Origin of the sequence: Actinomadura rupiterrae, assembly GCF_024172125.1 — a bacterium.
Taxonomy (GTDB): domain Bacteria; phylum Actinomycetota; class Actinomycetes; order Streptosporangiales; family Streptosporangiaceae; genus Spirillospora; species Spirillospora rupiterrae.
On sequence record NZ_JAMZEA010000010.1, the window covers coordinates 170198 to 285089 of the forward strand.

Below are 114892 nucleotides of genomic sequence, written 5' to 3' on the forward strand. Positions count from 1 at the left end.
CCGCGTGGACGAGGACGAGGCGCCCGCGGTCCACTTCGACCACGTCTCGTTCAGCTACCCGTCCGCCGAGGAGGTGTCGCTGGCGTCGCTGGAGTCGATCGCCCGCACCGACACCGCGCCCGGCCGGGACGTGCTGTTCGACGTGGACTTCACCGCCGCGCCCGGGCAGCTGGTCGCGCTGGTCGGGCCGTCCGGGGCGGGCAAGTCCACGATCACGCACCTGGTGTCGCGGCTGTACGACGTGTCCGGCGGCGCGGTGCGGATCGGCGGGCAGGACGTCCGGGACGTCACGCTCGACTCGCTCCGCGGCCAGGTCGGGGTCGTCAGCCAGGACGCGCACCTGTTCCACGACTCCATCCGCGAGAACATGCGGTACGCCGACCCGGACGCCACCGACGAGCAGATCATGGCGGCGCTGGAGGCCGCGCAGGTCGGCGGGCTGGTCGCGGACATGCCGGACGGCCTGGACACCGTCGTCGGCGACCGCGGCTACCGGCTGTCGGGCGGCGAGAAGCAGCGGCTGGCGATCGCCCGGCTGCTGCTCAAGGCGCCGTCGGTGGTCGTCCTGGACGAGGCGACCGCGCACCTGGACTCCGAGTCCGAGGCGGCCGTCCAGCGGGCGCTGTCGACCGCGCTGGCGGGCCGCACGTCCCTGGTGATCGCGCACCGGCTGTCCACGATCCGCGAGGCCGACCAGATCCTGGTGGTGGACGCGGGCCGGGTCGTCGAGCGCGGCCGGCACGAGGAGCTGCTGGCCGGAGGCGGCCTCTACGCCGAGCTGTACCGCACCCAGTTCGCCCGCCAGGAGGGCGGGGAGCGGCCGGACGCGGCGCCGGTGCTCGCCGCCGACTGACGCGGCCGCCGGCCCCCGGACCTGCGGTGCGGCGCCCGGGGGCCGGTGTCCGGGCGTGATCCTCGCCACGATCGCATGCCCCGGATTTCCGGGTATGTCGGACGTCTGCGATGCCGATGCGGTTTCCTGGTCTTCCTTCCGGTGCGCCGGAACGGCAACCCGGCGGCCACCTCCGCGCATCACAGTGGGAGTCGGCACCCGCGAGGTCCAGGAGATGATCATGCGCGTGGAGATCCGCCCCGACCGGCTCGTCCGCAGCGGCACCGGCCGGTACACCGTGCTGCTGGTGGGGCTCGGCGCGGCCGGCGTCGCGATCGGCTGGCTCGGCCCCGACCTGCGCCGCGAAGCCCGCCGCGTCCCCGCCCTGGCCCGCTAGACCCCCCGTCAACCCCCCGTCCCCCGGTCCCCGCCGAACCCGGGGACCGGTGGCGCGGACGGCGTCAGGCGCGCGGGGCGGATCAGGTGGTGAGGCGGTAGCCGAGGCGGGTGAGCTCGTTGCCCGCGATGCGCTCGACCTGCGCGAGCTGGCGCGGGTTGAGGCGGTCGCGCCAGATGCCGACCCGCCGCTCGGGCGCGCCCGGGTCGGCGGCCTCGCCCGGCCGGACGAGCCCGGCCAGCACGCCCGGCGACAGGGGCATCCCCAGGTAGTCCGAGACGTCGCGGCCGACCTGCGCGGGATGGGCCGCCAGATCCTCGAACCGGACGGTGAGCAGCTGGTCCTCGGGCGTCTGGGCGCGCAGCCGCGCCGACAGCCGCACCGAGCCGCGCCAGCGCAGCGCGCACTTGACCGCGGCGGCCGCGGCGGGCCAGCGGCGCCGCTCGCTCTCGTCCTCGACGCCGAGGAACGGGTTGGGGAACACCGCGTCCAGGTTCGACAGGCCCGGCCGGAACCAGCCCAGGCAGCCCTCGTCGGCGAGCATGTCGGCGACCACGTCCCGGCCGTCCCTGATCACCTGGACGAGCTGGGCGTCGGGGAAGGCGTCCAGCAGCACGTCGGCGCTGTAGAGCAGGTCGGGCGTGGCGTCGGCGAACCGCTCCACGCCGCGCGGCTCGACGCACGGCTGCTCGGCCGGACGGCCCGGACCGGCGGCCCGGCCCGTGGTGGCGGGCGGCGCGGGCGGCAGGCCCGCCAGCGTGCGGCACTCGCCGGGGCAGGCCAGGCAGCCGCCGGGGGTGATCTGCCAGCTCTCGGCGTAGGCGTCGCGCAGCACCCGGGCCGCCCCGACCCCGCTGCCGGTCGCGATCGAGGGCCGCCGCGCGTAGGCGTAGACGAGGCGCAGCACGCTGGGACGGCCCGCCGTCAGGTGGAACCCGGCGGACCGCTTGACGGCGCGGGCGAGCACGTCCGCGCCGGAATGGGGGGATCCCAGCAGGAAGACGGGACGGCGGACCTTGGTCCCGTTGATCACCAGGATGTGCGGCGTCGACCTCATACGTACCCCCAGTTTGCCATCCGGAGGCTGTGACCCGGCCCGCCACGCCCGACCCGTCCGGCGCGTTTCTCCCGGTGGTCCGGCCGGAGCGGGTTCCCGCCGCCCGGGACGGGCCGGGCGCAACGGTCGGAACCGGGGCGCTCCGGCCCTAGGCTGGAGGCATGGCAGCAGCACCCTCCGAGCCCCGGCCGGGCGACGCGGCGCGCGCCGCGGCGCTGGTGTCCGCGGCCCGGCGGATCACCGTGCTCACCGGCGCCGGGATCAGCACCGACAGCGGCATCCCGGATTTCCGGGGCCCGCAGGGCGTCTGGACGAAGGATCCGGCCGCCGCGGCGATGTCCACGATCGGCGCCTACATCTCCGACCCCGAGGTGCGGCGGCGCGCCTGGCGCAACCGGCTGGCCCACCCCGCGTGGGGCGCCGGCCCCAACCCCGGGCACGCCGCGCTCGTCGGGCTGGAGCGGGCCGGGCGGCTGCACGGCCTGGTCACCCAGAACATCGACGGCCTGCACCAGGCCGCCGGGTCCGCTCCGGCGCTGGTCCTGGAGATCCACGGCACCATGCGGGAGGCCGAGTGCCTGGCCTGCGGGCTGCGCACGCCCATGCCCGAGGTGCTCGCCCGGGTCGAGGCCGGCGAGGAGGACCCGCTGTGCCCCGAGTGCGGCGGCATCCAGAAGTCCGCGACGATCTCCTTCGGCCAGGCGCTCCGCCAGGACGTCCTGGACGCCTCCGTCGCCGCCGCCCGCTCCTGCGACCTGCTGCTGGCCGTGGGCACCTCCCTGACCGTCCATCCGGCCGCCGGGCTGTGCGACGAGGCGGTCGAGCACGGCGCCTGGCTCGTGATCATGAACGCCGAGCCCACCCCGTACGACCCGATGGCGGACGCGATCGTCCGCGACCCCATCGGCGAGGCCCTGCCGCGCCTGGTGGCCGCCGCCACCGACGGCTCGCCGGAGGCGTCCGGCGGCCCGTCCGGGGACGGCGTGCCGGGCGGCCCGCCCGGCTGAGCGGGCGGCGCGGGGCCCGGACGTGAACCGTTGGCACGTCGTGACCACGCGCCCCTTCCATCAGAGGACATCTGCTGACAAGCTCTAGGGATCGCGGTGCGAGGAGGGAACGGGTTGAGCAGCGGGGGCGCTCACGAGACGGAGCGGGACGGCTCTGACGGCCGGACCGGCTCCCGGCCCCGCGGGCACGTCAGGCTCCGTCCGGGCGACCGGGTGGCGGTCATCGCCCCCAGCGGCCCGGTGGATCCGGACCGCCTCGCGGCCGGGTGCGAGGTGCTGCGCGGCCTCGGCCTCGACGTCGCGCTCGGCAAGCACGTCCGCGACCGGGTCAACCTGAACGAGGACCGCGCCGTCCGGGACGGCTGGTACCGGCTCGCCGGCACCGACGCCGACCGCGCGGCCGACCTGACCGACGCCTGGTGCGACCCGTCCGTCCGGGCGGTGCTGTGCGCGCGAGGCGGTTACGGCGCGACCCGCCTGCTGGACCACCTCGACTGGACGGCCCTGGCCGCCGCGACCGGACCCGAGCCCAAGATCCTGCACGGGTCCAGCGACATCACCGCGCTGCACGTCGCGTTCGGCGCGCGGCTCGGCATCACCACGTCCTTCGGGCCCATGTCCGCCTCCCAGATCGTCGCCGCGCCCGCCCCGCACGAGGACGGCGCCGAGGCGCTGGCGGGCCTGCGCGCCGCGCTGTTCGGAAGTGGAACGATCGAAGTCCCCGGGACCTCGGTCGTTCGCGCCGGGCACGCCGAGGGCCCGCTGACCGGCGGCACGCTCTCGCTGCTGACCGCGCTGCTCGGCACCCCGCACGCGCCGCCCCCCGCCGCCGGGAAGATCGTCTTCCTGGAGGACGTCACCGAGGAGCCGTACCGGCTCGACCGCATGCTGACCCAGCTGTTGCAGTCCGGCTGGCTGGAGGGCGCGGCGGGGATCGCGCTCGGCTCCTTCCACGACTGCGGCGACCCCGACGAGGCCCTGGCCGTGCTGACGGCCCGCCTCGCCCCGCTGGGCGTGCCGGTGCTGGCGGGGCTGCCCGCCGGGCACGGCCCGCGCCAGCTCACCCTCGAACTCGGCGCGCCGGCCGTCCTGGACACCGGCGCCCGCCACCTCCTCGGAGGTACCGGATGACCGGACGGCACGCCCGGCCCGACCCCGCGGCCGACGGCACGCTCGACTCGCTGGTGGTGCTGGTCGCCGAGAGCCTCGGCTACGCCTGCCGCGCGGTGGCCGGCGACGTGATCCTGCTGGAGGGCCCGACCCGGCTGCACGTCGGGATGCGGGACCTGCGGCAGATCGCCCGCCTGGTGCCGCGCGACGACTGGCCCGCGCTGGTCTCGGACCACATCACCACCCTCACCACGGCGCTGGAGGAGCCGCTGGACCTGTCGGACTTCGACCTGGCCCAGCACCTGCTGCGCACCCGGCTCTACCAGAGCGAGGCCGACATCGGCGGGCTCGCCGCCCGGCCGTTCGCGCCCGGCCTGATCGAGGCCGTGGTCGTGGACACCCCGACCGCCGTGCGGACGGTGACCGCGCAGGAGGCGGCCGGCTGGCCGGTCTCCGGCGACGCGCTGTTCATGCTGGGCCGCGCCAACGTCCGCGCGGACGGCCCGCTGCGGCTGGAGGAGCACGACCTCGGCCGCGTCCGGGTCGCGGTGCTGTCCGGCTGGACCGCCTACACCGCCACCCATCTGGCCTGGCTGGAGGAGTACCTCCACATCGGCTCGCACGGCGCGCTGGTGACCGTCCCGAACCGCGGGCTGGTGGTCGTCCACCCGCTGCTGTCGTCCGATCCGTCGCCCCGCAACCGCTACCGGGCCGCCGCGTCCGCCGCGCACGAGCTGCACTCGCACGCCCGGCACGCCTACGAGGAGGGCCCCGGCTCGCTCAGCCCGCACGTGTACTGGTGGCGCGCGGGCGAGATGGTCCGCCTGGCCCTGCGCTACCAGGACGACACGGTCGTGCTGCCCGAGGAGTTCGCCGCCGTCGTCGTAGGCTCCGCCTCCCGCAGCGAACGCGCCGAACCCCTCTAAGGACGCACCGAAGCGCCCGCCTGGACGCCTCTGCGTAAGTGGGGCCAAGGGCGGGTCAAATTCGGTGCGGGTGCGAGGACGCGGCGCGTCCGCGCGGTTACCGTCCGGCTGTGGTTTCCCCCATCGACCCCCGGCGCCGGACGTTCCTGAGCGCGGCGGGGCTGGCCCTGGCCGCGCCCGTCCTGGTCCGCACGCCCTGGGGCGGACGTGCCCCCGGCCATCCGTTCACGCTCGGCGTGGCGTCCGGTGACCCGCGCCCGGACGGCGTCGTGCTCTGGACGCGCCTCGCGCCCGAGCCGCTGAACGCCGATCCGGCGCGTCCCGGCGGGATGCCGCCGGAGGCGCGGCCGGTGGAGTGGCAGGTCGCCGAGGATGCGCGGTTCGCCCGGGTCGTCCGGTCCGGGACTGCTGCCGCGACACCCGGCCTGGCGCACTCCGTGCACGTCGAGGTGGGCGGGCTGCGTCCGGGGCGGGAGTACTTCTACCGGTTCCGGGCGATGGGCGAGCTCAGCCCGGTCGGCCGCACCCGCACGGCGCCCTCGGCCACGCCGTCCCTCCTGGATCTCGCCGTGGTGTCGTGCCAGCAGTTCGAGCACGGCTACTACACGGTGTTCCGGCACCTCGCCCAGGACCCGCCGCACGCGATCGTCCACCTCGGCGACTACATCTACGAGACCGGCGGCGAGCCGCGCGCCCGGCGGCACGCCACGCCCGACCCGGTCGACCTCGCGGGCTACCGGCTCCGGCACGCCCAGTACCGGACCGACCCCGACCTCCAGGCCGCGCACGCCGCCGCACCCTGGATCGTGACCTGGGACGACCACGAGGTCGTCAACAACTACTCCGGGGACGAGGCGCGCGGCATGACGCGCGAGGCGTTCGCCGCCCGGCGCGCCGGGGCCTACAAGGCGTACTACGAGCACATGCCGCTGCGGGCGTCCGCCGCGCCGTCCCGCGGGGGCATGCGGCTGTACCGCAGGCTGGGCTTCGGCGGCCTCGCCGACCTGTTCGTGCTGGACACCCGCCAGTACCGGGTCGCCAACCCGCCGCCGACGGACCTGACCCCCGAGGCCAGGGCCGACACGCGTCCCGGTGGCGCCCGCCTCGACCCGCGCCGGTCGATGCTCGGGGACGGGCAGGAGCGCTGGCTCCTGGACGGCCTGTCCGGCGGGTCCGGGCGGTGGCGGCTGGTCGCGCAGCAGGTCGTCCTCGCGCAGCGGAACATGGCGACGCCGGGCGAGCCGGCGGAGTTCCGGCTGGACACCTGGGACGGCTTCCCGGTCGCCCGCGCCCGGCTGCTCCGCGCGGTCGCCGAGCGGAAGGTGCCGAACCTGGTGGTGTTCACCGGGGACGCGCACACCGCGATCGCCGCCGACCTCAAGGCCGACTTCGACGACCCGGCGTCCCGCACGCTCGGCGCGGAGCTGGTCGCGACCTCGGTGACGTCCCGCGGCGACGGCGGCGACCTGCGCGAGGACGGGGACGAGCTGCTCGCGGTCAACCCGCACCTGCGGTTCTGGAACGACCTGCGCGGCCACGCCCGCGTGCGGGTCACCCCGGACGCCCTCGACGCCGAGTTCCGGGCCGTCCCCTACGTGAGCAGGCCGGGCGCGCCCTGGCACGTCCGCGCGGAGTTCCGCGTGACGGCCGGGCGGCCCGGCCTGGAGCAGCTGTCCGACACCCCGCTGCCGGGCGTCCGCAGCGTCGATCCCGTCACCGCCGACGACGACATCGAGGGCTGACGGCGACGGTCTCAGACGGAGACGGGCTCGGGTGCGGCCTGGTCGGCGGCGGTGTGCTCGGTGGGCCGCTCGGGCTCGGGGAGCCTGATCCGCAGCGCTGGAACGGTCCAGTGGCAGAGCGGGCCGATCAGCACCGCGTACAGGACGGTTCCCAGCCCGACCGTGCCGCCGAGCAGCCACCCCACCAGCAGGACGGTCAGCTCGACCCCGGTGCGGGCCACCCGGATCGGCACGCCCCGCGCCGCCATCCCGGTCATCAGGCCGTCGCGCGGTCCCGGGCCGTGGCCCGCGCCGATGTAGAGGCCGGTCGCGAACCCGCTGACCAGGATCGCGGCGAGCAGGTAGGTCCAGCGCAGGGCCAGGCCGTCCGGATGCGGGAGCAGCCAGAGGCCGAGGTCGGCGAACACCCCGACGAGCACGACGTTGCTGACCGTGCCGAGGCCCGGCTTCTGCCGCAGCGGGATCCAGCCGAGCATGACCACGGCCCCGGCGATGATGATCCAGGTCCCGAGGGACAGCCCGAACCGGCGGGCGAGGCCCTGGTGGAACACGTCCCAGGGGTCGTTGCCCAGGGCCGAGGAGACCTGGAGCGAGATCCCGAAGCCGTAGAGGGCCAGTCCGGTGTAGAGCTGGAGGAGTCGGCGAAACATCAGGGCCAGTCCGTTCATGTCACGCAATGCTGGTCCAAGTGGCCTGGCAACTATAGGTCCAATGTGGAAAAGTGGCCTTCATGAACGGCACGCGGTACGTGAGTGGACTGCAACTGGCCCGCCTGCTCGGCGAGGTGCCGCGCGAGCGGCCCCTCTATGCGGGGCTCGCGGGGGCCGTCCGCGGGCTCGTCCAGGACGGGCGGCTCGCGCTGCGCACCCGGCTGCCCGCCGAGCGCGACCTGGCCTCGGCGCTCGGCGTCAGCCGCACCACCGTGACCGCCGCCTACGACCGGCTGCGCGCCGAGGGCTACGTGGAGAGCAGGCAGGGCGCGGGCAGCTGGACGACCCTGCCCGGCGACGGCTCGACCGCGCTGCCCACGCCCGGCGCGTCCGGCGGGGTCGTCCCGCGGTACGGGATGGCGCACGCGCCGGACGCCGAGGCGGGGTTCATCGACCTCGGCTGCGCCGCCCCGGCCGTCCCGGCGGTCTTCCACGAGGCGGTGGAGGCGGCCGTGGCCGCGCTGCCCCGGCACTACGGCGGCCCCGGCTACGAACCGGCCGGGCTGCCCGAGCTGCGCGAGATGATCGCCGCCGGGTACGCGGCGCGCGGCGTGCCCACCCACGCCGACCAGATCATCGTCACCAACGGCGCGCAGCACGCGCTCGGCGTGGTGGCGGAGATGTACCTGACACCGGGCGACGGCGTGCTGGTCGAGCGGCCCACCTACCCGAACGCGCTGGACGCGCTGCGCCGCCGGGGCGCCCGGCTCGTCCCGGTGGGGGTCGGCGCGGGCTGGGACATCGAGCTGGTCGGGGGCGCGATGCGGCAGGCGGCCGTCCGGCTCGGCTACCTGATCCCCGACTTCCAGAACCCGACCGGCCACCTGATGGGCGACGAGGACCGCGCCGCGCTGGTCGCCGCCGCGCGCTCGGCCGACGCGCTGCTGGTCGTGGACGAGACGTTCGCGGGCCTCGCGCTCGACCCGGCGGCGCCCGAGCCCGTCCCGGTCGCCGCGCACGACCGGGACGGGAGAGTGATCAGCATCGGCTCGGTGTCCAAGCTGATGTGGGGCGGGCTGCGGATCGGCTGGATCCGGGCGAGCGCGCCGGTCGCGCGGCGGATCGCGCTGGCCCGCGAGTCGATGGACATGGCGAGCCCGGTGCTGGACCAGGTGATCGTCCGGGAGCTGCTGCTGCGCGCGGGCGAGGTCCGCGCCGAGCGGATCGCCGTGCTGACCGCCGGCCGGGACGCGCTGGCCGCCGCGCTGCACGAGCACCTTCCCGACTGGACGTTCCGGATGCCGCCGGGCGGTATGTCGTTGTGGGTGAGCGTCGGCGCGCCGGTCGCGGCGCGGCTGGCCGAGCTGGCCGCCCGGCGCGGCGTCCGTGTGGTCGCCGGGCCGGTGTTCGGCGCGGACGGCGTGCTGGAGGACCGGTTGCGGCTGCCGTTCGTGCTGCCCCCCGCGACGCTGCGGGAGGCCGTGGCGCGCCTCGCGCTGGCCCGCGAGGACCTCCAAGAGGCCCCACCCGCCCGCCCCGTCCGCGTATTGGTCTGACCCGACAGCCGATTTGCGCCATGAATCTGTTTCGGCGGCCCTGGCCACGCGCGCGAACGCGTTACCAACCCGGCGGAGCGAAGCCGAAGGCGAGCGAAGCCGGGTTGATCGCGAAGCGATGCCGCGTTCGCCCAGGCACGGTCACGTAGCGAGCCGCTAGGCGAGCGAAGTGGGCCGAGACTGCGTTCTACGGAGCGCGCTGGATGTAGCCCACCAGGTGTTCGCGCTCGCTTTCCAGCTCGTCGATCGAGCTCTTGACGACGTCGCCGATGCTGACGATGCCGATGAGCCGGCCGTCCTCCAGCACCGGGACGTGCCGGATGTGGTGCTCGGTCATGGTGCGGCGCAGGTCCTCCACGGCGGCGTCGGGCGCCGCGGTGCGCACCTCCGCGGTCATGATCTCCGAGACCGGCCGGTCCAGCAGGTCCGCGCCGTGGCGGTGCAGGCGGCGGACGACGTCGCGCTCGGAGGCGATGCCGGCGATGGCGGCGCCGTCCGGTGACACGACGACCGCGCCGATGTTGTGCTCGGCCAGCGCGGCCAGCAGCTCGCGCACGGTGGCGTCCGGCCTGACGGTGGCCACCGTGCTGCCTTTCCTTCGCAGGATGTCGCGAATGCGCATCTCACACGCTCCGGGGGTTCGGTGCAGGGTTGCGGTGAGGGGGCTTCTAGCCAAGGTCGCATGCCCGGCGCGCCGAGAAAACCCCTCGACGGCAAAGGCTCGCGCTCGATCAACCACAAATGTCGCGGATCCGGACGAAGACGTGGACGCCCACCCGGTGTAATCCTCTTCCCTAGCGGTTACCTACAGTATGTGATCAGGTGCGCTGCGTCGTGAGGCCGGGCGCGCCGCGTCGGACCGTCCGAGGGGAAGGGAGTCAGCGTGAGCGTTCCCCGCATCGTCATCGTGGGCGCCGGGTTCGCCGGGTACGGCACCGCGCGCCGCCTGGAGCGGACGCTGCGCCCCGGGGAGGCGGCGATCTCGCTCGTCGCGCCGTTCGGCTACACGCTCTACCAGCCGCTGCTGCCCGAGGTCGCGTCCGGCACCCTGGACCCGCGGTCGATCGCCGGGCCGCTGCACCGGCTGCTGCACCGCACCCGGATCGTCCCCGGCACCGCCGCCGGGGTCGACCTGCGCGAGCGCACGGTCGCGGTGAACATGATCAGCGGCGAGCGGACCACGCTGCGCTACGACCGGCTGGTGCTCTGCCCGGGCAGCGTCACCCGCACCTTCGACATCCCCGGCCTGAAGGAGCACGGGCACGGGATGAAGAACCTCGCCGAGGCCGTCTACCTGCGCGACCACGTGATCGCGCAGCTGGAGCTGGCGGCCGCCACGCACGATCCGGAGGAGCGCGCCGCGCGGATGGGCTTCATCGTGGTCGGCGGCGGCTACTCCGGCGTGGAGACCACCGCGAACCTGCAGCTGCTCACCTACAAGGCGCTCAAGCGCTTCCCGCGGCTCGACCCGGCGATGCTGTCGTGGACGCTGCTGGACGTCGCGCCCAAGCTGCTGCCCGAGCTGGGCGAGCGGCTCGGCGACGTGGCGATGCGCACGCTGCGCCGCCGCGGCGTGGACGTCCGGCTCGGCGTCAGCATCGAGCGGCTCGGCCCGCACTCGGCGCGGCTGACCGACGGCCGGACGCTGCCGTGCCGCACCCTGATCTGGACGGCCGGCGTGAAGCCGTCCCCGGTCGTCAGCACCCTGGACGCGCCGACGCAGAAGGGCCGCCTGGTGGTCGGCGCCGACCTGCGGCTGGCCGGGTTCCCGGAGGTGATCGCGCTCGGCGACGCCGCCGCCGTCCCGGACCTGGCCAAGGGCGGCGGCGCGATCTGCCCGCCGACCGCCCAGCACGCCACCCGGCAGGCCAAGGTCGCCGCCGCCAACGTCGCGGCGGCGCTGCGCGGCCGCCAGCCGCGGCTGTACCGGCACCGCGACCTCGGCATGGTCGTGGACCTCGGCGGCGCGCAGGCGGTCGCCCGCCCGGTCGGTGTCAGCCTCACCGGGCCCGTGGCGCAGGCCGTCACGCGCGCCTACCACCTGTCCACTGTGCCGGGCTACCGGGCGAAGGCCCGCGTGCTCGGCAACTGGAGCCTGCACGCCGCCGCCGGCGACGACCTGATCCGCCTGGGCTTCCTGGACACGCGCACCGGCGCCGCCGTCGACCTCGACCACACCGTCGCCACCCCGGCCTGACCGCCGGTCCCGCCGCGGAGCCGGAGCCGGCTAGCCGAGGTCGAGGCGGGCGAGCAGGCGCATCGCGGCCGGGGACACCCGGGACAGCAGCCGGCTCGCGTGCGCCTCGGGCGTCACCGGGACGACCGCGCGGTCCCGCAGCACGGCCCGGACGACCTGCTCGGCGACCTTGTCCGGCCCGTAGTTGCGGAGGGCGTAGGCGCGGGACGCGCGCTTGCGGTCGTTCTCCTGCTGGGCGGCGCTGCGTCCGACGAACTGCGAGGTCTTGGTGATGTTGGTGTTCACCACGCCGGGGCAGATCGCGGTGACGCCGATGCCCTGGCCCGCCAGTTCGGCGCGCAGGCACTCGCTGAGCATCAGCACCGCCGCCTTGCTGGTGGCGTAGGCGGGCAGCGTCCGGGACGGCGTGAACGCCGCCGCCGAGGCCGTGTTGACGATGTGGCCGCCCTGCCCGCGCTCGGCCATCTGCGCCGCGAACAGCCGCGAGCCGTGCACCACGCCCCACAGGTTGACGTCCAGGACGCGCTTCCAGTCGTCGGGCGTGTGGTCGAGGAACCCGCCCGCCATGCCGATCCCGGCGTTGTTGACCACCACGTCCGGGACGCCGTGGCCGTGCAGGACGGTCTTGGCGAAGTCCTCCATCGCGGCGGCGTCCGCGACGTCCACCTGGAGGGCGTGCGCGGCCGGGCCGAGTAGGTGCGCCAGCTCGGCGGTGCGCTGCGCGGAGGCCAGGTCCAGGTCGGCGGCGACGACCTCGGCGCCGCGCTCGGCGAACGCCAGCGCGGTGGCCCGGCCGATGCCGCTGCCCGCGCCGGTCACCACGACCAGCGAACCCTCAAAAGGGCGGCGGTCCGGGGTCACCTTCGCGCGGCGCAGCTCGCGGGCCTCGCTCTCGGTGAGCGCGCCGCCGGTCTCGGCGGTGATGTGCTCGCCGATCCAGCGCGCGATGACGTCCGGGTGGCTGCGCACCACCCAGTGGCCCGCCGGGATCGTCCGCAGCGACAGGTTCGGGACGCGCTCGCCGAGCCCGCCGACCAGGTGCGGCGAGACGAACAGGTCCTTCGTCGGGATGATCACCTGCGTCGGGACGTCGGTGCGGCGGGGGAGCGGGCTGCGCATCCGGCGCAGCATGTTCGCCCTGTAGAGGCCGACCCCGGCGGCGCCGTCGCGCGGCAGCGTGCGCGCCGGGTGCCCGTCGCGGGGCGCGACGCCCTCGCCGAGTTCGAGGGCCTTGGCGAACGGCCCGCCCATGCCCGCGCGCCACACGATCTCCGGCAGCAGCGGCGTCTGGAAGAAGTAGATGTACCAGGACCGGACGGCCTGCCCCAGCCCGTAGCGGACGTTGCGCGGCGTCGGACGGCGTAGGTTGCGGCGCGTCCAGTGCGCGACGTGGTCCAGGCACGGCCCAGAAATGGACGTGAACGACGCGAACCGCTCGGGCATCGTGCAGGCGGCCTCCCACGCCTGGATCGACCCCCAGTCGTGCCCGACCAGGTGCACCTTGCGGTCCGGCGCGGTCGCGTCCAGCACGGCCCGCATGTCGGCCATCAGGTAGGAGAAGGCGTAGTTGCGCTTGCCGAACGGCCGCGACGACGCGCCCGCGCCGCGCACGTCGTACCGGACGACGTGGTACCGCTCGGCGAGCCGCTCGGCCACCTCGTCCCAGACCGCGTGCGTGTCGGGGTACCCGTGCATCAGCAGGACGGTCGGCCGCCCCGCCTCGCCCTGCTCGTAGACGGCCAGGTCCACGCCGTCCCCGCGGACCCGGCGGCGGCGGATTTCGGTGCTCATTCGGCGGCTTCCTTGCTCGTTCGGCGGTCGTGCGTGCTCATTCGGCGGACTCGCCCGCCGCTTGCGCGGCCCCGCCCGCCGCTTGCGCGGCCCCGCCCGCCGCTTGCGCGGCCCCGCCCGCCGCTTGCGCGGCCCCGCCCGCCGCTTGCGCGGCCCCGCCCGCCGCTTGCGCGGCCCCGCCCGCCGCTTGCGCGGCCCCGCCCGCCGCTTGCGCGGTCTCGCGGGCGGCCCAGCGGTGGACGTGGGGGAGGTCGTCGTCGAGCCAGTACGCGTCGTCCTCGGTGACCACGAGGAGCTCCTCGAACTTGACCCCGACGCCCCGGAACCCGATGTGCGGCTCGACCGCCCAGAGGCCCGGTGTCGGCGGGTGCTGGGACTGCCTGGCGCCGTTCCACAGCGGCGAGCGCCCCTCCAGCCGCTCTTTGACCAGCTCGCGGCCGATGGTCTGCAGGAACCGGACGCCGAACGGGAAGCCGACGCCCTTGGGCAGCGGCCCGCCGATGATGCCGACCTGGTGGCCGATGACGCGTCCGGGGTACTTCTTGTGCCGGTTCTGGTAGCCCTGCCGGTCGATCAGCGCGTCCACCTCGGCATAGATGTCGGCGAAGGCGCGCCGTTCGCGGACGAGGTCCAGGATGAGCGTGCGGTAGGCGGCGAGGTCGGTGTCGAGCTGCTGCCAGATCCGGTTCTCGCCGAGCACGCCGCCGTACCCGATGTCGGCGGAGAACCCCTCCCGCACCGGGGCCATGTCGAGGATGTACGGCATCCCCTCTTCCAGCCTCTTGCCGCTCGGCAGGAACTGGGTGGGCACCTTGAACCCCTGGAAGGCGGTGCGGTCGCCGAACCAGGCGAACGGGGTGTGCAGCCAGTCGTCCACGCCGCGGTCGCGCAGCCAGCGCCGCATCCGGCGGCAGGCCTCGCGTTCGGTGACGCCGGGTTCGAGGGTGGCCGCCACCGCGTCGGCGCACTCGTAGCACAGCCGCTGGACCTCGCGGAAACGCTCAAGCTCCGCGGCGTTGCCGGTGCGGGCGAGCGCGACATTATTGGACACAGTGTTAATTAACCGCGCGCACGGGGGGCCGGTCAAGGCGGCCGCGCCGTGACGCACGCCACGCCGCCGGGTGTCCTCGGGGTGAACCGGTGGGAGCCAGTGGGAACCGGTGGGAGCCGCCCGGTTCCGGTCGGTTCTAGTAGCCGGTCGGTTCTAGTAGGGCGTGTAGCCGCCGGCCTTCGCGGCGGGGGAGTTCATCAGGTATTCGAGCGCGTGCGGCGTCGAGCAGACCTGCGACGGGTGGTGGGACGGGCGCAGGTAGACCGGGGCCTCGCCGAGCAGCAGCTTGAAGATGCCCGGAATATGGCCCTTGCGCACCGAGCGGCGGTAGGCGAAGTACGCCCGCGGCAGCGTGACCTTGCCGCGGATGGTCGGGTCCTGCCGCAGCAGGTACAGCGAGCCGCCGATGAGCGCCCAGTACAGGAAGAACAGGGACACGACCCACGCGGCCACCCGCATCGGGTAGCGGCCGCCCATCGCCTTGTAGGTGTCGAACACCACCGACCGGTGCTCGACCTCCTCGGCGCCGTGCCAGCGCAGCAGGTCCAGCATGGTCGGGTCGACGCCCGCCTCGTCCAGCCGGTGGTTGTCCATGATCCACTGGCCGAGCACGGCGGTGTAGTGCTCGATCGAGGAGACCGCGGCCAGCTCGAACCGGAGCCGCCGCCGCCACTTGCGCGGCGACTTGGCCTTGAGCTTCTCCATGTCGGCCGGGCGCTGCGCGTTGCCCGCGGCCATCTGGTCGGTGATCTTGGCGGTGTCGATCCCGTTGGCCTCCAGGATCTGGTCCAGCACGCCCTGGTGCGAGCGCGCGTGCACCATCTCCTGGCCGATGAAGCCGCGGATCTCCTCCAGCAGCTTCTCGTCGCGCAGGTAGGGCCGGGCGTCCTTGACCGCCTGGATGAACCACTTCTCGCCCTCGGGCAGGACGATGTGGAACGAGTTGATCATGTGCGTGGCGACCGGGTCGCCGGGGATCCAGTGCAGCGGCGTGGACGACCAGTCGAAGGCCACCCGGCGCGGGCGGATCGGGGGGTGGCGCTCGTCGATCTTGAACTCCGCCCCCGGGGGTGTCAGGGACCCGGTCATGGCCGCTCCTTCACTTCCGCCACTTCCGCACAGGTGGGATGGGGAGCAAGGCTACAGAAGTGACTTACCGGTGAGTAGTCACTTCACGCGCGAATTCGGGTGCCACGACTGTAGATATTCATGGTCTCGCCGCGAAGGAAGCCGACCAGGGTCATCCCCGCGTCCTCGGCCAGCTCCACCGCCAGCGAGGACGGCGCCGACACCGCCGCCAGCACCGGGATCCCCGCGCTCATCGCCTTCTGGGTCAGCTCGAACGAGGCCCGCCCGCTCACCATCAGCACGGTCCCCGTCAGGGGCAGGCGGCCGTCGCGCAGCGCCCAGCCGACGACCTTGTCGACCGCGTTGTGTCGTCCGACGTCCTCGCGCAGCGCGAGCAGCTTGCCGGACCCGTCGAACAGCCCGGCCGCGTGCAGGCCGCCGGTCCGGTCGAACACCCGCTGCGCCGCGCGCAGCGACTCCGGCATCTCGGCCAGTACCCCGGCGTCCAGTTCGAGCGGGTCGGACGCCACGTCGTAGCGCTGCTCGGCCCGCAGCGCCTCGATGCTCGACTTGCCGCAGACCCCGCACGCGCTGGTCGTGGCGAACGCGCGCACGAGCGACTCGTCCGGCGGGCGGACGCCCGGGGCGAGCACGACGTCCAGGTTGTTCTGCTCGTGGGTGTCGGCGCAGTACCGCATGGCCGCGATGTCCTCGGCCGAGCGGACGATCCCCTCGGCCGACAGGAACCCCGCCACCAGGTCGAAGTCGTCGCCGGGCGTCCGCATCGTGATCGTCAGCGGCGTGCCCGCCACCCGGATCTCCAGCGGCTCCTCGACGGCGAGCGTGTCGGCCCGCCGGTTCCGCGCGCCGCCCACCGCCAGCCGCTCCACCGGCCTGCGCACCGTGATCCGCCCCATGCCCCGAAACTACTCCCTCCGCCGCCCTGCGTCCGGCATGCCGGACCGTTCTCTGACGGCCTTCGGACGTTTCAGTCGCGGACGCTGTGAGCTCGACCGGCCGCGGATGCCGCGCGCTCGACCGGTCGCGGACGCCGCGCGGGCGATCAGTCGCGGACGCCGCGGGCCCGGGGCGTCCGCCAGCCCCAGCGCATCGCGGCGACGCGCAGGCCGAACGCCAGCAGCGCCGAGCCCGCGGAGACCGCCACGCCGTGCAGGCCCTCGTGCCACAGCAGCGTCGCGACGGTCGCGCCGACCAGGGCGGGCAGCGCGTACAGCTGCCGGTCGTAGAGCACCGAGGGGATCTGGCCGCTCAGCATGTCGCGCAGGATGCCGCCGCCGACCGCCGTGATCACGCCGAGCAGCACCGCGTGCAGCGGGGACAGCCGGAAGTCCAGCGCCTTGATCGCGCCGGTGACGCAGAACAGCCCGAGCCCGGCCGCGTCGAACAGCATCACCGCCGGCATGATCCGGGTGACCTGCGGGTGCCAGAAGAACACCAGCACCGTGGCGACCAGGGGGACGAGCACGTAGCTCACGCTGGTGAACGCGGCGGGCGGCACCGCGCCGATCACCAGGTCGCGCAGGATGCCGCCGCCGAGCGCGGTGATCTCGGCCAGCACCACCATGCCGACCACGTCCAGGCGCTTCTGCACCGCCGCGAGCGCGCCCGACACCGCGAACACGAAGATCCCGGCGAGGTCGAGCGCGCCCGGGATGCCCAGGTCACTCATGCAGTGATCTTCTCAGGCCGCGCGGCCGCGCCCCGCGCGCGGCCGCGGCCCGCGCGCGGGGGTCAGTCCCGGCGGTCGACGTTCCAGTTGGCCACGATCGCGGCGAACGGCGGGATGACCATGGCCACGACCGACATCGCGATCGCCACCGGCGGGCTGAACCGGCTGACGACCGCCCAGGCCAGCACGAACAGCGTCAGGCAGGTGCCCATCATGATCCCGTACGCCACCTTGCGGCGCCTCATGCCTCCAGGCTACGTCGCGGCCGGGGTTCGCGGCATTGTCGGGCGCGGGCCGGAGGGAGTAGGGTCGCGGATCATTGGAAAGCGCTTTCCAAGCGTCTGAGCAGGGGAGTACCAGGGTGAGCGAACGCGTCCTCGGCGTGGTGATGAACGGGGTGACCGGGCGGATGGGGTACCGCCAGCACCTCGTGCGGTCGGTGCTGGCGATCAACGCCGGCGGCGGGCTGGCGCTGGCGGACGGCGAGCGGGTGCGGCTGCGCCCGGTGCTCGTCGGGCGCAGCGAGCGCAAGCTGGCCGACCTCGCCGCCCGGCACGACATCCCGGATTGGACGACCGACCTCGCGTCCGCGCTCGCCGACCCGTCCAACGAGATCTACTTCGACGCGCAGGTCACCTCGGCGCGGGTGCCCGCCGTGACCGCCGCGATCGAGGCGGGCAAGCACATCTACGTCGAGAAGCCCACCGCCGAGACCTACGGCGACGCGCTGGTGCTGGCCGCCGCCGCCGAGGCCGCCGGGGTGAGGAACGGCGTCGTCCAGGACAAGCTGTTCCTGCCCGGCCTGCTGAAGCTGCGGCGGCTGATCGAGGGCGGGTTCTTCGGCCGGATCCTGTCGGTGCGCGGCGAGTTCGGCTACTGGGTGTTCGAGGGCGACTGGCAGGACGCGCAGCGGCCGAGCTGGAACTACCGCGCGGCGGACGGCGGCGGCATCGTCCTGGACATGTTCCCGCACTGGCACTACGTCCTGGAGAACCTGTTCGGCCGGGTCGAGGCGGTCACCGCCCGCGCCGTCACCCACGTCCCGGACCGCTGGGACGAGCAGCACGACCGGTACGACGCCACCGCCGACGACGCCGCCTACGGCATCTTCGAGCTGGAGGGCGGGATCATCGCGCAGATCAACTCGTCCTGGACGACCCGGGTGTTCCGCGACGAGCTGGTGGAGTTCCACGTGGACGGCACGGAGGGCAGCGCGGTCGCGGGCCTGCGCCGCTGCCGGTTCCAGCACCGCGCGGGCACCCCCAAGCCGGTCTGGAACCCCGACCTGCCCGCCACCGAGCCGTTCCGCGACCAGTGGCAGGAGGTCCCGGACAACGCCGAGTTCGACAACGGCTTCAAGACGCAGTGGGAGCTGTTCCTGCGGCATGTCCTGGAGGACGGCCCGTTCCCGCACGACCTCGCGTCGGGCGCGCGCGGCGTCGCGCTGGCCGAGGCGGGCCTGCGCTCCTCGGCGGAGGGCCGCCGCATCGTGCTCGGAGACGCGCTTGGAGACGTGCTCGGAGCCGCGCGATGAGCTCCCCGGTCGTCACACTCCCGACCGCAGACGGCGGTCTCGCGCAATACACGATGAACGAGCCGCCCGAGTGGGCCTTCCCGGGCGGGATGCCGCAGTCGCGTGTCGCCTACGCCGCAGCGCACGTGGTCGCCGATCCGCGCGCCGACAACGGTCCGGGGCGTCCGGCGGCCGTCGACTGGGACGCGACGCTGCGCTTCCGCCGCCACCTGTGGTCGCACGGGATGCGGGTGGCCGACGCCATGGACACCGCGCAGCGCAACATGGGCCTGGACTGGCCCGCCACCCGCGAGCTGATCCGGCGCAGCGCCGCCGAGGCGCGCGACTTCGGCGACCCGTCCGCGCTGCTGGCCTGCGGCGCGGGCACCGACCACGCGCCGGACGCCGCATCGCTGGACGAGGTCGTCGCCGCCTACACCGAGCAGATCGCGACCGTCCGGGACGCGGGCGCCGGTGTGATCGTGATGGCCAGCCGCCAGCTCGCCCGGCTCGCGCGCGGCCCCGAGGACTACCACTCCGTCTACGGGACGCTGCTCGGCCAGGCCGACCGGCCGGTCATCCTGCACTGGCTGGGGGAGATGTTCGACCCGAACCTGGCGGGCTACTGGGGATCGTCCGACCTGGACGAGGCGACCGGGAGCTTCCTCGCGCTCGTCCGCGAGCACGCGGACAGGATCGACGGCGTGAAGGTGTCGCTGCTGGACGCCGCGCGCGAGGTCGCGCTCCGCGAGGCGCTGCCGGAAGGTGTCCGGCTCTACACCGGCGACGACTTCAACTACCCCGAGCTGATCGCCGGGGGCAGCGACGCGCTGCTGGGGATCTTCGACGCGATCGCCCCGGCCGCCACCACCGCCCTCCACGCGCTCGACGCGGGCGACACCGAGACCTATGAGGAGGCGTTCGGGCCGACCGTCCCGCTCGCCCGCAAGATCTTCGAGACGCCGACCTACCACTACAAGACCGGCCTGGTCCTGGTGGCCTGGCTGGCGGGCCACCAGGAGGCGTTCACCATGGTCAACGGCGCGCAGAGCGCCCGCTCGGCGGTGCACCTCGCCGAGGTGTTCCGGCTGGCCGACCAGGCGCGGCTCCTGCCCGACCCGGACCTGGCCGCGGGCCGGATGCGCGCGCTCCTCGCCACCTGCGGGGTCGGGCGATGAGCGCCGGGCGGCTGTCGCTGAACCAGTGGACGACCCGCCGCTGGTCGGTCGCCGAGGCAGTGGACGGCTGCGCCCGGCACGGTGTCGGTTCGATCGGGCTGTGGCGCGAGCACGTCGCCGACCAGGGGCTCGCCGCGACGGTCAAGCTCGTCCGGGACGCGGGCGTGCGCGTGTCGTCGCTGTGCCGGGGCGGCTTCCTCACCGGCGAGACCTGGCTGGACGACAACAAGGCGGCGATCGACGAGGCCGCCGAGCTGGGCGCCGGCTGCCTCGTCCTGGTCGTCGGGGGCCTGCCCGGCGTCACTCCTGGGCAGCCGCTGCCGGGCGGTTTCTCCCGCGATCTCGTGGACGCGCGCCAACGGGTCGCGGACGCGCTGGACGTCCTGGCCCCGTACGCGGGGGAGCGCGGCGTCCGGCTGGCGCTGGAGGCGCTGCACCCGATCTACTGCGCCGACCGGGCCGTCATCTCCACTTTGAAGCAGGCGCTGGACCTCGCCGAACGGCACCCGTCCGAGCAGGTCGGCGTCGTCGTGGACACCTTCCACCAGTGGTGGGACCCGGACGTCGCCGTTCAGATCGCCCGCGCGAGCGACCGGATCGCGAGCTACCAGGTCTGCGACCAGGTGTCCCCGCTCCCGGCGGACGTGCTGCTCGCGCGCGGCGTCCCGGGCGACGGCGTGATCGACTTCGCGCCGATCACGTCCGCGGTCGCGGCGGCCGGGTACACCGGCGATGTCGAGGTCGAGATCTTCAACGCCGACGTCTGGGCGAGCGACCCCGACCTCGTCCTGGACCTGATCAAGACCCGCTACGCGACCCTCATCGCCCCTCACCTCTAGGCCCGCCGAACGGTGGTGCGTCAGAGGCGGCGGGCGCTGGCGCGCAGGACGACCTCGCCCGGCACGGCCACGACACCGGACCCGTCGTCCGGGCCGCCGCCGAGGGCGAGGTCGACCGCGCGCCCGCCCATCTCGTCCAGCGGGAGCCGGACGGTCGTCAGAGCCGGGACGTGGTCGCGCAGCGGCGCGATGTCGTCGAACCCGGCGAGCGACAGGTCGTCCGGCACGGCCACGCCGCGCTCGCGCAGCGCCGCGAGCGCCCCGACGGCCATCACGTCGTTCACGGCGAACACGCAGGTCACCTCGCCGAGCCCGGTGTCGAGCAGGGCGCGGGCGGCGTCGTGTCCGCCGTCCCGGTCGAACCCGCCGGGCACGACGCGCGGCTCGGGCAGGCCGAGGTCGCGCAGCGCGCCGGTGAAGCCGTCCGTCCGGTGCCGGGCGGTCAGCAGGTCCGGCGGCCCGCCGAGGACGGCGAAGTGCCGGTGCCCGAGGCCGGCGAGCGCGCGGGCGAGCGCCGCCCCGCCCTCCCGGTTCGCGGGCGCGACGGCGGGCAGGCCCGGGAGCTCCTGGCCGACCAGCGCGACCCGGCCGCCCCTGGCGCGGAACAGCTCCAGCTCGGCGGCCAGCCCGGGCCGCGAGCGCGCCGTCCGCGACCCGGCCAGCACGATCGCCCGGACGCGCTGGGCCCGCAGCGTCGCCACGAGCGCGACCTCGCGCGCCGGGTCGCGGTGCGTCGCGCCGATCATCACGGTCAGCCCGCGCCGCTCGGCCGCGGCCATCGCGCCCTCGGCCAGCGCCGCGAAGTAGGGGTCGGTCAGCGAGTGCACGACCAGCCCGACCACGTCCGCCGAGCCGCGCGCGAGCGCCTGCGCCGTGACGTCCGGCCGGTAGCCCAGCTCGGCCGCCGCGCGCTCGACCCGCTCGCGCAGCGCGTCCCCGACCTTGCGGGTGCTGCCGTTCAGCACCCGCGACGCGGTAGCCAGCGACACCCCGGCGCGGCGCGCGACCTCCTCCAGCGTCACCACCGCGAAACCCCCCGGATCACCGGTTCCCGGACACCGGACGGACGGTCTGGGCAGCGGTGGCGTGCGGGCACGCGTCGATGGTAGCGGCCGGGGAATGAGTACCCGAGCGCGCCGGCCTTGAGTATCCGGGCGCTGCTGCCGAACCGTCCCGAGGCTGGAGCCTGGGGGTATGACCCGACACCGCTTGCTGCCGCTCCAGATCTGCGTGGTGCTCGCCGCGGCGGCCGTACGGCTGCTGGCGCCGGGCGGGCTCGCGGTGATGATGCTGCTGTCGTTCGGGCTCGTCCCGCTGCTGCTGCTCGCGCCGCTGCTGGTCGCGACGCTGGCGCTGCCGCGCGGCCGGGTCGGCGTCCCGGCGCTCGCCGCGTTCGCCCTCACCGACGTCGCGCTGCTGGTGTTCGCCTGGACCTTCCCCGATTCCGGCGACACCCCGAACGAGATCGCCGTCCCGCTCGCGCGGCTGCTCCGCCTCGGCGACGCCCTCGGCCCGCACGACCGCTTCATCGCCGGTTACGACGTCACCGGCGGCGTACTGAGCTTGATCGGATACGCCGGACTCGCCGCCTACGCCGTCTGCGCGATCGCGACGGCCATCCTCGTCCTACGCACTCGCCGCACCCGCCATTCCGCACCCGCAACCTGACCCGTCCCGCCGGTTAGTCCTTGGTGCATATACCGCGCATGTACCGGGGCGGGTCACCCTGGCCCTGAGACAGGGAGCGGGTGATCAGGGACGATGACCATGGAACGCGGGACCGGACCCGCGATCGAGCGCCAGGTCCGGCTGGTGGCGGTCGGCGCGGCGGTCGGCCTGGCCGCGCTGGTGGCGGGGCTGGCGATCAACCTGTCGGGTGCGAACGACCCGCCGGCGCCGAAGCTGCCGACCTTCCCCCAGCTTCCGGGCAAGGCGCCTGGTCAGGCACCGGGCCCGGTGCCGTCGGTGCCGCAGCTGCCGTCGAACTTCCCCACCGACCTGCCGACCGATATGCCGTCGAACTTCCCGACCGGGGTTCCGAGCATGCCGAACATGCCCAGCATGCCGAGCTTCCCGAGCGTTCCGGGAGGTGCGCCGTGACCGGGCCCGAGGCCGGCGAGCTGCTGCGCGCGGACTCCCCGGCGCGCGACCGGGCGCTGCTGTTCGCGCGCATCGCGATCGCGCTGTACCTGCTGGAACTGCTGCTCAACCTCACCCGTCCGCACATCGCGCCGGACGAGCCGACGCTGTCGATCTTCCACAGGCTGCCCGGCTCGTCCGGTTCGTTCGGACGGCTGCTGTCGATGCCGAAGGCGGTCTTCTGGACGGTCGTCGCGGGCATCGTCCTCGGCGCGGCGCTCCAGGTGTACGCGCGGATCACGCGTCCGGAGGGCCGCCGCGACGCCGTCCTTGTGTGGGCGACGGTCGCGGTGCTGCTCGGCCCGTTCTCGCTGCTGGCGCTGACCGTGGTGTCCTCCTACCTCGGGGACGCGCTGCTGTGCGTGCCGGGGACGGTGTTCGTGCTGGCCGTCCTGCATCTCGGGCAGCGGTTCGGGCGCGTCCCGCTCACGCTGCTGCTGGCCGCGTTCGGCTGGGGCGCGCTGATCGTGTTCGGCCTCGGCCGGGCGTTCAGCGGCCTCGCGCTCGGCACGCTCGGCGGCTACCTGCTCGACCGCCCGAAGACCGGCGGCTCGCCGACGGACGCGCTGAACGCCCTCAGCGGCCAGGTGCACGACCAGTACCGCGCGATCGACCTGCTGCTCGTCCACCTGTTCGCGGTGAACGCGCTGGCCGTCGCCGCCGGGGTCCTGGTGCTGCTGCTCCTGCTGCGGCACCGGGTCGTGGACGCGATGACCGGCATGGTGCTCGGCGCGGCGGTCGGGCTCGGCTACACGTTCGTGGAGAGCGTGCTGTTCATCCGGCTGTTCGGGTCGCTGGGGTTCATCAACGGAGTGACCGGCGGCTTCGAGTACTGGATCCGCCAGTCCATCGGCCTGCTCGGCGGGCCGGTGCTGTTCGGCGCGCTGCTGGGCGGCAGCCTCGCGCTCGCACTCACCGGGCCGCGCGAGCGCCGCGTCCCGACCGTCCTGTTCGGGCTGGCCATCTCGATCGGCGGCTCGGCGGGCACCGAGGCCCTGGCGGGCTGGCTCTCGAAGGTCACGCACGACCACATGAGCGGCGGGGGAGCGTTCGACACGCTGATCGTGTCGCCCCTGCTGTGGCTGCTGCCCCAGCTCCCCTTCGCCGCCGTGGCGGTGCTCCTGCTGGTCGCGGCGGCCAGGGCGCGCGGCGCGACGGCCCGGACGGCGATCGCGGCACGGGTCGTCCCAGGCGGCCCGATCACGCCGGTCGAGGCGCACTTCCTGTCCGACCCGTCCCTGCGGCTCTGGACGCTCGCGGCCACCTGGAAACGGCACGGGCCCGCCGCCGCGCTGGCCCTGTACCGCCTCCAGTCCGCTCAGTACGACCTGGCCTCGTCCGACCCGCAGGAAGGTGAACCGTTGCGCGCCAAGGTCATGCGCCTGAAGGCGAGCGGCCCCAACCGGACGGCGGTGCCGTCATGAACCGGCTCGTGAGGCCCGCCCGCCTTGTCGTGCTAGCCGCTTTGGCAGCCTGCCTGGTCCTGCCGCTAGCGCCGCAGCAGGCGTCGGCCTGCGACGTCAGCTACGACTACAAACCGCAGCTGAATCTGGGCAAACCGAACATGGGCCGTAGCAAGACCTGCTCGACCGGCACCTCGTCCGTCGGCGTCGTCCTGGTCGCCATCGCCGCCTTTGGCGCCCTCGCCCTGGCCGGAACCGTCGTCCTGCGCCGGGCCACCTCGCTGCTGCCGACACCGCCCGGCGAGGACCAGGCCCTCACCGACTACCTCCAGGCGACGAGCCTCACCCCGCATCCCGGCCCGCACTAACGACCCGACACGTGGGCTCGGACCGGCCATGGCCGGGCCGAGCCCCTCCGGCCGTCTTCCCGCGCGGACGCGCCGCGTGTGATGCACGTCGCAGCCCGGCGGGGCGGGATTGGCTAGACTGGTCGGTGGTTCTCGTGGGAACGAGGCCGCGGCGGTGGGGCCCGCCGCCCCCGAGGTCCGCTCCGGCGGACGCGGGGCAACCGCGACTCCTTGCCAACGGTCCCTGCCAGCGTAGTTCGCCATGCCCTGGTAGGAGGAACCGATGCACGACCCCCGGCTGCCCGCTGATCCCGGAACCCGGCTGCCCGTCGACTCCGACGTGGAGCTGCGCGTCCCCGAGCAGCGCCGCGAGCTGGCCCGCGCCCCCTGGACGACGCTCGGCGCGATCTCGGCGGGCGGGATGATCGGCGCGCTCGCCCGCTACGGCCTCGGCGCCGCCTTCCCGCACGACCCCGGCGCGTTCGACTGGGCCACCTTCGGAATCAACGTCTCCGGCTGCCTGCTGATCGGCGTGCTGATGGTCATGATCACCCAGGTGCTGCGGCCGCACCCGCTGCTGCGGCCCTTCCTCGGCGTCGGCGTGCTCGGCGGCTTCACCACCTTCTCCACCGCGCTGGTGGAGGTGCAGAAGTCGGTCGAGGACGGCTCGTCCGGCACCGCGCTGGCCTACCTCGCCGCGACCCTGGTGGCGGCCCTCGCCGCCGTGTGGACCGGCGTCCGCCTCACCCGGGCGATCGCCGGCGTCCGGACGCCGCCCAGGCCCGGCCCCGACGCTCGGAGCAAGGTCGGCGCGGCCGAAGGCGGCGCCCGATGACGCTGCTCCTCGTCGCGCTCGGCGCGGCCGTCGGCGCGCCGCTGCGCTACCTGACCGACCGCGCCGTCCAGTCCCGGCACGACTCGGTGTTCCCGTGGGGCACCTTCACCGTGAACGTCGCCGGGTGCCTGCTGCTCGGCTTCCTCGCCGCCCACTCCGGCGGGAGCGGCGTGATGGCCCTCGCCGGGACGGGCTTCTGCGGCGCGCTCACCACCTACTCGACGTTCGGCTACGAGACGCTGCGGCTGGCCGAGACCGGCGCCCGTCCCTACGCGGTGCTGAACGTCGTGGCGTCGCTCGGCGCGGGCCTCGGCGCGGCCTGGATCGGGATGGTCATCGCGCAGGCCCTCACCGGCGCGTCCTGACGCCGCCCTCACCGACCTCGCGGACGGACCGCCACCTTTTGCCCAACCTGGGACCGGCTTTGGGCTTCCCTCTCAGGGGTTGCGGCTACGGGTGCAGTGACGGGCGGCGAGGGAGGGGACGGGACGTGTCGGACTCGATGTACAGGCCCGCGCCGCGGTCGGACGCGTCCGCGTCCCGGCCGCGGGTGCGCGCCGGACGGCTCTGGGCCGGAGGCATCGCGACCGCGGTCGTGGCGGCGCTCGTGGTCGTGGTCGGGGTGCTGCTGGTGCGCGGCGTGCTGGACATCGCGGTGCTCGCGCCGAGCGGGCGCGGCACCTACGGCGACTCGTCCACGACCAGCTACGCGCTGATGGCGGCCGTGGCGGCGCTCGCGGCCACGGCGCTGCTGCACCTGCTGCTGGTGGCGGTGCCGAAGCCGGTCGCGTTCTTCGGCTGGATCGGCAGCCTGGCGACCGCCGCGGCGGTGCTGCTGCCGCTGACCATCACCGACCCGATGGACTCCGCGCTCGCGACCGCCGGGATCAACCTCGTCACCGGCGTGTGCATCGTGAGCCTGCTCTGCGCGGTGGCCTCGGCCGCGGTCGCGCCGCCCCGGTCCGGCCCGGGCTACCCCGGGCCGGGATACCTGGAGTGACCCCGCAGCGGCGCCGCTGGGCGGTCCTGGCGGTGCTGTCCGGCAGCCTGCTGATCATCGCGATGGACGCCACCATCCTCAACGTGGCGTTCCCGTCGCTGGTGGCGGACCTGCGCCCGACCTCGGTCGAGCAGCTGTGGATCATCGACGCGTACGCGCTGGTGCTGTCCGGGCTGCTCATCACCGCCGGGGCGCTCGGCGACCGCTGGGGACGCCGCCGGGTGCTGGTCTTCGGCTTCGTGGTGTTCGCCGCCGCCTCGCTGCTCGCGGTCGTCGCGACCGCGCCGTGGGTGGTGATCGCGGCCCGCGCGCTGCTCGGTGTCGGCGGCGCGGCGATCATGCCGTCCACGATCTCGATCCTGCGGGTGGTGTTCACCGACCCGCGCGAGCGCGCCGTCGCCTACAGCGTGTGGACGGCGGTGATCGGCGCGGGCATGGCGCTCGGGCCGCTGGTCGGCGGGCTGGTGGTGCAGGCGCAGGGCTGGGAGTCGGCGTTCCTGCTGAACGTGCCGGTCGCGGTGGTGTGCGTGGTGCTCGCGCTGTGGCTGGTGCCCGAGTCGTCCCATCCGCGCGAGGGCCGCTGGGACTGGTGGGGTGTGGCGCTGTCGGTGGTCGGGATGGTCTCGCTCGCCGGCGGCATCAAGCTGGTCGGCGGGCACGACGTCCGGGCCGGGCTGGTGCTGCTGGTGGTCGCGGCGGTCACGCTGACCCTGTTCGTCCGGCGCGAGCTGCGGATCGCCAACCCGCTGCTGCAGGTGCGGATGTTCGCCAACCGGGTGTTCAGCGTGTCCGCGGTGTCGATCTTCCTGGGCATGATGGCGCTCGGCGCGGTGCTGTTCCTGATCACCCAGTGGTTCCAGTACGCGAAGGGGCTGGGGCCGTTCGCCGCCGGGCTGCGGCTGCTGCCCGCCCCGGCCGCGCTGGTCGTCGCGCCGCTGTTCACGCCCCGGCTGATGGAGCGGTTCGGCGTCCGCGTCGTCCTCGGCGCCGGGATGGCGGTCGCGGCGGTCGGCATGGCGGTGCCGTGGATCGCCGACGTGGCCGGACGGCTCGCCTACGCCGAGATCGCCGTCGCGCTGCTGTGCCTGGGCACCGGCTTCGGCATCGCCGCCACCGCCGCGTCGGTGGCGCTGCTGTCGTCCTCGCCGCAGGAGGAGGCGGGCGGCGCGGCGGCCGTGGAGGAGATCTCCTACGAGCTGGGCGGCGCGATGGGCGTCGCCGCGATCGGCAGCCTCGCCGCCGTCCTGTACCGCGGCGACGTGCCGCGCCTCGGCCTGCCCGGCGACCAGGCGGCGCGGGTGCGCGACTCGATCGGCGAGGCCGCCGTGGTCGCCGCCCAGCGCGGCGGCGACCACGGCGACCGGATCATGTCGGCGGCGTCGGCGTCGTTCACGCACGCCCTCGGCGTGGCGTTCCTCGCCGCCGCTATCCTGCTGCTCGCGTCCGGATACGTCGGGTACCGGGTTGTCCCGGCCGATTTCCGGCCCACCGAGAACGCGCACTGACCGCCCGGGCGGCTCAGGTGGGCCGGTAGCAGCAGCGGCGGCCGGTGTGGATCGCGGTGCCCAGCTCCGCGCCGAGGACGGCGTCGGCGGCCGAGATCCGGTCCAGCGCCCGCCTGATCGCCTTGCCGACCGACACCCGCGCGCGCTCGTCGGCGTCGGCGAACCGGCGCGTCCGCCCGGCGAGCCCGGCGGAGGCGGCCAGCTCGGAGACCAGCCAGTCCCGCTCGGCGGTCGCGGCGGCCGCGCGGGAGGCGTCACCGGCGTCCTCGGCCGCGTCGATGGCGTCCTGGAGGTCGGCCAGGCGCCGCTTGTACTCCCGCTTGGCCCGCTCGTCCAGGACGGGCTGCACCGACTCGCCATGCCGCGCGGACTCGCGCGCCTGGAGGCCCTCGCCGGACGTCGCCGGGGTGATCGCCGCGCTCGCGGCCAGCTCCACCGCCGGGATGTCCGCGTTCGGGTTGGCGAGCAGGATCGCCAGGTAGCGCAGGCCCACGCCGTCCTCGACCACCGCCTCGCGCCCGCCCGACACGACCCGCCACAGCCGCCCGTGCCGCTCGCACCGTGCCGGGCCGGACCGCCGCTCCCGGCGCGGCGCGGTCGCGGTCCGCTCCATCGGCGGCAGCTTCATGCCGAGTTGCGCCGCCTCGGACTCGGCCAGCGCCAGCTCGCGCGCTGCGGGCTCGGCGTCCGGGCCGTCCCGGCGGGCGAGCGCCTGCCCGAGCCGCCACCGCGACAGGACGGTGGCGGGCCAGTGGCCGAGCGCGAGGTTGCCGCGCACCGCCTCGCGCAGATGCCGGACGGCCCCGTCGGCGTCGTCCAGTGTCAGCGCCGCGACGCCGAGGCTGTGCTGCACCGTCCCCAGGCAGATCGCGCCGCGGCTGGCCACCACCGGGAGATGCGCGTAGGGCGAGAGCAGCTCGTAGACGCGGGCGGCGGTCTCCCGGTCGCCGAGCAGATGCGCGGTCTCGACCACGCAGTACAGCGCCATCAGCCAGCTGCTCGACCGGGGCAGGTCGCCGAGGTCGCGCCCGCACAGCCGGGCCAGGGTGCCGGTCGCGAGCCGGGTGTCCCCGGCGGTCGCGGCGGCGAGCGCCAGGCCCGCGACGGGGGCGTTGTCGATCAGGCTCAGCGCGGCCGAGTCGATCAGCTCCGACAGCCCGCCGACCAGCTCGGCCGAACGGCCCTGGTACCAGCGGACGACGCCGAGCTGCCCGGCCCGCCACCCGACGGTGTTGACGTCGCCCGCCGCCGCGCCGAGCCGCGCGGACTCCTTGGACAGCGCTTCGGCCCGGTCCAGGCGTCCCGTCCGGACGGCGAGCATGACCTCCATCGCGCTCACCGCGTACCCGAACGCCAGGTGGCCCCCGCCGATCGCGGCGCGCAGCTCGGCGAGCCGCCGGTAGGCGTGCGGGTGGCCCGCCAGGAACAGGTCCACGGTCTGCCACAGCAGCCCGAGCAGCAGGTCGAACCGCCGTCCGGTGCCGGCCGCCTGGTCGGTCAGCTCCTGCGCCAGCCGGTGCCGGAGCGGCCCGTCGTCGGGGCCGAGCGCGCACAGGTGCGCCAGGTGCAGCGCCTCGGCGAGCGCCACCGGGTCGGACGCGCGGCGCGCCTCGCCGACCAGGTCCAGGATCGCCGCGTGGCCGCCGGACCGGTAGTCCTCCTCGCCGGCCAGCCGGATCCGCAGCCGCAGCGCCATCGGCGAGCGCGGGTCGAGCCGCCGCAGCGCGTCCCGCTGCCGGACCCGGACCAGCGCCGACTCGGCCGCCCCGCGCCGCTCGTGCGCCCACAGCCCCCCGAGCCCGAGCGCCGCCCTCCCCAACGCCTCAGCCCCCGCCGTCCCGCGCCCCAACGCGTCCGACCCGCCCTCGGACGCGTCGTCGCGACCTAGGGCGAGGTCGGCGGCTCGGTAGGCGGCGGCGAAGTTCGCGCGGCTCGCGCCGAGGTCGCCGTCGTCGAGCAGGGCGCGCTCGCCTGCGCGCAGCAACCCGGCCACGTCGGCGGCGTCCTCGCCTGCCTCGCCCTGGTCGTCATCGAGCGGCGCGCACCGCTCTGGTCCCCATGAAGTGATGGTCACCGGCCAAACCCCCGCGTCCGCCAGTCGTTCCGCTTCGCGAACCGCCCGATCGGCGGTTCGTGAGGGTCACGGATGCGCCCGGTCGGCGGTTCAGCGGTGCACGCGGCGTCACTGCGCGCTGTCCTTGGACAGCGCCGCGCGGAAATCGTCGCGGAACTTCTGGTCGAGCGTCACCGGTAGGTGCGCGGGCCCCGAGTCGGCCGGGACGACGATCCCGTGGTCGTCGTAGTGGAGGGCCCCGTCCTTGCTGATTCGGGCCGCGTGCGGCTGGGAGTTGACGGCGAACGGGCGCGCGTCGGTGGTCGGGACGTCGAGCCGGATCACCGAGTCGTCGTCCAGCTTCCAGGTGGCCGTGGCCCCCTCGAACGGCTGGGCGCGCACGTTCCCGGCCCCGCCCGCCCCCTCGCCCTTGACGGACGTCCGGACCCTCTTGCCGAAGGAGAACTTCGGTTCGCCCAGCGCGCGCCGCAGGTCGGAGTAGGTGCTGCCGGAGATCCGGCCGAGCAGCTCGCGCGCGGCGTCGTCGGCGCCGCGCGCGCCGGTCCCGGTGGCGTTGAGGCCCTGGGCGAGCAGGGCGCGCCGGTCCTTGGCGAGCCGCTTGAGGTGGTCGAGCAGGAAGTCCTCGTGCGCGGTCCGGGCCGCGGCCTGCTCGATCGCGAGCAGCTCCTTGTTCAGCGCGTCCCGGGCCGCGGCGGCGGCCGCGTCGCCCGCCGCGACCTTGGCGACCTGCTCGCGCAGCAGCGTGAACTTCGCGAGGTAGCCGTCGATCACCAACTGCTGCGCGGCGGTCGGCAGCGGCACCGGCGCGCCGCGCAGGGCCAGCCGCGTGACGGCGTTCTCGGCGGCGAACAGGCGCGGTTCGAGGAACGCCACGGCCTCGCGGATCGCCTCCTCGCCCCCCTCGTGCGTGAACCCCTTCTGGAACCCGACCAGGCCGGAGGTCAGGATGCGGTCGGAGCGGTCGAGCCGCGCGGCCAGCTCGTCCGCCTGCCGGAGCAGCAGGCCCTTGGCCCCGCCGGGCTCCGGGACGCCGCGGGGGGCGAGCCGGTCGATCGCGCGGCGGGCCTCGGCGAGCCGGTCCCGAAGGTCCGCGATCTTGGCGCGCAGCCGGGCCTCGGCCGCGAAGGTCCGCGGGGACAGCCGGGCCGCCGCGCCCAGCGACCCCGGCGCCTTCGGCACCTTCGGCGCGGGAGCCACGGGCGGTTCGGCCGGTGGCGGTGGCGGCGGCAAGGGGGCCGGTGGCGGCACAGGCGCAGGCGCGGGGACGGCCGGACGGGGCAGACGCGGCACTCCGGCCTGCGCGACGGGCACGATCGGCGTCCCGGACCTCTCCAGCTCCGCCCAAGTCCACCGTCCGGTGGCGGCGGGCGCGCCGTTGACGATCCCGTACCGGGTGAGCCCGTCGGCGTTGAGGTGGAAGACCTGGTCGGGGAAGTCGGGATGGAGGAACGTCACGCCCTGGCCGGCCTCGATGAACTGCGTGCCCGGACGGAACGCCAGCGCCGTCGCCGCGTTCCCGCCGAGGGCCTGCGTGCCCTTCTGCAGGGCTTGGACCGCCTTTGCGGCCAGCTTCGGCTTAGGCAGCAGGGACTTGCCGGCGCCGCGGAGCAGCCCGCTGAGGGAGATGAGCAGCCCGATCAGCTCGCGCCACTGCCCGGACGGGACGGGTTCGACCGTCAATGGCGTGCCGGTGTTGGCCGCGACCCGCTGCGCCTGCTCGTCGGCGCTGCGGTCCCACGAGTCGTAGACGGTCTTGACGGTCAGTGCCGCCCCGGACAGGTAGCCGACCGCCTGGAGGGCGAGGATGAGCCGCGCCCCGGCGACGATGCCCGCGAGCGGCCCGGCGGCGAAGCTCAGCACGAGCAGCGCCACGTGCAGCCAGGGCCAGACCGACCGGTTCGGAACCGCCCGGTTGTCCGCGATGAGCCGTGCCTGGACGGACGTGCCGTCCAGGCCGAAGCGGGCGAGCGCCTCGGCGTGGACGTGGACCAGGTCGAAGACGAACTCGGGTCCTTCGCGCAGCCGCGCCCGCGTCTCGTCGATGTTGGCGAGCCGGGTCTGCGTCCACTGCCGCAGGACGTCGCCGAGCAGGTCCGGGACGTGCACGGCGAGCACGGCTTCGAGCACGGGGGAGTCCATGAGCAGCGGGTGGTCGGCCAGGAGCGCGCGCGTCCGCTCCTCCGACGGCCCGGGCGGCCGGGTCAGCGCCGCCAGGTCGCGGACGAGCCGGTCCAGCACGCCCACCTCCCGGTAGCGCTGCAGGTCGGCGCGCAGCACGCCCTCGCTGCTCTTGAGCGTGGTGAGGGTGACCTCGACCCCGTGGTCCCGGACGACCCGGCGCATCGCGCGGACGGCGGCGTCGAACGCGGCGATGTCGGCGAAGCCCGCCGCGTTCAGGTCGCGGAGCAGTTCGGCGCCCACCCGCCGCTTGTTCTCGGCGATCTCCTCGCGGAACTCCTTGGCTCCGGTGCCGTCCGGGAGCCGCTCGAAGAAGCGGATCTTGTCGTAGAGCGGGCCGAGGCCGTCCAGCCGGTGCACGAGCGCCTCGTCCGAGCCGGCGGCGAGCTTGGCGTGCGCGTCCGCGAGGGCCCGCTCGCGGACGGCGACCTCCCGGGCGCGCTGGGCGCGTTTCGGGTCATGCAGGAACTCGTCGAGGTGGACGCGCGCCCGGCGCCAGTCGGTCGGCAGGTCGACGGCGGGGCTCAGCCCGGCTTCCAGCACCTCCCAGTCGACCGCCGTGAGGCCCTGGAGCTCGCGGAACACCTCCAGCAGGTCGAGCAGCTGGTCGGACGGCGTGACCACGATGAACGGCAGCAGCCGGTTCTTGGGGAAGCGGCGCCGGAACAGGTCGCGCAGCCCCAGGTAGCGGGCCATCTCGGGGGAGCGCTGGATCTCCTCGATGTCGGGGTGCTCGGCCAGGTCGTCGGCGACCTCGAACGCCTTCGGCCGCTCCGGAGGCGGCGGCGCGACCGGAGGCGCCGGAGCGCGCGCGGGCGCGGGCCGCTGCGGGACGGCCCGCGCCGCCGGGGCCGCGGAGGCCGGACGCGCCCGGTCGACCCCGTGCGCGACGCCGTCCACGACGGCCTTGGCGACCGGCCGGGGCACGCCGTCCGCGGCGTTCCGGGGCTTGTCCGGAAGGTGGTAGCGCCGCTTCGCCATCGCGGTACTCCTCAGAGGTCCAGGTCAGGATCGGGTTTCGGATTCCGGCGGGGACAGCTCGTCGCCAAACCGGTCGCCACCGGACCGGTCGTCGCCGGACGGCGGCCACAGCACCTCGTGGGCGCCGTGGCCGCGCTCGGCGAGCGTCCGCTCGGCGGCGGCGAGGCGCGCGGCGACGATGCGGGTGACGGCGCGGCGCAGCAGGTCGCGCCGCTCGGCGGACAGCTCCCCGGTCACCCGCACGGTGACCGGGACATGCACGCGGACGGGCATGGGCGGGCCCCCGTCAGGGCGCGGTGTAGCCGAGCTGGATGGACGTCACGGTCACCGGGTCGCCGGTGGCCGGCCCGCTGCCGATCGAGACCGTGTACCGGAAGTTCGCCAGGTCCACGACGGTCGCGGGCGAGGCGGGGATCGGCACGACCGCGCCGAACGCGGCGTCCTTCGGGATGGCGAACGCGGCGAGCGCGAGGGGCGCGCCGTCCGCGAGGGCGACCTGGTTCAGAACCACCGAGGTGTTCACGTTCGCGGGCGGGGTGCCCTTGCCGCGCACCCGGATCGAGGTCAGCCGCACCTTGTCCGGCACCGGCAGCGAGACCACGCCGAGCGGCCCGCCGGTGGTCGGCGCGACCGCGGCGCCGGACAGCTGGAACGACCACGCCGCCGCCGCGCCGACCTGCAGCAACGCAGGCGTGACCGTCAGCAGCGCGGTCGCCGTGCCGACCGGGACCGGCGGGACGAGCTGGTCGAACGACGAGCTGATCTGCCCGACCACGGTCCCGACGGCCTTGAGGTCGCTCTCGATCGTGTCGAACCGGATGTTGAACCCGTTGGACCCGTCCGCGGCGACCAGGTCGCGGAACTCGACCCAGTGCAGGTGGTGGAACTTGGGGACGTAGCTGAAACTAGCCATCGGAGGCGCTCCTTCGCTGCGCGGTCCGCCGCGGCGGCAGCGGGCTGCGCACGCGGAACTTGGGGAAGGTGAAGGCGGGGTTGGCGGCGGCCAGGTCGCCCCGCACCTCGACCGTGTGGTCCCGGATGATCTGGGTGTTGACCTCGACGCCGATCGGGTGCAGGGCGTTGAGGATGTTGAGGACCAGGTCGTACTGGTCCTTGGACAGCACCGTGTTCGGGTTGTCCAGCTCGGGCCGCAGCCCGACCCGGAAGGTGAACGGCGCGGGCAGGTCGCCGAGCAGGTAGGTCGCCTGCACCCAGGCCAGGCCCGCCGCGTCGCCCTGCAGGGTCGTCGCGGGCTGCGTCGGGTTGCCGAGCGTGGTGCGCGCCGGTCCGTCGCCGTCCGCTCCGACCGCGCTGGACGCCCAGCCGAGCCGGACCTGCCCGGTGGCGGGCGGGTCGGTACTGGTCAGGACGGGCGTGACCGACAGGTTCAGCGTCGCGCCCTCGTCCACCTCCAGCACCAGGCCGCCGTCCGCGCCGGACGGTCCGTGCGCGACGACCAGCTCGCCCGGCCCTTGCCGGACGGTCACGTCCGCGCCGGTCCGGGCGACGTGCCCGAACCCGACGTTGTGCGCGAGGGCCGCGAGCGTGCCGGGGGCCAGCACCGAGTGCCGCAGCCCGACCTTGCGGCCGTGCGCCGCGAACTCGTCGCCGGTCGCGTTGAACGCCGAGGTCACGGTGAGCTTCCCTGTCACCGAGCGGCGGGCCAGCTCGTCCAGCAGCGCGTCGAGCAGCTGCCCGACCGCCGGCTGGACGAGGTGGTTGTTCGGATCGGTGCCGTAGTCGATCCGCGCGTCGTTGTGCTGGACGAGGAACCGGGCGTCGAAGAACTCGAACGGATCGCTGACCACGGCGGTCGGCGCGCCGAGCGTCCCGTCGCCCGCGACCGACTGCCCGTCCGGGACGTCGGCCGCGCCGAGGCGCAGGATGCGGCTCGCCGACAGCGTGTGCTCCTGGAACGCCACCTCCGCCTTGACCGCCAGCGCACCGGGCGCGGTGGCCTGGAGGCTGGTGACCGATGCGGGGCTCCCGACCGCGCCGGTCGTGCTCAGCACACCCGCACCTCGCCCCGCCGGGACGGTCAGCCAGTTCAGCTTCGCCCCGGGCGGAGGCGGCGGACGCAGCGAGAGCGTCGCCGAGTTGCCCACGTCCAGGTCGGTCGGCCCGGCCGGGACGGGTGACAACGTCACGGCGAAGTAGTCGCCGAGCGCGGCGGCGGCGTAGACCTGCGTCCCATCGGGCTGGGCGGCCGTCCGGACCGACACGAAGGCGAATCCGGCGCGATGGGCGAGCGCCGCCAGACGTCCGGCAGGGACCGTCGAGTGGCCGAGCAGCACGGCCCGGCCGGTCGCGCGCAGGTCGCTCGCGCGCGGGTCGAAGGCCGTCCCGATCCGCAGCCGCCCGGACGGTCCGGGCTCGGCGGCGGCGAGGGCCACCAGCCGGTCCAGCGGATCGGCCAGCCCGACCTGCACCAGGTGCGGATCGGGCAGCGGCTCGCCCGGGTTCGGCACGCGCGGCGGCGGCGCGGTGAAGTCCACGTCCGCACGGTCGTAGCGCAGCAGGAACGCCGGGTCGAAGGCCTCCTCGTCGGCGGCGGTCCCGACCGTCCCCGCCTCGGCGGCCCCGCGCCGCCCGGACGCGTCGATCGAGTCGCCGGTCGCGACCGCCACCGGACGCACCCGCACCAGCCGCGTCCCGCGCACGAGCGGCGCGTTGGCGTCCTGGACGACCAGCGGGTCGGCCAGCCCGCCGACCGTGCCGACCAGCTCGTTCAGCATCGAGGTCAGGTTGGCCGGGGTGGGCAGCTCCCAGCGCCGGAACACCCGCAGCCGCCGCCGGTAGTGGTCGTCGGCCTCGCCGAGTACCGGCGCGAAGTCGGCCCGCGCGACCGACGAGATCCGGACCTCGTCGATCGCGCCCCGGAAGGCGCTGCCGCCCGGCCCGATCCGCAGCGGCACGGTGGAGTGGACGAGGCCGAGCGCGCCGGTCGGGGCGGTGGCGCGCGGCACGCCGTCCAGGAACAGCGTGAGCGTGCCGGCCGGCCCGTCCACGACGCCCGCGACGTGGGTGAACTCGTCGGTGCGCAGGCCGGTGTCGGCGAACAGCGTGACCGGCGGGCGCGTCCCGTCCGACACCGTCAGCCGCACGTTGCGGGGCACGCCGCGGCCGAAGTCGCCAACCGACAGCGCCCAGCCCGCGGCGGTCCCGCCGGGCGCCGGATGCTTGGACAGGATCTGCCCGTCGCCCGAGGACGCGTCGGGCCGCACGAAGCACTCGAACGTCGCGCCGCCGCCCGCCGGGATGTCGAACGCCGGATCGGTCGCGACCTCCACGGCCGCGTCGTCCGAGCCGAACCCGAAGGCGGTGCCGTAGCGTCCGGGGACGCCGGGCAGCACCGCGCCCTTGGGCGTGCCGGGATGCCCGGTCCGTCCGGGGTAGGCGCCGGTCACGTCCTGCGCGGCGCCGGTCGTGTCGTCCAGGTGGTAGAGCGCGACCGTGCCCGTGTCGAAGCCGTAGGGCAGCGGCGGGAAGCGCGGCACGCCGAGATCGGAGCCGATGAGGTCCAGGCTGCGTCCGATCGCGCTGAACACGTGGCGCTGCGCGACGACGCGGGCGAGGTGCCGCGTCAGCTGGTCGCGCTCCCCGCCGATCACCCACAGCAGCTTGGCGGTCGTGCCGAGCAGCGCGGTGACCGTCCAGAACGTGTCGGCGGTGCCGTTAGGGTCGGCCGTCATCTGCAGCCCGGTCAGCCGGATCTGGTCCGACACCGGGACGGGCACGGCCGCCGAGAACCCGGCCGGCGTCCCTGCCGGGAACGACATCGTCACCGCCGCCGGAGTGCCGTTGGCCTGGGTGAACGAGACGGTGACGATGGTGTCGGACGACAGCCGCCGCGTCGCGGTCAGCACGTACGCGGGTTCGGCCGCGCGGCCGAACCGGGCGAAGTGCTCGGTGAAGCCGTACGGCGGGATCGCCGCCCTGGTCGGCCCGGTCCCGGGCCGCACGTCCAGCTCCAGGGTGTCGGCGCCGCGCCCGAACGGGACGGTCAGCCGGGCGCCCATCCGGGACGCGGCGGTCAGCGGCCCGCTCATGACGTCACCGGAGCGATGTCCAGGGCGTCGCCGCCCGCGGCGAACACCGCCAGCTCGTCCGGGCCGATCCGCAGGTTCTCGCCCACCGCGGCCTCGACGACCGCGCTCTGCGCCGGGACGCCGCCCAGGGCGATCGCGCCGAACGCCGGGGGCAGCCGCCGCAGGTGCAGCCCGCGCACGTCCACCACCCCGGGCTGCTCCACGAACACCCGGACGACCTGGGAATACAGCACGTCCCCGCCGAGCCGCTGGGTGGAGATCACGTCGGCGAGCCGCTGCCGGATCGAGGCCAGCAGCGCCGCGCCGTCCGACCCGGCCTCGACGACCACGGTCGCGCGCACGCCGATCGAGACCGGCTTGGCCTCCACGACGTTCACATGCACACCCACGGGACGGACCGCGTCCACCGCGGCCGTCACCCGCTCGAACACGCCCGGTACGGCACCCGTGGTGCGCCAGGGAGCGCGCGGGTCGTGCGCGACCAGGACGGTGAAGAAGTACGGCTCGCCGATCCGCCGCGCGTCGGAGCTGAAGGCGCGCTGGTCGAACAGGAAGGTGCCGAAGAAGCTCTGCGAGACGTCCACGCCGCCGCGCGGGTCCGACACCACCACGTCCAGCACGCCGGTCACGTTGAGCGCGGCCTGCGCGACCGACTCGACCGTCCACAGGTTGCGGGCGAGGCCGGCGAGACGGGCACGGTAGGAGTCGTCGGCCTCGACGCCCGTCCCACCGGAGAACGCGGCGGGGTTGGCCACGGTCAGCTTCGCCGCGCCGAAGTCGGACAGGAACGTCGCGCGGTACGCGGCATCGACATCGACGATCGCCGAGGCCGCCACGTCGCCGCCCGGTCCCGGGACGACCGCTTCCGCGCCGACCGTCGCGGTCGTGTGCGCGGCGTCGAGCGCGACGAGCGCGGTCGTGACGAACGCCCGCACCGGCGCGGCGGTCACCAGGATCGCGCCCTCGGGCACGGTGTAGGTGCGCCCCGGCGCGGCGCCGGCCAGCGTGAACCGGACGGTCCCCGTACTGGCGAGGTTGCGGCGCAGCAGCCCGACGTCCTCGCCGAGCAGGTCCAGGTCGTCGCCGATCGCGGTGGAGACGAAGTTGCCGTAGTACAGGTCCTCCATCCGCTTCCACAGCTCGCCGTCCTCGGCGGCGGTCACCTCCAGGATCTTGCGCAGCGGGCTGGTGGACGTCAGGTCCACGTCCGCGAAGACCGCGCGCGCCCGGTCGGACGCCTCGGCCAGGATCCGGTCGATCGGCTTGAGTACGAAACCGTCCTCGGTCACTCCGAATTCGGTCACGGCGGTCACACCCCCACATCCAGCGTCAGTGCCAGCGGATCGCCGGCCACGGTGTCCACGTCCACGCGCGCGGTCAGCGTGCGCCGCGTGCGAGCCAGCCCGGCCGCGGCCGCCTGGGCGGGGTCCGCGGCGGTCAGGTCCGGGTCGTCGTCGAAGACCACCCGGCGGATGTCGCGGACGCGCGGGTCGGCCCCGAGCGTCCGGACGAGGTTGAGCTGCACCAGCTGCTTCACGCCGCTGACGGTGTTCGGCAGGGTGAAGGCGGCGGCGATGTCCAGCCCGTACCCGGTGTTGAACGGGTCGGAGCCGAACGGCGTCAGCACGCGCGCCGTGAGCGCCTGCACCAGGTTCGGCAGCCCTTCGACCTCGCGCAGGCCGCCGCCCGCGAACACCAGGTCGCCGTCGTCGAGCAGCAGGCTGCGGCCGAACGCGGCCGTGGCGGCGCTCATGACGCCACCAGCTTCGTCTGGCCCGCGTCCAGCACGGACCAGGTGCCGAGGTCGGTCGCGCCCTGCGCGGTGGCGAGCACTACCGGTTCCTTCAGGATGAGGAGCCGGGTCGCGAGCCCGGCGGTCACGGTGGTGACCTTGGTGCACGGTTTCGGGGTCAGGGGGCAACCGGCCACGACAGCGGCGAGCACGTCGGCGCGGACGAGAACGGCCGCCTTGTCCACGTTGAGCTTGCGGCTCCCCGGCTGCGCCACGACCTTGCCGCCGTGGACGCACTGGAGCACGGAGGACTCGGTGAGAACGGCGGGCATCACGACACCGCCACCGAGGATCCGTCGAGGGTCACGCTGACCGAGCCGTTGGTGAGCGTGACGGGCTTGTCGTCGGTACTGATGGTGATCGCTCCTTGCGAGTCCACGGTGATCGTCGTTCCGCTCTGGTGCGCGATGGTGAGCGCGTCGTCGGTGGGCGGGTCGGGCCGGACCCCGACCTCGGGGAGGGCGTCCGCGCCGACCGCGAGGCGCAGCCCGGCGGCCTGCACGACGCGGTGTCCGGACGCGTCGGTGAGGTCGTTGACGCCTTTGCCTACGGGCAGGCCGTCCTCGTCCAGTCCGGTGGGGAGTGCGAGCCAGTGGTCGCCGGGTTGGGACGGCGGGCGCCGTTGCCCGTCCGCCCAGACGAACCCGGCGACCACCGCGTCATCGACCTCGCCCCGGTTGTGCGCGAGCAGCGCCCGCATGCCGGGGTAGACGGGTGTGACCAGGCCGGTGCGGTCGAAGGCGAACGCCGAGGCGACCGGCTTGCCGCGCAGCTCGACGGCCGTGCCGACCTCGCCGGTGGCGGACGCTCCCGCCTGCGAGACCTGGCCGTAGTGCAGCGCGGCCGCAGGGCCGCCGTCGACGCCGGAGGTGTAGGACGTCACCTGGCCGACGTCGACGGCGGGGTGGTTGTCGCGGTCCCGGCCGACCGCGTCGCGCAGCCGGTCGGCGACCGCGAGCGCGCCGTCCGCGACGCGCACGCGGTCCCCCGGACCGGACGCGACGAGCTGGAGTTCGGTGGTGTACCCGCCGTCCAGCAGGAACCGGTGCACCGCGCGGGTCACCCGCAGCGGCCCGGACGGCACCCCGGACAGGTTGTTCGTGGTGGCCAGCTGCCCGACGCGAAAGCGCGGATGGCCGAGCACGGTCGCGTCCACGGTCGTCCGGACGGGCGGCCGTGCGAGGTCACCCGCCGGGAACGAGACGCGGGCGGCGGTGTCCTCGACCGTCGAGCTGCTCAGCGACACCAGGTTGGTGTCGGGGTCCAGCGCGACCGGCGCGGGGTCGGTGGGCGAGCCCACGGCGGCCCCGAGATGGACGCGCCGGTCCCGCACCACCAGCGCCGTGTCCGCGCGCTCGGCGAGAGCGCCGAGGGCGTCCAGCGCGGAGCCGGCGCGGACCGCGAGGCCGGCGTCGCCGCCGTCCGGCAGCGTGGAGCCGTCGGCGAGCGTCACGCCCGCCGCCACCGCCAGCGCGGCGGCCAGCTCGACCGCGGGCGTGCCCGGTTCGAGGACCTGCTCGGCCGGGGTGGAGCGCAGCAGGTAGCCGCCCTCCTCCTGGCCGCCGAGCACCGTCCGGGACAGCCCGTCCGCGCCCACGGAGTAGGTGACCGACATGATCCGCCCGACCAGCACCCGCGCGGCGTCCGACCGGATCGCCGGGTCGCCGAAGAACCCCAGGTGGACGGTGGCGTTGAGGGGCAGCGCGGCGTGCGCGTCGCGGAGCAGCGCGGTCACCTCGGACGGCAGGCTGACCAGGCTGACCTCGAACGCGTCCGCCCGGGCGCCGTCGGCCATGGACACCGTGATCTCGGCGTCCACGACCGGCGAGCCGCTCAGCGCGTCGTTGGAGACCGTCAGCGGAAGGCCCGGCGGCCCGCCGCCCGGCGCGTCCGCCGCCGCGATCTCGACCTTGTACCAGAGGACGAAGCTCATGCCGCCGCCCCGCCCGCACCGGCCGGGTCCGCGCTCGCGACCCCGCCCACCACGGACGAGCCGAACGCGCCCGCCGCGTTGAGGTTGCGCGGGTCGAGCCGCAGCGTGACGAACGTCAGCACCAGCTCGTGCGCCGCGTACACGATCCCGGGCACGAGCTTGCGGCGCAGGATCGGCACCGTGCCGCCGATCTCCTCCCGGTCCACCGCCAGCACCAGGAACGCCCGGTCGGACGGCAGGTCGAGCGGGCCGTCCGCGGCGGCGAGCACCTCCTCGGCGATGTTGGCGTACAGCCGGAACCGGTAGTCCCGGCCCGCGAAAACCAGCCGGAACGCCTGCGGGAACCCCTCGTCGGCGTCGATCGGCAGCCGTTGGAAGACCGTCACGATCCCTCCTCCCTCCTCGCGGCGCGCACCGGCCGGCGCGCGCCCGCGGCGCGTCCTCTCACGGCGCGTCCTCTCACGGCGCGTGCTCTCACGGCGCGTCCTCTCACGGCGCGTCCTCTCACAGCAGGCCCGTCACGGAACGGGCGATCGGGTTGGACGGCACGGTCCCGGGGAGCAGCGCCGACCCGGCGGCGACGGCCAGGTCGGCGACCTCGCCGAGGGCGGCGAGCAGGCTCGCCCTCGGCACCTCCTCCAGGGCGATCGACACGTCCAGCGCGTCCCGCCGGTTCACGCTCTGCGTGAAGTGCAGCTCGGTGATCTGCATCTCCAGGCTCACGGTCAGCCCGGACACCACCGAGATCCCGCCCAGCAGCGCGCCCGGCACGTCCGCGGGCCGCCGGGCGGCGCTGTCGGCGAGCCTGCGGCTCGCCAGCGCCAGCGCCTCCAGCGCCTTCTTCAGCGCCAGCCGGTCCGGCCCGGCGAGCAGCGCCTCGATCCCGATCCGCTTCCGGGTGGGCTGGGTCGCCTGCACGAACCGGCTGCCCGCGATCCGCTCGACCTCGTAGCCCTCGGTCACCGTCATGCTCTGCACGAACAGCAGCGGCACCGGCCCCACCAGGACCGGAACGTTCGTCCCGACCGCCATGTCCCTCTCGTCCTCTCTGCTCTCTTCCGTGCTCCGTCCCGGCGGGCCTCGCGGGCCCGGTTCACAGCCGGGCGGCCAGCTCCTCCCCGAGCCGGTCCAGGTGCGTCCGCGCCAGCCGCTCCCGCTCCTCGGGCGGCAGCGTCCCGACGGTGTGCACCTCGACCGGGAAGTGGAAGTCGATGACCGGCCCGGCGTCGGCCCGGTGCTCGTCGCCCGGACCGGTTCCCCGGTACTCGTCGTCCGCTGCGGGGCCGGCCCACCTGCCGGTGTCCGACACGGCCTACGCCTCGACGCCGACGTCCAGCGCGGCGCAGTTGAAGCTGGCCTGCGGGACGCCGTCCACGACCACGTTGCTGGGGTTGGCCGAGGTGACGACGCAGCGCGCGAACTTCAGCGAGCCGAACGCCCAGTCGGTGCCCTTCTTCTCCGCCACCACGACCGCGAACTCGCCGCCCGCGGTGGCCAGCTGCGTCAGGTCGGCCACGGCCGTCCCGACGGCGGGCACCGTCATGGTGAAGGTGAAGGTGAACGGCTGCCGGACGAATCCGACGTTGTCCGCCTCAAGGCTGTGCAGCACGGTGTGCGGCACGTTGAAGGTGGGGGTGAAGCTGGAGATCGGCGTGATGGTCCTGTCGCCGAGCTTGACCTCCAGCCGGGTGTTCCAGTCCGACATCGGTGCTCTCCTAGCTGATCTTCAGGTTGGCGGTGATCCGGTGCACGGCCCCGGCGTAGTGGACGGCGATCTGGACCTGGACGAGCCGCTGGGTCTCGGCGTTGTGCAGGCGCTGCGCCTCGGCGGCGGTGAGCGTCGCGGGGTCCTTGTCCAGCAGCGCCAGCAGCGGCACCGACACGTCGAAGTCGGTCAGCACGTCCGCCTGGACCTGCGGGGTGAGGATCGCCTCGATCTGCGCGACCACCGACCGCAGCCCGGTCCGGCTGATCCGCACGTTCCCGATCGACTTGATCAGCTGCGCGTTGAGCTGGAAGGACAGGCTGTCGACGAAGCGCCGCGCGTCGATGTAGGGGATGCCGCCGGGGTTGCCGGTGTAGCCCTCGCCCATGTAGATCGCGCCGCCGGGGATCAGCGCCGGGCTGGTCAGCCAGTTCACGCCGTTCTTGGCGGCCGGGCCCGAGTCGTTGTTCTCCGAGCCGTTCAGCGCCTCGATCTGCGCCTGGGTGAACGCCGCGCTGGTGATGTTCACCTGCTTGAGCAGCAGCGACACCTGCGGCTCGTACCCGGCGATCGTCCCGGCGACGGCGGCGGCCGCGTCCTGGGTGCTGCGGTGGGCGATGTAGACCATGCGGTCGGTCGCCAGGAGCCCGGCGACCGGGGTCGGATCGGCGGAGTCCTTGGGCAGCATCGCCACGCCGATGCGCTGCCGGCCGTCGCCGCCGGTCTCGGAGACCGACACGACGTGCTTGGCGAGCGCCACCAGCGCGCCGTCCGGGGTGGGCGGCGTCGCGGACGGGTTGCCGACCGCGATGTTCGCGGCCGTCGCGGGGACGTTGGCCAGCAGGACGATCTGCGCGTCCAGCCCGGCGATCACGTCGAGGGCGGCCTTGAAGTCGGGCGTGGTCTCGTTCACCCGCACGCCGGTGACCAGGGACGGGCCGGGCGACTGGCCCAGCGCGAGCGCGATCGCCTCGCCGAGGTCGCCGGGCGCGCGGCGGCGGGCCTCGGCCGGGTCGGTGAAGTCGACCGGCGTGTTGACCTGCAGCAGGTCGGACGGCGGGGTGGCGGGCGGGCTGAGCTTGCCGGCCACGGCGATGTTCCCGAAGGCGCGCACGGCCGGCGCGGACAGGTTCACCTGCGGGTTCACCCGGATGTAGCGGACGGTCATCGTCCCCTCTCCCTCTCTCGGTGGGGATTGGCTGGTCGTTCGTGTCGGTTGGTTCGTTCGTTCAGGCGGTGCGGGTCAGGCGGTGTCGTCGAGGAACAGAGCGGCCACGCCGGCGGAGGCGTAGAGCCGCTGGACGTCCGCGGCGGACGGCCCGCCTCCGGCCAGCCCGGACTGGGCCAGGACGGCGGCGAGCGCGTACGGCGAGGCGGTCTCGGCCGGGATCGTCGCGGGGCCGGCGCCTGGCAGCGTCCGGGCGGTCTCCCGCACCAGCCGCGCCGCGCGCAGCCCGGCCGCCAGGTCGAACGGGTCGACCGCCAGCACCGCCAGCGGCACCGAAAGGGTCCGGACGTTGGCCGGGTCCTTCGGGTCGAACGGCGCCGCGGCCTTCAGCTGGATGGTGGTGACGAGCAGGTCGAACCGCTCGCGCAGCTCGGCGAGCGTGGTGATGCCGTGCTCGCGCATGAAGGCGTCGAGGTCCAGGAACGGGAACCGGGTGCGGAAGTCGTCCAGGCTGGTGGGCTCGACGGGCGCGGTGACCACCGACTCGGCCCCGGCCGGGTCGATGTCGACCACGACCGTCACGCGCAGCCGCGCCAGCATGTCGATCCAGACCGGCGCGGCGGGGCGCGCCTCGGTCACGTCGAGCTCGGTGCGGCTGTAGCCGGGGACGGTCTGGCTCCAGTTCCCGGTGATCCGGGCGGCGGGGAACAGCGGGCGCTGCGGCTCCAGCTCGTCCACGGCCACGTCGGTCACCTGGTCGATCCGGACGGCCGCCAGGTCGAACGCGGTGGACAGGACGGTCCGCAGCGCGGCCCGTCCCGGGTCGGCGGCGGGCAGCAGCAGGCCGCGCAGCGTCGCCGGATCGGCGAGCCGCAGCAGCGCCCGGTCCCGGAATGACGTCACGTTCGCTCCGTCCGGGTCAGAACTGGATGGTGATCTGCGAGGTGGCCGAACCCGTGCCGCCGCGCACGTCGGTCGCGGTGATGCTGAACGCGATGCCGTCCCCGGTGGTGCTGAAGGGGATGGACGCCGTCCAGGTGGACCAGTCGCCGTTCGGGCCGGTGTTGGTCGCCTGGCCGGAGATGTTCAGCGCGGGCACCGAGTAGCCGACCGACGCGATGCCGGACGCGGCGCCGGAGGTCGTGCCGCTCAGCGACAGGACCGCCGGGAGCTGGCTCACCACCAGGGGGTTCGTGAACGGGTTGATCGACACGGCCGGCGGCGCGGAGTCCTGCGCGACGACCGAGCGGCTCTGGCTGGTCGAGCGGCCCTGCGCGTCCACGACCGTCACCGTGATCGGGCGCGGGCCGAGCGGGGTCTGCGCCAGCGTCCGGGACTTGGTGAAGTGCGTGCCGGTGTCCTGGTCGGAGGTGGTCGTGCCGTCCAGCCCGACCTGCACGGTCAGCGGGTAGGCCAGCCCGGACGGGGTGGTGAGGTCGACCGTCAGCGACCCGCCGTTGGGGCCGACGCCGACCGCCGTGCCGTCCGCCGGGGTGTTCCAGGTGAACGAGGGCGGCGGCGGGGCCACGGCGGTCGCGGTCATCGGGTTGGCCGTGTAGGTCCGGCCGTCCGTGGTGTTGCCGGTGCCGGTGACCTGGTACGAGCCGGGGCTGAGGAAGGTGAACGGGTAGGTGCCGCCGCTGTTGACGGAGTCGCGATGGTCGCGGGTCTCGCCGAGGCCCTGCACGGCCACGACCAGCTCCTGGAAGTTCGCCGCCGGGATCGGCGCCCACCTGCCGCCCTGGAGGATCCAGTTGGTGCCGCGGTCCACGTGCAGCGTGATCGAGGCCGGCACGCCCGTGACGACCTGGGTGCTCGGCATGGACAGCCAGACCGAGGGCGGCGAGCTGTCCGGCGGCTGGGTGATGCTCTCCACCGGGCCCTCGTCGCGCTCGGTCACGTCGTGCTCTGTCACGGTTCCCCCTGGGAGGTCGGCGGTGGGCCCGGGGCGTTCCCGGACTCACCCCCAGGGCGTTCCAACCCGTTCCAGGCCGTTCCGCCCGGATGGCACGGCCTGGAACGGGATGTGGAACGGGGCGTGGAACGGGATGGAACGCCGCTCGGGTGAACGTCCACCAGAGAGGGGAACCCGATGTCGTTGGCGACGTCGTCAGAACCGAAGCCGCCCGAACCGCGGAACCAGGCCCGCACCTACCCGGAGGACGGGCCGCAGGACGTCCCGCAGACGCCGGGCAGCGTGGTCGAGCCGGAGACCGCGCTCGCCGGGGCCGCCGCCGGCGGCGCCGACGCGATGCTGGCGGCGGCGCGCGGCGAGCTGGGGCAGGGCGAGCACCCGCCGGGCTCGAACCACAACAAGTACACCGACTGGTACGGGCTCGGCGACGCCCCGTGGTGCGACATCTTCATGGCCTGGTGCGCCGACCGCGCCGGCTGCCTCAAGGCCGTCGGTCGGTTCGCCTACACGCCCTGGCACGCCCAGTGGTTCAAGGACCACGGCCGCTGGGGCGACGTGCCGCGCAAGGGCGCGATCGTGTTCTACGACTGGGGCGGCTCGCGCGACATCGACGCGATCGACCACGTCGGCGTCGTCGAGGCCGTCCGCGGGGACGGCACGATCGTCACCCTGGAGGGCAACACCGAGGACATGGTCCGGCGGCGCGTCCGGTCCTTCGGCATCGTCGGCTACGGCTACCCGGACTACGCCTCGGGCGGCGGACCGGCGCCCGCGCCGTCCGGCGGGTCGGCGCCCGCGTGGCCCGGCCGGTTCCTCCGGCAGCCGCCGGTCATGACGGGCGGCGACGTCCGGACCTGGCAGCAGCGGATGAGCGACCGCGGCTGGAACCTCGCCGTGGACGGCGCGTACGGCCCGGGGTCGGAGTCGGTGTGCCGCCGCTTCCAGTCCGAGAAGAGCCTGGAGGTGGACGGCGTCGTCGGCCCCCTGACCTGGCGCGCCGCTTGGAGCTGAGCCCCGCGAGCGCGGGCGCGGGGGAGCGACGCGCGGGGAGCCGCGCGGGGGAGCGGGCCCGGGGCGGGGATTTGATTCGGCTTTGCCGCTGGATGTCCCGGCTGTGGCGGTCCGGTTCGTAGCGTTGCGATCATGAAGGCCGCCAGCTACGACGCCTACGCCCCGGACAACTCGCGCCTGCGCTTCGGGGACGTCCCGGACCCGCGCGTCGGGCCCGGGCAGGTCCTGGTCGAGGTGCGCGCCGCCGCGGTGAACCCGGTGGACTGGAAGCTGATGGCGGGCGGCCTGGACGCGATCGTCGAGGCCGTCTTCCCGGTCGTCCCCGGCTGGGACGTCGCGGGCGTGGTCACCGCCGTCGGAACCGACACCCCGGAGTTCGTCCCCGGCGACGAGGTGATCTCCTACGCGCGGATGCCGATCGTCCGGCACGGGACGTTCGCCGAGTACGTCGCCGTGCCGGTCGAGTCCGTCGCGCGGCGTCCGGTCGCGCTCGACTGGGCCCAGTCCGCCGGGCTGCCGCTCGTCGGCCTGACCGCTCAACGCCTGCTGGACCGGCTGGCGGTCGGGCCGGGCGACGTGCTGCTGGTGTACGCGGCGTCCGGAGGGGTCGGCAGCATGGCCGTCCAGCTGGGCCGCGAGCGCGGCGCCCGCGTCATCGGCACCGCCTCGTCCCGCAACCAGGACTACGTCCGGTCGCTGGGCGGCGAACCGGTCACCTACGGCGACGGCCAGACCGAGCGCATCCGCGACCTGGCGCCCAACGGCGTCACGGCGGTGGCGGACTGCGTGGGCGGGCAGCTCGACACCACGCTCGCCGTCCTGGCTCCGAACGGGCGGCACGCCTCGATCGCCGATCCCGACGTCGTCCAGCACGGCGGCTCGTCGGTCTGGGCGCGTCCGGGCGGCGCGGCGCTCACCGAACTGGCCGCGCTCGCCGACCAGGGCGCCCTCACCGTGGAGGTCGCGCGGACCTTCCCGCTGTCGGAGGTGGGCGCCGCCTTCGACGCCAGCCGCACCGGCCACACCCGCGGCAAGCTCGTCCTGCTGCCGTAATTCGTCCCGCGTCCGGGCTTGGCAAGCCCCTGGACGGCCGGAGTATATCGAGTATAGTACCGGGTATTCTCCGGGAGGCGCGGATGAGCATCCGGCACGCGTTGCTGTCGCTGCTGGCCGAGGGGCCCAAGTACGGGCTGCGGCTGCGCGAGGAGTTCGAGCACCGCACGGGCGAGCTGTGGCCGCTGAACGTCGGCCAGGTCTACACGAGCCTGCAGCGGCTGGAACGGGACGGGCTGATCGAGTCCGACGACGAGGCGGGCGACCGGTCCTCGCAGAAGCGGTACCGGCTCACCCGGGCCGGGCGGGACGAGCTGGACGGCTGGTTGCGCGCCCCGTCCGGGGTCACGCCGCCGCCGCGCGACGAGCTGGTCATCAAGCTGATGGTCGCCGCGACGGTGCCGGGCGTGGACGTCCACGAGGTGGTGCAGGTCCACCGGCGGCAGGTGGTGGAGAGCATGCAGCGGCTCACCGCGCTCAAGGCCGCGACCGGTGCGGGCGCTGCGGGCGGCGCGGGTGATGACGGGCTCGCGCTGGTGGCCGATGCCGAGCTGTTCCGGCTCGATGCGGTCTACCGCTGGCTCGACACCGCCGAGGTCCGGCTCGCGCGGCTGGCGCGCGAACGCGTCCCGGACGGCCCGGTCCCGCAGCACACGCGGGTTTCGGAGCAGACGCGGACGCCGCGCTGAGCTCCCCGCGCTTTCCGCGCCGAACCCTTTCGCGCTGACCCCCTGGAGGTGCGGTGTGACCGCCGCGATCGAACTGCGCAAGGTGTCCAAGCTGCACGGCGTGCCTCCCGACCGCGTCCGCGCGCTGTCGGAGGTGGATCTGACGGTCGGCTATGGCGAGCTGGTCGCGGTGATGGGGCCGAGCGGGTCGGGCAAGAGCACCCTGCTGACGATCGCCGGGAGCCTGGAGGAACCGAGCTCCGGACGCGTCACCATCGGCGGGGTCGAACTCGCGCAGGCGTCGCCCGCCGACCGGGCGAAGCTGCGGCGGCGGCTCGTCGGGTTCGTCTTCCAGGACTTCAACCTGCTGCCGGGCCTGACGGCCGCCGAGAACGTGGCGCTGCCGCTGGAGCTGGACGGCACCCGGTCCCGCGCCGCGCGGGCCGCCGCGCTCCGGGCGCTGGACCGGCTCGGCCTCGCCGCGCGCGCTGGCCGCTTCCCCGACGAGCTGTCGGGCGGCGAGCGGCAGCGGGTCGCGATCGCGCGCGCCCTGGTCGGCGACCGCCGCGTCCTCCTCGCCGACGAGCCGACCGGCGCGCTCGACTCGGTGAACGGCGAGGAGGTCATGCGGATGCTCTGCGCGGCGTGCCGCGAGCAGGACGCGGCGGGCGTGGTCGTCACGCACGACGCGCGGCTGGCGTCCTGGGCCGACCGGGTGGTGTTCCTGCGCGACGGGCGGCTGGTCGACCAGACCCGGCTGCCGCCCGGCGCGGACTCGCTGCTGGCCGGGGGAGCGCCGTGACGCTGATCGTGGAGCCCCCGTCGCTCGGGGGACCGGCGAACGGCGGGATGCCGGCGCGGCGCGCGATCGTCCGCTGGGCCTGGCGGATGCTGCGCCGCGGCTGGCGGCAGCAGGCGGTGGTCGCGCTGCTGCTCGCGCTGGCGGTGCTCGGCGCGGTCGTGGGCGGCGCGGCGGCGGTCAACCTCGCGCCGCGCCCGGACGCCCGGTTCGGACGCGCCGACCACCTCGTCCAGCTGGACGGCGGCGACCCGGCGGCCCTGGCGCGGTCGGTCGCGCTCGCGCGGTCCCACCTGGGGACGGTCGAGCTGGTCGGACGGCGGTTCGTGCCCGTCCCCGGCTCGTCGGAGTCGCTGGAGCTGCGTGCCGAGGACCCGCACGGCGTCTACGGGTCGCCGCTGCTCGCCGTCCGCTCCGGCCGCTTCCCGAACGGCGCGTCCGAGACGGCGCTCACCGACGGCGCCGCCAGGATGCTGGGCCTGCGCGTGGGCGGTGTGCTGACCGCGGGCGGCGAGCATCGGACGGTCGTCGGCATCGTGGAGAACCCGCGCGACCTGCGCGATGAGTTCGCCCTGCTCCCGCCCGGGGCCGCCGGACGGTCCGACGCGGTGACCGTCCTGGCGAAGGCGTCCGCCGACCGGTTCGACGCGTACCGGCAGGCGTCCACGACGCCGCTGCTCACCGAGACGGTCAAGCGCGGCGGCCAGGCGGCCGGCGGCGTCCTGGCCGCGACGACGCTGCTGCTGCTCCTGGTCTCGCTGGTGGCGGCGGCCGCCTTCGCGGTGGTCGCGCAGCGGCGGCTGCGCGAGCTGGGCATGCTCGCCGCGATCGGCGCGACGCGGCGGCACCTGCGGCTCGTGATGGTCGCGAACGGCGCGGCGGTCGGCGCGATCGCGTCCGCGGCCGGGCTGCTCGCCGGGATCATGCTCTGGATCCCGGTCTCGCGCACGTTGGAGACCCCCGCGCAGCACCGCGTCTCGCCCGCTGGCGTGCCCTGGGCGCTGGCGCTCGAATGCGCGGCGCTCGCGGTGGTCATGGCGACGGCCGCCGCCTGGTGGCCGGCTCGCGGCGTCGCGCGGATTCCGGTCGTCCGGGCCCTGTCGGCTCGGCCGCCCGCGCCGCGTCCCGCGCGCCGCTCGACCGCGCTCGCCGTGCTCTTCCTCATCGGCGGCGTGGCCTGCCTGGCGCTCGCGCGGCAGCGCAACCCGCTCCTCATCGTCACCGGGACGCTCGGGACCGTCCTCGGCGTCCTGCTGACCGGCCCGCTCGCCCTGAGCCTGCTCGGCGCGGCGGCCGGACGCGCGCCGGTCGCGGTCCGCCTCGCGGTGCGGGACCTGGCGCGCCACCGGGCCCGGTCGGCGGCGGCGCTGGCCGCGATCAGCCTCGCGCTCGGCCTCCCGATCGCGGTGATCATCACCTCGTCCGCCGCGCGGGACACCGCCGCGACCGGCAACCTGTCCGACCGGCAGCTGGTGATCCGGATCGGCCGCGGGGACGACTCGGTCGTCCCGCTGCGCTCCGACCGCGACCTGGCCGCGCTGTCGGCGCAGGTGGACCGGATCGCCGCGCGGCTCCCCGGCGCCCGGGTGGTTCCGCTGGACATGCCGGTCGATCCCGCGATCCGTCCCCAGCCCGGCTTCGCCGACTCGCAGGGCGGCCAGCCCGTCGCCGACCTGGGCATCCCACCCGGCTCGTCCGACCGTCCGGACAGCACGGCGGGACGGACGGGAGGGGCGCTGCGTTCGGTCCCGCTCTACGTCGAGACGCCCGCGCTGCTCGCCCACCTCGGCATCGACCCCGCCTCGGTGGACCCGGCGACCGACCTGATCACCGGCAGGCACGGGACGATCGAGATCCCGAGCGTGTCCCGGCCCGAGACGCTCACCCGCATCCAGCGGATCAGGACCAGCGCCTACAGCTCGGACCCGACGTCCGTGCTGACCGCGCGCGGGCTCGAACGGCGGCACTGGAAGCGCATCCGGACGGGCTGGCTGGTGGAGTCGGCGCGTCCACTCAGCGACGCCCAGCTGGTGGCGGCGCGGCACGACGCCGCGGCGGTCGGGGTGAACGTCGAATCCCGGCGCGGGCAGGCTTCGCTGGCTCGCGCGCGGCTCGGCGCGGTGCTGGCCGGGATGCTGCTCGCGCTCGGCGTGCTGGCGATGACGGTCGGGCTGATCCGCCTCGAAGGGGCCCGTGACCTGCGCGTCCTTACCGCGACGGGCGCGAGCCCGAGGATCCGGCGCGCGCTGACCGCCGCCACGGCCGCGAGCCTGGCCCTGCTGGGCGTGGTCCTCGGCGGTCTCGGTGCCTATGCCGGGCTCTTCGCCGGCTACCTGGACGATCCCGGTCACCTCGGCCATCCGCCCTGGGCGTACCTGGCGTCCGTGGGGCTCGGCGTCCCGCTGCTGGCCGCCGTCACCGGCTGGGCTGCCGCGGGCCGCGAGCCGCCCGCCCTGGCCCGCTCGCCGCTGGACTGAACGGCGCATCCGGACGCCGATGGCCGGATGTGACAGAACCCCGTCATGGCGGACATGGCGCTCGGCCCCCAGAATGGACGCATGGCCGCATCGCACCACGTCAGCGCCCCGCACCGGGCCGCCGAGGCTCCGCGCCGGGGCGGCAGCGCCCCGCACCGGGTCGTCATCGCCGTCTTCCCGGACGTCGACCTCCTCGACGTCACCGGGCCCGCCGAGGTGTTCGCACTCGCCAACCGCGAGATGCCGGAGGCGGGAACGCGGTACGACGTGCGGCTCGCCGGGCCCGGCAGCGGCCTCGTCCGGACCAGCGCCGGGGTGCGGCTCGCCACCGACCTCACCCTGGACGAGGTCGGAGCCGACGTTGACACCCTGGTCGTCCCCGGCGCGGTGGACGGCGCGGGCGCACCCGTGATCGACCCCGGGCTGGTCGCCTGGATCGAGGGCACCGCCCGGCACGCCCGCCGGGTCGCGTCGGTCTGCGTCGGCGCGCACCTGCTCGCCGCCGCGGGCCTGCTGTCCGGCCGGACGGCCACCACGCACTGGGCCACGGCCGACCGGCTCGCCGCCGACCATCCCGACGTCACCGTGGACCCGGACCCGATCTACGTCCGGTCCGGGGACGTGTGGACCGGCGCGGGCATCAGCGCGTGCATGGACCTCTCGCTCGCCCTGGTCGCCGAGGACCACGGCGAGCGGGTCGCCCTGGACGTCGCGCGGCAGCTCGTCATGTACCTCAAGCGGCAGGGCGGCCAGAGCCAGTTCAGCGTCCCGCTGTGGCAGGCGCCGGCCGAGCGCCGCGACATCGACGAGCTGCGCGCCTGGATCGCCGCCAACCCCGCCGCGGACCTGTCGGCGGCGGCGCTCGCCGAGCGGATGTGCCTGAGCGAGCGGCACTTCAGCCGCGTGTTCCGCACCGAGACCGGCGCGACACCCGCCGCGTTCGTCGAGGCCGTCCGCGTGGAGGCGGCGCGGCGGCTGCTGGAGGGCACCGACGAGCCGCTCGGCCGGGTCGCCGCGTCGTCCGGCCTCGGCTCGCCGGAGACGCTGCACCGCGTGTTCCGGCGCCGCCTCGGCACCACCCCGGCGGCTTACCGGCGGCGCTTCCGCACCGCCGCCTGACCTTCCGCGGCGCTTCCTCGCCGCCTGACCCCTTTCCGATCGTCCCCGGCCGCCAGGCCGTGGTCCGCCCTGCCCGAAAACAGGAGATGACAATGACCGTTTCGACCACCCTGCGCGACGTGATCGGCCTGGACACCGCGCTGCCCGCGCTCTCCTCCAGCACCCTGATCATGATCGACTTCCAGAACACCTACACCACCGGCGTGATGGCCCTGCCGGACGCCGACCGCGCGCTGGACGCCGGCGCCCGCCTGCTCGCCGCCGCCCGCGCCGCCGGGACGCCGGTCGTCCACATCGTCAACGACGGCGGCGAGGGCACCCCGTACGACATCCGCGCCGACATCGGCCGGATCGAGCCGCGCGTCGCGCCGCGCGACGGCGAGCCGGTCGTGGTGAAGGGCTTCCCGAACGCCTTCCACGAGACCGACCTGGCGGACGTGCTGCGCCGCCTGGACGCCGGGCCCGAGCTCGTCCTGGCGGGCTTCATGACCCACATGTGCGTCCAGTTCACCGCGCAGGGCGCCTTCAACCTCGGCTACAGCCCGACCGTGGTGGCCGAGGCGTGCGCGACCCGCCCGCTGCCCGGCCCGGACGGCGCCCCGGTTCCGGCGGACGTCCTGCACACCGCGGCCCTGACCACCATCGCCGACCTGTTCGGCCGCGTCGCCGCCCGCACGAGCGACCTCCCCGCCTGAACGACCTCCACTTGAGCGACCGCTCCGCCTGAACGACCTCCGCTTGAGCGGTCGCTCCGCCCGAACGACCGTTCAGGCGGAGCGACCGTTCAGGTTCGGCGTGAGATGACCATGATGTACTCGCACGGCTCGTCCGTCCGGTTGGCGAAGCCGTGGTCCGCGTCGGCCTGGAGGAACAGGGAGTCGCCCGCGTCCAGGGTCTCGTTGATCCCGCCGACCGCGACGGTGAGGGTGCCGCTGAGCACGACGAGCTGCTTCTCCGTCCCCGGCGGGTAGGCGGGCAGCAGCCCGGTGGAGACCCGCGCGGGGAGGTGGTGGACGATCATCTCGGCGCCGCCCGCGCCCGGGGCCGCCGACACCATGTGCCGCTCGAAGCCGGTCTCGGGGTCGCGGAAGACGGGGCGGTCGGCCTTGCGCATCACGATCGCCACCCCGGACGCGGCGCCGGCCGGCGCGCCGACCAGGTCCGAGAGCGACGCGCCGAGCGCGTGGGCGATCCGGGACGCGATGCCGATCGTCGGGCTCTTCTCGCCGCGCTCGACCTTGGACAGCATCGCCCGGCTGACCGCCGACCGGGTGGACAGCTGCTCCAGCGTCAGGCCCGCCTCCTCGCGGCGCCGCCGCACGTTCCCGCCGAACGCGCCGGCCAGGTCGTCGCCCTGCCGCGGTCCGGTCCCGCTTCCGTCCTGCTCGGCCACCGTGCTCCTCGATCGCTGGGATCCCGCCGCGCACAGTGTAGGGTTTCTCCGATCGAAGAATTAAGTCTTCGATCGGAGATATGCCCCACTGGGAGGGTCCATGCGTTTTGCATCGAGCGGCCGGCTCCACGCCGCCTTCGACTTCGGCGACCTGCGGGTGGTCTCGCTGCGCGACGGGTACATCGACATGCCGCCGTCCCGGCTGCGCGACGTGCACGGGTGCGCGCTCGCCGAACTGCCGCACGCCGTCCCGCTGGTCGGCGGCAACCTGCGGCTGTCGGTCAACGCCTTCTTCATCACCGACGGCACGCGGTCGCTGCTCGTCGACACCGGCGCGTCCGACAACTGGCACGACCCGACGATGGGGCTGATCTACGAGGCGCTCGACGAGGCGGGGATCGACCGCGGGCAGATCACCGATGCCGCCATCACGCACGAGCACCCGGACCACGTGAGCGGCCTGATCATGCCGGACGGCTCGGAGGCGTTCGGCAAGCTGGAGCGCGTCTGGATCGGCGCGGGCGACGCCGAGGTGTTCACCGGGCGCCTCGCCCCGGTCGCAGGCCGGGTCGTCGCGTTCCAGGAGGAGGTCGCGATCAACGACTGGGCCACCGCGGTGCCGACGCCGGGCCACACGCCCGGCCACACCGTCTACGACATCAGGAGCAGCGCCGGGCACCTCCTCATCTGGGGCGACACCGTCCACGTCCCCACGCTCCAATTCGGCCGGCCGGAGGTGTCGTGGGAGCTGGACGGCGACCAGTCCCAGGCCCGCGCCGCACGGGCGGGGCTCCTCGACCGGCTGGCCAGGCCGGACCATTTCGTGGCCGGCGCCCACCTCGACTCGCCCGGCATCGCCCGCGTCACCACGTCCGGCGAGGGCTACGCGCTGAAGTACCTCGCACCGCCGATCGGCTGACCGGCCGCCCCGCACATCGTCCGACCTGCGCGAACGCGACGGCCGGCGGTGCTTCCGAGAGGACGTCCTCCGCGGAAGCGCCGCCGGCCGTCCGCGTGTGGACGGCGCCGCGATGCCCGCCCAGCCTGCCAATCGTGCTCGGCATCTGCTAATTTTTCTTTGCATGTGCGGAGGAGGTGGCGTGACGACCGGGGACGAACTGCTGCGCGTGCTGGCGGCGCTCGACAACCCGCACCGGCTGCGGATCCTCGCGGCGCTCGCGGACGAGCGCGACTACGTCAGCAGCCTCGCGCGCGAGCTGGGCATCAGCCGCCCGCTGCTCCAGGTCCACCTGCGCAAGCTGGTGGCGGCCGGGCTGGTGGCGGGGCGCGCCGAGGTGTCGCCGGACGGGAGGGCGATGAAGTTCTACGAGATCGCCCCGTTCCGGCTGGAGGTGACGCCCGACATCGTGAAGCGGGCCGTGCGGACGCTGACCGCACCCGAGGACGGCGCCGGGGACAGGAAGTCCGGAGAACGGAAGGAGGACCGCTGATGGACGGTCACGACCTGGCGGAGGTGGCCGGGGCGATCGGCATCTTCGCCTTCATCACCACCGTGGTGACGGTGATCATCATGCAGGTCGGCGCGACGGTGCGGGCGCGCGCGGCGCTGGCCCGCGAGGACGAGTACCGCCGGATGGCGCAGGACGGCCTGGAGACCCAGCAGGCGATCGAGCGGCAGCTCGCCGAGACCGCCCGGAGCCTGGGCGAGATGGAGAAGCGGATGGACTCGCTCGAACGCGTCCTGCTCACCGTGGAGTGAGCGGGAACGCCGGGCCGTCGAGCGGCCACTCGACGACCCGGCCGAAGTAACACCACATCCCGCCCGTTTCCGGGCGGGCTCTCACTGCAGCGCTCCTTCACCCGAAAGGACAGCACCTCATGCTGCCCCAACGCAAACCGATCACCGAGCGCGTCGCGGGCTGGTCGATCCGGCACCGCACCCTCGCGATCGCCGGATGGCTCGCCCTGGTCGTCGCGGCGATCCTCGCGTCCGGCGCGCTCGGCCTGGACCAGAGCCACAGCACCGACCCCGGCGAGTCCGGACGCGCCGACCGCGTTCTCGACGCGCACAACGGCTACGTCCCGCCGCTGGAGAACGTCCTGGTGCAGAACCGGGCGACGACCGCGCCGGTCACCACCGACCCCGAGACGCGCGCCGCGACCCGCGAACTGGTCGCCGCGCTTCGGCCCTACGGGACCGTCCGCTCGCCGCTGAACGACCCGCGCCTGGTGGCGTCCGACGGAAGGTCCGGCCTGGTCACCGTGCAGATCGCCGGACCGGACGAGGCGTTCCGCGCGCACTACGACGGCGTCGTGAAGGCTGTCGGCGAGGTGGCCGCGCGGCATCCGGACGTCCGGCTCGCGCAGGCGGGCGACAAGAGCCTCGCCGACGCTGTTGACAGCGGCATCAAGGACGACATGAAGCGCGCCGAGTACGTCTCGCTGCCGCTCACCGTGCTGATCCTGCTGGCGGTGTTCGGATCGCTGGTCGCCGCCGGAATCCCGCTGCTGCTGGCCGTCACCACGGTCGCCGGGACGTTCGGGCTGCTGCAGGTCGCCGGGCACTGGGTGCCGGTGAACAGCGCCGCGTCCTCGATCGTGCTGCTGGTCGGGATCGCGGTCGGCGTCGACTACTCGCTGTTCTACCTGCGCCGGACGCGCGAAGAGCGGGCCGCGGGCCGCCGGCCGGACGAGGCGCTGCGCGTCGCGACCCGCACCTCCGGCCACGTGGTCGCCGTCTCCGGCCTGACCGTCATGCTGTGCCTGGCCGGGCTGCTGCTCACCGGCCTGGACAACTTCAAGGGCCTGACCGCCGGGACCGTCCTGGTCGTGGGCCTGGCGATGGTCGGCTCGGTGACGTTCCTGCCCGCGCTGCTGTCCGCCCTCGGGCGCGGTGTGGACGCGGTGCGGCTGCCCTGGATCGGCCGCCGCCGCACCGCCGCCGCGCCGTCCCGGTTCTGGACGGCCGTGGCGTCGCGCGTGGTGCGGCGGCCGCTGCTGTGCGGCGGGCTGGCCGTCCTCACGCTGGTCCTGCTGACGCTGCCCGCGCTCAGCATGCGCTTGCAGGACGCGGCGGTCACCGACAGCCTGCCCCGGTCCGTCCCCGTGGTGGACGCGGCGGTCCGCATGCAGCGGGCGTTCCCCGGCAGCCCGGCGCCCGCGTCGGTCGTCCTGTGGGAGAAGCGGCCCGGCGCCCTGGACGCTCCGGACGTCGCCACCGCCGTCGCGGGCCTGCACCCGACGGTCACCGCGCGCAGCGGGGGAGTGCTGGTCGCCCGCGTGCCGCTGGCGCATTTCGGTACCGGCCCGGAGGCCAACCGCTCACTTCTGGACCTGCGCCACCGCAGCGACACCGCGTTCGGCGGCATGGACGGCGTCGGGCATGCCGTCGCGGGCAAGACCGCGTTCGCCTACGACTTCACCGAGGTCATCAAGAACCGCTCGGTCCCGGTGGTGGGGGCCGTGCTGGCGCTGGCGTTCGTCCTGCTGGCCGTCGCGTTCCGCTCGCTGGCGGTCTCGCTGGTCTCGATCCTGCTGAACCTGCTGTCGATCGGTGCCGCGTACGGCGTGCTGGCCTGGGGCTTCCAGGACGGCCACCTCGGCGGCCTGCTCGGCTTCACCGGCTACGGCGGCGTGATCGGCTGGTTGCCGCTGTTCATGTTCGTGATCCTGTTCGGGCTCAGCATGGACTACCACATCTTCATCCTGAGCCGCGTCCGCGAGCACCGGGCCGAAGGAGTCCCGGCGCGGGCGGCGGTCGTGTCCGGGGTGGGCGCGACCTCGGGCGTGGTGACCAGCGCGGCGGCCATCATGACCTGCGCGTTCAGCGTCTTCGTGGTGCTGTCGGCGATCGAGTACAAGATGATGGGCGTCGGCCTGGCCGCCGCGATCCTCATCGACGCCACGATCGTCCGCGGCGTCCTGCTGCCGGCGGCCCTGGCCCTGCTCGGCGACCGCCTCTGGCGCTCCGCCCCCGCCGCGCCCGTCCCGCGCCCGGAGCCCGCGAACCGCACCTGACCTCCCCATCCCGGCGATGTGCGGGTGCCGCTGACCTGCGTTGACGGCCCGGCGAACGCTCGCGCGTCGCCGGGCCGCCGTCGTTCGCGCTTGCCGTCTGTTACTTGAGCGAGTAACTTCTTACTCATGCAAGTAAAAGACGAGCCGTCGCCCGCCGCCGCCGCGCGGCGCGCGCAGATCGTGACCGCCGCCATCGAGGTGCTCGCCGACCTCGGCTACGCCCGGACCTCCTTCGCCCGGATCGCCGAGCGCGCCGGGATCAGCAGCACCCGGCTGATCTCGTACCACTTCGCCGGCAAGGACGACCTGATGCGGGCCGTGGCCGCCGAGGTGCTGGGCGAGGCCGAGGCGTTCATGAGCCCGCGCATCCGCGCCGCCACCGGCCACTGGAACATGCTGCGCGCCTACATCGCGTCCAACCTGGAGTTCCTGCGCGACCACCCCGCGCACCTGCGGGCGCTGACCGAGGTCATCGCCAACCTCCGCGCCGAGGACGGCAGCCTGGCCGCGGGCGCCCCCGGCGCGCCCGACGCGGTGGCCCGGCTCGCGGACGGCCTGCGCGCTGGCCAGCGGGACGGCGCGTTCCGCGACTTCGACGCCGGTGTCATGGCCCGGACGCTGCGCGCCGCGATCGACGCCGCCGCCGGGCTGTACTCCGCCGATCCCGGCCTGGACCTGGACCACTACGCGGCCGAACTGGTCAGCCTCTTCGGCTTGGCCGTCCTCGGCCGCGAACCCGGCGAAGGAGAGCCCGCATGAACGCCGTCACCGAGGAGCGCCGTCCGATGCCGCAAGGGGAGCAGCAGGGCGCGGGCCGCAAGGCGGTGCTCCTGTCGCTGGTCACCGACCTGATCGCGCCGCTGGCCGTGTTCTACGGCCTGCGCGCGGCGGGCGTGGACCAGTGGTGGGCGCTGCTGGGGTCGGCGGTCGTGCCGCTCGCGGTGGTCGTCCACCGGCTCGTCACCACCCGACGCGTGGAGTGGTTCGCCCTGTTCGTCCTGACCGTGTTCGCGCTCGGGCTCGTGCTGTCGGCGCTCACCGGCGACCCGCGGACGATGCTGGTCCGGGACGCCTGGGCGGGCATGATCGGGGGCCTCGCCGGGGTCTGGATGCTCGGCTCGGTGCTGTCCGGCCGGCGTCCCGCGCTGATGCTGCTGTTCCGCAACTTCGTCATCGCCAAGGTCGGCCCGCAGGGCGCCGCCGCCTGGGACGCCCGCTGGGACCGCGAGCCGGACTTCCGGCACGGCATCCGCGTCCTGACCGCTCTGTGGGGACTGGCCGGGCTGCTGAACGCCCTGCTCAACCTGGCCTTCGCCTACGTCCTGCCGCTCGACGCGGCCCCGGCCGCGATGCACGCGGTGTGGCCCGCGCTCGCCGTCCCGCTGGGCGTGTTCCACCTCGTCTACACCAAGCGGAAGAACCTGCGCGCATGAGCGGCCCCGAAGTGATCGTGGCGGGCGTGGGCCCGACCGGCCTGCTGCTCGCGACCGAGCTGGAACTGGCCGGGGTGGACGTGGAAGTCCTGGAACGGCGGCCCGCCCGGACCGGCCAGTCCAAGGCCCTGAACCTGCAGCCGCGCTCGGCCGAGATCCTGGACCTGCGCGGCCTGCTGGAGCCGGTCCTCGACCAGGCCCTCGCGCTGCTGCCCGGCGGGCACTTCGCCGGACTCCCCGTCCCGCTGGACTACACCGCCCTTCAGACCCGCCACCCGTACCAGATCGGTATCCCGCAGGCCCGTGTCGAGGAGCTGCTCGAAGACCGGCTGGCCCGTCCGGTCGCGCGCGGCAGCTCCCTCGCCGCGTTCACCCAGGACGCGGACGGCGTGACCGTCACGACCTCGGACGGGCGGGAGCTCCGAGCCCGCTACCTGGTCGGCTGCGACGGCGGCCGGAGCACCGTCCGGAAACTGCTCGGAACTCCCTTCACCGGCCGCGACCCGCGCGTCCAGGCCGTGGTCGCCGACGTCATCCTCAACGACCACGAGGGCCTGATCCCGGCCGAGTGGACGCTGCCGGCGCTCAACCCGTCCGGCAGCGTGTTCGTCCTGCCGCTCACCGGCGGCGCCTACCGGGTCGTCTTCGCGGGCGCCGAGCAGCAGGGCCTGCCGCGCGACGCGCCCATCACCGAGGACGAGGTCCGCCGCGCGCTGGCCGTCCGCTACCAGGACGCGCTGGAACTCGTCGGGATCTCCTGGGCGTCGCGGTTCAACGACACGTCCCGGCAGGCCGAGCAGTACCGGAGCGGCCGGGTGTTCCTGGCCGGCGACGCCGCCCACGTCCACTTCCCGCTCGGCGGCCAGGGCCTGAACCTGGGCCTTCAGGACGCCTTCAACCTCGGCTGGAAGCTCGCCGCGGCCGTCCGCGGCACGGCGCCTGACGGCCTGCTCGACACCTACCACGACGAACGCCACCCGATCGCCGCGCGCGTGCTGGCCAACACGCGGGCCCAAGGCGTCCTGACCTGGCCGGACGGCGACGTCGCCGCGTTCCGCGCCCTGTTCGCCGACCTGCTCGCCCTCCCTGATACCAACCGGTACCTCGCCGAGATGGTCTCCGGGCTGGACACCCACTACCCGATGCCCGGTGACCATCCGCTGCTCGGCCGCCGCATGCCTGACCTCGACCTCGCGACGCCCGCCGGCCCGACCCGGGTCAGCCACCTCATGCGCGACGGCCGAGCCTTGCTGCTGACGTTCGGCTCGTCCGTTCCGCCTGAGAACCCGCGGGTCCAGAACGTGCGGGCTGAACCGTCGCCGCAGCTGGACGCGGACGCCGTCCTGATCCGTCCCGACGGGCACGTCTGCTGGGTCGGCTCAGAGCCCGGCGCCGCGGTCAGCGCATGGTTCGGCCCGCCAGCCGAAGCCGCGGGTGTCAGTGGTCGCGGGTCGCCATGAGGATGGCCAGGGTGCGCAGGGCGGACTGGCGGTCGGCGGGAAGTCCGGCGGCGTCCAGGGCGGCGAAGGCGCTGCCCAGGCGGCGGTCGGCCTCCTGCTGCGCCCACGCGCGGCCCCCGGCCTGCTCCACCATCGCGGCGGCCTCCGCGAGGTCGTGCGCGCCCAGCGCCCCGGGCGAGGCGTAAAGGTCGGCGAGGCGCGCGGCGGCGGGGGTCTGCGAGGTGAGCGCCGCCACCACCGGCAGGGACTTCTTGCGGGACGCCAGGTCCGACCCCGCGGGCTTGCCCGTGGCGGACGGGTCGCCCCAGATGCCGAGCAGATCGTCCACCAGCTGGAAGGCGAGGCCGAGGTGGCGGCCGAACGTCGCCAGGCAGCTCGCGGTGTGCGGGTCGGCCCCGGCGGCGAGCGCGCCGAGGTGGCAGGACGCCTGGAGCAGCGCGGCGGTCTTGCCGTCCGCCATGGCCAGGCACTCCTCCAGGCCGACGCTGGAGCACCGCTCGAACCGCAGGTCGTCGGCCTGGCCGGCGCAAAGCCTCGCGACGGCGTCCGACAGGACTCCGCGGGCCTGCTGGGCGAACGCCGCCGGGACGTCCTCGGGTCCCGGCAGCATGCCGAGGGCCGTGGTCAGCAGCAGGTCCCCGGCGACGATCGCCTGGCCCCTGCCGAAGACCGTCCAGGCGGCGGGGCGGTGGCGGCGCGTGGTGTCGCCGTCCATTACGTCGTCGTGCAGCAGCGAGAAGTCGTGCACCATCTCCACCGCGACCCCGGCGGCCGTCACCGCCGCCGGGGCCGTGCCCAGTCCCACCGACGGCACGTGAGGGCCGGCCGCGGCGTCCGCGGCGGCGAACACCAGGGCCGGACGGATCGCCTTGCCGCCCGCGTCCGAGGCGCGCCCGTCGGCGTCCCACCAGCCCGCGTGGTAGCCCGCGACCCGGTCGACCGGGGACGGGAGCAGCCCCACGGCCCGCCGGTAGGCCGGCTCGACCACCTCACGGGACCGTTCCAACAACGCTCGTGCGGACGGTGCGCAGGGGACGGGACTTGAGACGCCGGCGGTCATGCGGGCTCCCTTTGGGCGGCTTTCCGGGCGGTGGCGACCAGCAGTCTCGTCCTTTCCGGCGCGCGCGCGTCCGGACTTTGCCACCCGGGCGGCAACCCTTTGCCGGCGATCTTTCCGGCGGCCCGCCCTGCGCGGGTTCCGGCAGGTCGGGGGCGATTGGCACGGTGCGATGCGGAAGGTGGCGACCGCGGGCCGGGGGCCGGTGCGGAGGCGGCAAAGCGTTCGCCAAGACCGGCCGTCCCCCGCCGGGCCGTCGGCACTGTGGTGCGCCGGGCCCCGGGGACGCGCAGGGCGTCCCCGCCGAGCGAGAGGGCGGACCCCCGATGACGACCACCGTTCCGGAACCGGAGCAGCAGGCGGCCTCCAGCCTGACCACGGCGGCGGCCCGGAACCTCGCGACCACCACCAAGTCAGTCCCGCAGATGCAGGGCATCTCCCCGCGCTGGCTGCTGCGCGTGCTGCCGTGGGTGGAGGTCGCGGGCGGCGCCTACCGGGTGAACCGGCGGCTGTCCTACACCGTCGGGGACGGGCTGATCGACTGCGTGGCGACCGGCGCGTCCGCGCGGGTGATCCCCGGCGACCTCGCCGAGCTGCGCTACCTCCGCGGCTACGGCGACGAGGCGTCGCTGGGCGCGCTGGCCGACCGGTTCTCCCAGACCGAGTGGACGGCCGGCCGGACCGTCCTGCGGCCCGGCGCCCCCGCCGACCAGCTGTGCGTGGTCGTGCACGGCAAGGCCGAGCGGATCGCGACCGGCGAGTACGGCGAACCGGTCTCGCACGGCATCCTCGGCGCCGGCGGCTACCTCGGCGAGCACGCCCTGATCGACGACGACGCGGTCTGGGAGCACGGCGTGCGCGCCGTCACCGACTGCACCGTGCTGGTGCTGAAACGCCGCGACTTCCGCGAGGTGCTCCAGCGCGACACCGCGCTGCGCGAGCACGTCGTGGACACCCTCAGCTCCCCGGCCCCCGACACCGACCCCGGCGGCGAGGCCGCGGTCGCGGTCGCGTCCGGGCACGAGGGCGAGCCGGTGCTGCCGTCCACGTTCGTCTCCTACGAGACCGCGCCGCGCGAGTACGAGCTGAGCGTCGCCCAGACCGTCCTGCGCGTGCACACCCGCGTGGCCGACCTCTACAACGAGCCGATGAACCAGGTAGAGCAGCAGCTGCGGCTGACCGTCGAGGCGCTGCGCGAGCGGCAGGAGCACGAGCTGGTCAACAACCGCGACTTCGGTCTGCTGCACAACGCCGCGCCGTCCCAGCGCCTCCCCACCCGCTCCGGCCCGCCGAGCCCGGACGACATGGACGACCTGCTCGCCGCCGTCTGGAAGGACCCGGCGGTGTTCCTCGCCCACCCGCGGGCCGTCGCCGCCTTCGGCCGCGAGTGCACCCGCCGCGGCCTCTACCCGGACACCGTCGAGATGGACGGGCGGCACGTGCCGTCCTGGCGCGGCGTCCCGATCCTGACCTGCGACAAGCTGCCGATCAGCGCGTCCCGCACCACCTCGGTGCTGCTGATGCGCACCGGCGAGGACGCCCAGGGCGTGATCGGCCTGCGCCAGACCGGGCTGCCCGACGAGTACGAGCCGGGACTGAACGCCCGCTTCATGGGCATCGACGAGCAGGCGGTCATGTCCTACCTGGTCAGCGCCTACTACTCCGCGGCCGTCCTGGTCCCGGACGCCCTCGCCGTCCTGGAGGACGTCGAACTCGGCCACCAGGCCTGACCCTCCCTCCCCCCACTGGTGCGGGCGCTTCCGGGGCTGGATGCCGGAAAATGTCGGTCCGGGGCGCTATAACCGGGGGCGGAAAGAGGTGGGGAATTGTCGGTGCGACACTTCGACAGGGCGATGACGATGATGCGGGCGGCCGATCCGCAGCGCCGCGAGGACGGGTTCGACTTCCTGCGCGAGCACGCCGACTCCTACGTGGCCGAGCTGGCCGCCGAGTTCGACCGCGAGAGCGACCACGGGCTGCGCTGCTGGCTGCTGGAGCTGCTCAGCGAGGCCCGCTCGCCGGACGCGCTGCCCGTCCTGACCGTCCAGCTGGCCAACGACGACGAGGCGCTGCGCTTCTGGGCCGTCCGCGGCCTGGAGATGCTCGACACGCGCGAGTCCCGCGAGGCGCTCCACCGCGCCCGCGCCAACGGCTGGATCGACTGACCCGGTTGACCTGGAGCGCGCTCCAGTCACCAGACTGCTGCTCGTCCTGTTGAAGGAGGAGCTAGATGACGCAGGTGAACCTCGCCCTCGGCGCGATGCGCTTCGGCAGCGAGACGGACGAGCGGACCTCGTTCGCCATCCTCGACCGTTTCGTGGACGCGGGCGGCACGCTGATCGACACCGCGAACTGCTACGCGTTCTGGACCAACCCGGAACGCGAGAGCGGGCACAGCGAGCGGGTGATCGGCGCGTGGCTGGCGGCCCGTCCCGGCGTCCGCGACCGGGTGCGGATCGCCACGAAGGTCGGTTCGCTGCCGATCGGCGACGGGCCGTGGCCCGAGAACCGCGAGGGCCTGTCGGCCCCGGCGATCGCCTCCGGGGTCGCCGACAGCCTGGAACGCCTCGGCACCGACCGAATCGACCTGCTCTGGACGCACATGGAGGACAGGTCGGTCCCGCTGGAAGAGACCGTCCACGCACTGGCCGACCTCGTGGACGCCGGGACAGTGGGACGCCTCGGCGCGTCCAACCACGTCCTCTGGCGAGTGGAACGTGCCAGGCGCATCGCCGACGCCGACCATCGGACCGGCTACACCGCCCTGCAACTGCGCCACTCGTACCTGCGGCCGCGTCCGGGCGCACCGGTCGCGGGCCACAACCACCGGCTGGGCTGGGTCACCGACGAGACGCTGGACTACGTGAAGTCCGAGCCCGACCTGGTGCTGTGGGCCTACACCCCGCTGCTCAGCGGCGCCTACACCCGCGACGACCGTCCGCTGCCCGAGGCCTACGACCACCCCGGCACCACCCGGCGGCTGGACGAGCTGGGCAAGGCGGCGGCCGAACTCGGCGTCACCCGCAACCAGGTCGTCCTGGCCTGGCTGACCGGCGGCACCCCGCCCGTCACGCCGATCGTCGGCGTCAGCAGCACCGCCCAACTCGACGAGGCCCTCACCGGCGCCACCCTCGTCCTCCTCGAGGAGATCCGCACCCGCCTGGACGCAGCGACCTGACCCGCCCCGCCCGGGGGCGACCGCCTCGGCGACCGCCCCCGCGCTTCCCGTTCAGGACGCGGACGTCGCGTCCTCGCCGCCCCGATCGTCGTGGCAAGAAGGTGGCCTCGGGAAAGTGCCCACGTCCACGCGTCCCGATAGCCTGCCGCCGTGCAGCGAGAAGCGACGACCCCGACTCCAGCGGGCGACGTGCGGGCCAGGCGCCGGGGATGGATGTGGCAGGCCCTCGCGCTCCTCGCCTGGTTCAGCGAGGGTGCCGCCGTCAATGAGGGGTTGGGGCACCTGGACGTCCATGGGCTGGCGACGATTTATCGCTTGCTGGCGGCCTTTGGGATCGCTTTCTGGGTCTGGGTGTGCGCCGCGGCCCTGCCCAAGACGGGCTCTTGGGCGGTCGTTCATCGGCTTACGCTCGTCGGGCTGTTGGTGGTGCCGGGCCTGATGTTCCTTCGGGTTGTGGTGTCGCAAAAGTTCGGTGTGTGATCCGGGCGGCGTGCGGGAGGTCGCGTCTAGGAAGTCCCGCGCGCGTTCGGCGCCTCAGAGGGTCTGGACGGCTGCGGTGAGGCGACGGACGGCCTCGTAGACCGTGGATCGGGGGCAGCCCAGGTTCACGCGCATGTAGCCGTGCCCTTCGAGCCCGTATTTCTGCCCCTTGTCCAGCCAGAGGCGCGCCTTGGTGAGCATGAACCGGTCGAGGGCGTCGGCGGCCATTCCCAGTCCGCGGCAGTCCATCCACGCCAGGTACAGGGAATCCGCCGCCAGCACTTTCACCTGCTGGCCCAGCCGGTTGACGGCTCCCGCGAAATGCCGGTGGTTGCCGCGCAGGTAGACCAGCAATTCTTCGAGCCAAGGCTCGCCATGGTTGTAGGCCGCTTCGGCGGCGACCATCCCCAGCGTGTTGACCACGGGGAACTGGTTGCGCTCGTATTGCCGGGCCAGGTCCTCGCGCAACCGCCGGTCGGGGACGAAGACGTTCGCGCACTGCAAGCCGGCGAGGTTGAACGTCTTGCTCGGCGACGTGCAGGTGATGCTGTTCCGCGCGAACTCGGCACCCAGCGAGGCGAACGGCACATGCTTCTTGGCCGGGTTCAGGACGAGATCCTGATGCACCTCATCGGACACCACCAGGACACCGTGCCGGGCGCAGATCTCACCCATCGCCACCAGGTCGTCCGCGGACCAGACGTTCCCCGTCGGGTTATGCGGATTGCTCAGGATGAACAGCTTGGTATCCGGACGAATGGCCTCCTCGAAGACCCGCGCGTCGAACCGGTACCCGTCATCTGTCCGTGTGAGCGGAGCCAGTGCGAGGTGCCGACCGTTCAGCAGCACGTCGTTATGGAAGTGCGCGTACACCGGCGGCTGGATCAACACCGAGTCGCCCGGCGACGTGAACGCCTGCACCGCGGTCTTTAGCGCATTGATGACACCCGCGGTCTGCAGGATCCACTCGCGCGGCACGTCCCACCCGAACCGCCGCGCCTGCCACCCGGTCACCGCGTCAAGATAAGTGCCGGTCGCCCCGTGCGGATACCCGAACACCCCGAATTCCACGGCCTCATGCAGCGCGTCGAGCACGGCCCGCGGAGCCCTGAAATCGGTATCGGCGACCCACATCGGAAGCGGCTCACCCACCGCCTCGTCCGCGGTGAGGAACTCCCGGCCGCCGTCCCACTTCATGGAATTGGTGTCCCGGCGCTTCACGACCTCGTCGAACCTCGACCCCGCCATACCCGAATGCTAACCCGCACCCCCACCGAACCGATCACGCAGCGTCCGCTATCGACATCTGACGAACCTGCGGACGGCACCTGTCCGCCGCGCCGGAAGCGTCCTAGTGTGTGGCTTCCCGAAGATCAGCAGAGAGGCATCCCCCCATGCTTCAGCCCGTCCGGATCATCGCCGTGTCCGTCGCCGCCGTCGCCCTCACCGGTTCGGTGTACGCCGCGACCTCCTCGGCCTCGCCCGGTAGCAGGCCCGCGCCCCGCGCCGCGCACCCCACGGTCGACGCGAACGCCGTCGCCGCCCCCGCCAAGGCCGAGGCGTGCGCGTACACGAAGGTGAAGCCAATCAGCAAGTGGGTGGGCCTGCCCGACTACACCCCCGCCAAGGCGGCCCGCCCCTACACCGCGCGGCTGCGCACCACCCAGGGCACGATCGCCTTCGAGGCCCTCACCGACAAGGCGCCCTGCACGACCTACTCGTTCCGCTTCCTGGCCGAGCGCGGCTTCTTCGACCGGACGCACTGCCACCGCTCCACCACCCAGCGGATCTTCGTCCTGCAGTGCGGCGACCCCACCGGCACCGGCAGCGGAGCCCCCGGCTACCAGTTCCCCGACGAGAACCTCGCCGGCGCCACCTACCCGGCCGGCACCGTCGCGATGGCCAACGCCGGCCCCAACACCAACGGCAGCCAGTTCTTCTTCACCTGGAAGGACACCAAGCTCTCACCCGCCTACACCCCCTTCGGCCGCATCACCCAGGGCCTCGACGTCCTCCGCCGCATCGGCGAGGCCGGCAACGACGAGCAGAACAACCCCGGCGACGGCTACCCCACCCGCTACACCGAATTCCACAAAATCCAAATCAGCCACCGATGACCTGGGTCTCGTCCGCCGGGGGTCCGCTGCTGGTCGCGCCCCGAACAGCGCTGGACCGCTGGCAAGGCGTAACCGACGATGACGGCCCCGTCGAAACCTGGGGCGACTACGGCCGCGCCTGCTCAGTCGAGGGCTATATCGGCACGGTCCCGATCGGCGACGAGCAGGCACTCGTCCTCGGGGAAGACCCGGCGCTGACCACGTTCCTCCCCGGCGAGCTGCTGTTCCTGCGCTGGATCGCGGCGGACTCCGAGGCCGCGATCACCGGCGCCGCTCGCCGGGCGCTCCGCGCGGGCGTCCGCTGGGACGAGGACGAAGACCTCGTCTGGAGCGCCCCCGGCCCGGTCGTCCATTTCGACTCCGCCTTGGCCGGCGCGGAGGCCGAAGCCGACGACCACCTCGTCGTCGATCTCGCCCCCGGCCGGTACCGCGTCCGCGCCGCCTACATCGCGGACGACGACGTCTGGATGATCCTCGTCCGACTCCAGCCGATGGACGAAGCCGGCTGAGCCCGAGCGCTGGTCAGAGGAGGCCTTGGGTTCGGGCTTTGTTGACGGCTTGGAGGCGGTCGTGGCAGTTGAGTTTTTCGTAGAGGTGTTGGAGGTGCTTGCCTACCGTGCGGGGACTTATGCGGCGGAGTGTGGCTATCTGGCGGGCGGTCAGGCCGTCCGCGAGGAGGCTCAGGACGTCGAGTTCGCGCGGTGTCAGGCCGGCGCGGACGCGGGCTTCCTCGCGGAGGTCCGCGCCGGGGCCGGACGGGCCGGGCGGCGGGTAGGCCAGTTCCAGGACGCGCAGCACCGGACGCAGCGACCGCGCCACATGCAGATCGCCGTCGCTGAAATCGCGTCCCGCCCGGTTCAGGTACCAGCCTGAGCCCTGCGTGTGCGTCCGGCCCGCCGCCGGGATGACGAGCTGGTGCCGGTAGCCCAGCTCCCGGAACAGCTCCCGGTACACCGGCGTGGACGCCCAGAGCCGCGGCGGCGTCAGGTCGCTGATCCGGTGCGGCTGCGCGTCCTCGGGGTGGACGCTGTAGTGCTTGATGGTGGGGATCTCGGTCAGCCACTGGTCGGCCAGGTCCCGCTCGGCGACGGTGACGGGCGGGTCCGTCCGGTACTCGGACGACCGGGCCGAAAGGTCGATGCCGGCCCACCCCAGCTGGTCGCCGCCGATGGCGGTCTGGAGGCAGGCCCAGACCGCCGCGATGCACTGCGCCCGGTTCGGCAGCCCTTCGAGCTGGTAGCTCAGCTCCTCGGCGGCCATGCCGCGCGCCCTCACCGAAGCCGTACGTCCTCCGGTCACCGAAGCCCTCCAACCGCCGCGGACGAGAGGAGCGGGATGCCCCAGCATCATGTGCCACGAGAGCCCGCGCCCGCCATCGTGGCAACCACGTATCCCCGGCCCTCAGTCGGATGCGAGGAGTTCGGCCAGGCGGAGGGTGTCCTGGAGGTAGCGGTCGTAGGGGAAGCCGGCGGCTATGAGGGCGGTGCGGAACTCGTCGTAGAGGGGTTTGCCGGCGGTGTGGAAGGCGTTCCGGCCTGCGTCAGTGAGCCTGACGAGGCGGCGGCGGGCGTGGTCGGGGTCGACGGTGACCTGGACGAGGCCGTTCGCTTCGAGGGGGCGTAGCGCCCGGCTGATCGCGGGGTCGGACACCGACAGGGCCTGCATGGACAGCATCGGTTACGTCGCCCAGTCGGCCTTCCCCGTCGCCTGGATCCTTGTCCCGGCTCTCGGCGCCTCCGTGCGGGCCCGGCGGGCTCGGTCGTCACGGGAGCGGCTGGAGATCTGGCAGCGCTGGTGGGCGGTCGGCGCCTTCGGCATCGGCAGCCTGTGGATGACGGTCGCGTTCCTGCTCTTCCCGGACACCATGGCCACCGCGATCGGCTTCCACCGGACGCCCTTCGTCTTCGAGATCGCCTTCGCCAACCTCGGGCTGGCGGTCATGGGCTTCCGCGCCGTGTCGGCCTCCGCCCGCGAGCGCATCACCATCGGGCTCGGCGGCGGGATGTTCCTCTGGGGAGCCGTCGTCGGCCACCTCTACCAGTGGTTCGCCAACGGCGACCACGCCCCCGACAACACCGGGGGAGTGCTGGTCAACGACCTGTTGATCCCGGCCGTCATGATCGTCCTGGCGGTGCGGTCCCTGCGCCGCCCGGAGGCCGCGCCCCGGGCGGCCGTGGAAACCGCCGCCTGACGCCCCGGAAGCGACCCGCCATGACGACCTCTGCCGGCTCACGGCGCCGATCGTCCCCACCGCCGCCCGCGTCGTCCAAGGGGACGGGCTAGGTGGTCGGAGGGATGTGGGTTGAGCCGCCCGGGGTGAGTTTCTGGACGGTGTAGGCGGGGGCGCGGGTCGGACGGGTGGAGTCGGTGAGGTGGAAGACGGCGCGGCGGCGGACGACCTCGGTGCGGAGGTCGGCCGGGTTGACGAGCTCGACACGCTGGGCTTCGGGCGCCCAGGCGAAGCGGACGCACTCGACGGAGCCGCGGTCGCCCGACGTCTGCTTGCGCAGCAGGGCGTAGGCCGCCTCGGTCGCGGGGATCACCGGGGCCTCGACGATGGCGATGTCGAGCTGCACCACGGCGGGTTTCACCGGGCCCGAGTCGACGTGCAGGACGAGCCGGAGCCGCTCGCCGGGCGTGAACGGGCCGTTCGCCTTCTGGAGGGCGGCGAGCGACAGCTGGTAGAGGCGCCCCGGGACGAGCGGTCCGAGAGGCGATGGATTCGTCAGGTCACGCGGGGTCTGGTCCAGGTCGATCTTCTGGAGCGCGAGGGTGACCTGGGGCGTGCCGGGCGGCGGCTCGTCCCAGTCGAAACGCAGCGCCAGGGCGCTGTCCGGGTTGCATTCGCGCCGTTCGGCGGAGAGCGTGACGGCGCGCTGCGGGCTGGTGCCGCCGCTTCCCGGGAACTGCACCGAGACGCTCGCGTGGGCGGACGGGGAGGCGAGCCGCCGGTTGTATTCGGGGTCCTCGAAGTGGACGTAGCGCGGGACGAGAGGCAGGAACGGCGCGTTCGGGTCGGCCACGCGGAGCGGGAACCGCAGCTCGTGGCTGTAGCCGTCGTGGTACGGCTCCGCACCGGGCTGGTGCGGGGCGAACTGCGCCTTGGCGCGCGCGAGGACGGACGCGCCGGGCGGCAAGGCGGCGATCAGCTGCCGCGCGCGGGCGGCACGGGTGGACGCGTCGCCCGGCAGGGCGAACTGGCAGATCGAGAACTTGGCCGTGTCGATCGTGTCGGTGTTCGGCAGCGCCACGCCCACGGCGGCGAGCCGGGCACGCAGGGCCGGGGTCAGGACGAGCGTCGGGGTGGTGACGTTCTGGAGAGCCGTGACCTGCCCGGCGGCGACGAGCTCCAGCGCCAGAACCCAGTCGAGGATGCCGGACACGGGCGTTTCGGGCTTCTGCCCGCCGGCCAGCGGGATGCTGCCGTCGATCCGGTAGACGAAGGTGAGGACGCCGTCCCACGACACGTCCAGGGTGTAGCGCTCGGTCGCGGCCAGCTGCATGCGCAACCGCTGGGGCGTCTGGCGGTAGGTCGGGTTCTCCGGCGGGTCGTCGAAACCGGCGCGGAAGGCCTCGTCCGCCGGGGACGGCGTGACCAGGGCGAGCTGGTCCGGCGCGAAGTGGCTGGCCCAGGTGCGCAGCGCGACGGTCTGCCGTCCGTCCAGGTTGGCGGGCAGCGGCACCGGACGCGGCGCACGGTGCTGCACCGGCAGCCCGCCCGAGATCATGCCCAGGCCGCGCGGCCGGACGTGCTCACCGGTCAGGACGACGCCGCTCTGCCGCAGGAGCTGGTTGCGCAGCGTCACGAACACGCCGGGGCGGGTGCCGGTCACCAGGTAGCGCAGCGCGCCGGGCAGGACGGGCTGCCAGCGGCCGAGCGCCGTCCCGTCCGGCTGGGCGAGGGGCGGCTGGTCGAACAGCGGCGCGGTCAGCGCGGGCAGCGGCGGGTCGGGCGGCACGGGGAGCAGGCTGCTGACGGCGGGCGCGCGGAAGCGGCGCGGCAGGCCGCCGGCCGGACGGTCGGTGTGCAGCGCCGACCGGAACTGCACCGACTGCTGGACGGTCTGCCACCACAGCGTCGTGCCCGCGGTGCCCGCGGTGCCCGCGGTGCCCGCGGTGTCCGGAGCGGACGCGCCGATGACGCCCTGCTCGTCCTTGGTGTAGTGGACGCTGACGCGCAGCGCGCCGAGCCCCCAGGGCCAGTCGGGCAGATCGGTCCGGACCGGGCGCTGGGTGAGGTAGAGCGGCTGCACCCCGACGGTCTGCGGCGGCGCGAGCTCGAAGTCGCGGGGACCGGCGGGAAGCGCCGCGATGTTGCACTGCCCCTCGCGGTACCGCAGCGCGCCGAGCTCCGGACGGATGCCGAACAGCCGCCTGGCCAGCGGCGACGCGGACGGCACCCGGACGAGCGCGAAGGCGTAGCCGGTGGTCAGGGCCGCCTCGCCCAGGTTGTCCGGGCGGGTGTTGTCGCTGATGGTCCGGTAGCGCAGCACCGCGATCGGCGACTCGGGCGCCAGGAGGCGCTGGGTCTGCGCGGCCCACCCCTGGGCCTGGGCGCGCAGGTGGCTCTCGTCCGCCAGGTCGGGATTGCCGGGCTGGACGCTCCACATGCGGCTCGCCACCGGCTGGAGCCGCGAGGTTCCGGGCGCGAGGCAGAGCAGTTCGGCCAGCAGCAGCCGGGGCGCGAGCGGTGACGGGCCGGTCGCCGGCACCACCGGAGCCGGACGCCACTGGAGCCCCAGGTACGGGCTGACCACGAGGTTCAGCGGGCGCGGGTTCGCGTCCCCGTCGAGCGACAGCGGCGCCGGGATGAGGGTGGCCGAGGGGTAGCGGCGCGGGCCCTCCCCGGCGGGCTGGCCGAGCAGGCCGCTGCCGGCGATGAGCGCGGCGGCCAGCGTCCAGCCGTACGGCGGCTTGTTGGTGGTGGCCAGGGTGCTGACGGACTGGGTCAGCAGCAGCTCGCCCTCGCGCCAGACGGGATCGGCATACGGCGACGGCTCGGGCAGTTCCGGCAGTCCGGACGTCCGAGGCGGGTAGAACGGACGGCGCGGATCGAAGGCCTGCCGCAGCGCGGCGGGACGGCTGAGCCGCGCCGGCGTCTCGGGCAGCGCCGCGAGGACGCTCTGCAGCAGGTCGCCCTGCGGCTCAGCAGGCGGGTTCTGCGCGCGGAACCAGCTCTCCTCCAGCGCCGTCGGGTCGAGCCGGGCGAAGCTGCGTCCGACCGCGGTGTCCAGGCTGGCGAAGGTGACAGGAAGCGGCGCGCTGTCCGCCCACCCGCACAGCGCGAGCGCCAGCGTCGGCAGGGCGGTGCTGGGAGCGGACGCGCGCAGGCGGCTGATGACCAGCAGCGGATCGGTCTGCAAGGGGCTCGGCTGCTGTCCGGCAGGCGGCTGGGCCAGGTCCCGGGACGTGTCCTGCAGACGCCCGAGGAACGGCATCGTCAGCAGCAGCCACCGCGGATCGGACGGGTCGCTGGGCGCGTAGTCCGCCGGACTGCTGAGCAGCGCGCCCTGGCTGCCGGTCGGAAGGTACTGCAACGTGGTCGCCGCGCTGTCCGGCGTCGGGACGAGCCCGACCAGGTGGTGCCCGCTCGCCTCGATGAGCAGCATGTCGCGGGGCAGCGAGTCGAGCGCCGCGCCCGGGTCGGCGAGCAGCGACGCCAGGCCCGCGCCGAGGTAGCCGCCGCTGACGCTGCCGAGCGGGCTGAGGCCGGTGACGGGGTCGGTGGTTTCGAGGCCGGCCAGGCCGCGCAGGTACTGCGCGGCGCGCTGCGGCGTGAGGAGCCGCACCTCCTGGACGGCCGTCCAGCGGGTCTCGCGGCCGAGAGTGCCGCCGCTCCCGTCCGCCGCGGGGGTCACCTCGACGAGCTGGTGCTCGACCAGGGCGAGCGGCTGCCAGCTCTGGCCCTGCGCGAAGGTGAACAGCAGCGGCCCGTCGGCGCCGGTCAGCGTGGCGGCGGGCAGCTCGTGCTGGTTGAGCAGCACCCGGACGGTGTGGCGCAGGTGGGTCAGGGCCGGGGGCCCGGCGGTGCGGGCCGCGGGCAGCGTGATCCGGGCATTGGACGCGTCGTAACTCAGCTGCTGCGGCCAGGACACCAGGTCGGTGGCGGTCAGCATCCCGTTGAGCAGGAAGCGCTCCTGCCAGTCGGCGCCGTCCAGTCGCGAGGTGTAGCCGACCACGAGGTCGCCGGCCGAGGAGCCGTACAGCTGCGCCGCGTCGGCCGTCCGGTTCGGGACGGGGTCCTGGAGCGAGCGGCCCCAGTGGGTGACGAGCAGGGCCTCGACGAACGCGCCGGTCAGGGGGAGCTGCGGCACGTCGTCCGGCCGGGCGGTGGCGCGGAAGGTCACCGTGGCGAAGCCGGGGGCGGCGCGTCCGCTCAGACCGGGCGTCGTGGCGTCGGCGAGGCGCATGCCGGGCAGGAACTGGAGGCCGTCCGGCTGCGGGGCGCTGTAGCCGTTCCAGCCGAACTGCAGCGTGGTGTCTCCGGCCAGTGCTGCGGGCGAGCCGTCCGGAAGGGTGACGGCGAGGGTGAGATCGTCGAACAGGTTCGCGCTGTCGAGCGTGAAGGCGCCAGCGGCCCCCGAACCCGTCGCCATCAGGTTGAAGGTCAGCGCCGCCGACAGCGCCTGACCCCGGGTCGTCGCGGGCGTGGACGCCGGGCCCGCGGCGAAGCGCGCGGTGACCTCGTCCGCGGAAAGGGCGCGGTTGTACAGCGCGACCATGCGGTAGGTGCCCAGCCAGGCGTGCCCGCCGGTGATCTCGTCGCCGAGGGCAAACTCGAACCGGTCGTTCCAGTTGGCGAGGCTCCCGCCGACGGTGTGCTCGGCCTTGAGCTGCCCGTTGAGGTAGATCCGGGTGACGCCGTCGGCGGACCGGGTGAACGCCAGGTGCATCAGCGCGGCCCCGAGCGACCCGGCCGGCGTGGCCAGGTCCGGGCTGCCGGTGTCGTCGGTGCCGCTCGTGCGCAGCCAGGCGTCCAGGCTGGACGAGTCCAGCAGGCCCTTGCGCTGCTGGAGGGCGACGTTGCGGTGCGCGTCGTCGGACGAGACGGTGAGGATGTCGAACTGCCCGTTCGTCAGCAGCCCGGTGACGGGCTTCACCCACGCCTCGACGCTGATCTCGTTGCTCGCCTTCACCGCCGCGTTCAGCTTCGCGGCGGGACCGCCCGAGCGGATCAGCGTCGCCTTGGTGAGCGTCAGCCCGCCGGTGCCCCAGCTCATGCCCTGCGTGGACGCCGCGGTCAGGTGCAGCGGCGCGCCGATGCCGGACGAGTCGTGGACGGTCGCGCCGCCGCCCTCGTCGAAGCGGTAGAGCGCCTGCAGCCCGGTCGGCGGCCTGCCGACCCGGACGGCGAGGGTGAGCTTCAGGGTGTGCTTGCCGCCGGCCATGTCCAGGCCGAGCGCGACGCGCTGCGGCACGACCGGGTCGGACGCGGACGCGCCGGGAAGCGTGAACGGCGGCGTGGCGGGGTTGGGGAAGGAGATCGCCGGCAGCCCGACGACCCACTCCACCTGGAACAGGTGGAAGGACAGCCGCACCTGGTCGACGGTCAGCCCGGCGCCGCCGGCGGCGAGCGCGATCGCGCCGATCCGCAGGCGCGGCGCGTCCCCGGCCTCCCCGGCGGAGACCGCCAGCGGCCACTCCAGGACGGGGCCGTCCAGGCCGACGGCACTGAGGCTCAGCGCCGTCCCGGCGCCGGCGCCGCCGCTGGTGAAGGTCAGGCGCACGCAGTTGCTCAGCTCGGTCTGCTCGCCGCCCGAGCCGGCCACCGGAAGCTGCAGCCGCCCGATCACCTCGACCGCCGTCACGCCGTCCCCGGCGAACGCCACGCGGTCGAGCACCAGCGGGAAGAAGCGCAGCCCGAACAGGTCCAGGCCGGGGGCGGGCGCGTCCGGGTCGTCGGTGGCGGGCCGCAGCCGCCACTCGTATCCGGTGCGGTGCTCGTAGTCGCTGCTGCGCGCCTCGGGGTCGTTGCTGTCGAGGTCGAGCTCGACGGCCTTGGGCGAGCGCGCGGACGCCTTGGTGAACGCGGCGCCCTGGGCGGGCAGGTCGCGGAACCACAGCTGCCAGGACTCCGCCGTCCCGTGCCCGAGGGTGAGCGGGACGCGCGTGGTGGCCAGCTGCACGTCGCCCGCGGTGGGATGGCTCAGCGGCGTCCGGATCAGGTTGGTCGCGGGCACGCTCGCGCCGCGCACCAGACCGCGCTGGTCGCCGAAACCGGCGGTGCCCGCAGCGCCCGCGGCGCTCACCGCGCGAGCGGCCATGCTTCCGGCCGTCAGCCGGTACTGCGCGGGGTCCGGCGGCGCGTCCGCGGGGAGGCGGCGCAGGCCGGTGGCCCCGTCGGCGAACACGCCGTCGATACCGCGCAGGGCCGCCTCGCCGGTCAGCGAGAGCGGCGCGCTCTGCGCGGGGTCGGCGTTGTCCAGCCGCAGCTCGCCGGGGTAGCCGTCCAGGGCGAAGGCGGCGCGGACGGGCCAGGCGCGCGTGGACGCCAGGAAGCGCAGCACGGTCTGGCCGTCCTGCCGGGCGAAGGCGGCCACGTTGTCGGCGGCGGCGAGGTCGGCGCGCTCGGCGAGCCGCCGCCAGTGCGCGGCGTAGTCCGCGCGCGTCAGCGGACGCGGCGGCTCCGGCCGCGCGGTGTCGGGAAGCGGCGAGCTCTCGCGCGGGTCGGTGGGGATCCGCGGCGGCTGGGCCAGCGCCTGGACCTCGTCGGTGTAGGGCAGGTCGTGGCGGTACTGGACGGCCAGCCCGAGCGCCGGGTCGCTCTGCGGCGGGTCGCCGTCGGCGCGCGGGTCGAGCACCAGCCCGGGCAGCGAGAGCGCCACCAGCGGCAGGTCGTACAGCTTGTCCGCGTCGCCGCCGAGCCATTCGCGGGCGGGCGCGGAGGCACCGCCGTAGCGCGGCCAGCCGGCGGCGCCGTCGGCGGTGAAGCGCCAGGCGCCCGGCAGGTCCAGGCCGTCCTGGCGGGTCACCGGCAGCTCGAACGGGACGAGCTGGCGCCCGGCGATCGGCACGTTCGGCGGCGTGATGCTCTGCGTGAGCGCGAGCGCCTGCACCATCGGCAGCGTCGGGTGGCGGCGCCAGACCAGCGGCAGCGCCGCGCCGAGGGTGCCCGGCGCCAGGACGCCGGCGTTCACCAGCGCGCGCAGCAGGACCGGGTCGACGCCGTACTGGAAGGCCCAGGCGCCGAGGCCGGCCGAAGGCGCGGGCGTGGACCGCCAGGCGAAGCCGATCGCGTCGAAGGCGAACCGGACGAGCGGCGCGAACAGCTCGCGCCCGGTAACGGTGTGCAGCGGGACGGACGCGAGGGCGCCGATCCAGTCGTCCAGGTCGGGCAGGGCGTCGGCGGCGGTGGGGGCCTGGGTGCTCAGCCAGAACAGGCCGTTGACCGTGACCTCCGGCGCGTCCAGGGTCAGGTCGGCCGACTGGAGCCGGAACTCGGTCCCGGCCGGGGCGAGCACCCACGTGCCGGTCATGTGCTGGGCCGCGGCGAGGGTGAGGTTCCAGGGCTGCTCGCCGGACGCCTGGCCGAGCCCGGACGAGTTGTCGTTGCCGTAGCTGACGGCGCCGCGCAGCAGGTTGTCCGGCGCCGGGACGGGCGCGGCCTGGGCGACGCCCGCATCGAGGTAGATCTGCTCGGACAGGTTCGGGAGCGGGAGCTGCGCCCAGCCGTCGTCCAGCGGCGTGAACCCCCACAGCACCGGCGGTGACACGGGCGCGGCGGTGGCGCCCGCCGCGGGCCGGGTCCAGGACGGCTCGGGCACCTCCAGAGTGGCGCGGAGCCTGCGCGCGGCCTCGTTGGGGTCGAAGGCGAGCGTGGTCGCGGCGAGGGTGACCCGCTCGCCGAAGCCGGAGGCGTCGCGCGCGGCGTGGTAGGTGAGCGTGCTGGGCGTCCCGGCGGGTGCGGCGCCGGCCGCCAGGTCCACCCGCAGGTTCGTGCCGTCGAGGGTCACCCGCGCGCTCGCCGGGGTGATGCGCGCGAGGGTGTCGGGCTGGACGGCCGGGTCGTAGGGCTGCCGGTCGCTCAGCAGCAGGCTGAACGCCTCGCCCGGGAAGCCGACCGGACGCGTGCCGGGCTGCTCCTGCCACGGCGCGATCTCCCAGAACAGGCGCGGGACGGTGAGCGGGTCGGCGGGCTCCAGGGTGGCCCACTGCGGCGCGGGCACCGGCTGGACCAGGCCGTTCAGCGGGTCGTTCGGGTTGAGGTAGCGGTTCAGGCGCCGCCAGGACGCGAGCAGCGCCGCCCGCTCGGCGTCGGTCAGCCGCTCGGACTCGACCGTCATCCGGAACCCGCGCACCGCCGTCCCCGGCGTCGGGGCAGGGTCGGGGACGACCCGGGCGAGCTGGAACACGGCGCTCACCGGCGCGCTGTCCCAGAGCAGCCGGACCTGCCCGAACGCCGACACGCCCCCGGAGTGGACGGTCAGGGCGCCGAGCAGGTGGGCCGCGCCGGTGCGCTGCCCGATCGGGACCTGGGTGAGTCCGAGCGCGGTGTAAAGCCGCTGGACGGCGCTCGCCTGCGGGGTCATCGCGTCGAGGACGATCTCGCCGCCGAGGCAGGTGAGGACCGGCAGGTTGCCGACGATGTTCTTCGGCCAGCCGTCTGCGGGCGCCTCCAGGAGCAGCAGGCTGGCGGTCCCGGCGTTGATCGCGGCGCGGATCGCCTGGGGCGGCAGGTGGCCGTCGGGCTTGGTGCCGCTGCGCGTCCACACGTACTGCGGCGTGCTGCCGTTGGTCGGGCTGATGGTGACGCTGGTGACGTAGACCAGCGCCAGCAGCGAGCCCGGCAGCAGCACGTTGTTGTCGCCGACCGCCTGGCGCGGCGTCGTGTCGACGTAAAGAGTGCGGAACGCGAAGTTCGTGGCCGGGTCGGCCAGCCGGATCACCTCGGCCTCGGCCGTCCAGAAGGGGCCCGCGATTCTCAACTTCGGCAGGTCGGGAAGTTTCGCCATCTGCTCCTCCTAGTCCGCTCGTGGCCGTCAGGGTCGGGGGCCGCAGGGCCCGGGTCGTCACAGGTCGGTGCCGTCACAGGTCGGTGGGGACGATCGGTCGCGGGTCGCTCGGCGCGGCGCTGCCGCGGCGGGCGCGGACCACCAGGGACCGCCCGCTCATGCCGCTGCCCTGGCTGGTGCGGTGCAGCCGCCGCAGCGCGAGCTGGTCGGGCGCTCCGGGGTAGGCCGCCGCCAGCGCGGCCGGGTCGTCGGCGCGCATCATGCCGTGGTAGCGCATGAGGACGGCGCCGAGCAGCAGCTTGGCGGCCAGGACGCCGCTCAGCGCCGACTGGAGCGGACGCACCGGCACGGCGAACGTGACCGTGACCGAGGGCGGCGGCGGGGTGCCGGTACTGGCGGCCTGGACGGCGGTGATGAGCTTCTCGACGGCGTCGGCGAACTCGGGGAACCGCGCCCAGCGGCGCAGCGCGGCCCTGTCGTCGTCGCTCATCGGGCCCGTCCAGGTGATGCCGGTGTACTGCGTGCCGGGCGCGTTGCGCGCGAGGGCCACCTTGTTCTGGAGCTCGTCCGGGATCTGCTCGGGCCCGGCGGGGATGTCGACGCGGGTGACGGCGTCCGGGGCGGCGCCCGCGGCCTGGGTGATGATCTGCGCGATCGCGCCCGTGAACGCGCTGTCGCCCGGGAGGCCCCGGAGGGCCGCGGCGGCCGCGTCGGAGGGGCCCTGCCAGACCAGGTTCAGGGACGGCGCGGGCAGGAAGTCGATGACCGCCTGGAGCCGGTCGGGCAGGTTCGCGGCGGCGGCGCTCACCGGTTCGGTGGAGTACCAGCCGTCGAACATCTCGCGGACCTTCGCCGCGTCCGGCTCGTGCATCAGCCTGACCAGGACGTCGCGGTCGGTCCTGGTCATCACCCCGGCGAACAGCAGGCGCCCCTGCGCGTCGATGGAGACCCGGTTGCGGGTGTCGAGCGGCAGGCCCGAGGTGTCGTAGGCGCTGCCGAGCTGCTCCTCGCTCACCTGGACGAGGTCGACCGCCAGCGGGAAGTCGCCCAGCGCGCCGGACGGGGGCGCCAGCGCCGTCTGCGCCACCAGGAAGCGCTTGCCGAGCTGCCGGTGCGTGAACCTCTGCGCGACCGGGTCGTAGAGGCACTCGGCCTGCACCTCGATGTTGCCGCTGAACAGCTCGACGATCTGGTACACGACCTCGGGGTCGGGCAGCGCGCTGAGCTTGCGCGCGGTCGCCGTGCCGGACGCGGCGTCCGGCGCCTCGGCGGGCCAGCGCTGCTGCGCCTCGTCGGGGAGGCTGTCCCAGAACCGGCGCAGCGGGATCGTGACCGTCCGCACGCGGGTGTCGGCTTGGAACTGGCCGTCCGAGCGGAGCAGCGGCGGGAACGGCGGCAACCGGTGCCACACGATGTCGGAGCCGCTCACGGTCGCGCTCGGCAGGGGCGAGCGGTAGGTCAGGTCGCGCTGCGTGACGCTGTTGACCGGCGAGACCGTCCCGTCGGTCTGGGCGATGACCAGCAGGCGGTGCTCGTAGTAGAACGGCAGCGCCCGCCACTGCAGGGCGAGGACGCCCTGGGAGAAGTCGCCGACGCGCTCGGGCAGGTCGAGGCCGCGCAGCTCGTCCCGGTCGGCCGTGCCGTCCAGGACGAGGTGGTCCGGCGCGCTCGGCAGGGCGTCCGGGATGGGCGGGTAGGCGTCCTCGACCAGGCGGACGGGCAGCTCGTGCTGGTGGTCCTTGGCGAAGCCGCGTATCCAGGCGTACCAGTCGGAGTAGCCGAAGCGGCGCAGCAGGCTGAACGCGACCTGCCGGAACGCCAGCTGCCGGACGAGGGTCTGGTTGCGTTCGGCCAGCGCCTGCTCGTGGTGCCGGGCGACGATCACTTCCCAGATCGCGCCGGGCGCGGGCGGACGGGCCGGGGTGGCGGGCTCGTCCAGCCGCCGCGAGCTGAGCACGAGCGGCGCGTCGACGGCCTGCGTGCGGTCGAGCACGACGTCCAGCCCGCCCGCGGCCGGATCGACCTGCACGGCCGGGACGTCCACCTCGGTGGCCGCGCGTCCGGGGAACAGCGTGGGGGAGCGGCGCAGGCTCTGCCACAGCAGGTCGTAGCGGCCGTAGGGCTGGAAGTAGTAGCGCAGCGTGTGCGCCCAGCGGTCCTCGATGAGCTGGGAGTAGGTCAGGCGGCCGTCGGCGTCGGGCGTGGCGAGCGCGGGCGACCCGGCGCGCGGGTACGCCGTCGCGGTCCAGGGCCCCGCGCCCGTCGCGCCCAGCCCGTCGGCTCCGGGCGCCACCGCGCCGCTGGCATCGAAGAAGCGCGTCGTCCACGCGAGGACGTCGGGGAGCACCTGGGCGATCCCGGCCTCGTCGGTGGGCAGGGTGACCTTCGCGGTGTCGGGCACCTTGGGGTCGTTGCTGTTGAGCGTCTCCAGGTAGTACTTGAGCCGCATCCACTGGACGTGCTCGGGGACGCCGTCGCCCGGCGCGGCGAACACCGAGGCCAGCGCGCCGGTCGCGACGGTGAAGTGGTGCGTGCGCTCGTCGGTCGGGCCGAAGTCCTCGGTCCGGACCGTCCCGGCCAGGCCGTCCGCGGCCTGGAGGTCGGCGGGGGCGAGCGCGGCGCGCACCAGCTTGAGCTGGTCGGCGCTGAGCATGGTGCGGGCGCTGAGCAGCTTGCGGCTCGGGTCGTAGTCCAGCAGCGGCGCGATCACGGGGTCGAACGCCGCGGGGTCGGCGGTCAGCCGGATCCGCGGCCGGACCTCGACCGTCCCCGGCAGCGTCGCGCCGCGCAGCAGCAGCGCGGCCTCGCCGTTGAGCGGCAGCCGGACCGTCCGGGCGGTCGGCGCGGGCTGCGGCTGGAGCTCCACCTGCCCGGCACCGCTGTCGGGACGGGTGACCAGGCTGCACGGCGTGGACAGGGTGAAGCGCACCTCGATGTCGGCGTTGGAGCGTCCGCTGATGGTGACGGAGCGGTAGCGCAGCCGCTGCCGCACGGCCGGACGCAGGCTGATCTGCACCAGCGCCAGCAGGTCGTCGCCTCCGGCGGGACGCTCGTCGAGCTGGATGCTGCGTCCCGGCTGGAACAGCAGCTCGACGTGCAGGTGGCGGCGCAGCGCGGCGAAGGCCGCGGCGTCCGGATCGGCAGGCGTCGTGGTGCTCTCCAGGGTCGCGAACAGCCCCTTGAGCAGTTCCAGCAGTTTCGGCCCGCGGACGGCGCCGGTGTCGGGGTCGTGGAGGCTGAAGGTGACCGAGAGCCCGAGGCGCTGCAGCGCGCCCCAGCCGTAGCGGTCGGCGCCCGGCGGGCAGCTGGCGAGGAAGTCGGCCAGGCTGTTGGGCAGCGTCGGCGGGCTCAGCTGGAGGGCGGCGGCATAGCCGTCGGTGATGTGCCCCTGCGCGTCGGTGACGCTGCCGGGACGCAGCGCGCGCAGCCGCTCCACCAGGCGTGCGAGCAGCGGGTGCATCGGCGTCTCGCGCTTGCCGCCGGGCTGGGTGACGCCCTGCCACTCCGGCCACTCCAGGTAGGAGTCCTGCCAGGAGTACCAGGGGCCGCGCTCGTCCTGGACGCCCTGCGCGGACGGGTCGGGCGGGCGGCGGCGCTGGACGGCGCCGGGGTACCACGCCTCCCACTGGCTGGTGTTCAGCGTGTCGCCGGGCGCCAGCGGCAGGTCGTCGCCCGGGATCATCTGCACCTCCTGCCGCAGCCGCAGCTCGGCGGCGAGCCGGGCCGGGCTGGCGAAGGTGTCGGTGGTGGCCGCGTCGATGTTCAGCTCGTGCAGCCGGTACCCGGCGTTCAGCTCCAGCGGGTAGGCGGCGTCACCGCTCGGTCCCTGGTTCCAGCGGAACCGGATCGCGCGGATGCCCAGCGGATGCGGCCGGAACCCGACGCTCGCGCCGATTTCGCCGGTGAAGACGAACGGCGGCGGGCTCCCGGCGGCCGCGGTGGGCAGCGGCATCGGCGCGTGCGCCAGCCCCGGCTCGGCCCGCTCGTCCTCGGGGCGGACGACGGCGAAACCGGTCGGGCGCGGCAGCCACTCCAGCTCGGCCGGACGGCGCTCCTCGCGCGGGTTGCCCGTGTGCTCGATGCGGTCGGTCGGCGCCGGGGCGGTGGGCGGCGCGGCGACCGCCTCGGCGGCAAGCAGCAGCTGCACGGGCGCCAGGGCGGACGGCACGTCCCGGTCGGAGATCGTCTGGAAGAACACCCGCCACGCCTCGGGACGCCAGGCACCGCCGGGCAGCACGCCCGCGTCCCGCAGCGCGGCGACCGGGACCACCGCCGCGCGCGCACCCGGCGGCCCGAAGACGTGGTCGAGGTCGATCTTGATGTCGGTGGGCAGCGGCCGGGCGTTGGACGTCGGCAGCCCGGTCGTGCGGCCGCGCTGGGTGGTGCTGTCCAGGCCGTAGGAGCCGATCGGCACGGTGCTCTCGCGCCGGAAGACCAGCCGGTAGGTGCGGATCGGCACCGCCGGACCGTCCTGGCGGGCCGCCTCGCTCCACTCGACGTAGACCTGGCGCGGCTCCATCACCTGCGGCGTGCCCGCGCCGGCCGCCGGATCGAGGTCGGACGGTGCGATGCTGTAGCTGACGGTGAGGTCGCCGTCCACCGGAACCGCCGGGGGCGCCGTCGGGTAGCGCGTGGCGATCAGGGTCAGCGGGCGCCCGGCGTTGCCGGCGAAGTCGACCGGCGTGATCGTGTAGACGTAGCCGCGCCCCTCGCGCGGCAGCGCGGCGCGGTCGGCGGCGGTGTCGGGGAAGTGGTCGACGACCTGGAACCGCGGCTGGAGCAGCGACAGCGTGTCGGTCGGCGTGACCGCCCCGGCCGCGGCGACGTCGGTGGTGTGGCGGTGCAGCACCTTGACCGGCTTGACCGTGGTCGTGCGCTCGGCCTCGTCCCCGTCCAGGGCGCGGCGGCGCACCAGGTAGTGGGCCAGGTGGTGGTCGGGGTCGTTCTGGGCGCGGCTCACGCCCGGCGACGCCTGGCGCTGCCAGCTCAGCTCCCACGAAAGCGCGATGGTGCTCGCGTCGCTGTACTGGCGCACCTGCTGGAACTCGGGCGGGAACAGGTTGAACTGCGTCTGCGCGACGTTGAAGGTCCGCACGTCCTGGTTGGCGGTGCCGGGGTTGGCGGCGTCCGGTCGCTCGCGCTGGCTGATGGACGGCTGGGCGTCCAGGCCGGTGCCCACCTGGTCGAGCCAGGCGGGACGCCGGTTGTCCGGGGTGCGCACCGCGAAGACCAGGCCCATCTGGAAGGCGAGCGATCCGGCGATCAGCGCGGCGCGCTTGGCCGGGTCGGGCTCGGCCTGGAAGGCGCGCAGGTCGGCGATGATGTCGTGGATGATGACGCCGCGCAGCTGGTGGGCCTGCTGGTCGGCCTGGACGGCGCCGACCGTGCCGGGGTCGCCGCCGTCCTGGGCGGTGCCGTCGGGGGCGTAGATCGTCGTGTTCGGGGCGAACGCCGCCTCCAGCAGCTGCTCGTAGAGCTCCTGCGGGTCGCGCTTGAGGAAGGGCGAGCCTCTGAACTGCTCGTACGCTCCGCGGACGGCCGCCTCGAAGGAGCTGTCGGACGGGTTCTGCACGCGCGGGTCGCTGACCGGCGGTCGGTAGCCCGGCAGCGCGCCGGGGTCGCCGACCGGGTGCGCGACCGCGGTGTCGCCCGCGCCGGTGTAGGTCTGCTTGAACGCGTTGCCGAGGTGCTGGGCGAGGCTGAGGCCGTCCTGCAAGGGGGCGGGGTCGCTCGCCTGGCCGGTCGTCGGGTTCACCACGCGGCGCTCGGCCGCGCCTCCGGTGTAGAGCCGCGCGGCCCAGTTCACCGCCCAGGTGATCGGGTTGCCGGCGGTGACGGCGGCGGTCACGTCCACGAACTGCGGCGTGGCGGCCATCGGCTCGTAGTGCCGCAGGGAGTAGTTCTCGCCGACGGCCGGTTTCGGCACGCGAAGGGAGAAGTCCTTGGCGACCGCGGTTCCGTCGGCGGGCGGCGGCGGAAGGAAGCCGAGCTCGGGCTCGGCCACGGGGAAGCCGTCCTCGTCGAGGACGAGCCGTCCCTGCGCGTCCCGGTGCAGCCGCTCGGCCTGCGGCAGCAGTACGAAGTAGGTCTGGTGGTCGGGGTCCCAGGCCGGCGCGTCGCGCAGCACGAACAGGACGTAGCCCGGCACGTGGAACACGTCGGGGGCGGGAACCGCCGCCTGCTCGCCGATCACGGCCGCCAGCGCGCGCGGCGGCAGTCCGGCGCGGCGCGCGTCCAGCAGGCGGGCGAACTCCGGCGCGGCGAGCATCGCGCCGCCGGTGCCCGGCACCGGCTCGACCTCGGTGGCCTCCAGGCCCAGCGAGAGGAACTGCTTGGTCCGGTCGAGCGCCGCCTGGACGTTGTCCTCCTCGAACGCGATCTTGACGTTGGCCTGGAGGCTGTGCCCGCAGCAGGAGACGCCGACGGTGCCGCTGCCGCGCACGCCGGGGATGCTCAGCCCCTTGACGCCGATCTCCAGCCCGGCGCTGAAGGTGATCTCCAGGCTGAAGCTGAACGACAGCCGGATCGTGGTGAACACCAGCGGGATCTTGATCCAGAACTCGATCGCGAAGGAGACCTGCACCTCCAGCCCGATCGCGCCGTAGACGGCCGAGTCGTTCAGCGGGTCGCGGAAGTCGACCACGCCGATGTAGCGCGCGCCGAACGCGACCCGCGCGGTGGCGGTGATCCGCATGCCGACCAGCCCGAGGTCCACCCCGGCGCTGAGGTCGAGCCGCCCGCGCGCCAGGAAGCTGGTGCCGAGCACCATCTCGGTGGTGGAGACGCGGAAGATGAACCCGCCCTCGACCTCCACGGCCAGCGGGCCGAGCGTGGTGTGCCAGCGCAGCATGTTGGGCCAGCCCAGCTCGTAGTGGAACAGGCCCGGCTCGATCAGCAGCGTCGCCGAGAAGCGGCTGTTGCCGATCGCGTCGCGGACGAAGTCGGGCAGCGGCGGGTGGACGCCCGGCTTGCCGCCCTCGGGCTTGGAGATGTGCGCGAGGAACCGCTTCTGGCGCGGCGACAGCAGCACGAAGCCGCTGAGGATCGGGTTCTCGCGCGCGCCGTCCTTGTTCGTGACGTAGTCGGCGTAGTTGGTGTTGAACCAGCCGCGGACGGCCATGAAGAACGTCAGGTCGCTGCGGAACGCGATGATCGCGTCCACGAGGAAGACGCAGGCCAGGTCGGCCTCGGCGAACGCGTCGTAGCGCAGCGGCGAGACCGACGCCGAGGTCTGCGAGATCATCGCGCGCAGCACGATCGTCCAGCGCGGGTCCTGGCCGGCGTCCTCCAGGTCCACGGCCCAGCGGTCGCGCTTGGACAGGTCGCCCTGGGTGCGCGACAGCCCTTCGAGCGTCTTCAGCAGCTTGCGGACGTCGTTCTCGGCGTCCGCGGCCTTGATCGAGGCGATGGTGAACCGGTAGCCGAACCCCATCCCGATCTCGCGCAGGTAGATCTGGATGACCGGGATCATGAAGCTGACCTGGCGGATCTCCAGGTAGAGGAACCAGGCCCGCAGCCACGGCGAGCCCGGTCCGCGGCGCACCCGCAGGAAGCCGAAGCTGGCCGCGATGGTCGGCAGCCCCTGGATCTGCACGACACCTTCGCCGATCAGCCCGGTCTGGTCGGGCTCGTCCACGAAGTCGACCACGCCGCTCAGGCGGAACGCGGCGCCGATCGACAGGTTCACCGGCAGGCGCGAGAAGTGGATGCGCGGGACGAACTCGCCCGGCGCGGGCAGGCCGATGAACAGCTCGTGGTAGTCGGGCCGCGAGTCGGGGGTGTCGCCGGGGCCCTGCGCGAACTTCAACTGCCCGGTCACCTGCATCGCACCGTCGCCGTCGAAGAACTCGCACTGCGGGACGAACCCGATCGCGCGCAGCTCCATCTCGAAGCAGCCGAGGAAGCTGAAGGTGACCGGCTTGGGCAGCTCGACCAGGAACTTCACATGCTTGGCGATCACCTTGGCGTCGCCGGTGAGCGGGCACTGGACCAGGTCGATGCGGATCTTGCCGAGCAGGCCCAGCGGCCCGTCGGCGTCGTCGCCCGGCGCCAGGACGAACTGGGCGGACCCGGTGATGGTGAAGTAGAGATGGAACGCGCCGTCGTCGACGAACCGCAGGCCCAGCGCGTCCACCGAGAACTGGAAGCGCGTGCCCTTGCAGTCCAGCAGCTTGACGCCGCGCAGGTTCGCGGCGCCCTGCACGAGCGTCAGGTTGCCGCCGTCGCGCTGGGCGAACTGCAGGGCGATGTCGGCGGTCGCGTCGCCCACCAGGTCGGGCGGCAGCGGGCCGGAGCCGGCGAGGGTGAAATCGGCGATGCGGTTCTCGCGGATGACGAAGCCGCTGTCGGTGAAGCGGAACCGGGTGCGCAGGCCGTTCAGCCGGGCCGGGCGGTCGGTGACGGTGGCGGCGAGGTTGACCCCCTTGGGCGTGAGGGCGAAGTCCCGCACGCTGAAGGTGATCGGCTCCTCGCTGGCGCGGGTGAAGTCCAGCTCCAGCACCGCGCCGTCCGGCTGCTGGATCTGGTAGTGGTAGTCCTTGGTGGCGAGGGTGAAGTAGTGGAAGGTCTTGTCGCCCAGGTCCTTGCCCCGGAACCGCCAGCGCATCCCGAACAGGTCGGGGAACTGGCGCTCGGCCTCCGTCGAGCGCAGCTGGATGCCCTGGTCGTGGTCGACCTTGAGGGCGAACGTCGCCAGGTCGAACGTCAGCCGGCACAGCAGGTCGAAGCTGATGCTGAGGACGCGCACCCGCACGCCGATGTCGAAGCTCACCTCGCCCTGCGGCAGCGTGATCGCCAGGTTGGTGAGCGGCGTGTCGGTGTAGAGCTGCAGGAACTGCGAGTCGCCGCCCTGGCCCTGCTTGAGGAAGGGCAGGGTGAACCCGCCGCCCGCGTCGAGGTTGACGCTCAGCTGCGCGGTCCAGCCCGTCCCGAGGTCGGCCGGGTCGAAGACCACCGGCTTGCACAGGGACGCGGGGTCGTTGAGGTCGAGCGGTGGGATGGGCGTGGTGAGCTCGCGGAAGAAGCCGGGCAGCTTCGGGGCGCCGAGCGCGACGTCCAGCAGCACCAGGCTGCGCGGGCCGTCCGGCGGCTTCAGCGACACGCTGAACAGGGGCTTGCCGGGCGGCTGGGGCGGCTCGTCGTTGTGCAGCTCGCGGTCGCCGTCGCGGCCCCAGGCGAACGTGCTGCCCGCCGTCACCGGGTCGGTTCCGGGCAGGGTGACGACGAAGGCGGCGCGGCCGAGGCCCGCGCCCTGGCGCATCAGCAGCAGCGAGAAGCGGCTGGACGCCGGGACGCCCACGCTGAGCCCGGGGAGCGCGAACGAGGCACCGGACGCGGACGCCTGCCAGTCCAGGCGCGCCTCTTCGAGGCCGCCGGAGCCGATGATCAGGCGCAGCGTCACGTCCTGCTCGCCCGCCGGGCTGCGGTCGCCCAGGTTGGGGACGAACTGGCCGAGCAGCCTGCTGAGCGCGCCCTCCTTCCACTGCAGCACCAGGCACACCTTGCCGCCCGCCTGGTGGAAGCCGACCGTCGCGCTGTCGATCACCACTCCGGTGCCGGCGATCTGCACCGGGTAGGGGAGCGCGAGGTTGAGCGGCGTGTCGGACTGGAGGCCGTCCTTGCTGGCGGTCCCGCTGAGCTTCGGCACCGCGAACTCGACGAACGGGCGTCCGGGATCGGGCTCGTAGCGGGCGTCGCCGCCGGAGCTCACCTTGCGCATGGGGCGCAGCAGCGTCGGGGCGAACCGCAGCGCCACGGGAGCGTCGGTCACGCGCAGCACCGTGGTCGGGACGAAGTCGATCTCCAGCCCGATGCCCTCGGAGTCGGGGGAGCCGCTCGTGTCGCGCTGCAGCACCACGCTCACCGCGTCGATCCCGGGCAGCGCCAGGACGAGGTCCTGCTCCAGGAGCAGGCGGGTCAGCACGTTGACCTTGTCGGGCTCGGCCGTCGCCTGCGGCGGCTCGATCCAGATGTGGGAGAGGACGGCGGGGTCGGGCGGCTTGGGCAGGAACGGCGGCCACTTGTCGCCGAGGTAGTCCTTGAGGGTGATGAACATCGTCATAGCGAGCACGCCCCCCAGTCGTCGCGCGAGTCGACGTCCGCGAGCATGTCGTAACTCTGCTGCTCGTTCGGCTTGAGTGTCTTGTTGTCAGGGGGCAGGACCACGGGTTTGACGCGGGAGGGCAGGGTGACCCCGCTGCCGGGGGTTCCCCAGGAGGCGTTCCAGACGTTGAGCGCCTTGCCGATATCGGCGATCTTCGGCTGGTCGGCGGGGGCGAGGTCGAACGCGTCGCTCCAGAGTTGCACCCGGTACTGCTGCACCAGCGTGTCGTCCTCGTCGACGACGGACACCGAGTGCTCGATGTCGGTGTAGAGGCTGCGCCGCATGAAGTTGGCCGACCCGATGATCGCCCAGTGGTCGTCGACGATGGTGGACTTGGTGTGGACGATCACGTCGCGGCTGAACATCGCGAACTGGCCGAGCTGCGCGGGGGTCGTCCCCTTCACCAGCCCCTGGGACAGCGCGACCAGCCCGTACGGTGGGAATTTCGGGTCGTTCGGGTCGGCGACCCCGACGACCAGGATCACCCTGAGGGCCGGCTTCGTCTGGATGGCGTCCCTCAGCGCCTTCATCAGGTCGATCGACCAGAAGGACTGGTCCTCGATGTAGATGAAGTTCTCGGCGGCCTTGATCGCTTTGAACCAGGCGGTGCTGATCTCGAACATGCCGGACGGCGCGAACGAGATCTTGTCGTTCTCGGGCAGCCGGTTGGTGCTCTTGTAGTTGAACTGGGGCAGGGTGCGCAGGGACTGGACGTGGTGTTTGCCCTGCGACGTGGTCGGCAGGGTGCGCGCGGCCAGTTCCGGGGAGCCGGGCGTGTGGCTGTCGAGACCGGCGAAGCCGACGCGGAAGGGCCGCACCTTCCGGCCCCTGACCTCGTTCCACATGGCGCGGAAGAAGTCGAACATCGCCTGCACCGCCGGGCCCTCGACCTTCGCCTGCACGTCGTGCCACTGCCCGGCGGGGTGCGGCGCGGAGCCGTGGCGGTCGCCCACGAAGTCGAGCCCGCCCGTGAAGCCGATGGCGCCGCTGCTGCTGCCGAGGACCACCAGCTTGGTGTGGGCGGAGCCCGCGGAGTGGGTCAGGATGTTCACCCAGGCCTTCTCGGCGAGCTTGGGTTCGTTGCGCAGGTCCAGGATGGCGTTCAGGGTGGCGAGGTTGATGTTGCGGGTGTTCGCCAGCCCGTGGTCCACCCCTTTGCTCTGGGCGAAGTTGTCGGACATGAGGGCGAACGAGGCCCAGCCCAGGATCCGGACGTCGACTCCGGCCCTTGCCTTGTCCTTGAGCAGGTCGTTCAGCTGGGCCGGGAGCGCGGGCCCGTCGAGCGAGAAGGGCTTCGCCAGCTCGACCAGCGGCGTGTAGGCGCCGGACGAGCCGGGCGCGGGCAGGATCTTGCCGCCCACCAGGTGGAGGTCCCAGCCGGCGATGTAGATGAACTGGTCGGCGTTCTCGGCCGGCGTCCCCGCGCCCAGCTTGGCGAGCTGCTTCTTCAGCTCGTCGAAGTAGGCGGTGCCGTCGATCAGCGGGGTGATCTTGCAGCCCCCGAAGGTGGCCGGGAGCGGCTGCGAGGGGGGGACGGTGTCTTCGGGCTGGACGAAGTACTTCTTCATCAGCGCGTTGATATCGGCCACCAGAAAGCCCCCCGAAGCTGGATACGCGGCTCCCCGACACGATTCAGCATTCTGGCAGCGGAACACGGCGACCGGGCTGGGTCACGAACGCCAGTCAAGCTCAGAAATGATGAAGGTGAGGCAAGCTGTTGCTCAACTTTCACACAAGGGCCTCACTCCCGACAACGGTTCGGCCTGATCCGGACGGCGACCATGCGCTGCCGCGCCCGCAACGCCACCCTGACCACCGCGTCGTTCGTTTCCGCAGGCGGTGCGGCGGTGCCGGCCATCGATGCCTCATTGTCCGTTTCGCCGCTCGACAATTACCATAAACAAGTACAAAAAGGACTTCGATCATGCTTCGCCCGCCGAGCCGGGGGAGGGCTCGGCGGGCGGCGGTGCTCTTTACCGCGGATTCCGCGGCGGCCGAAGACGATTTCTTTTCGGCGTTCAGCCGAGCAGGAACTTGATCACCGCGTCGCGTCCGGCGTGGCCGGGTTCGCGGTTCTGGATGGAGTGCGCGGCGCCCTTGACCACCACGAGTTTCGCGGCGGGGGAGGCGGCGGCGAGTTCCTGCCGGGCCCATTCGAGCGGCGTGCTGAGGTCGCGGTCGCCGTTGAGGACCAGCGTCGGCAGGTAAGGCAGCCGACCGGACGGGTTCGGGCTCGGCGGCTCGGCCGGCCAGCGCAGGCAGGTCTGGACGCTGCTCTGCGCGAGCGCGACCGCCGTCGTGTAGGGCCAGGTGGCCGATGCGGGGAGCGTCCGGGCGGTGCGGTCGAGGAGCGGCTGCCGGAGCGCGGACGGGGTGGCCGACGTCCCCCACGGGAAGCGCAGGTCGTCGCAGAGGGTGGCGGCGTGCAGGCCCGCGCTGAGCTGGGTGGCGGGCGTGCCGTCGGCCGGCGTCATCACGGCCTCGATCGCGTCGAGCTTGCGGGTGTCCCCGGCGACGGCCTGGTGCAGCGCGCCGATGAGGTCGCCCGGCAGGCCGCTGCCCGGGATCGGGTCGGGGTTGCGGTAGGTCGGGTCGAGGAACTCATAGCCCACGACATCCCCGAACAGCGCCAGCTCGCCCGCGGTGCTCCGCCGCCGGACGAGCGTCGCGAGGTCCTTCGCCGGGTCGAAGCCGCAGGCGGGCGCGGCCTTGCAGACGTCCCGGAGCACGCGCGGCTCGGCGGTGAGCCCGACCAGGTTCAGGTCGCCGGCGACCGTCCAGTGGTGCGGGACGACCGAGTCCAGCAGCAGCTTGGACACGTGCCGCGGATGGGCCAGGGCGTAGCGGGCGGCGGTGAGGCTGCCGTAGGACACCCCGTCCACGGCCATCGCGTTCACGCCGAGCGCGCGCCGGAGGAGTTCGAGGTCGCCCACGGTCTGGTCGGTGCCGTAGAAGCGGGCGCGGTCGCCGAGCAGGTGGACGCACTCGTCCACGGCGTCCGGGGTGGCCGGGGCGCTGTCGGAGCCGCTGACCTGGGCCTGCATCGCCGGGCAGGTCACCGCGCCGAGCGGGCCCGTGCCGCGCTGGTCGAGAATGACCAGCCGGTACTGCTTGAACACCGCGGGCATGCGCGCGGTGATGCGCGACAGCAGCGCGACGCCCTCCTGCCCGGGACCGCCGGTGAGGAACAGCAGCGTCCCCTTGGGGTGGGCCGGTGCGTCGGCGACGCCCACCTGGAGGTCGAGCGTGCCGTGCGTCCGGCCGGAGTGGTCCAGCGGGACGGTCAGCTTCCAGCAGGTGAAGCCGGGCTGCGCGGCGCCGTCGTCGTCCGGGCACGGGTGCCGGTCGTGGAGCCCCGGTGGGGCGGCGTGCGCGGCGGGCGCCACCGCCGCCGTGACGGCGAGGCCGCAGCCGAGCGCGGCGAGGGTGCGGCGGACCTTGTTCATCGCGAACTCCCCTGTGATGTGGAAGGACCGGCGCGCGCGTCCCTGCGCGGGTGCCGGCCCCGGCCCGGCCGGGAGTGACGGGCCGCGGCCACCCTAGGAGCGGTTCCGGCGCGGTGGACGGTCCCGTGCGGCGAACGGGAGCGGTCGGACGCCGAACGGGAGCAGCCGTCAGGTAGGCGAGTCGGCGGGCCGGCGGCGGCGGTCAGGTCGGCAGACCGAGGGCGGCTCGTACCTGGTCGCGGTAGGCGCGGCCGGAGATGAGGGTCTCGCCGGAGCTCAGGATCAGTTGCATCTCGCCATGGCCGAGGATCTCCAGCTCGCGGATCCGGTCCACCCGGACGATGACCGACCGGTGGACGCGCAGGAACGCGTCCGAACCGAGCCGCTCCTGGAGCCTGGCCAGCGTGCCGCGGACCAGGTGCGAGCGCGCGCCGGTGTGGATGCGCAGGTAGCCGTCCTCGGCCCGGACGTAGTCGATCGCGTCCAGGTCCAGCAGCCGGATCCGGCCGCCGGTCTCGACGGGCAGCCGGTTCAGCGCGGGCGCGGTGTTCCGCTGCGCCAGGTGGCTCCGGACCCGGGTGAGCGCGAGGTCGAGCCGGTCCTGGCCGTAGGGCTTGAGCAGGTAGTCGACCGCGTCGACCTCGAAGGCGCGGACGGCGTGCCCGCTGAACGCCGTCACGAACACCACCGCGGGGTCGTGCCGTCCCCAGATCGCCTCCAGGAGGGCGAACCCGTCGCTCTCGGGCAGCTGGACGTCCAGGAACACCAGGTCGGGCCGGTGCCGGTCGAGAGCGGCGAGCGCGGTGCGGGGCGACCCGCAGCCGGCGAGCAGCCGGATGTCCTCGTGCGGGGCGAGCATGCGCTGCAGCCGCCGCCGCGCCGGCGGCTCGTCGTCCACGATCAGCGTCCTGATCATGCCCGGGCCGTCCGCAGCGGCAGCCGGACGGTCGCCGCGACGCCGCCGTCCGGACGCGGCTCGACGGTGAACAGGTGCTCGGGGCCGTACATCTGGCTGAGCCGGGCGCGCGCGTTGGCCAGCCCGATCCCCGCGCGCGGGCGGCCGGGCGGCAGCCCGACACCGTCGTCGGTGACGACCAGTTGCAGCCACGAGCCGTCCGGACGGGCCGAGATGGTCACCGTGCCGGGCGCGTCGCGGGGCGAGATGCCGTGCAGCACCGCGTTCTCCACGAGCGGCTGCAGGAGCAGCGGCGGGACGAGCGCGTCGAGCGCCCCGGGGTGCAGCCGCCACTCCACCGCCAGCCGGTCCTCGAACCGGGCCTGCTCGATGTCCACGTAGGCCGACAGGACCTCAAGGTCCTCGCGCAACCTCACCTCCAGCGAACCGTCCTGCTCCAGCGACCGCCGCAGCAGCGTGCTCAGCCGGACCACCATCTGCTCGGCGCGCTGGGGATCGTCATGGACGAACGCGGCGATGGTGTTCATCGCGTTGAACAGGAAATGCGGCCGCACCTGCGCCCGCAACGCCTGCAACTCAGCGCGGGCCACCTGGTCGCGCGCCCGCGCGAGCTGCTCGCGCCGCCGCCGGTGCTGCGTGAAGTAGTAGACCCCGTGCGCCACCCCGACCCACTCGACGTACATCGTCAGGTAGGCCCCGAGGTTGCGGAGGTACTCCGCGCCGAACCCCCGCCCGGGCGGCAGCCAGTGCAGGACGGGGTCGAACAGGAACATCCGCCCGCTGAGCCAGCACAGCGCCACCAGGTATCCGGCCAGGTGGACCAGCACCGCCCGCACCGGACGGGACCGTCCGATCGGGAACCGCACGGTGAGCAGGTACACGCTGATGTTCACCGGAACCCACGTCAGCGACGACGCCATGCTCTGCGCGAGGCCCAGGCCCACGCTGTGCGCCCCGTCCGCGTAGTCCCTCCACCAGCCCAGCGCGTCCATCACCGCGAGCAGGGACACGCCCCCGGCCCAAATGCCGAACACCCGCCGATCCACGCCCGTACCGTAACGACCCGGCCTTCCGCCGCCAACCTCGCGATCGCGGCTAGCCGGCGGGGGTCACCTTCACGGCGCTCCCCATCGAGCGCTGGGCGGCTTCGAGGACGGCGTTGATCCTGGCGGCGAAGGCCGTGTCGCACGGGTCCGGGGCTCCGGTGGACGCGCTGCGCGCGAGCCGGCCGATCGCCGTGGTCAGGGCGGTCACCGCGGAGGTCTCACCCACCGGGACCGTCAGGACGCCCGCGTCGCCGACGAACGCGATGTCCAGCGCGTTGGCCGCCGGGGGCGCGTCCAGGCTGAGCGTCACGGTGGAGACCGCGCCGCCCTGGTGCCGCAGGAGCATGTGCGAGGTGCTGTGCGGCCCGCTCATCGCCGTGACCTCGGTGACCTCGCCCAGGACGGGGACGAGCACCGACAGGATGTGCGGTCCCAGATCCCAGAGCGCGCCGTGCGTGCGACGCCAGTCGGACGCCGCGTACGGGCTGCCCGGCTCGAAGATCGAGGCCAGGATGGTCGCGCGCCCGCCGTCCCATCCGCCGCGGGCCGCGGCGTCCTGGATCGTCGCCTCCACCGCGGGAGCGAAGCGGTTGGTGAAGAAGACCACCGAGGCGACTCCGGCCGCGGACACCGCGTCCGCCACGGCTGCCGCGCCGGCCGCCGACAGGCCGACGGGCTTCTCCAGCAGCAGGTGCTTGCCCGCCTCCGCCGCGCGCAGCGCCAGCGGCTGTTGAACCTCGGGCGGCAGCGAGATCGACACGGCGTCCACGTCGGCGAGCAGTTCGTCGACATCCTGGTAGGCGCGGACGCCATGCCTGTCGGCCAGGGCCTCCGCCCGCCCCGGATCGCGCCCCCACACCCCGGCCAGAACCGCCTCCGGTGCGGCCGCCAGCGCGGGCGCATGCGTCTCGCTTGCCCAATAACCCGTTCCGAGCAGCCCGAATCTCATCGCCATGCGTGGAGCTTAGGGGGAGAACGCCTGGCCGAGCCCGGGGCGGTCGGTGGTTAGCTTGTGAACGTGAGCGATGCGATTCGGATGGCTTTTGGTGAGCTTGCCGGCGACTACGACCATGTGCATCACGACGCGGTGGCGCATGCGCTTCTCGAACTGGCTCCGCCTGGGGCCGGCGACGCGGTGGCGGATGTGGCGTGCGGCGCCGGCGCGGTCGCGCTGCAGGTCGCGGAGAGGCTGTCCGCTTCGGCGCCTGCCGTCCTCGCGATCGACCTGTCCGAGGAAATGGTGGCGGTCGGCAGGGCCCGCGCTGAGCAGCGCGGACGCATCGGTGCGATCGACTGGCGTGTGGCACCGGCCGTGCCGCTCCCGGTGGAGGACGGTTCGCTCGACCTGATCCTGTGTGCTTCCTCGCTGCACTTCCTGGGGATGGCGGCGCTGGCCGACTGGCGACGCGCGCTCCGGCCCGGCGGACGGGTCGGGTTCACCCTGCCGCTGGCGTCCCAGTTCCGCCCGAGCGGCACGTTCGCCGAGCTCGTCGCGACGGACCTGCCGATCCCGGAGGACGCCGAGCAGGCGCTTTCGGTGGCGTCCGCGGCCGGGTTCGCGGACGCCGAGTCGCGGGTGGTCACGGTCGGCTCGCGAGCGGTCGTCGCGGTCGTCGCGTCCAAGAGATGATCCGGCCCGTCCAGCGGCGGCTGCGGTGTGGGCGCTGGAGGGGCGGGCTCGATCAGGACGTGCGGAGCGGGCGGGTGTGTTCGCGGGCCACGGCCTGGAGGGCGGACGGGTCGAGACCGAGCAGGCGCAGGATCGTCGGGGCGATCTGCGTGGTCTCCACCGGGCGGACGTAGGTCCGGGAGTGGGCGCCGGGCATCGCGATGACCAGCGGGACGTGGCGGTCCTGCGGGTCGCCGCCGCCGTGCTCGGCGATCTTGCCCTTGCCGCCGGTGAAGACGACACCGTGCTGGACGGTCGCGAAGAGGTCGGGGCGGCGCTCGTCGCGCGCCGTGGTGCCGAACAGGCGGGCGGTCGCGCGCCCGGCGTAGATCTTCAGGGTGCCGGACGCCTGGAGCGTGCGCGGGGCGCCGGTGATGGTGCCGCCGGTGACCGGGTGGCTGCGCAGGTAGGACGCGGCGAAGTCGGCCGCGGCCTGCGAGCGGTCGGAGAACCACAGCTGCAGGGCGTCATCGTTCACCGAGAACGCGACCAGCGGCTTGGCCTGCGGGTGCGCGGCGGCCCAGGCCTTGTTCAGCCCGTCGATGACGGCGCCGTCGTCGACGCGGGTGAGGGCTTGCGGGTCGGTCGGCGACTGGCCGTGCTTGGCGGACAGGATGATCGCCGTGCTGCCGGTCAGGCCGCGCCTGGCCAGTTCCGCGCGGAACGCGGCGATCCGGCCGTCCACGGCGTCCAGCGCGGAACGCAGCACCGGGCCGGGGACCGTGCCGCCGTTCTCGTACCCACCGGGCCGGCCGCCGGAGGCCGGCAGCTTCTGCGCGGTGGAGACGGCCTGGAAGTTCATGCCGAACACGGCCGGGGTCCCGGTCCGGGTGCGGCGGGCGTGGTCGTAGCCGTCGATCTCGTTGAGGACCGCCTGGGCCTTGTACCCGTCGTACTGCTGGGTGGCGGCGTTGTCCTTCGTCCAGTCGGACGCGCCGGGCGCCTTGCTGTTGATCTCGGGCGTGAACAGGTCGTCGATCCCGGCGCCGGACGGGCCGTTGAGGATGTCGTAGGCCGGGTGCTTGTCGGACCAGGCCGTCCGCAGCCCGTGCTTGCGGGCGACCTCGAAGACCGTGTTCACCTTGAGGTAGGAGTGCGGGTAGACCGGCTTGCACGTCCGCGGGTCTACCGGCAGCTTGGCCGGGTTGAGCAGCGTGCGCGGGGTGCCGGTCATGGCCGTGATGCCGCCCGGCAGGTTCGGGAGGCCCTGCCCGGCGTCGAGGGCGTCCGGGTTCTTGTCGGCGTCCTCGGTGTAGGAGACCTCCGCGCCGGGCGCGGCGCCCTTGCAGTCCGTGGTCCCGGCCGGCAGCAGCGCCCGGTTCCACGTGTCGTCGTAGTAGACGCCGGTGGTGCCCGGGTTGCCGCCGGTGACCTGGCCGACCATGCCGGGGAACGAGTCGGACGGCAGCGGCGTGGACGCTCCGGTGTAGGAGACACCACCGGCGCGCAGCGCGGCCAGCGCCGAATGCGGGTGGGTGCCCACGTACCACTTCAGGTCGGACTCGTGCAGCCCGTCCACCGACAGCAGCAGCACATGGCCGATGCGGTGCGGGCCGGAATGGCCCGCCGCCATCGCCGGTACGGCGAGTCCGGCCGCCACCGCGGCGGCCGCCGTCGCGCCCAGCACGGAGCGGAATGCAACACGCTTCGAGATCAACGTTCCTCCCGGTGCGGCCGAGCACTCGTCTGCCGCCTCGGAAGTTCTACAAGTGCGTAGATAAACGCCGGGTGACCTGGACCGGAATTCCGGGCGAATGCGCATTCCAGCCGGGCCCGCATGCTCCCGGCGCGTTCGTTCGTCAGGCGCGCAGGTGGTTCATGAGGGCCTTTCCGCGCGGGGAAAGGCGGTAACCGGTTTCCAGGCTTTCGGTGAGCCCGAGGGCTTTGAGGCGGCGGACGTCGGCCTTGAAAGGGAGCTTTTCGCGGCCCAGGCGCTCGGCCAGGTCCACGGCGCGCAGGCCGGGATGCGCCTCGATGAGGCCGAGGACGTCGCGGGTCCAGGGGTCGCGGCGGCTGCGGGCGTCGATGGCGTCCAGGGCGTCCTTGATCTCGTCCAGCTCCCGGCCGGTCAGGTCGGCCTTCTGCCGCAGCTCGGCTTCGGGGGTCGGGCCGCCCAGGTGCAGCATGACGCGGTGGTAGCCGCCCGATTTCGTGCTCTTCGACAGCGCGGTGAGCAAGGCGGCCCGGTCGGCGAAACCCGCGTGGCGGGCGTCGTCCTCGGTGATCTCCTCCGGGGTGACGGCCGTGACCGAGTCGATCACGATGACCCCCGCCCAGGTGCGCTGCGTGCTGCCCGCCCGCACGCGCGGCTCGGCCCAGACCCGGAACACCCGGTCGATCCGTCCGCCCGCGATCCCCTCAAGGACCTCCCGCCTGAACAGCATCGTTCCCTCCCCCTGTCACGCCCGTCCTGCCGCAATCTTCGTGGGAAGCGCCGCGGAACGCCACTCGGCGGAGGCCGGTACGATGCGGCGGCGCGGGCGGCGATCACGACCGCGCGTCCGGTCCCGTCACGAGCGGTACGGCATTCGATCTCGGGGGAGAGGCGTGGCGGGTCACGGCGGCTGGCGGGCTGTGGCGTGCCTGGTGATACCGCTGCTCGTCCTGTGCTCCGGTGCGGACGCGCAGGTCGGACGGCACGCGCCGCGATCGGCCGCGCTCGCCTACGACCTCAACGGTGACGGACGCCGGGACCTGGTGGCGACCGCTCCCTTCTCCTCCTCGGACGCGGTCGGCCAGGCCGGACGCGTCATGCTCTATCCCGGATCGTCCGCCGGAACACCGTCAGGCAGGGGAGTCGGGCTTGTGCAGGACGCCGGAGCGCGCTGCCTGTGCTCGGCCGTCTCCGCCGACTTCGACGGCGACGGCCACGCCGACCTGGCCGTAGGCGAGACCTGGAAGCCGGTGGGCGGGCAGCACCGGGCCGAGGAGGTGCGTGTGCTCTTCGGCGGGCCCGGCGGCCTCACCGGCGCGTCGCGGTCCCTGACCCTCCCGGTCACCGAGCGGGAAAGCGGGGACCGGTTCGGCGCGATCCTCAGTGCGGGGGACGTGGACGGCGACGGACGGTCCGAGCTGATGGTCACCGCCACCGACCGGCGCTCGGTGTACCTGTACTCGGTCACCGCCGGGCGCGACGTCGTCCTGGACGACCGTCTGGACTCGTCCTCGCGCTACCCGATCGCCACGGCCATCGGGGACGTGACCGGGGACGGCCGTCCCGAGCTGCTGGTGCTGTGGGCCGGTGACCTGTACATGAACACCCCCAGCACCCTGCGCGTGTACCGGACCCGAGGCCGCAGGATCACCGGCCTGCTCGCCGACACCGACGTAGGCCGGGCCCAGTGGCACGGCCTCGCGGTCGGCGATGTCGACGGCGACGGACGCGGCGACGCCATCATCGGCAGGCCGTACGGCGGCGCCGGTGCCGAGGCCGACGCCGGGACGGTCCTGATCCGGTACGGGTCGGCCGCCGGGCTGGATGCGGCGCGTTCGCTCGTCCTGCGCGATCCGGGCGCGCGCAGCGGCGATCGTTTCGGTGCGAGCGTCGCGGCGGCGGACAAGCAGCCCAGCGACATGACTCCGTGGAAGGACCTCGGAGCAGCCTGACCATCCCCCGATCACCGGCCGCGGCCTCGGCTTCCCCCGAGGCCGCGGCCCGCTCATGCCCGGACGGGCGACGGTGCGGACGGTTGGGCGGCGGCGTGGTCGGCGAGGGCTGCCAGATCGGCGGCGCTGGGCAGGCCGAGCTGCGAGAACAGCCGCGCCGCCTCCCGGTAGTGCCGCTCGGCGGCGGTGTGGTCGCCGAGCAGGGCATGGGTCTCGGCAAGGACGGCCAGGGCCGTGCCGCGCTGGCTGGGATCGGCGCGGACGTCCAAGGCGGCGACCGCCTCTTGGGCCGAGCCTTGGGCGGCCTCGGGACGTCCCGCTCCGAGTTGGGTCTGCGCCAGCCGGAGCAGCGCATACCCCTCGCGCAGCCGGTTGCCGCCGCTGTCGGGGTCGGCGCGACGGGCCAGATCGAGGGCTTCCTCGCAGAGGCGGACCGCCTCGCCGGGCTCATCGGCGAGCAGCATCATCAGCCCCAGCTCGTGCAGGACGAACGCCTGGTCGGCCTGGTGCTGGCGGCGGACGGCGGCGGCGAGCGCCCGATGGGCGAGCGCGCTCCCGGCGGCCAGGCAGCCCGAGTCCCGATACGCCTTGATCATCAGCGCGTACATCATCGCGTTGCCCGCGGTGCCGTCGTTTGCTGCGGTGGCGTGGTGGGCGAGGGCCTGCCGGTGGTGGGCCAGGGCCGCGTCGACCTCGCCGTCGAACAGTGCCGAGGTGCCGCGCAGGAAGTGCGTCCAGCCGTCCAGGCGAGGGTCGTGCCGTTCCTCCAGGAGGACGCAGGCCTGCTGGAGTTGCGCGGCGATGTGCGCGTGCCGTCCTGGATAGGGACGTAGCGGGGCGGACAGGCGTCCCGGCAAGGCGTCCGGGGACGCGCCGTCCGGCAGCCGGTAGTGGACGGGCATGCCCATCAGCGCCGCCATGGCCCATTCGGCGTCGCCGCGCGCGCCGTCGCGATCGACGCACGCGCAGATGGCCAGCACCAGGCAGGTCGCCAGCGCCACCGGGGAGCCCGGTTCCAGCGCCGCCTGCCGGACGATCGCGAGCAGCCGCACGCGCTCGCGCGCCACCCACGCTGCAGCCGCCGCGCCGTCCTCGTCTGCGGCAGCGTGCTCGTCGGGGGACGGCGCGCTCAGCAGTCCGGTGAGCGTGGCGAGGTCGTCCTCCAGGATCCGGACGAGCACCGCCGACCGCTCGGCGGGCGCCGACTGCCCGCGCGCGTAGAGGCGGGTCAGGTCGTGGAAGCGGTACCGGCCGCCGGGCAAGGCGTCCAGTAGCGCGGCGTCGGCGAGGCGCGCGCACAGCCCGGCGGCCTCCTCGCGGGACTGGTTGAGGATGACGGCGGCGCTGCGCGGGGACAGCTCCGGAATGTCGGGGATGGCCAGCAGGCGCAGCGCGCGGCTCGCCGCCCGGTCCAGCATCGAGTGGCTGAGGTGCAGCGTCGCGGTCACGTCCAGATCGCCGACGCGCAGCTCGTCCAGCCGGCGCCGCTGGTCGGCCAGGCGCGCGGCCAGCGTGCGCACCGTCCAGGACGGGCGGGCGGCCAGCCGCGCGGCCACGATCCGCACCGCCAGCGGCAGCCGCCCGCACGCGGTCACCACCTCCCGCGCCGTGGCCGGATCGGCGTCCGCGCGGGCCGCGCCGACCACGCCGCGGAACAGGGCGAGGGCCTCCTCGACCGGCGGCACGCCCACCTCGACCGGCAGCGCGCCGGGCAGGTCGGGCAGTACGGAACGGCTGGTGACCAGCACCGCGCATCCCGGCGCGTCCGGTAGCAGCGGGCGCACCTGCGCCGCGTCCCGCGCGTTGTCGAGGACGAACAGGACGCGCTTGCCGTCCAGCGCGGCACGGAGCAGGGCGGCCCGCTGGCCGGTCCCGGGCGGGGGCGTCGCCGAGAGGCCGAGCGCGCGCAGCCATCCCGCGATGACCTCGCCGGGCCGGACCGGGGACGGGTCCGTGCCGCGCAGGTCGGTGAACAGCTGCCCGTCGGGGAAGTCGCCGCTGATCCGGTGCGCGACGTGCAGGGCGAGCGTCGTCTTGCCCACCCCGCCGCCACCCGACAGCACGGCCGGGCCGGCTCCCTGCCCCAGCCACCCGGTCAGCTGCGCGACCAGCGCGCCGCGTCCGGTGAAGTCCGGAAGGTCGGCAGGGAGCTGCGCCGGCCGCCGCAACGTAGAACCGGCGGCGCTTCGTGCGGTCGGAGCATGCGCGGGTTCGCCGGGTCCGTTCGGCTCACCGGCCTTGATGCCGCGCTGGAGCCGGGTGACCGCCGCGCCGGGATCGATGCCGAGGTCGTCGACGAGCCGGGTGCGCAGCGCCTCGTAGGCCGCCAGCGCTTCGCCGGTGCGTCCGTCCGCGGCGAGGGCACGCATGAGGACGGCGGTCAGGTTCTCGCGCAGCGGGTGCGCCGCGACCAGCGGGCGCAGCTCGGTGACCGCCTCGGCCTGGCGGCCCAAGGCGAGCGTGGCGTGCGCCCGCTGCTCGCGCACCGCCAGTTCGGCCTCGGCCAGCCGTTCCCGCTGCGCCTCGGCGAACGGACCGGGGACCCCGGCCAGCGCGGTGCCGCGCCACAAGGCCAGCGCCTCGTCGAACGCGACCCGCGCCGCCTCGTGGCGCCCGGAACGCGCGGCCTCGAACCCTGTCTGCGCCGAACGCTCGAAGCGGGAGACGTCCAATGCGTCCGGACCGATCCGCAGTGCGTAGCCGTCGCCGACCGAGACCAGCAGGCGCGACGGGCTGCGGAGGGCGCGCCCGGGTTCGAGCGTCGCGCGCAACTGCGAGGCATACGTGCGGAGCATCGCGATCGCGCGCTCGGGCGGATCGGCGCCCCAGACGGCCGCCACCAACTCGTCCGCCGACACCGCCGCGCCCTTCTTCAGCAGCAGGACGGCCAGCACCGCCCGCCGCTGCGGAGGCCCCAGATCCAGCGAACCGCCGGACCCGCGCCCTTCCATCGGCCCGAGCAGACCGAATTCCAGCGGGTTGTCCTGCAGCACGGCATCGGGCAGCACAAAACTCCCTCAAGACGAGGACCAGGGCGGGGACGGACGCCGCGAATCCTAGCGCCCGCCCGGCACCCCGAGACCCGTCCCGGCACGCCCGCCCCGGCGGCCATGTCCAGACGCGCTGAGCTGGACAATCAGCGCTCCGCCGATTGTCCAGCCCTATGGCCGCTGGACAATTCCGCGTCTAGAAATCCGGCATGACTCCCGATCGGGGGCTCTGACCGATCCAGCGAATGGGGCGCGGTGGGACGCACGATGCGGCCATTGAACCCGGCCGACGGACCCGTGGAACGATTCGCCTGCGAACTGCGCGCTCTGCGCGCCGCGTCCGGCGAGGTCCCCTTCTCCACAATGGCGCGCCACAGCTCGGTGTCGAAAAGCGCATTGGCGGCGGCCGTCGCCGGATACCGGCTCCCGAGCGACCGCGTCCTGACCGAATTCGTCCGCTGTTGCGGCGGAGACCTCCGCTGGTGGCTGAACCGCCTCGCGCTGGCGCACGCCGAAGCCACCGCGCCGACACCCCGGCGGGGCGAGCCGGACTCCACCCCAGGAGGCCGACTCGTCCCGCGATCCATCACCCAGGCGGCGCTACCGCCCGCACACGCGCTGCCCTTCCCGCTCCTGCACCCCGCCCCACCCGGACCTTCCCGGCGCCGCGAACGGCCCCGGCGCCGCGGCCTCGCGGTGCTCGCACTGGTCGCCTTCACCGTGGGCTGGCTCGCCCACCTCGCCGCCGGACCGGCGGCGGCCACCGGCCCGACGAACGCGTCCGCCGCCCTCACCAATGATTGCGGGCCCGACCACAAGACCATCAGGCGGAAGGGCGCGGTCTGGCGGGACGCGAGCGAGTACGGCTGGCGCAGCCTCCTCTGCCTGCTCCAGTGCCGGTCCAACTGGGGGCAGGTCACGGGCCCCCACTCCCCGAAATGGCGGGTCTACATCACCGTCCACCGCCCGGCCGGCGACGCGGCCGTCCAGTTCCCGCCGAACAGCGACCTGGGCCCCGGAACCGTGAGCAGCACGCTCCACACCACCGCCGGCTGCGTCTACCCAGGCGGCGAACGAGTCGACATCTGGCTCTACTCATCAGTACCGGTCTGACCGCATCAGTAGGGCAGGAGACCCGGCCAGGTCTCCTGCCCTACAGGCAGCGCCCTACTGGGTGATCTGCCACTTCTGGTTGCTGTCGCCGGTGCACTTCCAGTAGCCGAGCGCCTTGCCCTGCCCGTTGGTGGTCAGGCAACCGCCGTCGTAGGCGGTGATGGTGTAGGTGCCGTCCGCCTGCCGATTGAGCCGCCACTTCTGGTTGGCGCCGCCGCCGAACGCCCACAGCTGCGTGTAGTAGCTGGTGCCGTCCACCGAGGACGCGGTGTTGGTGTTGGCGTCCAGGGCGCTGCCGGGGGCGATGACCGACTGCGCCTCGTAGCTGCCGTCGCCCTGTGCCACCAGGTTCCAGCGCTGGGCGTCGTTGCCGTTGTCGACCTCGGCCTTCACCTTGGTCCCGTTGGCGGTCTGCGCGCCGTCCACGTCGGCGTTGTAGCCGGTCGCCGAGTGCAGCTTCACCCGCTGCGTCGGGAACGCCCCGGACGCGGGCACGACCTCCCAGGCGGCCGGGCCGTTCGTGGTGCGGTAGACGCGCCCGTCATTGCACAGGCCGTTGTCGGTGCGGGGCGCGTCGGTGTTGGTGCTCGACCCGTCCGCCGTGGTCCAGCTGCCGCCCGGGGGCAGCAGCGCGAGGTCCCGGCTCGTCCACCGCGGCGGGGTGAAGTCGTTGCAGTACCAGCCCTGTCCGGTCGCGGAGTTGTAGCTCGTGTAGACCTCCCACATGTTCCAGCCGAAGCCCGCCGGGTAGTTCGCCAGGCCGGACGTCCCGGAACTGGTGAACAGCGCGTCCCACGCCTGCGTCCGGTAGTTGTACAGGTACGCCGTCCAGGTGTTGGACGAGGCGTTGGTCTGCTGCTGCCAGACCCGGTAGGACGAGTCGCCGTTGGTGTACGTCCCGAGGAAGTTCTGGTCGATCGGGACGCCCGCCTGGAACCCGTACTGCCCGTTCGGATCGCACCAGTTCCAGGCGGCGACCTGGGCGCTGCCCGCGTTGTACCAGGTGGTGACCTCGATGCAGCCCTGCTTGGCATTCGGCAGGAAGGTCGGCGCGTAGACCGTGTCCGGGTCGGACGCGTTCTGCAGCCGCCCGTTCGGATTCACCGACTGCGTCGTGACACCGCCTGCGACGCCCGTCCCCTTCATCGTGACGCCCCACGTCAGGTGCTGCGCGCCGTCCCACCCGGAAACAGCCGGAGCGGGCGCCTGCGCCTTCATGAACCCGACACCCTTGCGGTGGTTCAAAAACCGCTGCGAGACCTGCTTGGGCACCGTCCTGTTAAGCGCGGCCCCGCGCAACGCCCGCACCTGCTGCCCCGACACGTGCCCGCCACCCGGCGGCGTGGGCACCCGAGGACTGGACGCCGAAGCCGAAGCGCTCCCTGCGGCGAACAGCGCCGCCCCGCCAAGGACCGCCAGAACAACACCTGAAACAGGCCGATGCATTCTCACGAGTGATGACTCCCGGTCTCCGCGGACGGCGTTTCCGCCCGCTCCGGGCATCACAACTACGGCATTTCGATCATCGGGAAATACTCACCCGATCAACGAAACAGCGCCGCGAGGAGCGCGGGGGAGGGGTTGTCAGGGGGACGCGCAGAGGGTGTCGCCGGTGGGGGTCCGTTCGTAGAAGACCTCGCGGCCGGTGCGGCGGCCGGTGACGAGGCCGCCGTCGCGGAGGACGGCGAGGTGCTGGCTGACGGCGCCGGGCGTGAGGGAGAGGCGGCGGGCGAGGATGGTGGTGGTGGCGGGGTCGCCGAGGGCCACCAGGATGCGGGCCCGGGTGCGTCCGATCAGGGCGTCGAGGGCGGGAGCGGTGGGGACGGTCCCCTGCGACCAGAGGGTGCCGACGCCGGGGACGGGGTAGACGAGGTTCGGCTGGTAGGGCTCGGCCATCACGGCCGTGTCGGGCCAGTGGAAGACGCTCGGGATGAGGATCATGCCGTCGCCGCTGAGGGGGCCGGTGCGGCGCCAGGCGCGGGTCCGGACGCGCAGGCGGCCGTCGTCCCAGCTGATGTTGGGGTGCAGGTCGTTGAACATCGTCCCGGCGCCGTCGCGGGCCAGCTGCCGGACGCGCCGGAGCACCTCGGACTCGAACAGCCCGCGGATCTGCGGCCAGTGGCGTTCCAGCGCCACGTCCCAGTAGAGGCGCAGTTCGGCGACGGCTCGCGTCACACCCGCTACCGGGTCGTCCAGGAACTCGCGGACGACCGGGGTGTCCGCGCCGGGGAGGCGGCGCGCTTCGGTGGCGGCCTCGTCGATGTCGGCTTCGGCGACCGTGCGCAGTTCGGCCTCGATGTCCCGCAGCGGGCTGGACGGCGGGGGAGTCAGGAAGTCCACGAAATACGGACCGAGCGGGACGAGGGCGAACAGCAGCCGCAGGTCGAGCCCCTCCAGCCGCGGCAGGACGGCCCGGATCCACGGCAGGTGCAGCGCCTGCCGGCCCGGGTCCTGCAGCACGCGCAGGCTCGCGACGGCCTCGGACACCGGGGAGAACGCGAACCTCAGCCTGGCCAGGTCGACGGAGGTGAAGTCGAACTCGGCGAACGAGGATTCAGGCACGGATGAAACATTCAGGGCTCGCGGGACGGGCCGTCAACCATGATCGGCATGACAGTCCTCACTTCCCGCCCGGCCGCCGGTCCGCTGTCGCTGCCGCGCCCCTTCTGGACGCTGTGGCTCGGCATCGTCATCAACCGCAGTGGCGCGGTCGTCCAGCCGTTCCTCGCGGTGTACCTCGTCCAGGCGCAAGGGTTCAGCGCGGGTCAGGCCGGGGCCGCGATGGCGTTCTTCGGTGCCGGGTCGCTGCTCTCGCATCTGCTCGCCGGGGCGCTGGCCGACCGGTTCGGACGCCGCCTCACCCTCACCGGCGGGATGCTCGCCACCTCGGCCGCGATGGTCGCGCTCGGAGCCGCGAACGGCTTCACCGCGGTGCTGGTCACGGCGTTCCTGCTCGGCCTGACCATCGAGTCCTACCGTCCGGCCGCGCAGGCGATGGTGGCCGACCTGGTGTCCCCGGACGCGCGGCCCAAGGCGTACGGGCTGCTGTTCTGGGCGATGAACCTCGGCTACTCGATCGCGATGCTGACCGGCGGCTGGCTTGCCGGGCACGGCGCGCGGACGATGTTCGGCGTGAACGCGGCCGTCGCGCTCGCCTTCGCGTTCGTGGTGTGGCGCGCGCTGCCGGAGTCCCGTCCGGACGAGCAGCCCGTGTCGTCCGCGCGATTCCGGACGGTCCTGCCCGACCGTCCGATGGTGGTCCTGTGCCTGTCCACGGCGGCCTACGGCGTGCTGTACGCGCAGGCCTTCACGACCCTTCCCCTCGCCATGGACGAGCAGGGCATAGGACGCGTGGACTTCGGCCAGGCGATGGCGCTGAACGGCGTCCTGATCGTCCTGGTCCAGCCGGTCGCGACCAGGTGGCTGGCGCGCCTGGACCACGTCCGCGTCCTCGCCACCGGAACCGCCGTCGTGGCGGCGGGCTTCGCCCTGACGGCCCTGGTCCACGACGCGCTCGGCCTCGCCCTGACCGTGGTCGTGTGGACCGCGGGCGAGATCATCGTGGCCGGAGCCCTCCCCACGATCGTCGCCACCCTCGCCCCCGCCGGGCTCCAGGGAACCTACGCCGGTATCTCCGGCATGAGCTGGGCGGCAGGCGCGGCCCTGGCCCCGGTCGCCGGCACGCTCATCCTCCCCTTGGGCCCCGCCGCGCTCTGGTGCTCCATGGGAGCCATCGGCGCGACCTCCGCCCTGGCCGCACTCCTCACCACCCGCGCCGTCCAGCACCGCACGCACACCGAAACAATTGACGAGCCACGGAACCCGGACGCTGAGGACGATGCAGAGGCCGTCCGAATGAGCTTGTAAAAAACCGGAGAACTGCCGACTGGCGAAGCGGCATGGCGCTGCCCAGTCGGCATACCGAATTCCCTGCGATGCCATTGACCGGTTGTGGCCGGACCATCGGCGGACGCGGCGCGGCCTGAAGCAGAATCGGGCTGTCCCGCCGGTCGAGGATTGGGGAAGTACGTGGACGTCCAGCCGTCCGTGGCGCCCGAGATCCTGGTCGAGTTCGGATCAGGACCGGGACTGCAGCAGGTCGCCCTCTCGCCGGCCGAGGCCGCGCAGCGCTCGGCGGCCGCGATCGAGCATTCGATGGGCGTCATCCGGGCCATGGCCGCGCAGGTGGCGGACACCGTTGCGGCGATTCCGCGAGCGCCCAGTAACGTCGAGGTGAGTTTCGGAATCAAGTTCGACGTGCACGCCCACGCGGTCATCGCGAAGTCCGGCCTAGAATCGTCGCTCAACGTGAAACTCACCTGGCAGCGTGACAGCCTTGAGCAACAGCCCCGCTGACCCCGGTCCCCCCGCCGAGCCCGGCCGTCCCCCCGACCCCGCCGTGCTCCGCCAGGACGTCCGCAAGTTCACCGTGCAGATCCGCACCCACCCGGACGGCGAGATCGTCGGCACGGGGATCGTCGTCAGCGGCAGCGGCCTGGTGCTGACCTGCGCCCACGTGGTGCGTGCCGCGGGCGTCGAACCGGGCGCCGCCGCCGACGAGCCGCTCCAGGTGTACCTGCCCCGCCGGGCCGGGCGCCGGGCGGAGACGCGCACCGCCACGGTGTGCTTCGCCTTCCGCGACACCGACGACGACATGGTCTGCCTCCAGCTCCAGGGCCCGCTGCCGCTGGCCAAGGACCAGGTCGCGGTCCTGGGCACGGCCCACGCGTCCCGCCTGCACCCCTTCGAGAGCTACGGCTACCGGCGGCTCGACCGCTACCACTGCGGACGCGCCGCCGGACGCATCATGGGCGAGGTCGACCCGCCGGATGAGCTCCGCCTGATCGAGGACCCGGTGCAGCTGGAGTCGAGCCAGATCAACACCGGCATGAGCGGCTCGGCCGTCCTCGACCTCGAACGCAACCTGGTGGTGGGCCTGGTCTCGGAGGCGTGGTTCGCCGAGGCGGCGGGCAAGGACCGCGACACCGCCTGGGCGGTGAACGCCCGGCTGATCGGCTCGACCGGCCTGCGCATCCCGGTGCGCAGCACGCCGCTGCCGCTCAGCACCGCGCGGCTCCCGCACTTCGACCCCGAGCTCGCGCGCGAGACCGTGCCGCTGCCCGGGCACCGCCTCGACGACGCACCGGTGATCCCGGAGGAATGGGTGGGACGCGAGCAGCAGGTCGGCCTGTTGGCGCACGAGTGGCGGGCGGGCGAGCACCTGGTCGTCGGGCTGATCGGGTTCGGCGGCGAGGGCAAGAGCAGCCTGGCGCGCCGGTGGGTGGAGGAGGTGCTGGCCGACGAGTCCGAGGACGCCCCGGTCGGGGTGTTCTGGTGGAGCTTCGGCGAGCACGGCGACGCCGACGAGTTCCTGTCGTCGGCGCTGGAGTTCATGAGCGCCGGCCGCATCGCCGTGGGGGAGCTGCCGGGCGGCAGCGCGCGGGCGGCGTTCTCGGCGGGACTGCTGCGGATGCGGCGCTACGTCTTCGTCCTGGACGGCCTGGAGGCCATGCAGTACCAGGACGGCGACCAGTACGGCGCGATCCGCAGCCAGGCGCTCCGCGACTTCCTCACCTTCTTCGCCACGCCGGGGCACCAGTCGTTCTGCCTCATCACCAGCCGCGCGCCGGTCCTGGACCTCGGGCCCTTCACGACCTACCGGCACATCGACGTGGTCGAGCTGCAGCGCGCCGCGGGACGGCGGCTGCTCCGCAACCTCGGCGTCCTCGGATCGGACGCGGCGCTCGAACGCGTCGTGGACGACTGGGGCGGCCACGCCCTCACGCTCAGCCTGCTGGCCGGCTACCTCGTCAAGCGGCACGGCGGCGACGTCCGCCGGATCGCCGAGCTGCCGCCGCCCGACCCGGAGCTCCCGCCCGACGCCGCCGTCCGGCGCGTCCTGGCCGAGTACGACCGCCTGCTGACCGCGGCCGAGCGCGACTTCCTGCGCCGCTTCAGCATCTTCCGCACGCCCGTGTCCGAGGACGCCCTGGACCTGGTCGCCGCCGACCCCGGGACGTTCCGGGCGGCCTCGCTCAAGCACCTGCTCGCCGCGCGCGTCCTGCGCCGCGACGGGGCCGGCCGGCTGAGCATGCACCCGCTCATCCGCGGCTTCTTCGCCCAGCAGGCGGCCGAGGAGCCGGACGGCCGGGCGGCCCTGCACGCGACCGTCGCCCGGTACTACCTCGACAACGCCGGCTCGCCCGGGGACCGGCCGCGCCTGGAGGACCTGCTGCCGGTCGTGGAGGCCGTCCACCACTGGACCCGCTCGGGAGACACCGCCCGCGCCTGCGACGTCCTCTACGACCGCCTCTACCTGGGGGAGCGCGGACTGATCACGCGCGAGCTCAACGCCTACGAGACGGTGCTCGCGCTCCTGCTCGACTTCTTCCCCGACGGGCGGCTGCGCGCCGAACCGTCCGCGCCCGACCCGGAGACGAGGAGCTGGATCCTGCACGAGACCGCCACCGCACTCCAGCTCCTTGGCCGGATGCGCGACGCGGCGGTGGTGACGCGGCGCGCCATCCAGGAGTTCCGCGACCGCGGGCTGTGGCACGACGCGGCGGTCAGCAGCCAGAACATGGCCGAGCTGCACTTCATGCTGGGCGCGCTGCCCGCCTGCCCGGCGATCATCGACGAGGCGCTGGAGCTGGCCCGCCTCGCCGGGGACCGCGAGGACGAGCTGGTGGCGCACACCCTGCGCGGCACCCTCGCCCACCTCACCGGGGACCACGGCGCGGCCGGGGACGCCTTCGCCGCCGCGCTCGGCATCGCGGCGGCCTTCACCCCGCTGCCGGTCCTCTACAGCACCAGCGGCATCAAGTACGCCGACCACCTCCGCCGGAACGGCCGTCCCGACGAGGCCAGGAAGGTCACGCTGGCGAACCTGCGCGTCTGCTCGGCCGCCGGATGGCAGGCCGACGAGGCGCACTGCCACGTGGGGCTGGGCGACCTGGAGCTGGACGCGGGCCGGCCGGAGGCCGCCCTGGCCGAGTACGAGACCGCGGTCCGCATCGCGCAGCGGACCACCCGCCGGGACGTCCTCATCGACGCCCTCACCGGCCAGGCCCGCTGCTCGATCGTGGACGAGCGCGTCGAAGCGGCCGAAGCCGACCTGGCGCAGGCGCTCTCCCTGTGCCTGGTCGGCGGGTACCGGCTCGCCGAGATCGACGTGCGGATCGCCTACGCCTCGCTGTGGCAGCGCATGGGCAACGAGGAGCTCGCGTGGGAGGAGGCCACGCGAGCCGAGCAGATGAGTATCGAGGTCGGCTACCACTGGGGCGTGGCCGACGTCGCCGCCCTCCTCACCACCCGCTAGCCCCTACGGGACGCCCGTCAACCGCCCCGGACGTCCGCTGGCCGCTAGGCGTCTTCCGGCGGCCGGCCTTCCTGGGCACCGGCTTCCCCCGATGGGGGCGCGGTGTCGGGCTCGTCCGCCGCGAACTCGGCGGCGAGTTCCCGCAGCAGGTCGGCCGGGAGCCGCCCGTCGATGGCCGTGGTCTCCCGGCGCCGCGAGGCCGCACTGTCATCCGCCATCCGAAGCCACCTCCTCCGCCCTCATGCTACGGGCGCGGCGGCGCTTGTCAGCGGTTGATGATGCGAGGGGCACTCATGTTCGTTGGAGGCATGGCCAGGGCGGGGTCGGGGCGTCCAGGATCCGAACACCCGGAATCCCCCCACCCTCTTGGAGCCCCGGATGTCCCTCCCAACTGTCCCGCGAATGGCCGCGGCCGCTCTGGCGGCCGTGGCGCTGATGGCGGCGCCCGCCCACGCCGACGCGCCCGCGCCAGGATCGGTGCCGCCCGACCAGGACCCGTTCTACGCGGCGCCCGCGAACATCGGCACCTACGCGCCCGGCCAGATCGTGGCGACCCGGCCGGTCACGCCGGCGGTCGGGTACCTGGCCTGGCAGGTGAAGGCGTGGCAGATCTCCTACCGCACCAGCGACTCGCACGGCGCGCCGGAGCTGGCGGTGACGTCGCTGCTGGTGCCGACCGGCGCCTGGACCGGCCAGGGCGCCCGGCCGGTGGTGTCGCTGCAGGCGGCCGAGGACTCCACCGGCACGCAGTGCTCGCCGTCCTACGACCTGGACTCGAACAGCAGCTTCAGCTCCACCAACGCGGTCCAGGCCGAGCAGATGCTGGTCATGGGCTGGGCGGTGGCCGAGCCCGACTTCGAGGGGCCCAAGTCGGTGTTCATGGGCGGGCTCCAGGCGGGCCACGCCGTGCTGGACGGCATCCGCGCGGTGCGGAACTTCGGCCAGGCCGGAATCGGCACCGGCAACCGGTGGGGGCTGTACGGGTACTCCGGCGGTGCCGAGGCGACCGGATGGGCCGCGCAGCTCCAGCCGTCCTACGCCCCGGAGATCAAGCTGGCGGGCGCGGCCATGGGCGGGACGCCGGCCGACCCCGCCGCCGTCGCGCGGTCCCTGGACGGCGGACCGTCGGCGGGGTTCGAGGCGGCCGCCGCCGCGAGCCTGGAGGCGGAGTACCCCGAGGCGGGCATCAGCGGCCTGCTCAACGCCCAGGGCGTGACCGCGCTGCGCGAGTCGCGCGGCCAGTGCATCGGCACCCTGCTCGCCAAGTTCAAGGGCATGAAGCTGGCGGACTACAGCACCGTCCCCGACCCGCTCGCGGTGCCCTCGGTCGCCAAGGTGCTGAAGGAGAACACGCTCGGCGCCACGCCTCCGGCCACGCCGATCTACGACTACCACTCCAACGCCGACGAGATCGTCCCGGTCGGGCAGGACGACACGCTCGTCCACGACTGGTGCGCTGCCGGGGCCACCGTCCAGAAGACCCGGGACCCGTTCGGCCAGCACACCCAGCAGGCGGTGTTCCGCGCCCTCAGCGTCAACATGTTCCTCAACGACAGGTTCACCGGGAAGCCGGGCCAGAACGACTGCGCCTGATCCGAAGCCGCCGGGACCTGTTTCGGGACGGCCGGGTGCGGTCAGACCTTCAGAGGGGATCCGGGCGGAGCATGGTGGTGGCGTCCGCCGTCATCCACCGGATCCGCGAGGCGGTCGGGGACGCGCCGTTCAACCTCAACCTGATCAACCACTTCGACAACACCGAGCAGGTCGGCGTGTGCGTCGAGGAGCGGGTGCCCATCGTCTCGTTCCACTGGGGGCACCCGCCGTCCGACCAGGTCGGGCGGCTGCGCGAGGCGGGCGTGTCGGTCTGGGAGCAGGTCGGCTCGGCCGCGGCGGCCCGGGCCGCCGTCGAGGACGGCGCGGAGGTCGTGGTCGTCCAGGGCTGGGAGGCGGGCGGGCACAACTACGGCGGGCTGCCCACGATGGTCGGCGTCCCGGCCGTGGTGGACGCGGTAGGGGACCGGGTGCCGGTCCTGGCCGCCGGAGGGATCACCGACGGACGCCAGGTGGCCGCCGCGCTGTGCCTCGGCGCGGACGGCGTGTGGGTCGGGACCCGCCTGGTCGCCTCGGCCGAGGCGCAGGTGCATCCCGAGCACCACCGCCGGCTGGTCGCTGCGCGCGGCGAGGACACCGTCCTGACCTCGATCTTCGGCCCGGAACGGCCGGACTTCAACCCGATGCGCGTCCAGCGCGACCGCGTCGTCGCCGAGTGGCACGACCGCCTGGACGAGGTGCCGGCCGATCGCGAGACGCTCGACCGGATCGGCACCACGGTCCTCGGCGGCGAGCACATGGTCCTGCGCAAGTTCGACTCGCTCCCGCCGACACCCGCCACCGAGGGCGACTGGGAGGAGATGCCGTGGCTGATGGGCCAGGGCGTGGACCTCATCCAGGACGTCCGGCCTGCGGGCGAGATCGTCAGGGGCATGATGGACCAGGCCGAACGCACCCTGACCCGCCGGCGGGCGTGAGACGGCTCAGGCCATGGTGAGGCCGCCGTCGAGGGCGAGGACGGCGCCGGTCATCTGGCCGGTGAGGTCGCTGGCCAGGGCGAGGACGGTGTCCGCGACGTCCCGGGTGGTGGAGACGCGGCCGAGCGGCGTCATCGCGGCGATCCTGTCGAGGACCGCCGGGCGGTGGGCGCCGGCGTTGGCGTCGGTCGGGACCATCCCCGGCGCGACCACGTTCACGCGGATGCCGTCCGCGCCGAGCTCGGCCGCGAGGTACCGGGCGAGCGCGTCCTGGGCGGCCTTGGCCACGCCGATCTCGGCGAGCTGGGCCATGACGTGGCTCTGCCGCGTCAGCGACGCGCCGATCAGCACGATGCTGCCGCCTCCGCGCCGGCGCATCCCGGGCACCACCTGGCGGCACGCGGCGAGCGTGGCGGTGAGTTGCTGGTCCACGCGCCGGCGGACGGCGTCGCCCGAGTCGAGCAGGGAGCCGTCGAGCCGGTTCATCCCGGTCGTGTCGCCGACGGCGTTGCACACCAGCACGTCGATGTCGCCCAGTTCGGCGGTGGCCGCGGTGACCAGTGCGGCGACACCGGCATCGTCGGTGGCGTCGCCGCGCAGGGCGACCGCGCGCGAGCCCGACGCGGTCACGTCGGCGACCACGGCCTCGGCGGCGGCCTGGTTGCTGTGGTAGTTCACCGCGACCGCCGCGCCGTGCCGTCCCAGCGTGCGGGCGATCTCGGCGCCGATGCCGCGGCTTCCGCCGGTGACCAGCGCGGCGCGGCCGGACAGCAGGGCGGTGCCGGGCCGGGGAGAGGTCACTGCCATCTCAGGGTTCTCCAGGAGCTCTATCGAGGACGGGCCGGTGCACCCTTCGAGCGCGCCACGGCGCCACGGAACGCACCGGTTCGGTGATGGCCCCACACTATGCACATCTTCCGTGATTGTCATTAGTAATGACAATCACGGAACGGGCCGAACCGGCTAGGCTGGGGCGGTGGACCTCGACGACCGCAGCGTGTTCCTGCTCTCCCAGCTCGGACGGCACATCGCCGACCGGTTCGCCGGCGACCTCGCCCCCCTGGGCCTGAATCCGGCGCATTTCGGCGTGCTCGTCCACCTGCGGCAGGTCGGACGCGACGGTCAGCGGCTCAGCCAGCAGCAGCTGGCCGACCGGCTGCGCGTCCACCGCAACGCGATGGTCGGCCTGGTGGACGATCTGGAGTCCCGCGGCTTGGTCCGGCGCGAGCGCCACCCCGACGACCGGCGCGCGCACGCGGTCGAGCTCACCGAACGCGGCCACGACGTCCTCACCCAGGCCGAAAGTGTCGCCGACACGCTGGAGGACGCCGTGCTGGCTCCGCTGACCGACGCCG

At 73.9% G+C, this 114892-nt stretch carries 94 protein-coding genes (2 of these 94 cut by a window edge); 49 read left to right on the forward strand and 45 right to left on the reverse strand.

Annotated elements, in window-relative coordinates:
• Together FHU30_RS32905 and FHU30_RS32910 are read left to right on the forward strand one after the other, a co-directional pair.
• Positions 1 to 853: the end of an ABC transporter ATP-binding protein gene (locus FHU30_RS32905; RefSeq protein WP_372504007.1), read on the forward strand. It extends 1070 nt beyond the left edge of the window; only the last 853 of its 1923 coding nucleotides appear in the window; the start codon falls outside the window, past its left edge; it ends in the stop codon at positions 851 to 853.
• A 220-nt stretch (positions 854 to 1073) separates the two neighbouring features.
• Positions 1074 to 1229 (forward strand): hypothetical protein, encoded by a 156-nt coding sequence (locus FHU30_RS32910; protein WP_253881195.1) that lies wholly within the window; start codon positions 1074 to 1076, stop codon positions 1227 to 1229.
• Between the two features lie 82 nt (positions 1230 to 1311).
• Here the strand turns inward: FHU30_RS32910 and FHU30_RS32915 are convergent, their stop codons facing one another.
• Positions 1312 to 2286, reverse strand: a complete 975-nt coding sequence (locus FHU30_RS32915) for a sulfotransferase family protein (RefSeq protein ID WP_253881197.1) — start codon at positions 2284 to 2286, stop codon at positions 1312 to 1314.
• A 161-nt stretch (positions 2287 to 2447) separates the two neighbouring features.
• On the opposite strand from FHU30_RS32915, the gene FHU30_RS32920 reads away from it, so the two are divergent.
• The 4 genes from FHU30_RS32920 (at position 2448) to FHU30_RS32935 (ending at position 7071) form a co-directional block, all read left to right on the forward strand.
• The gene (locus FHU30_RS32920; protein WP_253881199.1) at positions 2448 to 3293 is read left to right on the forward strand and encodes an SIR2 family NAD-dependent protein deacylase; all 846 of its coding nucleotides are present in this window, start codon (positions 2448 to 2450) and stop codon (positions 3291 to 3293) included.
• A 114-nt stretch (positions 3294 to 3407) separates the two neighbouring features.
• Positions 3408 to 4424, forward strand: a complete 1017-nt coding sequence (locus tag FHU30_RS32925; protein WP_253881201.1) for a S66 peptidase family protein — start codon at positions 3408 to 3410, stop codon at positions 4422 to 4424.
• Positions 4421 to 5329: a hypothetical protein gene (locus tag FHU30_RS32930; RefSeq protein ID WP_253881203.1), complete on the forward strand. Its 909-nt coding sequence runs from the start codon at positions 4421 to 4423 to the stop codon at positions 5327 to 5329. Before FHU30_RS32925 ends, FHU30_RS32930 begins: the two co-directional genes overlap by 4 nt.
• Before the next feature lie 110 nt (positions 5330 to 5439).
• Positions 5440 to 7071 carry an alkaline phosphatase D family protein gene (locus FHU30_RS32935; protein WP_253881205.1) on the forward strand — a complete coding sequence of 544 codons (1632 nt, stop codon included), beginning with the start codon at positions 5440 to 5442 and terminating at the stop codon, positions 7069 to 7071.
• 11 nt (positions 7072 to 7082) lie between these two features.
• Here the strand turns inward: FHU30_RS32935 and yczE are convergent, their stop codons facing one another.
• Positions 7083 to 7739 (reverse strand): membrane protein YczE, encoded by a 657-nt coding sequence (yczE, locus tag FHU30_RS32940; protein WP_253881207.1) that lies wholly within the window; start codon positions 7737 to 7739, stop codon positions 7083 to 7085.
• 62 nt (positions 7740 to 7801) lie between these two features.
• Between yczE and yczR the strand changes: the two genes are divergently transcribed.
• The gene (gene yczR / locus FHU30_RS32945; protein WP_253881209.1) at positions 7802 to 9277 is read left to right on the forward strand and encodes a MocR-like transcription factor YczR; all 1476 of its coding nucleotides are present in this window, start codon (positions 7802 to 7804) and stop codon (positions 9275 to 9277) included.
• Positions 9278 to 9464: 187 nt separating this feature from the next.
• Here the strand turns inward: yczR and FHU30_RS32950 are convergent, their stop codons facing one another.
• A complete protein-coding gene (locus FHU30_RS32950) occupies positions 9465 to 9899 on the reverse strand; it encodes a CBS domain-containing protein (protein ID WP_253881211.1) in 435 nt (144 codons plus the stop codon).
• Between the two features lie 261 nt (positions 9900 to 10160).
• Here FHU30_RS32950 and FHU30_RS32955 point away from each other — a divergent pair, with 261 nt between their 5' ends.
• Positions 10161 to 11474 carry an NAD(P)/FAD-dependent oxidoreductase gene (locus FHU30_RS32955; RefSeq protein WP_253881212.1) on the forward strand — a complete coding sequence of 438 codons (1314 nt, stop codon included), beginning with the start codon at positions 10161 to 10163 and terminating at the stop codon, positions 11472 to 11474.
• 30 nt (positions 11475 to 11504) lie between these two features.
• Here the strand turns inward: FHU30_RS32955 and FHU30_RS32960 are convergent, their stop codons facing one another.
• From FHU30_RS32960 to FHU30_RS32985, 6 genes are all read right to left on the reverse strand, one after another.
• Positions 11505 to 13265 carry an SDR family oxidoreductase gene (locus FHU30_RS32960; protein WP_253881214.1) on the reverse strand — a complete coding sequence of 587 codons (1761 nt, stop codon included), beginning with the start codon at positions 13263 to 13265 and terminating at the stop codon, positions 11505 to 11507.
• Between the two features lie 37 nt (positions 13266 to 13302).
• Positions 13303 to 14316 (reverse strand): M24 family metallopeptidase, encoded by a 1014-nt coding sequence (locus FHU30_RS32965; protein WP_308211443.1) that lies wholly within the window; start codon positions 14314 to 14316, stop codon positions 13303 to 13305.
• Positions 14317 to 14469: 153 nt separating this feature from the next.
• Positions 14470 to 15405 (reverse strand): metal-dependent hydrolase, encoded by a 936-nt coding sequence (locus tag FHU30_RS32970; protein WP_253881216.1) that lies wholly within the window; start codon positions 15403 to 15405, stop codon positions 14470 to 14472.
• 83 nt (positions 15406 to 15488) lie between these two features.
• Positions 15489 to 16301, reverse strand: a complete 813-nt coding sequence (fdhD, locus tag FHU30_RS32975; RefSeq protein ID WP_253881218.1) for a formate dehydrogenase accessory sulfurtransferase FdhD — start codon at positions 16299 to 16301, stop codon at positions 15489 to 15491.
• Positions 16302 to 16447: 146 nt separating this feature from the next.
• A complete protein-coding gene (locus FHU30_RS32980; RefSeq protein ID WP_253881220.1) occupies positions 16448 to 17074 on the reverse strand; it encodes a trimeric intracellular cation channel family protein in 627 nt (208 codons plus the stop codon).
• A gap of 62 nt (positions 17075 to 17136) precedes the next feature.
• Positions 17137 to 17319 (reverse strand): DUF3099 domain-containing protein, encoded by a 183-nt coding sequence (locus FHU30_RS32985; protein ID WP_253881222.1) that lies wholly within the window; start codon positions 17317 to 17319, stop codon positions 17137 to 17139.
• A 116-nt stretch (positions 17320 to 17435) separates the two neighbouring features.
• Here FHU30_RS32985 and FHU30_RS32990 point away from each other — a divergent pair, with 116 nt between their 5' ends.
• Genes FHU30_RS32990 through FHU30_RS33000 form a run of 3 tightly spaced genes read left to right on the forward strand, consistent with a single transcriptional unit; the run spans position 17436 to position 20604 of the window.
• Positions 17436 to 18608 carry a Gfo/Idh/MocA family protein gene (locus FHU30_RS32990; protein WP_253881223.1) on the forward strand — a complete coding sequence of 391 codons (1173 nt, stop codon included), beginning with the start codon at positions 17436 to 17438 and terminating at the stop codon, positions 18606 to 18608.
• On the forward strand, positions 18605 to 19765 hold the full coding sequence (locus FHU30_RS32995; RefSeq protein WP_253881225.1) for a dihydrodipicolinate synthase family protein: 1161 nt from the start codon (positions 18605 to 18607) through the stop codon (positions 19763 to 19765). The genes FHU30_RS32990 and FHU30_RS32995 overlap by 4 nt, the downstream gene beginning before the upstream one ends.
• Complete coding sequence (locus FHU30_RS33000) at positions 19762 to 20604, forward strand: sugar phosphate isomerase/epimerase family protein (RefSeq protein ID WP_253881227.1); 843 nt, start codon at positions 19762 to 19764, stop codon at positions 20602 to 20604. The genes FHU30_RS32995 and FHU30_RS33000 overlap by 4 nt, the downstream gene beginning before the upstream one ends.
• Before the next feature lie 20 nt (positions 20605 to 20624).
• Here FHU30_RS33000 and FHU30_RS33005 read toward each other — a convergent pair whose 3' ends face one another.
• On the reverse strand, positions 20625 to 21629 hold the full coding sequence (locus FHU30_RS33005; protein ID WP_253881229.1) for a LacI family DNA-binding transcriptional regulator: 1005 nt from the start codon (positions 21627 to 21629) through the stop codon (positions 20625 to 20627).
• Between the two features lie 169 nt (positions 21630 to 21798).
• Between FHU30_RS33005 and FHU30_RS33010 the strand changes: the two genes are divergently transcribed.
• The 8 genes from FHU30_RS33010 (at position 21799) to FHU30_RS33045 (ending at position 27833) form a co-directional block, all read left to right on the forward strand.
• A complete protein-coding gene (locus FHU30_RS33010; RefSeq protein WP_253881231.1) occupies positions 21799 to 22272 on the forward strand; it encodes a hypothetical protein in 474 nt (157 codons plus the stop codon).
• Between the two features lie 99 nt (positions 22273 to 22371).
• Positions 22372 to 22704: a hypothetical protein gene (locus tag FHU30_RS33015; RefSeq protein WP_253881233.1), complete on the forward strand. Its 333-nt coding sequence runs from the start codon at positions 22372 to 22374 to the stop codon at positions 22702 to 22704.
• Complete coding sequence (locus tag FHU30_RS33020; protein WP_253881234.1) at positions 22701 to 24167, forward strand: PrsW family glutamic-type intramembrane protease; 1467 nt, start codon at positions 22701 to 22703, stop codon at positions 24165 to 24167. Before FHU30_RS33015 ends, FHU30_RS33020 begins: the two co-directional genes overlap by 4 nt.
• Positions 24164 to 24514 (forward strand): hypothetical protein, encoded by a 351-nt coding sequence (locus FHU30_RS33025; RefSeq protein WP_253881236.1) that lies wholly within the window; start codon positions 24164 to 24166, stop codon positions 24512 to 24514. The genes FHU30_RS33020 and FHU30_RS33025 overlap by 4 nt, the downstream gene beginning before the upstream one ends.
• 262 nt (positions 24515 to 24776) lie before the next feature.
• Positions 24777 to 25328 (forward strand): fluoride efflux transporter FluC, encoded by a 552-nt coding sequence (locus FHU30_RS33030; protein WP_253881238.1) that lies wholly within the window; start codon positions 24777 to 24779, stop codon positions 25326 to 25328.
• A complete protein-coding gene (gene crcB / locus FHU30_RS33035) occupies positions 25325 to 25693 on the forward strand; it encodes a fluoride efflux transporter CrcB (RefSeq protein WP_253881246.1) in 369 nt (122 codons plus the stop codon). Before FHU30_RS33030 ends, crcB begins: the two co-directional genes overlap by 4 nt.
• A gap of 125 nt (positions 25694 to 25818) precedes the next feature.
• A complete protein-coding gene (locus FHU30_RS33040) occupies positions 25819 to 26328 on the forward strand; it encodes a DUF6069 family protein (RefSeq protein WP_253881248.1) in 510 nt (169 codons plus the stop codon).
• Positions 26325 to 27833, forward strand: coding sequence for an MFS transporter (locus tag FHU30_RS33045; RefSeq protein ID WP_253881250.1), 1509 nt, complete (start codon positions 26325 to 26327; stop codon positions 27831 to 27833). The genes FHU30_RS33040 and FHU30_RS33045 overlap by 4 nt, the downstream gene beginning before the upstream one ends.
• A gap of 13 nt (positions 27834 to 27846) precedes the next feature.
• Here the strand turns inward: FHU30_RS33045 and FHU30_RS33050 are convergent, their stop codons facing one another.
• The 16 genes from FHU30_RS33050 to FHU30_RS33125 form a co-directional block, all read right to left on the reverse strand.
• The gene (locus tag FHU30_RS33050) at positions 27847 to 29907 is read right to left on the reverse strand and encodes a hypothetical protein (protein WP_253881252.1); all 2061 of its coding nucleotides are present in this window, start codon (positions 29905 to 29907) and stop codon (positions 27847 to 27849) included.
• A 108-nt stretch (positions 29908 to 30015) separates the two neighbouring features.
• Positions 30016 to 33066, reverse strand: coding sequence for an amino acid adenylation domain-containing protein (locus FHU30_RS33055; protein WP_253881254.1), 3051 nt, complete (start codon positions 33064 to 33066; stop codon positions 30016 to 30018).
• 24 nt (positions 33067 to 33090) lie between these two features.
• The gene (locus FHU30_RS33060) at positions 33091 to 33339 is read right to left on the reverse strand and encodes a hypothetical protein (RefSeq protein WP_253881256.1); all 249 of its coding nucleotides are present in this window, start codon (positions 33337 to 33339) and stop codon (positions 33091 to 33093) included.
• 13 nt (positions 33340 to 33352) lie between these two features.
• The gene (locus FHU30_RS33065) at positions 33353 to 33979 is read right to left on the reverse strand and encodes a hypothetical protein (protein WP_253881258.1); all 627 of its coding nucleotides are present in this window, start codon (positions 33977 to 33979) and stop codon (positions 33353 to 33355) included.
• A complete protein-coding gene (locus tag FHU30_RS33070; protein ID WP_253881259.1) occupies positions 33972 to 37115 on the reverse strand; it encodes a LamG domain-containing protein in 3144 nt (1047 codons plus the stop codon). Before FHU30_RS33070 ends, FHU30_RS33065 begins: the two co-directional genes overlap by 8 nt.
• Entirely contained in the window at positions 37112 to 38419 is a 1308-nt protein-coding gene (locus FHU30_RS33075; protein ID WP_253881261.1) for a baseplate J/gp47 family protein, read from the reverse strand. Before FHU30_RS33075 ends, FHU30_RS33070 begins: the two co-directional genes overlap by 4 nt.
• A 5-nt stretch (positions 38420 to 38424) precedes the next feature.
• Positions 38425 to 38868 carry a hypothetical protein gene (locus tag FHU30_RS33080; protein WP_253881263.1) on the reverse strand — a complete coding sequence of 148 codons (444 nt, stop codon included), beginning with the start codon at positions 38866 to 38868 and terminating at the stop codon, positions 38425 to 38427.
• Positions 38865 to 39179 carry a hypothetical protein gene (locus FHU30_RS33085; protein ID WP_253881265.1) on the reverse strand — a complete coding sequence of 105 codons (315 nt, stop codon included), beginning with the start codon at positions 39177 to 39179 and terminating at the stop codon, positions 38865 to 38867. The genes FHU30_RS33080 and FHU30_RS33085 overlap by 4 nt, the downstream gene beginning before the upstream one ends.
• Positions 39179 to 40840: a hypothetical protein gene (locus FHU30_RS33090; RefSeq protein WP_253881267.1), complete on the reverse strand. Its 1662-nt coding sequence runs from the start codon at positions 40838 to 40840 to the stop codon at positions 39179 to 39181. Before FHU30_RS33090 ends, FHU30_RS33085 begins: the two co-directional genes overlap by 1 nt.
• Entirely contained in the window at positions 40837 to 41226 is a 390-nt protein-coding gene (locus FHU30_RS33095) for a hypothetical protein (RefSeq protein ID WP_253881268.1), read from the reverse strand. The genes FHU30_RS33090 and FHU30_RS33095 overlap by 4 nt, the downstream gene beginning before the upstream one ends.
• 118 nt (positions 41227 to 41344) lie before the next feature.
• Complete coding sequence (locus tag FHU30_RS33100) at positions 41345 to 41872, reverse strand: hypothetical protein (RefSeq protein ID WP_253881270.1); 528 nt, start codon at positions 41870 to 41872, stop codon at positions 41345 to 41347.
• Between the two features lie 61 nt (positions 41873 to 41933).
• Positions 41934 to 42149: a hypothetical protein gene (locus tag FHU30_RS33105; protein ID WP_253881272.1), complete on the reverse strand. Its 216-nt coding sequence runs from the start codon at positions 42147 to 42149 to the stop codon at positions 41934 to 41936.
• Between the two features lie 3 nt (positions 42150 to 42152).
• Positions 42153 to 42545 (reverse strand): hypothetical protein, encoded by a 393-nt coding sequence (locus FHU30_RS33110; protein WP_253881274.1) that lies wholly within the window; start codon positions 42543 to 42545, stop codon positions 42153 to 42155.
• 10 nt (positions 42546 to 42555) lie between these two features.
• Positions 42556 to 43713 (reverse strand): hypothetical protein, encoded by a 1158-nt coding sequence (locus tag FHU30_RS33115; RefSeq protein ID WP_253881275.1) that lies wholly within the window; start codon positions 43711 to 43713, stop codon positions 42556 to 42558.
• Between the two features lie 75 nt (positions 43714 to 43788).
• Positions 43789 to 44616 carry a hypothetical protein gene (locus tag FHU30_RS33120; RefSeq protein ID WP_253881277.1) on the reverse strand — a complete coding sequence of 276 codons (828 nt, stop codon included), beginning with the start codon at positions 44614 to 44616 and terminating at the stop codon, positions 43789 to 43791.
• 16 nt (positions 44617 to 44632) lie between these two features.
• Positions 44633 to 45628, reverse strand: a complete 996-nt coding sequence (locus tag FHU30_RS33125; RefSeq protein ID WP_253881279.1) for a hypothetical protein — start codon at positions 45626 to 45628, stop codon at positions 44633 to 44635.
• A 177-nt stretch (positions 45629 to 45805) separates the two neighbouring features.
• Here FHU30_RS33125 and FHU30_RS33130 point away from each other — a divergent pair, with 177 nt between their 5' ends.
• The 7 genes from FHU30_RS33130 (at position 45806) to FHU30_RS33160 (ending at position 53450) form a co-directional block, all read left to right on the forward strand.
• Entirely contained in the window at positions 45806 to 46639 is an 834-nt protein-coding gene (locus FHU30_RS33130; protein WP_253881281.1) for a CHAP domain-containing protein, read from the forward strand.
• 132 nt (positions 46640 to 46771) lie between these two features.
• Positions 46772 to 47692, forward strand: a complete 921-nt coding sequence (locus tag FHU30_RS33135; protein ID WP_253881283.1) for an NADP-dependent oxidoreductase — start codon at positions 46772 to 46774, stop codon at positions 47690 to 47692.
• 83 nt (positions 47693 to 47775) lie between these two features.
• The gene (locus tag FHU30_RS33140; protein ID WP_253881284.1) at positions 47776 to 48381 is read left to right on the forward strand and encodes a PadR family transcriptional regulator; all 606 of its coding nucleotides are present in this window, start codon (positions 47776 to 47778) and stop codon (positions 48379 to 48381) included.
• A 55-nt stretch (positions 48382 to 48436) separates the two neighbouring features.
• Positions 48437 to 49162 carry an ABC transporter ATP-binding protein gene (locus FHU30_RS33145; protein ID WP_253881286.1) on the forward strand — a complete coding sequence of 242 codons (726 nt, stop codon included), beginning with the start codon at positions 48437 to 48439 and terminating at the stop codon, positions 49160 to 49162.
• Positions 49159 to 51636, forward strand: a complete 2478-nt coding sequence (locus FHU30_RS33150) for an FtsX-like permease family protein (protein WP_253881288.1) — start codon at positions 49159 to 49161, stop codon at positions 51634 to 51636. Before FHU30_RS33145 ends, FHU30_RS33150 begins: the two co-directional genes overlap by 4 nt.
• An 81-nt stretch (positions 51637 to 51717) precedes the next feature.
• Positions 51718 to 52755, forward strand: a complete 1038-nt coding sequence (locus tag FHU30_RS33155) for a GlxA family transcriptional regulator (protein WP_253881291.1) — start codon at positions 51718 to 51720, stop codon at positions 52753 to 52755.
• Between the two features lie 92 nt (positions 52756 to 52847).
• Positions 52848 to 53450, forward strand: a complete 603-nt coding sequence (locus FHU30_RS33160) for an isochorismatase family protein (protein WP_253881293.1) — start codon at positions 52848 to 52850, stop codon at positions 53448 to 53450.
• Positions 53451 to 53539: 89 nt separating this feature from the next.
• Here the strand turns inward: FHU30_RS33160 and FHU30_RS33165 are convergent, their stop codons facing one another.
• The gene (locus tag FHU30_RS33165) at positions 53540 to 54148 is read right to left on the reverse strand and encodes a helix-turn-helix domain-containing protein (protein WP_253881294.1); all 609 of its coding nucleotides are present in this window, start codon (positions 54146 to 54148) and stop codon (positions 53540 to 53542) included.
• A 100-nt stretch (positions 54149 to 54248) separates the two neighbouring features.
• On the opposite strand from FHU30_RS33165, the gene FHU30_RS33170 reads away from it, so the two are divergent.
• From FHU30_RS33170 to FHU30_RS33200, 7 genes are all read left to right on the forward strand, one after another.
• Entirely contained in the window at positions 54249 to 55067 is an 819-nt protein-coding gene (locus FHU30_RS33170) for an MBL fold metallo-hydrolase (RefSeq protein WP_253881296.1), read from the forward strand.
• A gap of 181 nt (positions 55068 to 55248) precedes the next feature.
• Positions 55249 to 55599 (forward strand): ArsR/SmtB family transcription factor, encoded by a 351-nt coding sequence (locus FHU30_RS33175; protein WP_253881298.1) that lies wholly within the window; start codon positions 55249 to 55251, stop codon positions 55597 to 55599.
• Positions 55599 to 55868, forward strand: coding sequence for a hypothetical protein (locus FHU30_RS33180; RefSeq protein WP_253881300.1), 270 nt, complete (start codon positions 55599 to 55601; stop codon positions 55866 to 55868). Before FHU30_RS33175 ends, FHU30_RS33180 begins: the two co-directional genes overlap by 1 nt.
• Before the next feature lie 119 nt (positions 55869 to 55987).
• Positions 55988 to 58126, forward strand: a complete 2139-nt coding sequence (locus FHU30_RS33185; RefSeq protein WP_253881302.1) for an MMPL family transporter — start codon at positions 55988 to 55990, stop codon at positions 58124 to 58126.
• 126 nt (positions 58127 to 58252) lie between these two features.
• Positions 58253 to 58885, forward strand: coding sequence for a TetR/AcrR family transcriptional regulator (locus FHU30_RS33190; protein WP_253881304.1), 633 nt, complete (start codon positions 58253 to 58255; stop codon positions 58883 to 58885).
• Positions 58882 to 59559 (forward strand): VC0807 family protein, encoded by a 678-nt coding sequence (locus FHU30_RS33195; protein ID WP_253881306.1) that lies wholly within the window; start codon positions 58882 to 58884, stop codon positions 59557 to 59559. The genes FHU30_RS33190 and FHU30_RS33195 overlap by 4 nt, the downstream gene beginning before the upstream one ends.
• Entirely contained in the window at positions 59556 to 61019 is a 1464-nt protein-coding gene (locus tag FHU30_RS33200) for an FAD-dependent monooxygenase (protein WP_253881308.1), read from the forward strand. Before FHU30_RS33195 ends, FHU30_RS33200 begins: the two co-directional genes overlap by 4 nt.
• Here the strand turns inward: FHU30_RS33200 and FHU30_RS33205 are convergent.
• The gene (locus tag FHU30_RS33205) at positions 60997 to 62025 is read right to left on the reverse strand and encodes a polyprenyl synthetase family protein (protein WP_253881309.1); all 1029 of its coding nucleotides are present in this window, start codon (positions 62023 to 62025) and stop codon (positions 60997 to 60999) included. The two genes, FHU30_RS33200 and FHU30_RS33205, sit on opposite strands and share 23 nt — an antisense overlap.
• Positions 62026 to 62402: 377 nt before the next feature.
• Here FHU30_RS33205 and FHU30_RS33210 point away from each other — a divergent pair, with 377 nt between their 5' ends.
• The 4 genes from FHU30_RS33210 to FHU30_RS33225 all read left to right on the forward strand — a co-directional run bounded on the left by FHU30_RS33210 (position 62403) and on the right by FHU30_RS33225 (position 65734).
• Positions 62403 to 63806, forward strand: coding sequence for a family 2B encapsulin nanocompartment shell protein (locus tag FHU30_RS33210; protein WP_253881312.1), 1404 nt, complete (start codon positions 62403 to 62405; stop codon positions 63804 to 63806).
• Between the two features lie 102 nt (positions 63807 to 63908).
• Positions 63909 to 64241 (forward strand): HEAT repeat domain-containing protein, encoded by a 333-nt coding sequence (locus tag FHU30_RS33215; protein WP_372504008.1) that lies wholly within the window; start codon positions 63909 to 63911, stop codon positions 64239 to 64241.
• A gap of 65 nt (positions 64242 to 64306) precedes the next feature.
• Positions 64307 to 65254 (forward strand): aldo/keto reductase, encoded by a 948-nt coding sequence (locus FHU30_RS33220; RefSeq protein ID WP_253881336.1) that lies wholly within the window; start codon positions 64307 to 64309, stop codon positions 65252 to 65254.
• A 150-nt stretch (positions 65255 to 65404) separates the two neighbouring features.
• Positions 65405 to 65734, forward strand: a complete 330-nt coding sequence (locus FHU30_RS33225) for a hypothetical protein (RefSeq protein WP_253881337.1) — start codon at positions 65405 to 65407, stop codon at positions 65732 to 65734.
• A 54-nt stretch (positions 65735 to 65788) separates the two neighbouring features.
• Here FHU30_RS33225 and FHU30_RS33230 read toward each other — a convergent pair whose 3' ends face one another.
• The gene (locus tag FHU30_RS33230; RefSeq protein WP_253881339.1) at positions 65789 to 66982 is read right to left on the reverse strand and encodes a MalY/PatB family protein; all 1194 of its coding nucleotides are present in this window, start codon (positions 66980 to 66982) and stop codon (positions 65789 to 65791) included.
• A 146-nt stretch (positions 66983 to 67128) separates the two neighbouring features.
• On the opposite strand from FHU30_RS33230, the gene FHU30_RS33235 reads away from it, so the two are divergent.
• Both FHU30_RS33235 and FHU30_RS33240 read left to right on the forward strand, forming a co-directional pair.
• The gene (locus FHU30_RS33235) at positions 67129 to 67851 is read left to right on the forward strand and encodes a peptidylprolyl isomerase (RefSeq protein ID WP_253881341.1); all 723 of its coding nucleotides are present in this window, start codon (positions 67129 to 67131) and stop codon (positions 67849 to 67851) included.
• Complete coding sequence (locus FHU30_RS33240; protein ID WP_253881342.1) at positions 67848 to 68360, forward strand: Imm21 family immunity protein; 513 nt, start codon at positions 67848 to 67850, stop codon at positions 68358 to 68360. Before FHU30_RS33235 ends, FHU30_RS33240 begins: the two co-directional genes overlap by 4 nt.
• Positions 68361 to 68373: 13 nt before the next feature.
• On the opposite strand, the gene FHU30_RS33245 is transcribed toward FHU30_RS33240, so the two are convergent.
• Both FHU30_RS33245 and FHU30_RS33250 read right to left on the reverse strand, forming a co-directional pair.
• The gene (locus FHU30_RS33245; protein WP_253881344.1) at positions 68374 to 69150 is read right to left on the reverse strand and encodes a helix-turn-helix transcriptional regulator; all 777 of its coding nucleotides are present in this window, start codon (positions 69148 to 69150) and stop codon (positions 68374 to 68376) included.
• A 102-nt stretch (positions 69151 to 69252) separates the two neighbouring features.
• Positions 69253 to 69525: a winged helix DNA-binding protein gene (locus tag FHU30_RS33250; protein ID WP_253881346.1), complete on the reverse strand. Its 273-nt coding sequence runs from the start codon at positions 69523 to 69525 to the stop codon at positions 69253 to 69255.
• Here FHU30_RS33250 and FHU30_RS33255 point away from each other — a divergent pair.
• Entirely contained in the window at positions 69515 to 70042 is a 528-nt protein-coding gene (locus FHU30_RS33255; protein ID WP_253881352.1) for a DUF6790 family protein, read from the forward strand. The two genes, FHU30_RS33250 and FHU30_RS33255, sit on opposite strands and share 11 nt — an antisense overlap.
• Positions 70043 to 70130: 88 nt before the next feature.
• Here FHU30_RS33255 and FHU30_RS33260 read toward each other — a convergent pair whose 3' ends face one another.
• The 7 genes from FHU30_RS33260 to FHU30_RS33290 all read right to left on the reverse strand — a co-directional run bounded on the left by FHU30_RS33260 (position 70131) and on the right by FHU30_RS33290 (position 95268).
• Entirely contained in the window at positions 70131 to 78803 is an 8673-nt protein-coding gene (locus tag FHU30_RS33260; RefSeq protein WP_253881354.1) for a LamG domain-containing protein, read from the reverse strand.
• A 73-nt stretch (positions 78804 to 78876) separates the two neighbouring features.
• A complete protein-coding gene (locus tag FHU30_RS33265) occupies positions 78877 to 88863 on the reverse strand; it encodes a hypothetical protein (protein ID WP_253881356.1) in 9987 nt (3328 codons plus the stop codon).
• Positions 88860 to 90494: a phospholipase D family protein gene (locus FHU30_RS47345; RefSeq protein WP_253881358.1), complete on the reverse strand. Its 1635-nt coding sequence runs from the start codon at positions 90492 to 90494 to the stop codon at positions 88860 to 88862. The genes FHU30_RS33265 and FHU30_RS47345 overlap by 4 nt, the downstream gene beginning before the upstream one ends.
• A 429-nt stretch (positions 90495 to 90923) precedes the next feature.
• The gene (locus FHU30_RS33275) at positions 90924 to 92351 is read right to left on the reverse strand and encodes an alpha/beta fold hydrolase (protein WP_253881359.1); all 1428 of its coding nucleotides are present in this window, start codon (positions 92349 to 92351) and stop codon (positions 90924 to 90926) included.
• A gap of 202 nt (positions 92352 to 92553) precedes the next feature.
• Complete coding sequence (locus tag FHU30_RS33280) at positions 92554 to 93267, reverse strand: LytR/AlgR family response regulator transcription factor (RefSeq protein ID WP_253881361.1); 714 nt, start codon at positions 93265 to 93267, stop codon at positions 92554 to 92556.
• Positions 93264 to 94313: a sensor histidine kinase gene (locus FHU30_RS33285; RefSeq protein ID WP_253881363.1), complete on the reverse strand. Its 1050-nt coding sequence runs from the start codon at positions 94311 to 94313 to the stop codon at positions 93264 to 93266. Before FHU30_RS33285 ends, FHU30_RS33280 begins: the two co-directional genes overlap by 4 nt.
• A gap of 49 nt (positions 94314 to 94362) precedes the next feature.
• The gene (locus tag FHU30_RS33290) at positions 94363 to 95268 is read right to left on the reverse strand and encodes a Gfo/Idh/MocA family protein (RefSeq protein ID WP_253881365.1); all 906 of its coding nucleotides are present in this window, start codon (positions 95266 to 95268) and stop codon (positions 94363 to 94365) included.
• Between the two features lie 63 nt (positions 95269 to 95331).
• On the opposite strand from FHU30_RS33290, the gene FHU30_RS33295 reads away from it, so the two are divergent.
• Positions 95332 to 95943, forward strand: a complete 612-nt coding sequence (locus tag FHU30_RS33295) for a class I SAM-dependent methyltransferase (RefSeq protein WP_253881367.1) — start codon at positions 95332 to 95334, stop codon at positions 95941 to 95943.
• A 52-nt stretch (positions 95944 to 95995) separates the two neighbouring features.
• On the opposite strand, the gene FHU30_RS33300 is transcribed toward FHU30_RS33295, so the two are convergent.
• The gene (locus tag FHU30_RS33300) at positions 95996 to 97639 is read right to left on the reverse strand and encodes an alkaline phosphatase family protein (RefSeq protein ID WP_253881368.1); all 1644 of its coding nucleotides are present in this window, start codon (positions 97637 to 97639) and stop codon (positions 95996 to 95998) included.
• A 142-nt stretch (positions 97640 to 97781) separates the two neighbouring features.
• Positions 97782 to 98366, reverse strand: a complete 585-nt coding sequence (locus FHU30_RS33305) for an ASCH domain-containing protein (protein ID WP_253881370.1) — start codon at positions 98364 to 98366, stop codon at positions 97782 to 97784.
• A 163-nt stretch (positions 98367 to 98529) separates the two neighbouring features.
• Here FHU30_RS33305 and FHU30_RS33310 point away from each other — a divergent pair, with 163 nt between their 5' ends.
• Positions 98530 to 99588 carry an FG-GAP repeat domain-containing protein gene (locus tag FHU30_RS33310; protein WP_253881371.1) on the forward strand — a complete coding sequence of 353 codons (1059 nt, stop codon included), beginning with the start codon at positions 98530 to 98532 and terminating at the stop codon, positions 99586 to 99588.
• A 53-nt stretch (positions 99589 to 99641) separates the two neighbouring features.
• Here FHU30_RS33310 and FHU30_RS33315 read toward each other — a convergent pair whose 3' ends face one another.
• Positions 99642 to 102596, reverse strand: a complete 2955-nt coding sequence (locus FHU30_RS33315; RefSeq protein ID WP_253881373.1) for an AfsR/SARP family transcriptional regulator — start codon at positions 102594 to 102596, stop codon at positions 99642 to 99644.
• A gap of 279 nt (positions 102597 to 102875) precedes the next feature.
• On the opposite strand from FHU30_RS33315, the gene FHU30_RS33320 reads away from it, so the two are divergent.
• Complete coding sequence (locus tag FHU30_RS33320; protein WP_253881374.1) at positions 102876 to 103691, forward strand: hypothetical protein; 816 nt, start codon at positions 102876 to 102878, stop codon at positions 103689 to 103691.
• 54 nt (positions 103692 to 103745) lie between these two features.
• Here FHU30_RS33320 and FHU30_RS47350 read toward each other — a convergent pair whose 3' ends face one another.
• Together FHU30_RS47350 and FHU30_RS33330 are read right to left on the reverse strand one after the other, a co-directional pair.
• Entirely contained in the window at positions 103746 to 105041 is a 1296-nt protein-coding gene (locus FHU30_RS47350; RefSeq protein WP_253881376.1) for an RICIN domain-containing protein, read from the reverse strand.
• Between the two features lie 234 nt (positions 105042 to 105275).
• Positions 105276 to 106253 (reverse strand): ArsR/SmtB family transcription factor, encoded by a 978-nt coding sequence (locus FHU30_RS33330; protein WP_253881378.1) that lies wholly within the window; start codon positions 106251 to 106253, stop codon positions 105276 to 105278.
• A gap of 48 nt (positions 106254 to 106301) precedes the next feature.
• On the opposite strand from FHU30_RS33330, the gene FHU30_RS33335 reads away from it, so the two are divergent.
• From FHU30_RS33335 to FHU30_RS33345, 3 genes are all read left to right on the forward strand, one after another.
• Positions 106302 to 107558 carry an MFS transporter gene (locus FHU30_RS33335; RefSeq protein WP_253881380.1) on the forward strand — a complete coding sequence of 419 codons (1257 nt, stop codon included), beginning with the start codon at positions 106302 to 106304 and terminating at the stop codon, positions 107556 to 107558.
• Between the two features lie 162 nt (positions 107559 to 107720).
• On the forward strand, positions 107721 to 108047 hold the full coding sequence (locus FHU30_RS33340) for a CU044_2847 family protein (protein WP_253881382.1): 327 nt from the start codon (positions 107721 to 107723) through the stop codon (positions 108045 to 108047).
• Positions 108028 to 111009 (forward strand): trypsin-like peptidase domain-containing protein, encoded by a 2982-nt coding sequence (locus tag FHU30_RS33345; protein WP_253881383.1) that lies wholly within the window; start codon positions 108028 to 108030, stop codon positions 111007 to 111009. Before FHU30_RS33340 ends, FHU30_RS33345 begins: the two co-directional genes overlap by 20 nt.
• 44 nt (positions 111010 to 111053) lie before the next feature.
• Here FHU30_RS33345 and FHU30_RS33350 read toward each other — a convergent pair whose 3' ends face one another.
• Positions 111054 to 111227, reverse strand: coding sequence for a hypothetical protein (locus FHU30_RS33350; RefSeq protein WP_253881385.1), 174 nt, complete (start codon positions 111225 to 111227; stop codon positions 111054 to 111056).
• A 184-nt stretch (positions 111228 to 111411) separates the two neighbouring features.
• Between FHU30_RS33350 and FHU30_RS33355 the strand changes: the two genes are divergently transcribed.
• Positions 111412 to 112602 (forward strand): lipase family protein, encoded by a 1191-nt coding sequence (locus tag FHU30_RS33355; protein ID WP_253881387.1) that lies wholly within the window; start codon positions 111412 to 111414, stop codon positions 112600 to 112602.
• A 71-nt stretch (positions 112603 to 112673) separates the two neighbouring features.
• Positions 112674 to 113537 carry an NAD(P)H-dependent flavin oxidoreductase gene (locus FHU30_RS33360; RefSeq protein ID WP_253881389.1) on the forward strand — a complete coding sequence of 288 codons (864 nt, stop codon included), beginning with the start codon at positions 112674 to 112676 and terminating at the stop codon, positions 113535 to 113537.
• A gap of 6 nt (positions 113538 to 113543) precedes the next feature.
• On the opposite strand, the gene FHU30_RS33365 is transcribed toward FHU30_RS33360, so the two are convergent.
• Positions 113544 to 114344 carry an SDR family NAD(P)-dependent oxidoreductase gene (locus FHU30_RS33365; protein ID WP_253881391.1) on the reverse strand — a complete coding sequence of 267 codons (801 nt, stop codon included), beginning with the start codon at positions 114342 to 114344 and terminating at the stop codon, positions 113544 to 113546.
• 169 nt (positions 114345 to 114513) lie between these two features.
• Here FHU30_RS33365 and FHU30_RS33370 point away from each other — a divergent pair, with 169 nt between their 5' ends.
• On the forward strand, positions 114514 to 114892 hold the 5' portion of the coding sequence (locus FHU30_RS33370) for a MarR family winged helix-turn-helix transcriptional regulator (protein ID WP_253881392.1). Its footprint extends 113 nt past the window's final position; 379 of the gene's 492 nt are visible here — the first part of the coding sequence; the start codon lies at positions 114514 to 114516; the stop codon falls past the right edge of the window.

Excerpts from the sequence above, each read along its gene's own strand:
- FHU30_RS33355 (WP_253881387.1), top strand. The coding sequence starts at position 111,412 with ATGGCCGCGGCCGCTCTGGCGGCCGTGGCGCTGATGGCGGCGCCCGCC.
- FHU30_RS33135 (WP_253881283.1), top strand. The coding sequence starts at position 46,772 with ATGAAGGCCGCCAGCTACGACGCCTACGCCCCGGACAACTCGCGCCTG.
- FHU30_RS33275 (WP_253881359.1), bottom strand. The coding sequence starts at position 92,351 with ATGAACAAGGTCCGCCGCACCCTCGCCGCGCTCGGCTGCGGCCTCGCC.
- FHU30_RS33070 (WP_253881259.1), bottom strand. The coding sequence starts at position 37,115 with ATGAGCGGGCCGCTGACCGCCGCGTCCCGGATGGGCGCCCGGCTGACC.
- FHU30_RS32915 (WP_253881197.1), bottom strand. The coding sequence starts at position 2,286 with ATGAGGTCGACGCCGCACATCCTGGTGATCAACGGGACCAAGGTCCGC.
- FHU30_RS33255 (WP_253881352.1), top strand. The coding sequence starts at position 69,515 with ATGGACAGCATCGGTTACGTCGCCCAGTCGGCCTTCCCCGTCGCCTGG.
- FHU30_RS33305 (WP_253881370.1), bottom strand. The coding sequence starts at position 98,366 with ATGCTGTTCAGGCGGGAGGTCCTTGAGGGGATCGCGGGCGGACGGATC.
- FHU30_RS33230 (WP_253881339.1), bottom strand. The coding sequence starts at position 66,982 with ATGGCGGGGTCGAGGTTCGACGAGGTCGTGAAGCGCCGGGACACCAAT.
- FHU30_RS33200 (WP_253881308.1), top strand. The coding sequence starts at position 59,556 with ATGAGCGGCCCCGAAGTGATCGTGGCGGGCGTGGGCCCGACCGGCCTG.
- FHU30_RS33160 (WP_253881293.1), top strand. The coding sequence starts at position 52,848 with ATGACCGTTTCGACCACCCTGCGCGACGTGATCGGCCTGGACACCGCG.
- FHU30_RS33210 (WP_253881312.1), top strand. The coding sequence starts at position 62,403 with ATGACGACCACCGTTCCGGAACCGGAGCAGCAGGCGGCCTCCAGCCTG.
- FHU30_RS33185 (WP_253881302.1), top strand. The coding sequence starts at position 55,988 with ATGCTGCCCCAACGCAAACCGATCACCGAGCGCGTCGCGGGCTGGTCG.
- yczE (WP_253881207.1), bottom strand. The coding sequence starts at position 7,739 with ATGAACGGACTGGCCCTGATGTTTCGCCGACTCCTCCAGCTCTACACC.
- FHU30_RS33025 (WP_253881236.1), top strand. The coding sequence starts at position 24,164 with ATGAACCGGCTCGTGAGGCCCGCCCGCCTTGTCGTGCTAGCCGCTTTG.
- FHU30_RS33100 (WP_253881270.1), bottom strand. The coding sequence starts at position 41,872 with ATGGCGGTCGGGACGAACGTTCCGGTCCTGGTGGGGCCGGTGCCGCTG.
- FHU30_RS33085 (WP_253881265.1), bottom strand. The coding sequence starts at position 39,179 with ATGCCCGCCGTTCTCACCGAGTCCTCCGTGCTCCAGTGCGTCCACGGC.
- FHU30_RS33130 (WP_253881281.1), top strand. The coding sequence starts at position 45,806 with ATGTCGTTGGCGACGTCGTCAGAACCGAAGCCGCCCGAACCGCGGAAC.
- FHU30_RS33015 (WP_253881233.1), top strand. The coding sequence starts at position 22,372 with ATGGAACGCGGGACCGGACCCGCGATCGAGCGCCAGGTCCGGCTGGTG.
- FHU30_RS32950 (WP_253881211.1), bottom strand. The coding sequence starts at position 9,899 with ATGCGCATTCGCGACATCCTGCGAAGGAAAGGCAGCACGGTGGCCACC.
- FHU30_RS33090 (WP_253881267.1), bottom strand. The coding sequence starts at position 40,840 with ATGAGCTTCGTCCTCTGGTACAAGGTCGAGATCGCGGCGGCGGACGCG.
- FHU30_RS33140 (WP_253881284.1), top strand. The coding sequence starts at position 47,776 with ATGAGCATCCGGCACGCGTTGCTGTCGCTGCTGGCCGAGGGGCCCAAG.
- FHU30_RS33110 (WP_253881274.1), bottom strand. The coding sequence starts at position 42,545 with ATGTCGGACTGGAACACCCGGCTGGAGGTCAAGCTCGGCGACAGGACC.
- FHU30_RS33170 (WP_253881296.1), top strand. The coding sequence starts at position 54,249 with ATGCGTTTTGCATCGAGCGGCCGGCTCCACGCCGCCTTCGACTTCGGC.
- FHU30_RS33290 (WP_253881365.1), bottom strand. The coding sequence starts at position 95,268 with ATGGCGATGAGATTCGGGCTGCTCGGAACGGGTTATTGGGCAAGCGAG.
- FHU30_RS33190 (WP_253881304.1), top strand. The coding sequence starts at position 58,253 with ATGCAAGTAAAAGACGAGCCGTCGCCCGCCGCCGCCGCGCGGCGCGCG.
- FHU30_RS33240 (WP_253881342.1), top strand. The coding sequence starts at position 67,848 with ATGACCTGGGTCTCGTCCGCCGGGGGTCCGCTGCTGGTCGCGCCCCGA.
- FHU30_RS33260 (WP_253881354.1), bottom strand. The coding sequence starts at position 78,803 with ATGGCGAAACTTCCCGACCTGCCGAAGTTGAGAATCGCGGGCCCCTTC.
- FHU30_RS33030 (WP_253881238.1), top strand. The coding sequence starts at position 24,777 with ATGCACGACCCCCGGCTGCCCGCTGATCCCGGAACCCGGCTGCCCGTC.
- FHU30_RS33280 (WP_253881361.1), bottom strand. The coding sequence starts at position 93,267 with ATGATCAGGACGCTGATCGTGGACGACGAGCCGCCGGCGCGGCGGCGG.
- yczR (WP_253881209.1), top strand. The coding sequence starts at position 7,802 with ATGAACGGCACGCGGTACGTGAGTGGACTGCAACTGGCCCGCCTGCTC.
- FHU30_RS33335 (WP_253881380.1), top strand. The coding sequence starts at position 106,302 with ATGACAGTCCTCACTTCCCGCCCGGCCGCCGGTCCGCTGTCGCTGCCG.
- FHU30_RS32985 (WP_253881222.1), bottom strand. The coding sequence starts at position 17,319 with ATGAGGCGCCGCAAGGTGGCGTACGGGATCATGATGGGCACCTGCCTG.
- FHU30_RS33010 (WP_253881231.1), top strand. The coding sequence starts at position 21,799 with ATGACCCGACACCGCTTGCTGCCGCTCCAGATCTGCGTGGTGCTCGCC.
- FHU30_RS33250 (WP_253881346.1), bottom strand. The coding sequence starts at position 69,525 with ATGCTGTCCATGCAGGCCCTGTCGGTGTCCGACCCCGCGATCAGCCGG.
- FHU30_RS33360 (WP_253881389.1), top strand. The coding sequence starts at position 112,674 with ATGGTGGTGGCGTCCGCCGTCATCCACCGGATCCGCGAGGCGGTCGGG.
- FHU30_RS33180 (WP_253881300.1), top strand. The coding sequence starts at position 55,599 with ATGGACGGTCACGACCTGGCGGAGGTGGCCGGGGCGATCGGCATCTTC.
- FHU30_RS33195 (WP_253881306.1), top strand. The coding sequence starts at position 58,882 with ATGAACGCCGTCACCGAGGAGCGCCGTCCGATGCCGCAAGGGGAGCAG.
- FHU30_RS33220 (WP_253881336.1), top strand. The coding sequence starts at position 64,307 with ATGACGCAGGTGAACCTCGCCCTCGGCGCGATGCGCTTCGGCAGCGAG.
- FHU30_RS33080 (WP_253881263.1), bottom strand. The coding sequence starts at position 38,868 with ATGAGCGCCGCCACGGCCGCGTTCGGCCGCAGCCTGCTGCTCGACGAC.
- FHU30_RS33235 (WP_253881341.1), top strand. The coding sequence starts at position 67,129 with ATGCTTCAGCCCGTCCGGATCATCGCCGTGTCCGTCGCCGCCGTCGCC.
- FHU30_RS32980 (WP_253881220.1), bottom strand. The coding sequence starts at position 17,074 with ATGAGTGACCTGGGCATCCCGGGCGCGCTCGACCTCGCCGGGATCTTC.
- fdhD (WP_253881218.1), bottom strand. The coding sequence starts at position 16,301 with ATGGGGCGGATCACGGTGCGCAGGCCGGTGGAGCGGCTGGCGGTGGGC.
- FHU30_RS33000 (WP_253881227.1), top strand. The coding sequence starts at position 19,762 with ATGAGCGCCGGGCGGCTGTCGCTGAACCAGTGGACGACCCGCCGCTGG.
- FHU30_RS32960 (WP_253881214.1), bottom strand. The coding sequence starts at position 13,265 with ATGAGCACCGAAATCCGCCGCCGCCGGGTCCGCGGGGACGGCGTGGAC.
- FHU30_RS33115 (WP_253881275.1), bottom strand. The coding sequence starts at position 43,713 with ATGACCGTCCGCTACATCCGGGTGAACCCGCAGGTGAACCTGTCCGCG.
- FHU30_RS32920 (WP_253881199.1), top strand. The coding sequence starts at position 2,448 with ATGGCAGCAGCACCCTCCGAGCCCCGGCCGGGCGACGCGGCGCGCGCC.
- FHU30_RS33350 (WP_253881385.1), bottom strand. The coding sequence starts at position 111,227 with ATGGCGGATGACAGTGCGGCCTCGCGGCGCCGGGAGACCACGGCCATC.
- FHU30_RS32930 (WP_253881203.1), top strand. The coding sequence starts at position 4,421 with ATGACCGGACGGCACGCCCGGCCCGACCCCGCGGCCGACGGCACGCTC.
- FHU30_RS32970 (WP_253881216.1), bottom strand. The coding sequence starts at position 15,405 with ATGACCGGGTCCCTGACACCCCCGGGGGCGGAGTTCAAGATCGACGAG.
- FHU30_RS33055 (WP_253881254.1), bottom strand. The coding sequence starts at position 33,066 with ATGGCGAAGCGGCGCTACCACCTTCCGGACAAGCCCCGGAACGCCGCG.
- crcB (WP_253881246.1), top strand. The coding sequence starts at position 25,325 with ATGACGCTGCTCCTCGTCGCGCTCGGCGCGGCCGTCGGCGCGCCGCTG.
- FHU30_RS33365 (WP_253881391.1), bottom strand. The coding sequence starts at position 114,344 with ATGGCAGTGACCTCTCCCCGGCCCGGCACCGCCCTGCTGTCCGGCCGC.
- FHU30_RS32995 (WP_253881225.1), top strand. The coding sequence starts at position 18,605 with ATGAGCTCCCCGGTCGTCACACTCCCGACCGCAGACGGCGGTCTCGCG.
- FHU30_RS33155 (WP_253881291.1), top strand. The coding sequence starts at position 51,718 with ATGGCCGCATCGCACCACGTCAGCGCCCCGCACCGGGCCGCCGAGGCT.
- FHU30_RS32910 (WP_253881195.1), top strand. The coding sequence starts at position 1,074 with ATGCGCGTGGAGATCCGCCCCGACCGGCTCGTCCGCAGCGGCACCGGC.
- FHU30_RS33065 (WP_253881258.1), bottom strand. The coding sequence starts at position 33,979 with ATGGCTAGTTTCAGCTACGTCCCCAAGTTCCACCACCTGCACTGGGTC.
- FHU30_RS33060 (WP_253881256.1), bottom strand. The coding sequence starts at position 33,339 with ATGCCCGTCCGCGTGCATGTCCCGGTCACCGTGCGGGTGACCGGGGAG.
- FHU30_RS33265 (WP_253881356.1), bottom strand. The coding sequence starts at position 88,863 with ATGACGATGTTCATCACCCTCAAGGACTACCTCGGCGACAAGTGGCCG.